Here is a 114632-nt window from a genome sequence, read left to right as displayed (position 1 = left end):
CGCACGCAGCGCGGTGGCGTCCCGGAGCCCGCCCCTGGCCTCCTTGAGGTCGGGTTCGAGCAGGTATTGGAGTTCGCCCTGCCGCTCGGCGCGCTCCTGGCACAGGTCGTGGAGTTCCGGGAGCCGCTTGGGGGCGCTTTCGCGCCAGTCGGTGTACGCGGCGGTGCGCAGCGCGCCGGTCAGTTCCGGGTCGCCGGCCAGGTGGCGGGCGTCGAGCAGGCCCAGCTGCACCTTCAGGTCCCCGTGGGCCGCTTTACGGGCCTCGGCGGGGGTGCGTACGGAGTGGTCGAGGGCCATACCGAGGTCCCAGACGGGGTACCAGAGGTGGTCGGCGAGCGCGGCGAGGTCGCCGGCGTCGGCGCGGCCGTCGTGCAGCAGAAGCAGGTCGAGATCGCTGCGCGGGGAGAGTTCACCGCGGCCGTAGCCGCCGACGGCGACCAGGGCGGTCCCGGACAGTCCGGCGGCGGTGGTGTGCCGGTTCAGCAGGTCCGCCAGCCAGTCGTCGGTCAGCCGGGCGAGGGCGGCACGCCGGTCGGGTCCGATGGCCGCCTCGTCCTGGAGGAGCCGCAGCCGGGCCGCTGGGTAGCCGCCTTCCGGGGCGGGCACGGGATCGTGCGCCGGGCCCGGTGCTCCGGCCGGTCCTGCCGTTTCCTCGACGCTCTCCGTCACCGCGCGCGCTCCTCGGTCGTGTGGTCCCCCGCCGTCTCCGTCTTCCCCGTGCGTCGTGCCGGCACCTTCAGTCTGGGCCGCTGCGGGGCGGGCGGCCATCCGCCGCTCGGCCGTCCGCTCCGGCCCCGGCGGCGGATGCCGCTCCAGGGCCGGAGCCGCGCCACGGCGGCGGTGCCGTCACAGTGCGTCCGGTCCCCGCTCCCCGGTCCGCACCCGTACCGCGTCGTCGACCGGGAGGCTCCAGACCTTCCCGTCGCCGATCTTGCCGGTGCGCGCCGCCTTGACGACGACGTCCATCAGCTCTTCCGCGTCGGCGTCCTCGACCAGCACCTCGATGCGGATCTTCGGCACCAGGTCGACGGTGTACTCGGCGCCGCGGTACACCTCCGTGTGCCCGCGCTGCCTGCCGTAGCCGCTGGCCTCGGTGAGCGTCAGACCCTGCACCCCGAATGCCTGCAGGGCGTCCTTCACCTCGTCCAGCCGGTGCGGCTTGATTACTGCCGTGATGAGCTTCACGCGTCCACCTTCTTTGTCAGGGCCTCGCCGAGTGCCGGTCCCTTGCGGCCGACCGTGCCGCCGCCCGCGCCGGCGAAGTCGTACGCGGTCTCCGCATGCGCGGCCTGGTCGATGCCGGCGACCTCCTCGTCCTCGCCGACCCGGAAGCCCATCACCAGGTCGATGACCTTGGCAAGGAGGTACGAGACGACCAGGGAGTACAGCAGCACACAGACCACACCGACGGCCTGCCTGCCGAGCTGGTCGAAGCCGCCGCCGTAGAACAGGCCCTTGGCCTTGCTCTGCACCCCGCCGGTGGCGAACAGGCCGATCAGCAGCGACCCGACGACACCACCGACGAGGTGGACGCCGATGACATCGAGGGAGTCGTCGTAGCCGAACTTGTACTTGAGATTGACGGCCATGGCGCACAGCACACCGGCGATCACACCGACCGCGATGGCGCCCAGCGGGCTGACCGCGCCGCAGGCCGGGGTGATCGCGACGAGTCCGGCGACCGCGCCGGAGGCCGCGCCGAGCGTGGTGAACGAGCCGTGCCGGAGCTTTTCGTACGCCAGCCAGCCGAGCATCGCGGCGGCGGTGGCGACCTGGGTGTTGACGAAGGCGACCGCGCCGATGCCGTCGTCGTTGCCGAGCCAGGAGCCGGCGTTGAAGCCGAACCAGCCGAACCACAGCAGTCCGGCGCCGAGCATCACCAGGGGCAGGCTGTGCGGCCGCATCGGGTCCTTCTTGAAGCCGATGCGCTTGCCGACGACGAGGATCACGCCAAGTGCCGCGGCACCGGCGTTGATGTGCACGGCGGTGCCGCCGGCGAAGTCGATGACATGCAGCTCGAAGAGCCAGCCGCCCTCGCCCCAGACCCAGTGGGCGACCGGGAAGTACACGATGGTGACCCACAGGGCGATGAACAGCGCCCAGGCGGTGAACTTCACCCGATCGGCGAGCGCACCGCTGATCAGGGCGGGCGTGATGATCGCGAACATCAGCTGGAAGGCAGCGAACACATAGACCGGGATGCTGCTGGTTCCCCACAGCTCGGTCAGTCCGATGCCGCTGAGTCCGGCGAAGTGACCGTCCCAGCCGATGAAGCCGCCCTTGTCGGTGCCAAAGGTGAGTCCGAAGCCGTACACGACCCACAGGATCGTGACGATGCCCAGGCTGATGAAGCTCATCATCAGCATGTTGAGCACGCTCTTGACCCGGACCATGCCGCCGTAGAAGAAGGCGAGCCCGGGGGTCATGATCATCACCAGTGCGGAGCAGATCAGCATGAACCCGGTGTTCGCCGGGCTGAGCGTCACCTTGTCTGCTGCAAGCGTCAGGATGCCTGGGGGCATCGGCGTCTCCTCGTCGTCGATGCGGCCCGTGCGGGCGTGTTTCTGGTGGGCCGACTTCGCGATGAGGTTGTCGCAGCGTGGTTTCGGCCAAACCTTGCGGGTGTTTCACCGCAGTGACGAAGACGGCCCCCGTGTTACGCCTCGATGAACTGCGAGGTCACTCCCACTTCACCCGTTCAACCCACCGAAACCCTCAATTGAGGAACCCCGCCACGAGCAACCGCCTCCGCGAAAGCGGCGCCGGCTCAGGCGCAAAAGAGAGCCCGGCCGCGGCTGCCGCCCGCGTGACCTGGCATGGGGGAGCCGAGTCGGGCTGTACGGGGCGGCGGCCGCGGCCGGAGTCGAGGGGCGGGCCGTCAGACGGCCGCCGCTGATTCGGGGAGCTGGCGGGTGAGCTCGTCACTGAGCCGGATCACTTCGGCAACACCGCCGAATTCCCGCGCCGCGGTGTCCACCGTCTTGCGCAGCCGGGTGTTGACCCGCTCCGAGCGGACCTGCCGGGCGAACGGGATGGCCTGCTGCGCCATCGCCGCGCAGGCCTCCGGCTCCTTCTGCAGCAGATGCACGGTGGCCATCCCGATCAGGTTGAGCGCATACGACCGCTGGTGCTCGGGGTCCTGGCCGAACAGCTCCACGGCGCGCTCCATGACGGGCTCGGCGAGCGAGGCGTAGGTGGGGCTGCGGCCGGCGACATAGGCGAGATCGCGGTAGGAGTGGGCGTTCTCGGCGTTCAGCTCGGCCTCGGAGAAGAAGCGGATCCAGTCCGGTTCGGGCTCACCGGGCAGGACGTCGGAGAAGGTGTCGTCGGCCATCCGGACGGCCCGCTTGACCTTGCTGGGCTGGCCCATTCCGGCGTAGGCGCGGGCCTCCATCGCATACAACATGGCCTGGGTGCGCGGGGTGGCCGTCTCGCGGCTGCCGTACTGGGCCAGATGGATCAGCTCCAGTGCGTCGTCGGGCCGGCCGAGGTGGATCATCTGCCGGCTCATGCTGGAGAGGATGTACGAGCCCAGGGGCCGGTCGCCGGCCTCCTTGGAGGCATGCAGCGCCAGCACGAAGTACTTCTGCGCGGTGGGCTGCAGCCCGATGTCGTAACTCATCCAGCCGGCGAGTTCGGCGAGTTCGGCGGCGACCTTGAACAGCCGCTTGGCCACCGCCGCCGGCTGCGGCTCCTGGAGGAGGTCGGTGACCTCGTGAAGCTGGCCGACCACGGCCTTGCGCCGCAGCCCGCCGCCGCACTGCGCGTCCCACTGACGGAACATCGCGGTCGTCGACTCCAGCAGATCCAGCTCCGGCTTGGACAGCCGCGCGGGGCGCCGGACGCGGTCGGGCTGCTCCTCCGCACCGCCCTGGCCCGCGGGCACCGGGACCAGCCAGCGCTGCATCGGCTCGATGAGGCCGGGTCCGGCGGCGAGGGCGAGGGAGGTGCCGAGGAAGCCGCGGCGCGCCAGCATCAGGTCGCTGCGCGAGAACTCGCTGATGAGGCTGACCGTTTGGGCCCCGGCCCAGGGCAGGTCCACGCCGGAGACGGACGGGGACTGGTGGGCGGAGCGCAGCCCCAGCTCCTCGATGCCGACCACACAGCCGAAGCGCTCGGAGAACAGCTCGGACAGGATCCGCGGAATGGGCTCGCGCGGCTGCTCGCCGTCGAGCCAGCGGCGCACCCGGGAGGTGTCCGTGCTGATGTGATGCGCGCCCATCTGGCGTGCCCGGCGGTTGACCTGGCGCGCCAGCTCCCCCTTGGACCAGCCGCTGCGCATGAACCACGAACCCAGCTGTGCGTTGGGTTGTTTGGCGGCGTCGGTGCCGCCACTGCCGCCGTTGCCACCCACTGGAAGCCCCCATCCCGATCGCTGCCTTGACGCCTGTTGCCCGGTGCGTGCTGCGAACCATCCACAGCCTGCCGCCTGTTGCGACGCCTGTCCGGGGTACATCTACCCGACCACGGATTCCGGCCACACCTTTTGGCCTGTGCTCCACCGGTCGTTGCCACCGGCATACCCGTGCGAATGATGCCTCTTCGGGGTTCGTGCACCGAAAGTAATCCTACGATCACGCCTCACGCGAGGCCGATTGCGGAAACGCCACCATTCGCCACCCCTTCGTATGAACTCCCCGACAGGCTCTCGCGATTGACTTGACACAGGTCGAGCACGGCCGGGCGGAGCGAAGCGCGCAAGGGCTCGTACGACGCAGCGCACCACCCGGCACACCACGTCACACCACCGGCACCGCGGGCCGGCGACGGAGCGTGAAGGACACCATGTCGTCAACCCGCCGACTCGTAACCACTGGCACGCACCACCCGTTGGAGGGGGCATGGGCTTCACGATCGGCATCCGCGAGATGCGTTCCAGCTCCCGGCGTCGCGCCCGCTCGACCGAAATCACGGCGGTGGCGGAGTACACCGGGCTCTGGGGCTGGGATGTCGTCCCCGGCGCCCGTGCGGTGCGCGTGGGCGGCGGCCGTACGGACTGCTCGTGCGGCGCCGCCGACTGCCCCTTCCCCGGCGCCCATCCGCTGGCCTTCGCCGCGGAGCTGGCGGCCGGGGCCACCTGGGAGACGGCCGCCGCGGCCTGGGCCGAGACGCCGGGCGCCGCGCTCCTCCTCCCGGTGGGCCGGTCGTTCGACATCCTCGACGTGCCGGAGGCCGCGGGCCGCAACGCCCTGGCGCGCCTGGAGCGGATGGGCCTGCCGCTCGGCCCGGCCGCGGTGACCCCGACCGGCCGTGCGCTGTTCTTCGTCGCCCCCGGGGCGGCCAAGGAACTTCCCGATCTGCTCTACCGGATGGGCTGGGACGACGCCACGCTCGACCTGCGTTCCCTGGGCCCCGGCGACCACATCACCGCGCCCCCCTCCGACCTCGGCGGCCACGGGCCGATGCGCTGGCTGCGCCCGCCGACGCTGGACACCGCGGACCGTCCGCCGCAGGCGCGGCTGGTGGTGGGCACCCTCGCGTATGTCTGCAACCGCTCGGCGGGGTGAGTCCGGGCGGTTCGTGGCCCGCCCCCGGCCGTGCGGCGCGCGGGCCGCGACGCCGCGCAGGCGCTCAGGAGGGCCAGGCACCCGGGACACGACGTCGGCCCCCGCTACCCGCCATATGCGGGTCCGGGGGCCGATGACGGTCCGGGCGTGGCGCCCTGGCGGCGGCCTCAGTCGACCAGGGCGTCGACGAAGGCCTCCGGCTCGAACGGCGCCAGGTCGTCCGCGCCCTCGCCCAGGCCGACGAGCTTGACGGGGACGCCGAGCTCCCGCTGGACGGCGACGATGATGCCGCCCTTGGCGGTGCCGTCGAGCTTGGTGAGCACCACACCGGTGATGTCCACGACCTCGGCGAACACCCGGGCCTGGACCAAGCCGTTCTGGCCGGTGGTGGCGTCCAGGACGAGCAGTACCTCGCCGACCGGGCCGTGCTTCTCGACGACCCGCTTGACCTTGCCGAGCTCGTCCATCAGTCCGGTCTTGGTGTGCAGTCGGCCCGCGGTGTCGATCAGTACGACATCGGCGGCCTCGGCGATGCCTTCCTTCACCGCGTCGAAGGCGATCGAGGCGGGGTCGCCGCCCTCGGGTCCGCGGACCGTACGGGCACCGACCCGCTCGCCCCACGTCTGCAGCTGATCGGCGGCCGCGGCGCGGAAGGTGTCGGCGGCGCCGAGGACCACGGACTTGCCGTCGGCGACCAGGACTCGGGCCAGCTTGCCGGTGGTGGTGGTCTTGCCGGTGCCGTTGACGCCGACGACCAGGACGACGCCGGGGATCTCGTCGCCGCCGTTGCCGATGCCGTTGGCGGTGTGCACGGTGCGGTCGGCGTCCGTGCCGATGAGGGCGAGGAGCTCCTCGCGCAGCAGGGCGCGCAGGCCCTCGGGGGTACGGGTGCCGAGGACCTTGACCCGCTCACGCAGCCGCTCGACGAGCTCCTGGGTGGGGGCGACGCCGACGTCGGCGGTCAGCAGGGTGTCCTCGATCTCCTCCCAGGTCTCTTCGTCGAGGTGTTCGCGGGACAGCAGGGTCAGCAGGCCCTTGCCCAGGGTGTTCTGGGAGCGGGAGAGCCGGGCGCGCAGCCGGACCAGCCGTCCCGCGGTGGGCTCGGGGACCTCGATCTCGGGCGCGGCGGGCGCCTCGGGCTCGGCGGCCGGTGCCTCGGCCACGGGGGCCTCGGCGGTGGGCAGCGTGACTTCTTCGATGGTGCGACGTTCTTCGTCGCGGGGGGTCTCGGCCTCCTCGCCGACCTGCGGTTCGGCGGGGGGCGCGGTAACGGAGGGCTTCGGGGCAGCCGGCGGGGACGGCGGCAGCTGCTTCTTCTTGCGGCCGCTGACGACGAGCCCGCTGATCGCGCCGAGCACGACCACGGCGATGACTACGGCAAGGATCACGGTTTCCATAACCCCTCCAGTATCAGCCACGCCCCGCCCGTGGGGACTGCACGCGCCGAACCTGGATGAGTGGTGTCCTGAATCAGTGCGCCGCCGGGCGCCGGGTCACCACCACCGCCCGAAGCGGCGCGAGCGGGCCATCGGCGGGACATGCGTCTCTCCGCCGGCCGATGACCCGCAGGAGCTGCCGCGGCGGGCCGGCCACCGGGTCGGCCGGCGACCGCCCGTACCGCCTCCGGCCTGGTCGGAGACGCTCGACTGGACCCTTCGACGAAGGTGGGTGACACTCGTTCTCGTCGTGGGGTCCAACGGAACGTACCGGCAGAAGTTGGATCAAAGTACGATGGTCGACGGCCGCGCAACGCGCGTAGAGTCCTGGCAGCCAAATCGCCGGCCAGGCACCACAGACGCTGCCTGCACCTCCTCTCCCCGGGGGTGCCTCCTGATCCCCGCACGGAGATACCTGCACCATGGGCACCACGACCGCTTCCACGCCCGCAACCGAAGGCGCCGTCGAGACCCGCGGCATCGAGCCCGTTCCCGACCACGAACGCCAGGGCCGCGTCCGCGAGCTCTTCCCGACCTGGGTCGCCGCCAATATCAGCGTGTTGTTGCTCACCATGGGCGCCTCGCTCGTGGTCAACAACGGGCTGAACTTCTGGCAGGTCCTGCTGGTGGCCGCGATCGCCGCGGCCGTCGCCTTCGGCATGGTGGGCGTGCTGTCGGTCTCGGGCAAGTGGGGCGGCGCGCCCGGCGCGCTGCTCTCCCGGGCCGCCTTCGGCGTCCGCGGCAACTACTTCCCCGGCGCGATCCTGTGGGTCGCCCGCTTCGGCTGGGAAACGATCAACGCGGTCACCGGCGCCTATGCCGTACTGACCGTGCTGCATCTGCTGCTGGGCATCGAGAGCAACAACGTCCTCGTCGTCGTCACCCTGCTCGCCTTCGTGGCCGTCACCTACCTGGTGAGCGGCCTGGGCCGCAAGGCGCTCAACGTCTGCAACAAGTACTCGACGTATCTGTTCGGCCTGTTCAGCATCATGGTGCTGGTCTACCTGGTCGCCACGATGAACTGGGACGCCATCTTCGCCAAGAAGGCCGGCACCACCGCCATGGTGATCGCGGGCATCGGCACCATCGCGGCCGGCGGTATCAGCTGGGTGCCCACCGGCCCCGACTTCGCGCGCTACCTCCCGCACTCCGCGTCCGGGAAGAAGATCGTGGGCACCACCGTCTCCGGCGCGGCCCTGGTGCTGCTGCCGATGGTGTTGATGGGCGGCGTGATGGCCGTCTCCGACCCGAAGCTGGCCGGCCAGAACACCGACCCGATGTCGTTCCTCGGCACCATCCTGCCGGGCTGGCTCGCGGTGCCGTACCTGGTCACCGCGCTGGTCGGCATGGTGCTGATCAACAGCCTGTCGATGTACTCCGCCGGCTTCACCGCCCAGACCATGGGCGTCAAGCTGCCGCGTGCGCTCGCGGTCAGCATCAATGCCGTCATCAGCCTGGTCGGCGGCCTGTTCATGATGCTGGTGGCCAAGGACTTCATCGGCCAGTTCATCGCCTTCCTGACGCTGCTGGCGGTCTCCTTCTCCGCCTGGATCGGCGTCTACGGCATCGACATGGCCCGGCGGCGCAAGCTGGCGGTGCGCTATGACGCCGACAGCCTGATGAACACCGGCCGCACCAGCCGTTACTGGTACACCGGCGGCTTCTGCTGGCAGGCCATGACGGCCTGGGCGGTCGCACTCGGCGCGGGCCTGTGCTTCACCAAGGTCCAGTGGTTCGCCGGCCCGCTGGCCACCACCTGGATCGGCGAGAACGGCCTGGGCTGGGCGGCCACGATCGCAATCGCCGCGGTGGTCTTCGCCGTACTGCCGGCGCCCCGGGAGTCCGTGCCTGCGGCCGGGGCCGACCGGGCGGCCGACGCCCGGCAGCCGGTCGAGGCGGGCTGACCCGGCTCCGCCCCGCGGACCGGATCCCCCCACTAGTGATCTGACGCTGCGTCAGCTAACGTCCCCTTCGCCCACCACCTTGGCGAAGGGGACGTTTGCCATGTCTGCCCTGCCCGCCCTGCCCGTCACGGTCCTGCGCATCAACCTCGTCGACCCCGCGCCCACCCCCGCCACACTGTCCGCGCGCTACCGGGCGGCCGTCGAGATGGCCACGTTCGCCGACGACCGCGGCTTCACCATGGTCCAGACCGAGGAGCACCACGCCACCACCAACGGCTGGATGCCCTCCCCGCTCACCTTCGCGGGCGCCGTCTTCGGCGCCACCCGCCGCATCGGCGTCACCGTCTCGGCGCTGATCACCCCGCTGCACGACCCGCTCCGGCTGGCCGAGGACCTCGCCTCGCTTGACCTCCTCAGCGGCGGCCGGCTGGTCACCGTCGCCGGCCTCGGCTACCGGCCCGAGGAGTACGCGGCGCACGGGAAGGACTGGCGGGGCCGTGGCGCGCTCCAGGACGAGGTGCTGGAGACCGTGCTGTCCGCCTGGACCGGCGAACCGTTCCTCTACCAGGGCGGCACGGTCCAGGTCACCCCCCGCCCGTACACCCGGCCGCACCCGCTGCTGCTGATCGGCGGCAGCTCACGGGCCGCGGCGCGGCGCGCGGCCCGCCTGGGGCTCCCCCTCTTCCCCAGCGCCCACCTCCCGGAGCTGGAGGCCTACTACCACGAGCAGCGCGCCGCCTTCGGCACCGACGGCTGGGTGCTGCAGCCGCCCGAGCGGACCTCGCTCCTGCACGTCTCCGAGGACCCCGACCGCACGTGGGCAGCGTACGGCGGCCATCTGCTGCACGAGGCCCGGATGTACGCCTCCTGGCAGTCCGCCGGCATCCGCTCCGCGGTGCGCTCGTCCGCCCAGGACGTCGCGGCGCTGCGCGAGGAGGGCGTCTACCGCGTCGTCACCCCGGACGAGTGCCTGCGGCTCGCCCGGCAGGCGGGCGGGCAGGGCTCGCTGATCCTGCATCCGCTGTGCGGCGGGATGCCCGTCGACGAGGGCTGGCGCTCGCTGCATCTCTTCGCCGAGCAGGTGCTGCCCGGTCTCAAGGACTGACGGCCGGGGCGGGTTCAGCCTTCCGGGTAGAAGACGAACAGGGTGCAGCCCGTCGCCGACTGCGGTACGTGCCAGGAGCCGGCCGGCGCATGGAGGAAGGTCCCGGCCGGGTGGTCCCGGTCCCCGTCATGGAAGGTCCCCGAGACCACGAAGACCTCCTCGGGCCCCGGTGCATGCACATCGATGCCTTCCCAGCAGCTGCCCGGGTCCATCTCCAGCACCTGGGCCTTCGCCCCGTTGCCGCCGGTCCACAGCGGCCTGCTCCGGATGCCGGGGAACAGCTCCTTGACCGGGGCGTCGTCCACCGCGCGCCACACGTAGCCCGCGGTCCCGCCCACGCCTCCGGCGGCCCGTCCGTGCCTCGCGCGCCGCCCGTCCCCGGGCGGGTGCGCGGCCGCCTCTGTGACCGTACCGGTCGTGTCGGTCGTTCGGTTCGTCTCCGTATCGCTCATGTCTCCACCCTCACCGAACGGGACGGCGCTCCCCCAGTGTCAGAAATGACGTCCTGAGGTACTTTCCTGCCATGACCGGACCGCCGCGGCACGACCCGCAACCGGACTCCGTGCACCGCGTGGTGGCGCTGGTCCGCCCACCCCAGCCGACCTTCGAACTCGGCTGCGCCGCCGAGGTCTTCGGCACCCGGCGCCCCGGACTGCCGGCCTCGTACGACTTCCGGGTGTGTACGCCGCGGCCCGGCCCCGTACGGACGACGGCGGGCTACGACATGCTGGTGACCTCCGGCCTGTCGGCGCTGGAGACCGCGGACACCGTCGTCATCCCCGGCTGGACACCACCCGGGGAACCGCTCGCACCCGCGGCCCGCACGGCACTGCGGCGCGCGCATGCGCGGGGCGCCCGGCTGGTCAGCATCTGCTCCGGTGCTTTCGCCCTGGCACAGACCGGGCTGCTGGACGGCCGCCGGGCGACCACCCACTGGAATCTGGCGGCCGACCTCACGGAGCGTTTCCCCCGCGTCGAGGTGGACCCGTCGGTGCTGTACATCGATCACGGGGACCTCGCGACCAGCGCCGGAGCGGCCGCCGGTGTGGACCTCTGTCTGCACCTCGTACGCAGCGACCACGGCGCGGCCCATGCCGCACGGATCGCCCGCCACATGGTCCTGCCGCCGCACCGCGAAGGGGGCCAGACCCAGTACGCGGTGCCGCCCCCGGTGGACCGTGCGGACCCCGCGCTCGGCATGGAGCACTCACTGGCCCCGCTGCTGGAGTGGGTGGCCGGCCGGCTGTCCGAGGCCGTCTCCGTCGAGGACATGGCCGGGCAGCTGCGGATCTCCTCGCGCACCCTGGCCCGCCGGTTCGCTGACCAGCTCGGCACCAGCCCCGGCCAATGGCTGCTGGCCCGTCGCATCACCGCCGCCCGCACCCTGTTGGAGGAGAGCGAGCTGCCCGTCGAGGCGGTCGCACTGCGCGTCGGCCTGTCCTCGGCGACCAACTTCCGCCGACGCTTCCAGCAAGCGCTGCACACCACGCCGGCCGCGTACCGGAGGGCGTTCCGTGCGGCGGACGGCGCACCCCGGGAAGGCGACGACACCTGAAGCGCCACGACGCCCCGGGCACAAAAAACGGGTACTGCCCGGGGTCCCTGATGACCCGGGGCAGTACCCAGTACTGAGGAGAGGACTGGCGGGGGGTTAGCCCATCTCCTCCAACGCCTTGCCCTTCGTCTCCTTCACGAACTTGAGCACGAAGGGGATCGAGAGCAGGGCGAAGACCGCGTAGATGACGTACGTACCCGAGAGGTTCCAGTCGGACAGGCTCGGGAAGCTGGCCGTGATGGCCCAGTTGGCGATCCACTGCGCAGAGGCGGCGACGCCCAGCGCGGCGGCGCGGATCTTGTTCGGGAACATCTCGCCGAGGAAGACCCAGACCACGACGCCCCAGGAGAGGGCGAAGAAGAGCACGAAGACGTGGGCGGCGATCAGGGCCACGGTGCCTTCGGTGGTCGGCAGGGTGCCGGCCGCGGTCTTGGCGGAGAAGGCCCACGCCTCCAGGGCCAGCGCGATGGCCATACCGACCGAGCCGATCAGCGCCAGCGGGCGGCGGCCGATCTTGTCGACGAAGATCATCGCGATCACGGTGCCGATGATGTTGATGATCGACGTCGTGAAGCTGTAGAAGAACGAGGCGCTCGGGTTGATCCCGACGGACTGCCACAGCGCCGAGGAGTAGTAGAACGCGACGTTGATGCCGACCAGTTGCTGGAAGACCGACAGTCCGATACCGACCCAGACGATCGGCAGGAAGCCGAACTTGCTGCCGAGCAGGTCCTTGAACGACGCCTTGTGCTCACGGCGCATCGCGTCCTGGATCTCCGTGACCCGCTTGTCGAGGTTCACGGTGTGGCCCTCGACCTCGCCGAGCACCTCCTTGGCATGGGAGATCTTGCCGACGGAGATCAGGTAACGCGGCGACTCGGGGATCGCGAAGGAGAGCAGACCGTAGAGGACGGCCGGGACGACCATCACGCCGAGCATCCACTGCCAGGCCTCCAGGCCGGCGATGAGGCCGCGCTGCTTGCCGCCGGCGACGTTGAGGATGCCCCAGTTGACGAGCTGGGAGACGGCGATGCCGACGACGATCGCGGCCTGCTGGAACGAGCCGAGACGGCCGCGGTAGGCGGACGGCGAGACCTCGGCGATATAGGCCGGGCCGATGACCGAGGCCATACCGATCGCGAAGCCGCCGATGATCCGCCAGAAGGCCAGGTCCCAGAGGGCGAACGGCAGAGCGGAGCCGACGGCGCTGATGGTGAACAGTGCCGCGGCGATCTGCATCACGCGGATGCGGCCTATGCGGTCCGCGATCCGGCCTGCGGTGGCGGCGCCGATCGCGCAGCCGATCAGCGCGACGGCAATCACCTGGGCGAGTACTGCGGATCCGACGTCATAGCGGTCGCGGATCGCCTCGACGGCACCGTTGATGACGGAGCTGTCATAGCCGAAGAGGAAGCCGCCCATCGCGGCAGCCGCGGTGATGAAGATGACATGGCCGAGATGCTCGGGATGGGCCTTACGGCCTTCCGAACCCGTCGGCTGCGCGGTGCTGGTCAACGTGAACTCCAGTGGCCCGGCTGCGCTGCCGGGTTAGGGGGCTGGCCCTACAAGTGGTGCATAGGTTGGGGGTACCCACCACTTGAAGGTAAAAGCAACGTTGCAGAGACTATGCCTTCAAGTTTCGAAGTCAATAGGACGGAATGAATTTGTTTCTCGGTCGCTTCAGGGGCTGTTCGTTCAAGTTGTGAACTGATGGTGCGTCGGACACTCCGGGCGATCGCGGAGGGCGCCGAGCGGGCGGCCAAAAGCACTGATTCCGGTCAATACCGGCCCGCGGCCGTGCCGCGTACGCGCTGCGCGCCCGCCGTCAGTGCAGCCGCTGACTGATGACCTTCGATACGCCGTCGCCTTGCATCGATACCCCGTAGAGCGCGTCCGCGACCTCCATCGTCCGCTTCTGATGCGTGATCACGATCAGCTGGGAACTCTCCTGCAGCTCCTCCATGATCCGGATCAGCCGCTGCAGATTGGTGTCGTCCAGCGCGGCCTCCACCTCGTCCATCACATAGAACGGGCTGGGCCTCGCCTTGAAGATCGACACCAGCAGCGCCACCGCGGTCAGCGACCGCTCACCGCCCGACAGCAGCGACAGCCGCTTGACCTTCTTCCCCGGAGGACGTGCCTCCACATCCACCCCGGTCGCCAGCATGTTGTCCGGATCGGTCAGCACCAGCCGTCCCTCGCCCCCCGGGAAGAGCCGCGCGAAGACGCCCTCGAACTCGCGCGCGGTGTCGTGGTAGGCCTGGGTGAAGACCTGCTCCACCCGCTCGTCGACCTCCTTGATCACCTGCATCAGATCGGCGCGGGTCTTCTTCAAGTCTTCAAGCTGCTCGCTCAGGAACTTGTGCCGCTCCTCCAGCGCGGCGAACTCCTCCAGCGCCAGCGGATTCACCTTCCCGAGCTGCTGATACGCCCGCTCGGCGGCTCTGAGCCGCTTCTCCTGCTCGGTCCGTACGTAGGGCACCGGCTGATTACGCGGATGCTCCGGATCGTCCGGGAGTACCTCGCCGTCGGCGGCCGGCGACGGCGGGACGAGCTGTTCGGGGCCGTACTCGGACATCAGCCCGGCCGGCTCCACCCCCAGCTCCTCCAGCGCCTTGGTCTCCAGCTGCTCGATCCGCAGCCGCTTCTCCGCGCCCAGCACCTCACCGCGGTGCATCGAGTCCGTCAGCTTGTCCAGCTCGGACTTCAGCTCCCGGCCCCGGTTGCGCTCGGCCACCAGCGCCTGCTCCCGCTCGGCCTTGGCCCGCTCCGCAGCGCCCCGCTCCTCCTCGGCGCGTACGGCCGACACCTCAACATGCGCCAGCAGCTGCCGGGCACCGGCGGCGACCGCCCCGGCCACCTCCGCCTCGTGCCGCAGCCGCGCGCGCCGCCGCTCGGCCCGCACCCGCGCCTCGCGTTCGGCGCGCGCCCCCCGGTCCAGCGCATCCGCCCGCCCGGCGAGCGCCTTCACCCGCTCCTCGTGCGTCCGCGCCTGGAGCCTGGCCTCCATCTCGGTCTGCCGCGCATTGGCGCCGTCGGCGGCCAGCCGGTCCCGTACGGACGTATCGGGCTCCTCGTCGCCGACGCCCGGCTCCTCCTCGGCCACCGCAAGACGCTCGGCCAGTTCCTCGGCCTCCTCGGTGGCCCGCAGCAGCGCCTCCTCGGCCTTGGCTGCTGCCGCGTCGGACCGCTCGGCCTCCCCCGCGGCCGCCCGCGCCTGCCCGCCGAGCCGGCCCAGGTCCCCGGCGACCTTCGACTTCTCCCGGTCCGCCGCCCGCCGCCGCTCGGCCAGCTCCTCGACCAGCGCGGCACACTCCGTACGGCGTTTCGCCGCGGCCCGCTGCACCTCCGCCAGCTCCGCGCAGCGCGCCGCCAGCTCCTCCAGCTCGGCGGCCGCCTCGTCGACGGACGCCTGTACCTCCAGCAGGCTCGGCGCACCGGCGGAGCCGCCGTGCGCGAAATGCGCCCCGAGCAGATCGCCCTCACCGGTCACGGCCATCAGCTCCGGCCGCGCGGCCACCAGCTCCTCGGCGTCCTCCAGCGTCCCGACCACCACGACGTCCCGCAGCAGCCGGGCCACGGCGGCCGTCAACTCCGCGGGCCCCCGTACCAGTTCATCCGCCGGCACGGGCTCGGAACGGGGCCCGGGGAACCGGTACTCGGGGGCACCCGGCGCCCCGGCCGCGCCCTCATGGGCGTCCAGCACGCCGCCATCGGCCCCAACCGCCGCCCGACTATCCCCATTGAATCCATTTGCGCCATTAGCCCTGCCGGCACCAAGAGCCGCATCAGCCCTGTGGGCCCCGTGGGCTCCCTCGGCCGCACTCCACGCCGACACCCGAATAGCCTCAGCCGCCTCCATGGCATCCGAGGCTCCACCGGCCTCCGCAGGCCCCACCGCGTCCACGGGCTCCACAGCCCGCGCGGGCGCAGGCACCAGCCCCGCACCATTCCGGCTCGCACTTCCCCCCAGCACCATGGCCGCCCGCCCCGCGTCCTGTTTGCGCAGCAGCCGGATGGCCTCGGCGGCGGTGCCCGGGCCGGTGACGGCGAGGGCGTCCGCTGCCACGCCCAGGGCGGCCGCCACCGGGATCTCGAAACCGGGGGTGACGGTCAGCAGTTCCGCCGCCGGACCGAGCAGGCCGGTGAGCTGGTCCGCGGCGGCCAGCAGCGCGCCGGTACCGTCCTTGCGGCGCAGCCCGAGCGCCAGCGCGTCATGCCGTGCGGCGGTCGCGGCTCGCTCGCGCTCGGCCTCGGTCAGCGCCTCACGCGCGACGGACAGCGCGGACTCCGCCTCCGCCAGCCCCCGGCGAGCCGCCTCGTGCCGCTCGGCGACCTCCTCGTCGTCCGCATCCAGCCCGTCGACCTCGGCCTTGAGCTGCTCGTACTCCTCCTGGGCGCCGGCCGCCCGGCGCCGCGCGTCGTCCCTGGCCTCGGCCAGCCGGCCGATCTCCGCCTGCGCCGAGGCGGCCCGGCCGCGGGCGGCGGTGACCTGCCCGCTCAGCCGTGCCAGGCCCTCGCGGCGGTCGGCGATGGCCCGGGCCATGTCCCGCAGCCGCCGCTCCTCGTCCGCCAACTGCCGCTCCAGCCCGGCACGGTGTTCGACGGTGTCCTCCAGCGCCCGGCTCGCCGCCTCCAGCGCGGCCGTCAGTTCCGCCTCCTGCTCGCGGATCCGGGCCGCCTCGCGCTCCATGTCCTCGGGGTCGCGCCCGTGCCGCTCCTCCGGCGGGGCCGCCGAGGCGCTCTTGACCCGAGCCTCGGCCAGTGAGATCGTGCCGCGCACCCGCTCCGCGAGCTGGGTGAGCTCATGCCAGGTCTGCTGTGCGCGCTGTACCCGTGGCGTCAGGGTGCGCACTTCCTCCTCCAGGGCCGCCTCGTGCCGCTGGGCGTCGCGCAGCCGGTCCTCGGCGGCCTGTTTGCGTTCCTTCAGCGCCGCCTCGTCCGCGATCTCGGCGCGCAGCGCCCGGCGCAGGGTGACGAGGTCGTCGGCGAGCAGCCGCAGCCGGGCGTCGCGCAGATCCGCCTGGATGACGGCGGCGCGCCGGGCGACCGCGGCCTGCCGCCCCAGCGGCTTGAGCTGGCGTCGTAGCTCATCGTTCAGATCCTGGACGCGGGCGAGGTTGGCCTTCATCGCCTCCAGCTTCCGCAGCGCCTTTTCCTTGCGCTTGCGGTGCTTGAGGACACCGGCGGCTTCCTCGATGAAGGCCCGGCGCCCCATCGGGTCGGCATGCAGGACGGAGTCGAGCTGCCCCTGCCCGACAATGACATGCATCTCCCGGCCGATACCGGAATCGGAGAGCAATTCCTGGATATCCAGCAGCCGGCAGGTGTCGCCGTTGATCTGGTACTCGCTGCCGCCATTGCGGAACATGATCCGGGTGATGGTGACTTCGGCGTACTCGATCGGCAGTGCACCGTCGGAGTTGTCGATCGTGAGCGAGACCTCGGCACGGCCCAGCGGCGGCCGCCCGGTCGTCCCGGCGAAGATGACGTCCTCCATCTTCCCGCCGCGCAGCGACTTGGCTCCCTGCTCGCCCATGACCCAGGACAGCGCGTCCACGACATTGGACTTGCCCGAGCCGTTCGGGCCCACGACGCAGGTGATGCCGGGCTCGAACCGGAGCGTCGTGGCGGAGGCGAAGGACTTGAAACCTCGCAGGGTCAGACTCTTGAGATGCACGCCGTTGGACTCTACCGGCCGCCCCTCGGGGGGCGACCCCAACATTCCGGCACCGGTCACCCGCCCGTACGGCCCCCCGGTATACCGCACCGTTCATTTTCGGTTTCATTGACGAAAGCGCAGGGCACATCATGCGGTAAGGGAGGGGCGGCACGGCTGAAGTGGCCGTATGGTCCGCGAAAAGGAACCGGAGAACGCAGAGCCGGGAAACGACGAAGGGACGCCGAAGCGTCCCTTGCAGATCTTGAAGAGAGCGGTCCTCAAGCGGCTGGCGAGCAGCCCTACCGGCCCTTGGGTTGAGGTCAGGTGAGCGCGGGCTCCGCCTGGGGTACGTCGAGGTCGAGCATCGAGCCGTCGTGACGTGCGGCAGCGGACAGCATGTCGTTTTCGGCCTGCATCCGAATAAGTTCGGATTCAAGGTCCTGAACGCGCTGCTGAAGCCGTCGCATCTCGGAGAGGACTCGGGGGTCGGAGCCGCCGACGTAACCGAGAAGCGCCTTTGCCATGATGGATGGTCCTCCACAATGAGTGACCGACCGAAGCGGTGTGGGTCGTGAGGGATTCGCACCCGCGGTGCTTGTCATTCTCTGTTGTACTCAATGCCAAACAGCTAAGGTGCGCGGGGATTCCAGAGTCTCACCAAACGGTTTGACGGTCAACACGATCACACCCCGTATCCTCGGGCACCTGAGAGTGCGCGGCCGCGAGGGCGCTGCGCCGACTCCCCAGAAAGGTCCCGCGGGGGCGTGGAGATCATCCGTACAGCGGCAGCCTTGCACGGGTCGGCCGAGTTGGCAACCACCAGGCCTTATCTCCTGTAAGCAGCTGACAAAGACGCATCCGCAAGGTCGTCCGTGACGGCCGTACGGACGGTTTCGGCGGGGTCGCTCAGCGGATCTCGAAGCCGTCGTAACCGCCGCGGGGCGTGTCCCATATCTCAGTGACTCCGTCGACCCGTCCGGGCGTGTCTCCGGTACGGAGCCAGTCCAGCAGCGCATCGCAGTGATCCTTCGGCCCTTCGGCCACCACCTGGACGCGGCCGTCACCGAGATTGACCGCAAATCCGGCGAGTTCGCCGATGCGAAGGGCGTTGGCCCGGGTGAACCAACGGAACCCGACGCCTTGGACCTGACCACGCACCCACGCGGTCACACGGACATCTTCGTTCATGTGTGCACGTTAACCGGCCAATTGCTCAGTGGTCACATCTGCCACTTCCGCCGTGGCGTACAGTCCCCCGACAAGCGAGACTCACTCTTTTGAGTGAGTCGTCTTGACGCTGAGGACGGAAGGAAGACAGCGGATGGGCCGCCATCGACGCTCTGCTCCCCCAGCCCCCGAGGCCCCCGGTGCGGGGCCTGTTGACGCTCCGACAGCGGTACGGACCGGCGCGTCGGCCGCGGCCCGGCGCCGCGGACATCGCGCGGCCCCGCGCCGCGGCATGGCGCCCGTACGCACCGGACTGCTCGGCGCGTCCGCGGCGATGGCGATGGGAGCCGTGGCGGTCGCCTCCGGACTGATCCCCGGCCACGGCCAGTTCGACGGGGGGACGAGCGGCGACCGCGGAGACCGCGTTCGGGCCGGCGCGCTGCCGGAGGCCACCGAGCCGCTGGGCGGCGTGTCGGCGACCCCGACCGACCGCGCCACGGAGCAGGCGAGCCGCGGCGGCGCCCGCCCCACGGTCCCCGGCACCGGCCGCCCCTCCTCCCCCACCACCCCCTCGAAGTCCCCCTCGCCGCACCGATCGGCCACCTCCCCCACCGGGAAGGCCGAGGCACACCGGTCCGCCGAGCCCACCGACCGGCCGTCCTCGGCAGCGCCCGCACGCAGCGCGACTCCGTCGAAGGCCCCCGACACCCAGTCGTCCGCCGAGACGCAGGTCCTGTCCCTGGTCAATCAGGAGCGCGCCCAGGCCGGCTGCTCCCCCGTCACGGCGGACAAGGAATTGGCCGGTCTCGCACAGCGGTTCAGTGACGACATGGCCCGGCGTGGCTTCTTCGACCACACCGACCCGGACGGCGATACGCCCTGGGACCGTGCCAAGGCGGCGGGCATCAGCGACCTGGGCGGCGAGAACATAGCCCGCGGCCAGGCCAGCGCCCAGGCCGTCATGGACTCCTGGATGAACAGCCCCGGCCACCGCGCGAACATCCTCAACTGCGAGTACAAGACCCTCGGCGTCGGCGCCCACTTCGGGTCGGGCGGCCCGTGGTGGACGCAGGACTTCGGCTTCTGAGACAGCTTCCCCGGCCGGGGTGAACCGGCCTCGGACGCGCGAGACGCCCGTGCCGCCCCGTGATCCGTCACGGGGCGGCACGGGCGTCTCGCGTGTGAGGCCCGGGGGGGCTTGCACCCCTGGTGGTCAGGCCGCGAGGGTGGCGCGGCCCGCGGCGAAGATGCGGGCCTGCTCGGCGATGCGGCGTCCGAGGTGCTCAGCGGTGGCGATATCGGCCTTGTGGACTCCGTCGGCGCCCTGGTCGTTGTCGGACTGGGCGCCGGCCCCCAGGAAGAAGCCGAGCCGGTTGAGGTCGTTCTCCGAGGCGGTGGACGCGTTCCAACCGGGGAGCAGGTTGAGGCTGACCCAGCTCATGCCGTGCTGGGCGGCGAGCACCGTGAAGAACTGCAGGGTGTGCAGCTTGTCCCCGCTCTTGGAGGCGGAGTTGGTGAAGCCGGCCGCGAGCTTGTCCTGCCAGGCGCGGGTCGCCCAGCGCTTGGCGGTCGCCTCGGCGAAGGTGTGGAACGCGCCGGAGGCCGTCCCCATATAGGTCGGCGAACCGAAGACGATCGCGTCGGAGGCATCGAGCTGCTCCCACTGGGCCTCGGTGATGTCGTCGACCTTGATCAGGTGGACGGTGGCACCCGCCTCGGCGGCAGCGGCGCGGACGGCCTCGGCCAGTACGGCGGTGTGGCCGAAGCCGGAGTGGTACGCGATGGAGACGACGGGGGCGGGCAGGGCGGGGCTGGTCACGGCGGGTTCTCCTCAAGGTCACGGCTTCCCGGGACGGTCGGTGCCGGGGAATGCCGGGCGGCGATGAGAGAAGAGAAGCACTAACTTTTTGAAAGCGCAACCCACTGGTTAGCGCTGCGCACAGGTATGGTGTCCGTATGGCGACCGAGACCCCTGCCGAACCGGCCGAGGAGCCCGCCTCCGGCTGTACGGACGACCTGGCCTTCGACGTTTTCGCGCGCGACTGCCCGTCCCGCGACGCGCTCAAGCACGTCACCGACCGATGGGGCAGCCTGACGCTGGGCGCGCTCCTCGACGGCACCTTCCGCTTCAACGAACTGCGGCGCCGGGTGGCAGGGGTGAGCGAAAAAATGCTGGCCCAGACCCTGCACGCACTGGAGCGGGACGGACTCGTCCACCGCGAGGCCCAGCAGACCAACCCGCCTCGGGTGGATTACGCGCTGACGCCACTGGGCCACCAGGTCGCCCGCCAGTTGCAGCTGCTGATCACCCTGGTCGAGGACCGGATGCCACAGGTGCTCCAGGCCCGGGAACGCTATGACGCCCGGCACGCCGCGGAATGAGCCGGTGCCCGCGCCGGTGTTCCGCGCTCAGCCGCGCGGCGGCCGCTGGCAGCGGGGGCAGAAGTAACTGGACCGGTTCATCCAGGGACGACGGCGGATCGGGGTGCCGCAGCGGCGGCAGGGTTCGTCCTCGCGGCCGTAGGCGTCCAGGGAACGGTCGAAGTAGCCGGACTCACCGTTGACGTTGACATAGAGGCTGTCGAAGCTGGTGCCGCCGACGGCGAGCGCGGCGTTCATCACGTCCCGTACGTGGCCGAGCAGTTCGGTGGTGCGCGGGCGGGTGAGGGTGGCGGTCGGCCGCTCGTAGTGGAGCTTGCTGCGCCACAGCGCCTCGTCCGCGTAGATGTTGCCGACGCCGCTGATCAGCGTCTGGTCGAGCAGGGCCCGCTTGACCGTGGTCCGGCGGCGGCGCAGCGCGTCGTGGAAGGCGGCGTCGTCGAAGGCCGGATCGAGCGGGTCGCGGGCGATATGGGCGATGACGTCGGGAAGGTGGTCGGCGTCGCCCGGGACGGTGTCGTGCAGCGAGAGGCCGCCGAAGGTGCGCTGGTCGACGAAGCGGAGCTCGGTGCCGAGGGCGTCGGCGAAGCGGAGCCGGATCCGCAGATGCTTCTCGTCCGGGACGTCGTGCGGCTGGACCAGCAGCTGGCCGCTCATCCCGAGATGGGCGAGGATCGCCAGGCCGTGGGTGACGGATGGCGTGACCATCGGGGTGATGCCTTCGGCGGCGGTCTGTGCGGCCGGGCCACCGCCGGTCACCGGGAGCCAGAGGTACTTGCCGCGCCGGCACGCCGCGCCGAGTTGCAGCCCCTTGAGCCGCGCCGCGAAGTCGGCCGCACCGGCCGTGTGCCGGCGGATCGCGCGCGGATGCCGCACCTCGACGTCGTCGATCGTGCGGCCGCTGACCCAGCGCTCCAGTCCGCGGCGTACGACCTCGACCTCGGGCAGCTCGGGCACGGGACTCCTTGGGACAGCTGAGGAACGACAGCCGCAGCGTACCTCTCCGCTCCGGGACTCCATGGGCCCGCCCGGTGGCCTCGCACGGCGTTCGCCACCCCAACCGCCGGTTGCGGCCGCCTGGTTGGGGTGCCGCCGCGCGGAACACCGCCGCGTCACCGGTGCCGCGGGCAGGTACGGCTCCGGACAAGAAGGACCCCCGCCACGCCGAAGCGCAACGGGGGTGCGGGGCCCGCGCCACAAGGGCGTGAGCGATGCGCCTAGCCGGCGGTGTCTTCTCCGGCGGGCTCGGCGGGCTGTGCCGCCTTCTCCGCCTCGGCCACCTTGGCCGCCTCGTCCGCCGCGGCGCGAATCTCGCGCCATGCGGACTCGGCCGCCTGCTGCTCGGCTTCCTTCTTGCTGCGGCCGGTGCCGGTGCCGTACGAGACACCACCGACGCGGGCGGCAGCAGTAAAGGTTTTCTCGTGGTCCGGTCCGGTCTCCGTGACCAGGTACTCCGGAACGCCGAGACCCTCGGTCGCGGTAAGTTCCTGGAGACTGGTCTTCCAGTCCAGGCCCGCGCCCAGGCTGGAGGACTTCTCGATGAGCGGGTCGAAGAGCCGGTGCACCAGCTCGCCGGCCGCGTCGAGGCCCTGGTCGAGATAGACGGCGCCGATCACCGCTTCAAGGGTGTCGGCGAGGATGGATGCCTTGTCCCGGCCGCCCGTGCCCTCTTCGCCCCGTCCGAGGTGGATGAAGGCGCCGAGGTCGAGGCCGCGGCCCACCTCGGCAAGTGCACGCGAGTTGACCACCGCGGCCCGGAGCTTGGCCAGCTGGCCCTCGGGCAGATCGGGGTGGATGCGGTACAGCGTGTCGGTGACCACCAGACCGAGCACCGAATCCCCGAGGAATTCGAGCCGCTCGTTGGTGGGCAGACCGCCGTTCTCGTATGCGTACGAGCGGTGCGTCAGCGCACGCACCAGAAGGGCGGACTCGAGCTTGTACCCGAGCCGCCCTTCCAGAAGCGTGTGAGACGAGGCCGTGTCCGCCGGAGTCGGTTCATCCCCGCGCTTGCGGGAAGTCGAATTGGCGTCTGACATGAAGCCTGTCACCAGCCGCTCAGACCTCGAGGACCTGGCGCTTGTTGTAGGTGCCGCAGCTCGGGCACGCGATGTGCTGCTGCTTCGGCTCATGGCAGCGCTCGCACGCCACCAGGGTGGGGACCGCAGCCTTCCACTGCGACCGGCGGTGGCGCGTGTTGCTGCGCGACATCTTCCGCTTCGGAACAGCCACGGCTACTTCTCCTGCTTCTCGTCGACGCCCGCTTCGGCGCCGCCCATGTTGTCCTTCTCGCCGTCCTTGACGGTCCCGGCGAGTCCCTGCAGTGCCGCCCAACGGATGTCGACGGCGTCGTGGTGGTGGTCCGGGTCGTCCGCCAGCCGCACTCCGCATTCGGAGCACAGACCCGGGCAGTCGTCCTGGCACACCGGCTGCATCGGCAGTGCAAGCACCACCGCGTCACGCAGCACGGCTTCGAGGTCGAACAGGTCGTCCTCGAGGAAGAGGGTGTCCTCCTCGTCCTCGGCGTCGTCGCCGGCGTCCTCACGGACCCTGGCGTCGGCGTCGGGGTAGGCGAACATCTCCTGGAAGTCCGCATCGAGCTCTCGCTCCAGCGGCTCCAGACACCTTACGCACTCCCCCTTGACGGTTGCACGGGCGGTGCCTGTGACAAGCACCCCGTCCATGACCGATTCGAGGCGGAGGTCGAGCTCGGCCGGTGCGCCCTCGGGCACACCGATGACCTCATTGCCGAGGCCCTGGGGGGCCACGACGGAGCGGGAGACCCTCTTGAGCGCACCGGGACGCCGGCCCAGCTCGCGCGTATCGAACACGAGAGGGGAACGGTGGTCGAGGCGGGCGTTGATGGCTTCCTGCTTTCTACGGGGTTTCCGTGCCGTCCGTATTCCTGCTGGACAGGATTCGGGCAGCAGAGATCGCGGAATTACGCGCGACCGAAGAGCCAGGATACTGGACGGGCCCCGATAGGCCCAATCCGCTCCCGGTCCCCTCCCCGGCCCGCGGGCGGGGCCGCCTACTGGCGCCCGTCCTCGTAGGCCCGGAGCTGGTCCAGGTCGATCATGCCGGTGTCGAAGAGGCTGGTCTCGTCCAGTGCCCCGGGCTGCGCGGGATGGGCGTGCGGAGCGTGCTGGGGCTGCTGGGGCACCTGCTGCTGGAGGTAGGCGTTGGGGTCGTAGCCCTGCTGCTGGGCCTGCTGCTGCCAGTCGTAGCCGTACGGGTCCTGGTGCTGGGCGTACGGGACCTCCTGCGGCTGCTGATAGCCGTAGACGTCCTGCTGCTGGTAGACCGCCGGGTCGGTGTAGTAGCCCTGCTGCTGAAGCTGAGGCTGGAGGGGCTGCTGAGGCTGGAAGGGCTGCTGGTGCTCCTGGGGCTGGGGTTGCATCTGGGGCATGGGGGCCGCCTCGGGCATAGGAGCCGGCTCGGGCATCGGGGGCGCCTGGGGCGGCTGCGGCTCCTGGCCGGCGCCGATGTCCGCCAGGCCGGCGAGATACTCGGCGTCGGCCTGCGGGTGCCCGGACTGCGGGTCGCCCTGCCCTGCCATATGGACGCCCAGCTCATCGATCGCCCGGGCGCCCTGGAGCTTGTCGCGGCCCCGGCCGACCGCCTCCAGTGTCTTGGTCAGTACGGCCTGGAACGCCCCGAACTTGGCGTCGACATACACATCGGCACGCTGCCTGAGGGTCTCCGGGTCGGCGCTGCGCTCCGGGGCCTCGGTGTCCTCGTACCCCTGCTCATCGAGCCCGGGACCGCGGCCGAGCAGCTTCTCGCGGCCGCGGTCGACGGATCCGATGGTCTTGGTGAGCACGACCTCGAAGTTGGCCAGCTTGCTGTCGACGTAGTCGTCGGCCTCGGCGCGGATCTCCTCGGCCTCCCGGCGGGCCTCCGCGAGGATCCGTTCCGCCTCGTCCTGGGACTGCCGGGCGACCTCGGTGTCGGAGATCAGCGACCCGCGCTGGGCGTGTGCGGTGTCGATGATCCGCTCGGCCTCGGCCCGCGCCTCCTCCACCATCTGCTGCCGCCCGCCGAGCAGCTCCTGCGCCTGTGCGAGGGAGCCCGGGAGCGCCGCACGCACCTCCTCCAGCATGGCGAGCAGCTCGGCGCGGTTGATCACGCACGATGCCGACATGGGCATGGACCGGGCACCGCCGACGGTCGCGACGATGTCGTCGAGCTTCTTCTGCACGTCCACTTTGGACTCGCCACTCTCTGAAGGGTTGGAACGACGGAACGGGACGACTGTACGTCCACGGCCCCTTTGCCCGACACCAACTGACGGCCCATCAGTCTGGCACCGGGCCGGTGCGTCCAGCGGTGTCAGTCCTTCTTCCGCAGGCGCTCGGTGAGGGCCTCCAGGACGAACGCCGGCACCAGATGGGAGACATCGCCGCCCCAGGCGGCGACCTCCTTGACGAGGCTGGAGGAGAGGAAGCTGTAGGTGGGGTTGGTGGGGACGAAGAGGGTCTCCACTCCGGACAGGCCGTTGTTCATCTGGGCCATCTGCAGCTCGTAGTCGAAGTCGCTGACAGCCCGCAGCCCCTTGACGATCGCGGGGATGTCGCGCTGCTTGCAGAAGTCGACGAGCAGGCCGTGGAAGGACTCGACCTCCACATTGCCGTACTCGGCGGTGGCCCGGCGGATCAGCTCGATCCGCTCGTCGACCGTGAACAGCCCCTGCTTGGACTGGTTGATCATCACGGCGACATGGACGACGTCGTACAGCTTGGAGGCACGGGCGATGATGTCCAGGTGCCCATTGGTGATGGGGTCGAATGACCCCGGACAGACGGCGCGGCGCAACTCGGGTTCCTCGCTCTCCGATCCGGTCATGACACGCTTACTGACGTCGATTCGGCGGACGTCGAAGCGGCGCGACCGTACCAAAGCGTCCCCTCGCCGTAGCGACGGGCCTTGATCGCTTCAAAACCGTCCGGCCATGGGAACGTGCCGCCTCGGGTGCTGCGCTCCACGGTGACGAGTGCCTGCTCCGCAAGCCACCCCTGACCACGGAGTGTGAGCAGGATCTCGCGGAGATCCTCTTCGGTCACCGCGTAGGGCGGGTCCAGGAACACGATGTCGTACGGCTCGCCCGGGGCCGGTGCGGCGGCGGTCTGCTCGGCCTTGCCGGCCCGGACCTCGACGCCCGGGAGGCCGACCGTGCGGACGTTGTCCCGGATGGTGCGCACCGCGCGGGGATCGGCCTCGACCAGCAGGACGTGTGCGGCGCCGCGGGACAGCGCCTCCAGGCCGACCGCGCCGGAACCGCCGTACAGATCGAGCACCCGGGCACCGGCCAGCGGTCCGTCGAGCGACTCCCAGGTGGAGAACATGCCCTCACGCGCACGGTCGGAGGTCGGGCGGGTGCCGTTTCCCGGTGGTACGGCCAAGCGGCGGCCGCCGGCCGTGCCGGCGATCACGCGGGTCATGGGCCCGTCCTTACGTTGCGCGTGGTCGGTATGGAGGAGCCGGGCGGGCTCCGCTCCTCCACGATATTCCGTCGGCCGGGGCCCGGCGTCCGGCCGGGGCTCCTTGGAAGCGCACCGAACGGTGATCGATCTCACGTGGCGGCGGGGGGCCTTGAGCCGGGGCCGGGCGGCCGGGCCCCCGCCGGCCGCGCCCCGGAGAGGGCCGCGGCACCCGCTCACCCCTTGTCCAGATACTGCTCCCGTTCCTCGTCCAGCAGGGCGGAAAGGGCGATCCGCAGCTCGGGGTATCCGGTCAGCTCGGGATCGGCGGTGACCAGCGCGGTGGCCTCCTCGCGGGCGGCCGCGATCACCTCCTCGTCGTCGATGACCGCGAGCATCCGCAGCGACGAGCGGACGCCGGACTGCGCCTGGCCCAGGACATCGCCCTCGCGCCGCTGTTCCAGGTCGATACGGGAGAGTTCGAAGCCGTCGAGGGTGGCGGCCACGGCGGCGAGCCGGGCGCGGGCCGGGCTCGCCTCGGGCATCTCGCTGACCAGCAGACACAGGCCGGGAGCCGAGCCACGGCCGACCCGGCCGCGCAGCTGGTGCAGCTGGGAGACGCCGAAGCGGTCCGCGTCCATGATCACCATGGCGGTGGCGTTCGGGACGTTCACCCCGACCTCGATGACGGTCGTCGCCACCAGCACATCCAGCTCGCCGGCGGCGAACCGGCGCATCACCTCGTCCTTGTCATCCGGCGCCATCCGGCCGTGCAGCACCGCCACCCGCAGCCCGGCGAGCGGCCCTTCCGTGAGCTGCCCGGCGATATCGAGCACCGCGAGCGGCGGGCGCTTCTCCTCCGCGTCCTCCGGCGAACCCGCCTTGTCCGCGGCCCCCTTGGAGCCGGCCGGCTTCTTCGCGCCCTTGGGCGCTTCCTCCTCGTCGCCGATCCGGGGGCACACCACATAGCCCTGGTGCCCGGCCTCCACCTCTTCGCGGACCCGCTCCCAGGCACGCGCGAGGAAGTGCGGTTTGTCCTTGGCGGGCACCACATGGGTGGCGATCGGCGAGCGCCCGGCGGGGAGTTGGTCCAGGACGGAGGTCTCCAGGTCACCGAAGACGGTCATGGCGACCGTGCGGGGAATCGGGGTCGCCGTCATGACCAGGAGATGTGGCGGCTGCTTGCCCTTGCCGCGCAGCGCGTCCCGCTGCTCGACGCCGAAGCGGTGCTGTTCGTCGACGACGACCAGGCCCAGGTCGTGGAACTGCACCTTGTCCTCGATCAGGGCGTGGGTGCCGACGACGATCCCGGCCTCGCCGGTGACCAGATCGAGCAGCGCCTGCCGGCGGGCGGCGGCGCCCATGGAGCCGGTCAGCAGCACCACCTTGGTGCCCTTCTCCGCGCCGCCGAGCATCCCGCCCTCGGCCAGCTCCCCCATCATCTCCGTGATCGAGCGGTGGTGCTGCTGGGCGAGCACCTCGGTCGGCGCCAGCATCGCGGCCTGGCCGCCGCTGTCGACCACACCGAGCATGGCGCGCAGCGCGACCATGGTGTTGTGGGTGACAGTGAAGTGGTCGGTCACATAGGCGTGGCCGGGGTGCCGGACGCTGATGCACTGGACGGGCTTGCGGCCGACGTACTCGATGGCCCGGATGGTGCGCCGGAAGTCCTCGGCGCCGGCTGGCCGCGCGGCACCGTCGGTCGCCGCCTCGCGGAACAGGCCGTAGGCAGCGGGCAGCGCCACGGACACGTCGTATCCGCCGTCCCCCACGGGCCGCTGCCGGGCATGGCCGCCCAGGGAGCGCACCAGCCAGGCAAGATCGCCGGCCAGCGGGGCGGGCGCCGCACGGAACGCCGCACCGGCCGCCCCGCGCTCGCCCCCCGCGTCCATCAGCCCCTGCAGCACGGCCAGGCGCTCCTTGAGCGGTGCGTTGCGGTAGGCGTGGGGCACCCGGCGCCCGCGCAGCGCACCGGCCGTCGCCCCGTCGAGGTCCGCTTCCGCACCGGGGAGCCGTTCGCCCCCGCCCAGCGCCCGCCCCACCCGATACGGATCGAGCGGGCGGTTCCCGCCGTCGTCGAGATCCACCGGGGTGGCCGCCGCGATGGACCACCGGGGGCGGCCGTCGGGGCCGTGGAGATCGCCGCGCAGTTCACGTGTGGTCAGCACCCGCTCCCGGGCATCGTCGGTTCCGACGATCCACAGATGCTCGTCATCGCACTCGACGGTGCTCCCGTCGGACAGCACCAGCCGCCACACCTCCCGCTCCCCCTGCGGGAAGACGCCGTCCACCACGGCCCGCTCCCCGCTCGGCACCACCACTTCCGTGCCGACGGTCATCTCCCCCATGGGCCGGAAGCCGCGCGGCGTCAGCACCAGCGCATCCAGCGGCTGGGCCTTGCCGGAGCCCACCTCGCCCTGGAGGAGGCGGTGCATGGGGTGCTCGGTCGCCAGCTCGTCGAAGATCTCCCGGCTGACCTTCTGCTGGCCGTCGGTGAGCGTGAAGGGCAGCTTGGCGTCGAAGGCGTCGAGGATGCCGCCCGTGGCCAAGGTCCGCGCCACGGCGGGGAGTTGGGTCTCGGCGAGGCGACGCCGGGCGAGCGCGACCTGCAGGACGAACGCCTCGTCCCACTTCAGCCGGTCCCGCGCGTCGGCGATATCGGCCTTGCTCGCCGGACGGTGGACCTTGAGCAGCGCCTCGGTGAGCGGGACCAGCTCCCGGCCCTCCCGGAGCGCTTCGGGCAGCGGATCGACGGCGTCCTGCGCGCTGGGCAGCACCGCGTCGACCGCCTTGGCGATCTTCCAGGACGCCATCTGCTGGCAGGCCGGGTAGATCGGCAGGAGCTGACCGGCGAAGGCGCTGACCGCCTCGGACCCGTCCTCGGCGTCGCCGTCCAGGAGCTCGTATTCGGGGTGCGCGAGCTGCAGTTTGCGGTTGAAGACCGACACCTTGCCGGCGAACATCGCCCGGCGCCCGGGGAGCAGGTCCTTATGGGGCTTGTGGATGCCCTTGCCGAAGAAGACCAGCCGGAGCCGGCCGCTGCCGTCGGTGAGCGTCACTTCGAGGCGCTGTCCCCGGCCGCCGTTGAATTTCAGCACCCGGGAATCCGCGACCTGTGCGACGACCGTGACATGTTCGTCCAGCGGGAGGTCCGCGAGCCGGGTCAGTTCGCCGCGCTCGGCATAGCGGCGCGGATAGTGGTGCAACAGGTCGCCGACCGTATGCAGGTCGAGATGCTCGGCCAGCACCTTCGCGGTGGTGCCACCGAGGATTTTCTTCAGAGGTTCGTCGAGCGCTGCCACGCATCTATTGCACACCACGCCTGTGACAATCGCGGCCGTCTCGCCGGCCCGGCGCGCTCACACCGGTGCCGCGCGCTCACTCCACGCCGATGAGCAGCGGCGCAGCGTACTGGCCGCCGTCGTAGACGACGGTGTCCACGGCGAGATGACGCTCGCGGACATGGCCCGCCAGCCGCTCGGCGAGCCCGTCGGGCGCCTCCGCGCCGAGAACCAGGGTCACCATCTCCCCGCCCGCGGACAGCATCCGGTCGAGCACGGTCATCGCGGTGCCGGTGAGGTCGGAGCCGATCACCGCGACATCGCCGTCGATCAGGCCGAGGACGTCCCCGGCCTGGCAGACGCCGGCCATCGTCCACGACTGCCGCTCGGCGAGGGCCAGCTCGGCGTAGCGGGTGGCGCCCGCGGCCGCGGTCATCGCGACCACGTCCTCGTCGAAGCTGCGGCCCGGTTCGTGCACGGCCAGCGCCGCGAGGCCCTGGACGGCGGAGCGGGTGGGGATGAGCGCGACCCGTACGCCTTCGGTGCGGGCCTGTTCGGCGGCGGCCGCCGCGGTGTGCCGCAGGTCGTGGTCGTTCGGCAGCAGCATCACCTCACGGGCGTGCGCCTGCCGGATCGCCTGCACCAGTTCGCCGCTGGCGGGTGGCTCCCCGGGACGTACCGGGACGGGGGTCGCACCGGCCTGTGCACACAGCCCGGCGAGTCCGGCGCCCGGCACCACCGTGACCACGCCCCGCGCCGTCATCGCCGGCTCCTTGGTGCGGGCACCGCCGAAGTGCGTGATGCGGATCCGGTACGGGCGGCCCGCCTCGATGCCGGCCTCCACGGCGGCGCCCGCGTCGTCGACATGGACGTGGACGTTCCACAGGCCGTCCCCGCCGACCACCACCAGGGAGTCACCGAGTCCGTCGAGCCGGGCCCGCAGCCGCGCCACAGCGGTGTCGTCGGCCTCCAGCAGGTAGATCACCTCGAAGGCGGGTCCGTGGTCCCCGCAGCCGTTCGCCGTCACCCGGCCCGCGACCTCGCAGCCGGCCGCCTCGGGGAGCGGGGCGTCGGCGCGTACGGCGACCGGTGCCGCCGAGACCTCCCCGGACAGCACATCGGCGAGCGCGCCCAGCAGCGCGACGAGTCCGCAGCCGCCGGCGTCCACGACACCGGCCCGGCCCAGGACCGCGAGCTGCCCGGGGGTCGCCTGCAGGGCGGTGCGGGCGCCCTCGTGGGCGGCGCGGGCGACCTCGGCGGCCCCGGCGTCCTCGCCCGCGGCCCGTTCCGCGGCATCGGCGGCGGCGGTCGCCACCGTCAGGACGGTGCCCTCCACGGGGTGGGCCACCGCCTCGTAGGTCGATGCGGCGGCCCGGCGCAGCGCCCGCCGCAGGGCGTCGGCGGAGCCGTCGGTGGCGGCCAGCACCTCGGTCATCCCGCGCAGCAGTTGCGCCACGATCGTGCCGGAGTTGCCGCGCGCCCCGATGAGGGCGCCGTGTGCCATGGCGCCGATGGCGTCCGCGAGGCGGGGTGCGGTGCCGGCCGAGGCGTGCCCGTCGAAGGCGGCCTCGACCGCGCGGGCGGCCGATTCGAGGGTCAGATAGAGGTTGGTGCCGGTATCGCCGTCGGCCACCGGGTAGACGTTGATCGCGTCGATCCGCTCGCGTTCCCGTCCGAGCGCCTCCAGCGCCAGCCCGCACCAGGAGCGGACCGCGGCGGCGTCGAGCGGGTACGGCACGTCGTCCTCCTGGGTCGCGGGATGCACCGCACAGTAGCCGCGCTCCGGGGGCGGGGCCGGGGCGGGGGGCCGGGGGTGCGTGGTAGTTTCGTTCTACGGGAGCGGTCGTTGTATGCTGCTCCGGTTGCCCGATGAGAATCGGGCCATTCCTCTCCTGACGGTGCCGTTCGGGCAATGCACTCGGCTCGTCGGGATTTCACCGTAAGTGCATCTGAAGTCTTTGGAGTGACCCGTGGCTGCCAACTGCGACGTCTGCGGCAAGGGGCCGGGCTTCGGCAAGAGTGTCTCGCACTCGCATCGCCGTACCAACCGTCGTTGGAACCCCAACATCCAGACGGTGCGTGCAGTGATCGGGCGCACGCCGAAGCGGCTCAACGCCTGCACCTCGTGCATCAAGGCCGGCAAGGTCTCGCGCTGACGTCTTAGCCGTAGCGCAGCCCAGCCGGTTGCTTGAGAAGCCGGTCCCCCTTCGTGGTGGACCGGCTTCTGCCGTTCCCGGGGCCGGGCGCAGCGGCTGCTTCGCCCGGCCGTCCGGCCGCGGTGCGCGCGGTCAGTGCGCGTCGCGCCAACGCCAGCCGTGGTCCACGGGGCCGATGCCCGCGCCCAGCCGGAAGCCGGCCGCGAGGGCGCCGGTGACATAGTCCTTCGCCGCCGCGGCGGCCTGCGGGACGGTGTCCCCCTTGGCGAGCTGCGCGGCGAGCGCGCTGGCGAGGGTGCAGCCGGTGCCGTGGGTGTGCCGGTTGTCGTGGCGGGGGGCGCGCAGCCAGTGCTCCTCGGTGCCGTCGGTGAGCAGATCGACGGCGCTGTTCTCGGCGCCGTCGTGCCCGGCCGCCAGATGGCCGCCCTTGATCAGCGCCCAGCGCGGACCGAAGTCCAGGATCGCGGCGGCCGCCCGCCGCATACCAGCCTCCTCCTCGACGCGGATACCGGTCAGCTGCGCGACCTCGTCCAGGTTGGGGGTGGCGACGGTGGCCGTCGGCAGCAGCGTGGTGCGGACCGCGTCCAGGGCGGTGGCGGCGAGGAGCGCATCGCCGTGCTTGGAGACGCCCACGGGGTCGATGACGACCGGTACCCGCAGTCCGGCGAGCAGCTCGGCGACGGTCTCGACGAGTTCGGCCGAGGAGAGCATCCCGGTTTTCACCGCCTGCACCCCGATGTCGTCGACGACGCTGCGGAACTGGGCCCGTACGGCCTCGGCCGGCAGCTCCCACGCGCCCTGTACGCCCAGGGAGTTCTGGGCGGTGACGGCGGTGACCACGCTCATGCCGTGGGTGCCGAGCGCCAGCATCGTCTTCAGGTCGGCCTGGATGCCCGCGCCGCCGCCGGAATCGGACCCGGCGACGGTCAGGACGCGTGGAGGTATGTGCATACCGCCGAATCTACTCGGCGGCACCCCGCGGTCCTGCGGGTGCCCGTACCGGCGTCGCCGGTGGCCCGTACCGGACCTATCCGGCGTCCCCGTTGTCGCCGAAGTGGTCCCAGCCGGCCTTCGCCCAGGGGGCGCCGTCCACCGTCACCTGGGGCAGCGCGGAGGGGTTGAGCACCTCGCCGATGACCTTCCACCGGGCGGGCAGCTTCACATCGGGCGGGAAGGTCGCGACGATCGCGTGGTCTTCGCCGCCGTTGAGCACCCACTGCATGGGGTCCACGCCCACGGCCGTGCCGATGTCGCACATCTGCGAGGGAATGTCGATACCGGCGGACCGCAGATCGATCCGGACCTTGCTGGCCTCGGCGATGTGCCCGAGATCGGCGACCAGTCCGTCGCTGACGTCCGTCATGGCGGTGGCGCCGAGCCCGGCGGCCGCCGGACCCGCGTGGTACGGCGGCTCGGGGCGGCGGTGGGCCTCCACGAAGGCGCGCGGCGAGCGGAATCCGCGGGAGAGGACGGCATGCCCGGCGGCGGACCAGCCGAGCCAGCCGGTCACCGCGACCACGTCGCCGGGCTGGGCACCGGCCCGGGTGACCGGTTCCTGGTTGCGCAGATCGCCGAGCGCGGTGATGGCGACGGTGATGGTGTCGCCGCGCACGACGTCCCCGCCGACGACCGCGGCGCCGGCCACCTGGCACTCGTCGCGCAGCCCGTCCATCAGCTCGGTCGGCCAGGTCGCGGGGAGCTCAGCGGGCACGACCAGGCCGAGCAGGATCGCCGTGGGCACCGCGCCCATCGCCGCGATGTCGGCGAGGTTCTGCGCGGCGGCCTTGCGGCCGACGTCGTAGGCGGTGGACCAGTCGCGCCTGAAGTGCCGGCCCTCCAGGAGGATGTCGGTGCTGGCGACCACCCTCCGGTCCGGCGCGGTGACCACCGCGGCGTCGTCACCCGGCCCGATCCGTACGGCCGGAGTGGTGGTGAGCCGGGAGGTGAGCTCCCTGATCAGCCCGAACTCCCCCAGCTCGCCCACGGTGCCCTTCATGCTGTTGCCCTTCCCATGTGTACGGACGGTCCGTACGTGGCTGACGACTGTGCCGCACTCGCCGTGTTCACCGCGCGGGTCTCCCCGCTCCGCTCGGTGACGCGGTACCGTGGCGTCCCTTCTTCCCACATGATCCTCGTAGCCGCCCTGGAGGTTCCGTGGTACAGGCCTACATCCTGATCCAGACCGAGGTCGGCAAGGCCTCGGCGGTAGCTGAGGTGATCTCCACGATCCATGGCGTGCTGCAGGCCGAGGACGTGACCGGTCCCTATGACGTCATCGTGCGCGCTCAGGCCGACACGGTCGACGAGCTCGGCCGCATGGTGGTCGCGAAGGTCCAGCAAGTGGATGGCATCACGCGCACCCTTACCTGCCCGGTCGTGCATATTTAGCTCCCCCGTATCCTCGGCCGGGTGATCCCTACGCGCCGCCGGTACCTGGCCCTCCCGGTACTCACCGTGCTGTTCGCCGCGGTGAGCTGTTCCTCTTCCGAAGACGTGGCCGTACCCTCCCCCGAGGGTGCAGCGGCGCGGTACTGCAAGGCGCTCCACAAGGAGTTGCCGCAGACCGTGGACGGGCTGAAGCGGGGTACTCCCGAGCCCGTCTCCGACTTCACTGCCATATGGGGCGATCCTGCCGTGAAACTGCGCTGCGGGGTGCCGAAGCCCGATGTCCTGACGTACGGGAGTGAACATTACAACCCCAACGCCGACGCGGCGGAAGTCAATGGGGTCGAATGGCTCTTTGAGAAACAGGACGACGGCTATCGCTTCACAACGGCGCTGCGGAAGGCCTTTGTCGAGGTGACCGTTCCCGGGAAGTACGCCCCCGAGGTCGATGTGCTCACCGACCTCGGGGGCGCCGTGAAGAAGACCGTTCCCGCCGGGGTCTAGGAACCGTCCCCCTGGGGACGGACCGGCCGCCGGGGCGGGCGGTGGCTCAGCGCAGTCCCGTGGAGCGCTGCAGCGCGGCCTGCAGGAGCCGGTCGATCAGCTCCGGGTAGCTCACACCGCTCTCCTGCCACATCCGCGGGTACATCGAGATGGGCGTGAATCCGGGCAGCGTGTTGATCTCGTTGATCACGAACTCGCCGTTGTCCTGCAGGAAGAAGTCCGCGCGCACCAGGCCCTCGCAGGACGCCGCATCGAAGGCCGCGACGGCCAGCTCCTGGACCTTCGCGGTCTGTTCGGCGCTCAGCGGCGCCGGCACGATCCCGTCGGCCGAGTCGATGTACTTGGCCTCGAAGTCGTAGAAGTCGTGCGCGGTGACGGGCGGGATCTCGGCCGGCACGCTGGCCCGCGGGCCCTCCTCGAACTCCAGCACCCCGCACTCGATCTCGCGGCCGCGCAGCAGCGACTCCACGAGGATCTTGGGGTCGTGCAGCCGGGCCTCCTGGATCGCCTCGTCCAGGCCGCCGAGGTCGTCGACCTTGGTGATGCCCATGGACGAGCCGGCCCGGGCGGGCTTCACGAAGAGCGGCCAGCCGTGCTCGCCGGCGAAGTCCACGATCTTCCGGCGGGCGGCTGCGGGATCCTTTTCCCACTCACGGGGGCGGATGACCTCGTACGGGCCGACCGGCAGCCCGAAGGAGGTGAACACCCGCTTCATGTAGTCCTTGTCCTGGCCGACGGCGGAGGCGAGCACGCCCGAGCCGACGTAGGGCACACCGGAGAGCTCCAGCAGGCCCTGCAGGGTGCCGTCCTCGCCGTAGGGGCCGTGCAGCACGGGGAAGACGACATCGACCTCGCCCAGCGCCTTGGGGACCGAGCCCGGTTCGGTGTAGACGACCTCGCGGTTGGTGGGGTCGACGGGAAGTACCACGCCGCCCTCGGTGGACTCGGCGAGCGCGGCCACCGAGGGCAGCTGCCGGTCCGCGATGGCCATCCGCTCGGGGTCGTCGGTGGTCAGCGCCCAGCGGCCGTCGGTGGTGATGCCGATGGGCAGCACGTCGTACTTGTCACGGTCGATGGCGCGCAGCACGGCGCCGGCCGTGAGTACGGAGATGGCGTGCTCGGAGCTGCGGCCGCCGAACACGACGGCGACGCGGGGCTTGTGTGGGGAGGTCTCGCTGCTCATATCGGGTTGAGGGTACCTGCTGACCGGCGCGGAGTCAGTGCTGCGGCGGCCGTTGGTGGTGCCGCGCCGACGCCCTCCGGGGTGCCGGGGGCCACGCCTCCCGACGCAAAGGTGCCGGTCGGACGCTTCGGCCCCGGTTTCAGTGCCGTTCGGACTTGGCGGTGCGCGACATCAGCTCCTTGAGGGCGACCATCGGCGGCTTGCCCTCGTGGACGATCTCCACGACCGTCTCCGTGAGCGGCATGTCGACGCCGTGCCTGCGGGCCAGATCCAGTACGGATTCGCAGGACTTGACGCCCTCGGCGGTCTGCTTGGTGACCGCGATGGTCTCCTGGAGCGTCATTCCGCGGCCGAGGTTGGTGCCGAAGGTGTTGTTGCGCGACAGCGGCGAGGAGCAGGTGGCGACGAGGTCGCCCATGCCGGCCAGCCCGGCGAAGGTGTGCGCGTCGGCGCCCATGACGAGGCCGAGCCGGGTGGTCTCGGCCAGACCGCGGGTGATCAGGGATGCCTTGGCGTTGTCGCCCAGGCCCATGCCGGTGGCGATGCCGACGGCGAGCGCGATGACGTTCTTGACCGCGCCGCCCAGTTCACAGCCCACCACGTCGGTGTTGGTGTACGGGCGGAAGTACGCGGTGTGGCAGGCGGTCTGGAACCGCTGGGCGACCGCCTCATCGGCGCACGCGACGACCGCGGCGGCCGGCTGCCGGGCGGCGATCTCCTTGGCGAGGTTGGGGCCGGTCAGCACCGCGACGCGCTCCGCGGGGACCTTGGCGACCTCCTCGATGACCTCGCTCATGCGCTTGGCCGTGCCCAGTTCGACGCCCTTCATCAGGGAGACCAGGACCGTCCCGTCGGGCAGCAGGGGCGCCCATTCGGCGAGATTGCCGCGCAGCGTCTGGGCGGGAACGGCCAGTACGGCGAACTCCGCGCCGCGCGCCGCTTCCGCCGGGTCGGTGGTGGCCCGTACGGACGCGGGGAGCTCGACCCCCGGCAGATAGTCAGGGTTCGTACGGCCGTTGTTGATGGCGTCGACCAGGGCCGTACGGCGTCCCCACAGGGTCACCTCGCATCCCGCGTCGGCGAGCACCATCGCGAAGGCGGTACCCCAGGACCCCGTGCCGTAGACGGCGCAGCGCGTCACTTGCTTTCATCCTCCTGTGCCTGCTGGGTGCTTCGGGCCTGCTGCGGGCCGACGGCCGGTTCGGTGGCGGCGGCCGGCTCCGCGGGGGCCTTGGCCGCCGTGGCGCCCTGGCCGGCCTTGGCGGCCTCCCGGGCGGCGCGGCGTTCCCGGGCGATCGCCTTGCGCCAGTCGTACGGTTCGGACGGCGCGGGCTCGCCGCGCAGGTCGGCCAGCTGCTCGGTGATCGCGGTCATGATGACGTCGGTGACGGCGCGCAGCACCTCGGCGGTCGGTTCCTGGCCGTAGTACGCGCTCAGGTCGACCGGCGGCCCTGCCTTCACCCGCAGCGTCTTGCGCGGAAGGAGGCTGAGCTTCTTCTCCTTGGCATACGGCGGCATCGCGTCATTGGCGCCCCACTGCGCGACGGGAATGACCGGCGCCTTGGTCAGCAACGCCACCCGGGCGGCACCGGTCTTGCCCTGCATGGGCCACAGCTCGGGGTCGCGGGTGAGGGTGCCCTCGGGGTAGAAGGCGACGCATTCGCCCTTCTCGATGGCGCTGACGGCGGCGCGGAACGCGGTCGCGGCGTCGGTGGTTTCCCGGTACACGGGGATCTGTCCGGTGCCGCGCATCATCAGGCCGACAAAGCCGCTCTTGAAGAGTCCGGCCTTGGCGAGGAATCGGGGGACCCGCCCGGTGTTGTACTGATAGTGCGCATAGGAGAGCGGATCGAGATACGAGTTGTGGTTGACCGCGGTGATAAAACCGCCGTCGGCCGGAATGTGCTCCATTCCCAGCCAGTCCCGCTTGAACAGAACCAAGAGCGGCGGTTTGCAGATGACCGCGGCCAAGCGGTACCAGAAGCCGATTCTGCGGCGGGACACTGGGACACCCTCCTTGTGGGACCTGCAAAGCTGCTGCGGGCCGGCAGCCGCACAAGTGTCGCCCCAGGTACCCGCTATGTCGAGGACACCGTAACCCCGACGCTCCCGGAGAGCGGCGGCAGCAGGTGAGAATGGCGCCGATGCGTAGAGACGGAGCGGATGTGGGCTGGAGCCTGGTGGTGCCGCTGAAACCGCTGGTGCGGGCCAAGAGCAGGCTCTCCCCGGCCGCCGGTGAGGAATTCCGGCCCCGGCTGGCCCTCGCCTTCGCCCTGGATACCGTGGCAGCGGCGCTGGCCTGCAAGGACGTCCGGGATGTGGCGGTTGTCACGGACGATCAGCGCGCCGGTGAGCGCCTGGCGGCGCTGGGAGCGCGCATCGTGCCCGACACACCGGCCCGCGGACTCAACGCGGCCCTGGTCCATGGAGCGGCCGCGATCCGGGCGCGTCGGCCGGGCGCGGCCCTCGCCGCACTGAACGCCGACCTTCCGGCGCTGCGCCCCGCCGAGCTGGAACTGGTGCTCCATTCCGCTTCGCTATTTCCCCGCGCATTTCTCGCGGATGCGGCGGATATCGGGACAACACTTCTGACCGCGACTTCCGGAGTGGAATTGGAACCGGCATTCGGAGGAGCGTCCCGGGCCCGTCACCTGGCGTCCGGGGCGCGGGAGATCACCGCGCCCGGGGTGCCGTCGGTACGCCGGGATGTGGACACCGGCGAGGATCTGCTGGCCGCGCTGGCGCTGGGCGTGGGCCCGCACACGGCGCTCCAGGCGCCGTATCTGGCGGGTGGAGCGGCTGCGGGGAGCGATACCCCGGACGGAGCCCGGCGGCCGCTGCCGCCGCAGGTCAGAGCGTCTGGAGCGTGACCAGGGCGATATGCCGGTCGTCCCCTTCGCCGGTGACGTCGATACGGACCCGCTGACCGGGCCGCAGCAGCAACAGACCGCCGGCGTCGAAGGCCGCCGCGTCGAAGGGCAGCGGGGTGCCGTCGTCCAGCAGCACACTGCCGGAGCGGGTCTCGGAGTCGTACGTATACGCGGTGGCCTGCATGGGAGAGAGCCTAGACGAGGAGGTCCCGGGCCCCTTCGCCCGCCCGTGGGCCACAAGGGACCCGGGAGCTGCCCGTCCGGGGAGCCCCGGACGCACCGCGGGCCGGGCTCCCCGAAGGGAGACCGGCCCGACGCGTGGCGTCGCCGCTGCTGAATTACCGCTTGCGTGCGGTGGTCTTCTTGGCGGTGGTCTTGCGCGCGGTGGCCTTCTTCGCGGGGGCCTTCTTCGCGGTCGCCTTCTTGGCGGGGGCGGTCTTCTTCGCCGTGGCCTTCTTCGTGGCGGTCTTCTTGGCCGGGGCCGCCTTCTTGGCGGTGGCCTTCGTGGCGGTCTTCTTCGCCGTCGTCTTCTTCGCGGTGGCCTTCTTCGCCGCGGTGGTCTTCTTCGCCGTCGCCTTCTTCGCCGTCGCCTTCTTCGCGGTGGCCTTCTTGGCGGTGGCCTTCTTGGCGGCGGCCTTCTTGATGGCGGTGCCACCGGAGAGGCTGCCCTTGGGGGCCTTCTTGACGGAGACTTCTCCGCCCCTGGGGAGCTTCTTCGAGCCGCTCACCAGGTCCTTGAAGCCCTGACCGGCGCGGAAACGCGGCACGGAGGTCTTCTTGACCCGTACGCGCTCACCCGTCTGCGGGTTGCGGGCGTAGCGGGCCGGGCGGTCGACCTTCTCGAACGAACCGAATCCGGTGACCGAAACACGGTCGCCGGTGACCACGGAACGGACGATTGCGTCCAGTACCGCGTCCACCGCGTCCGCGGCGTTCTGGCGGCCGCCGAGCTTGTCGGCAATGGCTTCTACGAGCTGCGCCTTGTTCACGTCTTCCCCTTCGGAGACATTGCTGGAAGGAAAGTTTCCAAGCTTTTTCGCACGTTAGGCAGATATATACCGCAAATCAAACACGAAACGGGCTAATCACCCTTGTGCCGCAACGAAGTCGACCTTCACGGACTTCCGTCGGCACGCACATCTTGGGGATAACGACCTTCGTCGAGGTCTTCGATGAACCACTCCAGACGCCTTGCCGCGTCCGCAAGATCGTGTTTAGCCGCGGCCGTGATGACGAGCAGCTTCCGGGTCAGCGCCATCCGTACGCCCTCCGGGACTTGCAGTGTGCGCACTCTTGTATGTGCGTCCTTGAGCCGGTCGGCGACGAGACCGTAGAGCTCGAGTTGGTCGTCGCGTTCCATGCGCTAATTGTGCCATCTGCGCCGAGTTGTCGCTTCACGGGGCCTCAACAGCTGCCTACACAAGCAGATGCGCCCCCCGCCAACTGCACAGGGGGCGCATCGTACGCAATATAGCTTTGAGCCATAAAACCCGAGGTCAGGCCTCGATGGTACGCGGCTTGAACGACGGCCTGTTCGCCTCGTACTCCACGATGGACGACTCCTCCCGAAGGGTGAGGCTGATGTCGTCCAGCCCCTCCAGCAGCCGCCAACGGGCGTTCTCGTCCAGCTCGAAGTCGGCGGTCACGCCCTCGGCGCGAACCTGCCTGCCGACCAGGTCAACGGTCACCTCGGCGGCCGGGTCGGCCTCCACCAGCTGCTGCAGCCGGTCCACGGTCTCCTGCGGCAGGACCACCGTCAGCAGACCGTTCTTGAGGGAGTTACCGCGGAAGATGTCCGCGAACCGCGAGGAGATGACGGCCTTGAAGCCGTAGTTCTGCAGCGCCCATACGGCATGTTCACGCGAGGAGCCGGTACCGAAGTCGGGGCCGGCGACCAGCACCGTGGCGCCGTTGTACTGCTCCTGGTTGAGGACGAACTGCGGGTCCTTGCGCCAGGCCTCGAACAGCCCGTCCTCGAAGCCGTCGCGGGTGACCTTCTTCAGCCAGTGAGCAGGGATGATCTGGTCGGTGTCGACATTGCTGCGGCGCAGCGGGACGGCCCGGCCGGTGTGGGTGGTGAAAGCTTCCATGGTTCAGACTCCCGCGGGCGTGGCGACGGCGACATCGGACAGGTCGGCCGGTGAGGCCAGATGGCCGAGAACCGCTGTTGCGGCGGCAACCTGCGGCGAGACCAGGTGGGTACGGCCGCCCTTGCCCTGCCGGCCCTCGAAGTTGCGGTTCGAGGTGGACGCGGAGCGCTCACCGGGCGCCAGCTGGTCCGGGTTCATGCCCAGGCACATCGAGCAGCCCGCGTGCCGCCATTCGGCGCCCGCCGCGGTGAAGACCTTGTCCAGACCCTCCGCGACGGCCTCCAGGGAGACCCGGACCGAGCCGGGAACGATCAGCATCCGTACGCCGTCGGCGACCTTGCGGCCCTCCAGGATCGAGGCCGCGGAGCGCAGGTCCTCGATACGGCCGTTGGTGCACGAACCTACGAAGACGGTGTCCACGTTGATCTCGCGCAGCGGCTGACCCGCCGTCAACCCCATGTACTCCAGGGCCTTTTCGGCGGCGTAGCGCTCCGAGGCGTCCTCGTACGAAGCCGGGTCGGGGACCTGCGCCGAAAGCGGCGCGCCCTGGCCGGGGTTGGTGCCCCAGGTGACGAACGGCGCCAGCGCGGAGGCGTCGATGTGCACCTCGGCGTCGAAGACGGCCTCGTCGTCGGTGCGCAGTGTCTTCCAATAGGCGACCGCGGCGTCCCAGTCCTCGCCCTGGGGGGCGTGGTCGCGGCCCTGCAGGTAGTCGAAGGTGGTCTTGTCGGGGGCGATCATGCCGGCCCGCGCGCCTGCCTCGATCGACATGTTGCAGATGGTCATCCGGGCTTCCATCGACAGTTTCTCGATGGCCGGGCCGCGGTACTCCAGGACGTAGCCCTGGCCGCCGCCGGTGCCGATCCTGGCGATGATCGCCAGGATGAGGTCCTTGGCCGTCACGTCCTCGGGCAGCTCGCCGTCGACCGTGATCGCCATGGTCTTGAAGGGCGCCAGGGGCAGCGTCTGGGTGGCCAGGACGTGCTCGACCTGGCTGGTGCCGATGCCGAACGCCAGCGCGCCGAAGGCTCCGTGGGTGGAGGTGTGGCTGTCACCGCAGACCACGGTGGTGCCGGGCTGGGTCAGTCCCAACTGTGGTCCCACGACGTGGACAACGCCCTGCTCGACGTCGCCCAGCGGGTGCAGCCGGACGCCGAACTCCGCACAGTTCTTGCGCAGCGTCTCCAGCTGGGTGCGCGAGACCGGGTCGGCGATCGGCTTGTCGATGTCGAGGGTGGGGGTGTTGTGGTCCTCGGTGGCGATGGTCAGGTCCGTACGGCGCACCTGACGGCCGGCCTTGCGGAGGCCGTCGAACGCCTGCGGGCTGGTGACCTCGTGCAGCAGGTGGAGATCGATGAAGAGGAGGTCGGGCTCGCCTTCCGCGCGCCGGACGACATGGTCGTCCCAGACCTTCTCCGCGAGTGTCCGTCCCATCGCTTTCCCTCCGGCCGGCCGCAGGGCCGGCCTTTCTCGTCTGTGCGCGATGCCCGCAGAAATCCCCGTGCCGGGCCTTACGCCGGGCCCTGGTAGAGGGCCACACCTACAGATTGACGACTTCCCTGGAAAATTGAACTTGCGTTTCACAGTGTGAGACGCGAGTATCGTTGCATGGACAACTCTAGCGGCGTCGGCGTTCTCGACAAGGCAGCTCTGGTATTGAGTGCCCTGGAGTCCGGTCCGGCCACCCTCGCCGGGCTGGTCGCGGCGACAGGGCTTGCACGACCCACGGCCCACCGGCTGGCCGTGGCACTGGAACACCACCGGATGGTGGCGAGGGACATGCAGGGCCGGTTCATCCTCGGCCCACGCCTGTCCGAGCTGGCCGCGGCGGCCGGCGAGGACCGCCTGCTGGCCACGGCGGGCCCGGTGCTCACGCATCTGCGCGATGTGACGGGCGAGAGCGCCCAGCTCTATCGCCGGCAGGGCGATATGCGGATCTGTGTAGCGGCGGCGGAACGGCTGTCCGGACTGCGGGACACCGTCCCGGTCGGCTCCACGCTCCCCATGAAGGCGGGCTCGGCCGCCCAGATCCTCATGGCCTGGGAGGAGCCCGAGCGGCTGCACCGCGGTCTGCAGGGCGCGCGCTTCACGGCCACCGCCCTGTCCGGCGTACGGCGCCGCGGCTGGGCCCAGTCGATCGGCGAGCGGGAGCCGGGCGTGGCCTCGGTCTCCGCCCCCGTACGGGGCCCCTCCAACCGCGTGGTGGCCTCCGTATCGGTCTCCGGCCCGATCGAGCGGCTGACCCGCCACCCCGGCCGGATGCACGCCCAAGCGGTCATCGACGCGGCGGCCCGCCTCTCCGAGGGCCTGCGCCGCACCGGCTGACACGGCGCGCGGCCCCGCCCTGCGTCCACAGGACCGGCAGGACGGGGCCGCGCCCCGGCACTCAGGCCGCCATCCGGTCGGGCGGCCCGCTCCCCGCGCCGCCCGACCGGCACCGCCCCCAGGGCCTCCCCCAGCCCGAACGACGGCATATTGACGTAGACGCTCTCGTACGAGCCCGCCGGGACGACATAGGTCTCGTGCCAGAAGCCGACCTTGTTCCGCCCCTCCCGGGCCCGCCGGTTGAACGCCGCCCAGGCCGGCCGGTGCTCGCCGCTCTGATCCGCGGCGTAGGCGAACAGCTTCTCCTTCGAGTCCCAGTACTGCAGCACGGCGAAGTTCCTCGGCAGTCCGGGAAGCAGCCGGTAGCCGATCATCCCGCTGCCCGGATCCCGGGCCAGCTCCTTGATCATGCGCGGCATGGCCAGGAACACCGGAAGCCAACTGCGCACCGCACGCCAGCTGTTGAAGCGCATCCCGACGAGGAAGACCACCACCTCCCGGTCGCCGTCCGTCGTCATCCGTCCCTGCACCGGCTTTCCGCTCATCGCGGCCCCCTTCGACATTGGATAGCGTCGCTATCCATGGTTGGATAGTGACACTCTCCAACGGAAGGTGCAAGAGGTATGCGACTGGCGGAACTGAGTGAACGCAGCGGGGTGTCCACCGCCACGATCAAGTACTACCTGCGCGAGCAGCTGCTGCCGCCGGGCCGCCGGATCTCCGCCACCCAGTCCGAGTACGACGAGGAGCACCTGCGGCGGCTGCGGCTCGTCCGGGCGCTGATCCAGGTCGGCCGGATACCGGTGAGCACCGCGCGGAAGGTGGTGGCCGCGGTCGAGGACGACTCCCTGGACCAGCACTCCCGTCTGGGCATTGCCGTGGAGGCTCTCCCCCACGGCCCGGAGCCCGACGAGAGCTCCCCCTCGACGGCCGTCGCCCGGCGCACCGCCGCCGAGCTGCTGCGGCGCCTGGACTGGCACTTCAACCTGGAGATCGCGGACAGCTCCCCCGCCTTCGGGATGCTCGTCACGGCCATCGCCGCGCTGCACCGTCTGAATTACGCCTGCGACACCGCACATCTGCTGCCCTACGGACAGCAGGCAACGCAACTCGCCGTCGCCGACCTGGATCTGGTCGAGGAGTACGCGACCCCGGCGGAACAGGTGGAGGCGGCGGTGGCCCTGACCGTGCTCTATGAGCCGGTGCTGCTGAGCCTGCGCCGGCTGGCGGCGGCGGAGGAGTCCAACCGGCGCTTCGGCAGCGGCAGTTGACGCGAAGAAGCCCCCCGCATGATGCGGGGGGCTTCTCCTTCTTGTACCCCCGACCGGATTCGAACCGGCGCTACCGCCTTGAGAGGGCGGCGTGCTAGGCCGCTACACAACGGGGGCAAGTTTTCCTGCAGTTGTCGTGTCCCGAGGACACACCGCGCTGGGCTACCAGGACTCGAACCTAGACTAAATGAACCAGAATCACTCGTGCTGCCAATTACACCATAGCCCATGGTGGTTTAGACCAGTACCCCCGACCGGATTCGAACCGGCGCTACCGCCTTGAGAGGGCGGCGTGCTAGGCCGCTACACAACGGGGGCCCTAGCGATCCTCCACACGACCGGAGTCGTGTGGGCTCTGCATCGTCGCATCCGGGAGCGACCCGAAGGAGACGGAGAGAAAGGATCTGTACCCCCGACCGGATTCGAACCGGCGCTACCGCCTTGAGAGGGCGGCGTGCTAGGCCGCTACACAACGGGGGCCTGGTACTGCGATCAAGAAACCTTCAGCACGATCACAGTGGACCGAAAGATCTCTTGCTGGGCTACCAGGACTCGAACCTAGACTAACGGAACCAGAAACCGTCGTGCTGCCAATTACACCATAGCCCACCAAAACTCAACCCCCCGTGGGGGGTTTGTTTGGTTTGCGCTTTCCGGCCAGGCCTTTCGGCCCTCTCGGGCGGCGCAGGAAGAACATTACCTGATCGTGGACGGCGCACCAAAACCGATAACTCCGCGCAACAGCTCGGGGAGCTCCGCCAGGCCCGCGATCCGCCACACCCCCGACGGCACCCCGTCCCGGGCCTCCTCCCCAGTGCCCGTACGGTCCAGCCATACGGGGGTCAGCCCGGCATCGCGGGCGCCGAGTGCGTCGATATCGAGCTTGTCGCCCACGTAGACCACCTCGTCGGGCGTTAGGCCAAGCGCCTTACAGGCGCCGTGAAATGCCTCCGCGGCCGGCTTGGCGCACCCCAGTTCATCGGCGCAGAGCACCGCCTCGAAGGACCCGCGGATCCCGAGAACGGCCAGCTTGCGCTCCTGGTTGGCGGTGGCGGCGTTGGACAGCACCGCCTGCCGTACCAGCGGCCCCAGCGCCTCCAGTACGGGTGCGGAGTCCGGGAAGAGGACCCAGGACGCCTCGTAATGGGCGATGTACCGGCCGAACCAGGCGTCGGCCTCGGCGTCGGAGAGGAGCGGGGCCCCCAGGAACGTCCGGGCCCGGGCCCTGCGGTGATCGAGAAAGCCCACCTCGCCGGCGAGGAAACGGGCGAACTCGGTCTCCATGACCGTCCGCCAGCGCTCCAGTGCCGCCTCCTCGCCGCCGTGTACGGCAAGGAGCCCCTCGGCCCGGAGGTGCCGCAGCGCACCGGCCCGGTCCGAGCCGGAGTAGTCGAAGAGGGTGTCGTCGAGGTCCCACAGGACGGCGCGAACAGGCATACGGGCAATGTAGCCGAGCGCTCCGGACAGGCCACGGGCCCGGAAGCCGTGCGGCTTCCGGGCCCGTGGGAAGTGCTGCGAGGTCAGCCGGCCAGCTTGGCCAGGGCCGCGTCGATGCGCTGGAGGGTGCGCTCCTTGCCGAGGATCTCCAAGGACTCGAAGAGCGGCAGGCCGACCGTGCGGCCGGTGACCGCCACCCGGACGGGGGCCTGTGCCTTGCCGAGCTTGAGGCCGTGCTCCTCACCGGCGGCCAGGACGGCCTCCTTGAGGGGCTCGGGGCCGGACGCCCAGTCGGCGGCCTCGAGCTTGGCGCGGGCGGTGGTGAGCAGCGCGACCGGGTCGCCCTTCATCGCCTTCGTCCAGGACGCCTCGTCCTCGACCGGCTCCTTGCGGAAGAGGAAGTCGACATTGGCGGTGATGTCGGAGAGGACGGTGACGCGGGTCTGGGCGTGCGGGGCGATGGCCTGCCAGGCGGCTTCGTCGAAGTCCTCGGGCTCCCAGTTGGCGTGCGGGGCCTTCAGCCAGGGCTCGCAGGCCGTGATGAAGTCCTTCACGTCCAGCCGCCTGATGTGGTCGGCGTTGATCGCCTCGGCCTTCTTCAGGTCGAAGCGGGCCGGGTTGGCGTTGACGTCCGCGATGTCGAACTTCTCGATCAGCTCGGGGATGGAGAAGATGTCCTGGTCCGCCGAGAACGACCAGCCGAGCAGCGCAAGGTAGTTGAGCAGGCCCTCGGGGAGGAAGCCGCGCTCGCGGTAGAGGTTGAGGTTGGCCTGCGGGTCGCGCTTGGAGAGCTTCTTGTTGCCCTCGCCCATGACGTAGGGCAGATGACCGAACGCCGGGACGGCCTGCGCGATGCCCAGCTCGATCAGCGCCTTGTACAGGGCGAGCTGGCGGGGGGTGGAGGAGAGCAGATCCTCGCCGCGCAGGACGTGGGTGATCCCCATCAGGGCGTCGTCGACGGGGTTGACGAGCGTGTAGAGGGGCGCGCCGTTGGCGCGGACGATGCCGTAGTCCGGAACGTTCTCCGGGGTGAAGGTCAGCTCGCCGCGCACCAGGTCGGTGAAGGTGATCGGCTCGTCGGGCATCCGGAAGCGGACGATGGAGGTACGGCCCTCGGCCTCGTACGCGGCCTTCTGCTCCTCGGTCAGCGTGCGGCATGTGCCGTCGTAACCGGAGGGCTTGCCGGCGGCGCGGGCGGCCTCGCGGCGGCCGTCCAGCTCCTCGGTGGTGCAGTAGCAGTGGTACGCGTGGCCGCCGGCGAGGAGCTTGTCGGCGACGTCCTTGTAGATGTCCATGCGCTGCGACTGGCGGTACGGCGCGTGCGGGCCGCCGACCTCGGGGCCCTCGTCCCAGTCGAAGCCGAGCCAGTGGAAGGAGTCCAGCAGCTGCTGGTAGGACTCTTCGGAGTCGCGGGCCGCGTCGGTGTCCTCGATCCGGAAGACCAGGCTGCCCTTGTTGTGCCGTGCGTAGGCCCAGTTGAACAGGGCGGTACGAATCAGGCCGACATGGGGGTTACCGGTCGGGGAGGGACAGAAACGGACGCGGACGGGGGTCGCGTTAGCCACGCTTGATCACCTTGTTGGTGAGAGTGCCGATGCCTTCGATGGTGACGGCGACCTCGTCGCCGACGTTGAGCGGGCCGACCCCGGCCGGGGTGCCCGTGAGGATGACGTCGCCGGGGAGCAGGGTCATCGCCTCGGTGATGTGGACGATCAGGTCCTCGACCGGGCGGACCATGTCGCTGGTACGGCCCAGCTGACGTTGTTCGCCGTTGACCGTGCACTGGACGGTGAGGCCGGCGGCGATGTCCGCGGGGGTGAGTCCGGTCTCGACCCAGGGGCCGAGCGGGCAGGAGCTGTCGAAGCCCTTGGCCCTGGCCCACTGCTTCTCGCGCTGCTGCACATCGCGCGCGGTGACGTCATTGGCGCAGGTGTAGCCGAGGATGACGTCCTTGGCGCGCTCGCGGGGCACCTCTCGGCACATGCGGCCGATGACGACGGCGAGCTCCGCCTCGTGGTGCACCTCCTGGGAGAAGGAGGGGTACGCGATGGGGTCGCCGGGGCCGATCACCGAGGTGGACGGCTTGAAGAAGGTGACCGGTACGTCCGGGACGGCGTTGCCCAGCTCGGCGGCGTGATCGGCGTAGTTACGGCCGATCGCCACGACCTTGTTGGGCAGGACCGGCGGCAGCAGCCGGACCTTGTCGAGGGGGACCTTCTGGCCCGAGCGCTCGAATTCTGCGAAGGGATGCCCCTTGATGACGTCGAGTTCGTCGCCTTCGAGGACGCCGAAGCCGACGTTGCCGTCGATGGAGAATCTGGCGATGCGCACGAGTTGCCGCTGCCCCTCAATTGATCATTGGCCGGAGTTGACACTCCAGGCTATCGCGGGGCCGCTGCCGATCCGTTGAACGCTTTACGCCGGGACGTCCTCCTTGGGGGCGTCCATCAGGACGGTGCGGCGGGGATTGGCGGTCTGGGCCGGCAGGTCGACGGTGTGGTCCGGTGTCTCGAGTGCCTCGGTGCCGAGCTCGTCGGCGTCGTTGAGGTGGGCCAGAGTGGTGCGCCGCGGGTTGGCTATGTTGCGGAACATCATCGTCGTCTTCACTGCTGCATGCCTCGCGTCATCAAAGGTCGGGAAAGGGCTCACGGAAGTTGCCTTGTCACATTGGGCAACCGTGTAAAGCGTCAGGCTATGCACGCTATTCCCTGCGCGGTGCACGGGAACTCGACGATCTTCTTGTGAGTTTGCTCACGAACTGTGCGACAAATGCCGCAATTCCCATGATCAACATCCCCGGGCGAAACGGACAATGGCGGATTGAACTGCACGTTCCGCTCCCGATCACCGCACCTGGGACAGCCGCTACGGGCGAACGACTCGCGGGTAAAAGTCCGTTATCGACGGGGGTACGTTCTACAAGTCGTGACGCGCTCCGTACATTGCGTCACCCAAGTCACAGTGACCGGCTCCGCTCTTGTTGGAGACCCTGCACTGTGCTGGAATTCCACGGACCGCCGCACGTTTCAGCCGGCGCGCAGGGCGCAACGTAGCGCCGCGCGGTGGTGCCGTTCTCTCGGCCAGAGAGGGCAGCCCGCCGGTCCATCACGACCGCCATGGGGGACTTAGCGGTCCCCCATACGACTCGACTCCGTCCCACCGAGGTGGGACGCCTGGTCCAGAGGTTGCGACGCTAGTGCAGGGACGTTTCAAGAGGGATGGCAGCGCTGCGGCGGACCCGGAGCTGCGCGGCGGGACAGACCGCGCCTCCTCACCCCAGCGCGCCCAGAGCAACGGTTCCGGCGGGGGCACTCTGCCCGTCGACGGAGGCAGTCAGGCGCCGGGCAATGACGCCGCGGACAGTAAGCCCAAGGCGAAGGGCCCCAGTGGCCCCGGTTCGCGAATAGCGCTGCGCAACTGGCGCATCAGCACCCGCCTGGTCTCCCTGCTCGCGCTTCCGGTGGTCGCCGCGACCACGCTGGGCGGCATGCGCATCGGCACGTCGATGGAGAACATCGACCAGCTCGACAAGATGCAGCTGCTCACCGAGATGACCCGGCAGGCGACCGAGCTCGCCGACGCGTTGCAGGTGGAGCGGGACAAGTCTGCCGGTCCACTGGCGGGCAGCGGCAACTCCAAGGACGACGCGAACGTCATCGCGCCCCGTGAAGAGACCGACCGCGCCAAGCTGAAGTTCAACCAGGCCACCGGTGACATCCAGGGCCAGGACGCCACGATGGCCGGTGTCCGCGCGACCGTCCTGGAGATCGGCCGCCAGCTCAACACCCTCAACGAGATCCGCGCCAACTCCTACAAGGACGGCGGCAACGCCGCGCGGACCGTCACCAGCTACAACCAGCTGATCAACTCGCTGCTGTCGCTGTCCCAGGACATGGCGCAGGCGACCAGCAACCCGGAGATGATCCGCAGTACCCGTGCGCTGGCGGCGTTCTCGTCGGCCAAGGAGTACGCGTCGATCCAGCGCGCCCTGGTCAGCGCCGGCCTCGCCCACAAGGGCGGCCCCCAGCTCTCCTCCAACGACCGGCTGGCCGGCCGTAACGCCGAGGACAGCGAGAAGGCGGCCCGCGACCGCTTCTCGCAGATCTACACCAACAACGCCGGCGCGCTCACCCGCGGTCTGGACGGCAACAACGACGAGATCAAGGCCGCGGTCGCCTTCGCGCACCGGGCCTTCGCCAGCGGTTCCGGCATCCGCAGCCAGGACTACCGGTACCTCGACTGGTACGACTCCGACACCGTCAAGATCGACGAGATGTCGCGGATCGAGACCACGCTGCTCTCGGAGATGGAGCAGAAGTCCCGCGAGCTGCGCAACCAGGCCACCCAGTCGGCGATCATCAGCGGTGCGCTGATCCTGCTCGTCCTCGGTGTGTCGCTGGTCGGCGCGTTCGTCGTGGCCCGGTCCATGGTCCGCTCGCTGCGCCGGCTGCAGGACACCGCGCAGAAGGTCGCCCAGGACCGGCTGCCCGAGCTGGTCAAGCAGCTGTCCGAGTCCGACCCGCAGGACGTGGACACCTCCGTCCAGTCGGTCGGTGTGCACAGCCGGGACGAGATCGGCCGGGTGGCCGCGGCCTTCGACGACGTGCACCGCGAGGCGGTCCGCCTCGCCTCCGAGCAGGCGCTGCTGCGGGGCAACGTCAACGCGATGTTCACCAACCTGTCGCGCCGCTCGCAGGGCCTCATCCAGCGTCAGCTCTCGCTGATCTCCGAACTGGAGTCCCGCGAGGCCGACCCGGACCAGCTGTCCTCCCTCTTCAAGCTCGACCACCTCGCCACCCGCATGCGCCGTAACGGTGAGAACCTCCTGGTCCTCGCGGGTGAGGAGCCGGGGCGCCGGTGGACGCGGCCGGTGCCGCTGGTCGACGTGCTCCGTGCCGCCGCCTCCGAGGTGGAGCAGTACGAGCGGATCGAACTCAACGCCGTCCCGCAGACCGAGGTCGCGGGCCGGGTCGTCAACGACCTGGTGCACCTGCTCGCCGAGCTGCTGGAGAACGCCACCTCGTTCTCCTCGCCGCAGACCAAGGTCAAGGTCACCGGTCACGCGCTGCCCGACGGCCGGGTGCTGGTCGAAATCCACGACACCGGTATCGGTCTGTCGCCCGAGGACCTGTCGGCGATCAACGAGCGGCTCGCCAGCCCGCCGACCGTGGACGTTTCGGTGTCCCGGCGCATGGGTCTGTTCGTGGTCGGCCGGCTGTCGCTGCGGCACGGCATCCGTATCCAGCTTCGGCCCTCCGACTCCGGCGGCACCACCGCGCTGGTCATGCTGCCGGTCGATGTCGCCCAGGGCGGCAAGAAGCCGGCGCCGAGCAACGCCAAGGCCGCCGGCGACGTCGGCGGCGCGCCTTCCAGCCGGCTCGCGGGGCTGCAGCCGCGCGGACAGGTCGGTTCGGGTCCCTCGGCCGGCGGGCGCCCCGCGCTGCCCGGCCGCGGCGGTCCCGGCGGCGGTGCACCGAACGCCTTCGGTGCCTCGGCGCCGTCCGGCCGTACGGCCCCTCCCGGCGCGGGTTCGCCCGGCGCCCCGCGCGGCGGCGACGCTCGCCCGGCCGCCGGCCGCCCCGGTGGCGGGCGTCCCTCGCTGCCCACCCGCAGCGCGGACCAGGGCCCGGCGTCCACCGTGGCACCGCCCACCGGCGCACCGCGCCGTGAGGAGCGCCCCCAGCTGCCGGCGCGGGGCCCCGCTGCCGAGCTGCCGGGGGGTTCGCCCGCCGGTGGCCAGGGTGGCCAGGGCACTCAGCAGCCGGGCGGTACGAGCTGGGGTGCGCGCCGTGAGCGCGGCGGCTCCGACGACTGGCCGCTGACGCCCCGCGAGGCGCAGGACCAGCCGCGTGGCCACGAGGAGTCGGAGACCACCGGGCTCTTCGAGCGGCCCGCGCCGAGCGGCGGCCCCGGTGACACCGCGGCGTTCCCCCGTCCCGACTTCAACGGTCCGCCGCCCGTCGCGGACGGCCCCCGGGGCGGGCGCGGCCCGCAGGGCGCGCGTCCGGCCGGCCGGGGTGCGGCCAACGGGCCCGGTGACACGGGGCAGTTCCCGATGCCGGACAGCGACACGGGTCAGTACGACGCCGGGCGGTACGACACCGGCCAGTTCCCGCAGCCCGACACCGACACCGGCCAGTACGAGCGACCGGCCGCCGACACCGGCCAGTACCGGCGGCCCGGCGGCGACACCGGCGAGTACCGGCGGCCCGACAGCGACACCGGCGAGTACCAGCGGCCGGACGCCGACCGTGGTGCGTACGCCGACGAGTCGCAGGGCACCGGGCAGTTCCCGGTGCAGCAGCCGCAGGACAGCGGTGCGCCGTCCGCCGATGTGCTCGGCGGCGCGGACGCCGGTCCCGGTGACGGCCGTACGCCGATCTTCGACACCATCGAGTCCAACTGGTTCAACACCCCCGCGGCCGCCGCGGCCGGTGTGCCGCCCCAGGGTCCCGCCGAGCCGGAGGCCTCACGGCTGCCGCGCCGCGGGTCCGCCCAGGGCGGCGAGGCACGCGGCGGTCCCCGCAACGAGGCACCGGTCAACGGTGCGCGCAACGCGGCGCCCGCCGAGTCCGCACAGTGGCGCAGCTCGCCGAACGACGAGACCTGGCGGCAGGCGGAGCAGATCCGCCAGCCCGCCGCCGGCGGGATCACCACCTCCGGGCTGCCCCGCCGGGTCCCGCGCGCGAACCTCGTCGCTGGCACCGCGCAACAGCAGTCCACCCAGACCGGTCCGCAGGTCTCGCGTGCGCCCGGCGATGTCCGGGGGCGGCTGACCAATCTCCGTCGGGGTATCCAGCAAGGCCGGCAGGCCGGGACGTCGTCCACCGGCACCCATGGCGTTGTCGATCCCACTCACCAGCAGGAGCGTTAGTTGAGTCCGATGAGCCAGGCGGCGCAGAATCTGAACTGGTTGATCACCAACTTCGTGGACAACACCCCAGGGGTGTCGCACACGGTGGTGGTCTCCGCGGACGGGCTGCTCCTCGCGATGTCCGAGGGCTTCCCCCGCGACCGTGCCGATCAGTTGGCGGCGGTGGCCTCCGGCCTGACCTCGCTGACCTCCGGCGCGTCCCGCATCTTCGAGGGCGGGACGGTCAACCAGACCGTGGTGGAGATGGAGCGCGGCTTCCTCTTCATCATGTCCGTCTCGGACGGATCGTCCCTGGCCGTTCTGGCGCACCCCGAGTGCGACATCGGCCTGGTCGGCTACGAGATGGCGCTGCTGGTCGATCGCGCAGGCACGGTCCTGACGCCCGATCTGCGCGCAGAACTGCAGGGCAGCCTGCTGCACTGAGGCGGCGCCCGCAGCGCCGCACCGTTCAGCACCCAACCACCCGTGTGCCGCACCCCCCACCGGCCCAACCCGACGACAGTCAGTTGTCCCGCCCGGAGGACCCATGACCCCGCCACCTGCCACTTCCGGCCCGTACGGCGCCTACAGTCAAGCGCCGTACGGGAGCGAAGGTGACCAGCCGCTGGTGCGCCCGTACGCCATGACCGGAGGCCGGACCAGGCCGCGCTACCAGCTCGCCATAGAGGCGCTGGTCAGCACGACCGCCGACCCCTCTCAGCTGCCCGGGCTGCTGCCCGAGCACCAGCGGATCTGCCACCTGTGCCGTGAGGTGAAGTCGGTTGCCGAGGTCTCCGCGCTGTTGCACATCCCGCTGGGTGTGGCGCGGATTCTGGTCGCGGACCTGGCAGAGGCCGGGATGGTGGCAATCCACCAGCCCGGTGGCAGCGGTGAGGCCGGCGGCACGCCGGACGTGACCTTGCTCGAGAGGGTGCTCAGTGGACTTCGCAAGCTCTAGCGGTGCAGCCCGCTCCACCACCTCCGCGAAAATCGTGGTGGCGGGCGGCTTCGGCGTGGGCAAGACCACGTTCGTCGGGGCCGTCTCAGAGATCGACCCGCTGCGTACCGAAGCCGTGATGACTTCCGCCTCGGCGGGGATCGACGACCTCACGCACGCGCCGGACAAGACGACCACGACCGTGGCGATGGACTTCGGCCGGATCACGCTGGACCAGGACCTGATCCTGTACCTCTTCGGTACACCGGGTCAGGACCGCTTCTGGTTCATGTGGGACGACCTGGTCCGGGGCGCCATCGGCGCCGTGGTGCTGGTCGACACCCGCCGTCTCGCCGACTGCTTCCCCGCGGTCGACTACTTCGAGAACAGCGGCCTGCCGTTCGTGATCGCCCTCAACGGCTTCGAGGGCTATCAGCCGTACACGCCGGACGAGGTGCGTGAGGCGCTGCAGATCGGCCCGGGGGCGCCGATCATCATGACCGATGCCCGGCACCGCAGCGAGACCAAGAGCGCGCTCATCACGCTCGTGGAACACGCGCTGATGGCGCGGCTGCAGTAGCCCGCCGACGGCCCGCCCCGCCATCGGGCGCGGGCCGTGCGGCAGTTGTCACCGGCGGGGGTGCACCGCCCTGCTCCGGCCGGGTTCCCGGCAGCCGTGTGTGGATCTGTGTCCTTCGACACGCCCACAATTTTGCTTCATAACGTTTCGACAGTGAATCAGCGGGGTTTCGACACCCCGCGCACATGCATGGCTTCGCTGCGCTCACAGATCTCTAGCATTTTGGCGTTGCTCGCCCTTAACGCCCCTTTTATCTCCGGCCCTTTCGGCCCCGCTCCGGCTTTACCCAGTGTTTGGAACGCACCGCCCTGACGTGCTGAAATTCGCTGAACTCCGGAGTAGGAACGCCCAGAAGAACGGCACAGCAAATCAGTGCCGGCGCCGAGAGGTTGTTGGTCGAGTGAGGCGAAGCAAGGCGAGCCCCGAGCCGCTGGAACCGCGGCGGGGCAACTTCACACCGCCACCCAGAGGTGGCCTACCGGCTTCCGACGCGCCCGAAAGTCCGGTCGCGAAGCCTCCGGTGAGCGGCGGTAAGTACTCCCCGCGCAACTGGCGCGTGGCGACCCGCCTGAACGCCATTCTGCTGATCCCCGTGCTGGTCGCCCTGGTCTTCGGCGGTCTGCGGGTGAACAGCTCGTTCGGCACCTGGCAGGAGGCGCAGGACGCGGAGAACACCGCGAAGCTGGTGCGCGCCGCGCTCTCCTACGGCACTGCCGTGATCGACGAGCGTGACCGCACCGCGGCGCCGCTGCTCAAGGGCAAGAAGGACGACCCGATCGTGCAGCAGGCGCGGGACGCCACCGACGCCGCCGCCGACAAGTTCCACCAGGCCGCCAAGGCCATGCCGGACAAGCCGGGCCTCAAGCGCCGGCTCGCGGCGTTCGAGAAGGCCGAGCCCAAGCTGCAGAAGCTGCGCCAGGCCTCCTACACCTCCAAGCTGCGCGGGGTGCAGACCGAAGAGGGCTATGTCGAGGTCCAGCACCCGCTGATGGAGTTCGCCAACGAACTCGGCCTGGGCACCGGCAACATCACCTCCTACGGCCGTACGGTCTACGCCGTTGCGCTGGCCAAGGCCGCCGAGTCGCTCCAGCGCTCCATCGGCACCCACCTCCTGGTGGACCCGGCGACGCCGCAGGGCGGCAAGGAGCACAAGCTGCAGCTGACCGCCTTCGCGTCGTACCGCTACCTGGAGGGCATCGCCATCGGCGAGTACACCTCCGGCGGCACGCCCGAGGACGTCCAGCGGCTGAGCAAGGACGCCGCGGCGCTCAAGCAGGCCGCGCAGCAGAAGATCGCACAGGCAAAGGCACAGGCGCAGGCGGCCGGCCGGCCGTTCCGTGCCCCGCCGTCGATCGACCAGATGTCCACCCTGATCGCCACCGGGGCTGCGCCGGAGACGCTGAGTGTGCGCGGCATCACTTCGGACAGCTACTTCGCGACTGCGACCGGCAAGTTCAACATGTACCGGTCCATCGAGAAGGACCTGGCGGACAAGGCCGTGAACGAAGCGGCGCACATCTCCGAAGACGCCAAGCAGTCCACCTTCGTCGACTCCGCCATCGTGCTGGCCGCGCTGATCATCGCGTTCGTCGTGGCCGGTCTCATGGCCCGCCGGATGAGCCGCAACATGCGCCAGCTGCGTACCGCCGCCTTCGGCATCGCCGAGCAGCGGCTGCCGATGCTGGTCGACCAGCTCTCGCGGACCGACCCGGGCCGGGTCGACACCCGCGTCCAGCCCATCCCGATCTCCACCACCGACGAGATCGGCGAGGTCGCCCGCGCCTTCGACCAGGTACACCGCGAGGCCGTCCGGCTCGCCGCCGAGCAGGCGCTGCTGCGGGGCAACGTCAACGCGATCTTCACCAACCTTTCAAGCCGTAACCAGGGCCTGATCGAGCGCCAGCTGGAGCTGATCACCGACCTGGAGAACAACGAGGCGGACCCGGACCAGCTGGAGAGCCTCTTCCGGCTCGACCACCTCGCCACCCGTATGCGGCGTAACGGCGAGAACCTCCTCATCCTCGCGGGCGAGGAGCCCGGCCGCCGCTGGAACCAGCCGGTGCCGCTGATCGATGTCGTGCGGGCGGCGACCTCCGAGGTCGAGTCGTACGAGCGAATAGAACTCACCGGCGTCCCCGAGAGCGAGATCCACGGCACCGCCGTGACCGACCTCGTGCACCTGCTGTCCGAGCTGCTGGAGAACGCCACCACGTTCTCCTCCCCGCAGACCAAGGTGCGGGTGGCCGCGACGCGGCTGCCCGACGGCCGGGTGATGATCGAGATCCACGACAAGGGCATCGGGCTCACCCCCGAGGACTTCGCGGACATCAACCACAAGCTGGCCAACCCGCCGAGCGTGGATGCCGCGATCTCCCAGCGCATGGGCCTGTTCGTGGTCGGCCGGCTGGCCGACCGGCACGGGATCCGGGTGCAGCTGCGCCCGTCCGGCGAGCAGGCGGGCACCACCTCCCTGGTCATGCTGCCCGAGGCGATCACCCACGGTGGTGGCGGCGAGGAGCAGTACGACGACGACTTCACGGTCTCCCGGATCGTTCCGGAGCACCAGGAAGCGTCGTACGAGGACCACCAGCGCACCGCTGCCGAGCTCGGCTTCGACGACAGCCAGTACGGCCGCACGGACGCCGCGGATCTGGACATGGTCGGCCGCTCGCTGCAGCGCGAGGAGCGCCGCGCGGCTCTGGAGGCCCAGACCACCGGTGAGCAGGAAGCCGAGTACCAGGGGGGCGAGCGTCCGCTCTTCCGTGACGAGGTGCCGTCCGGCGGTGGCTACCAGGACTACCCCGCCCAGGCATATGCGGAAGCCGATCAACCGCTCTATGACGACCGGTCCCACGGCAACCAGGCATTCGGCGGGGCGGGCTTCGGGGAGACCACGGGCCAGCAGCCTTTCGTCTCCCATGAAGCGGCACAGCCGGACGAATGGGCCGAACGCCCCGCATTCGAGGGCTACTTCGGGACCGAAGCGGAATCCGACCGCAACACAACTGCCGCTCCCGCTGACGCGCCCGAGCGCGTACCATTCGAGCGTCCGGGCCCCACACCGAGCGATACCCCCTCGCTGACGGGCGCCGGCCTTCCGCGCCGCGGAGGCCGCGACCAGCAGCCACCGCAGGTGCAGCAGCAGCGGAGCACGCCGGAGCCCGGACAGGACGGCTCCGACTGGCGCAGCTCCAACGATGACCGGTGGGAGCGGGCGGAGCGGCTTCGCGAGCCGAAGGCGGGCGGAGTCACCTCCTCCGGCCTCCCCCGGCGGGTGCCCAAGGCCAACCTGGTCGAAGGCGCCGCGGAGCAGACGCTGCAGGGCGGCCCTCAGGTCTCCCGCGCCCCGGAGGACGTCCGCGGCAGGCTGAGTAACCTGCGCCGCGGTGTCCAGCAGGGACGCAACGTCGGCACGGACCCCTCCGGGGTCCCTCAGAATGACCAACAGGGCTACGGCCCCGGCAGCACCTACGATCAGGAGCGTTAGTGTGAGCCCGATGAGCCAGGCGGCGCAGAATCTGAACTGGTTGATCACCAACTTCGTGGACAACACCCCTGGGGTGTCCCACACGGTCGTGGTCTCCGCGGACGGGCTGCTCCTCGCCATGTCCGAGGGTTTCCCTCGTGACAGAGCCGATCAGTTGGCGGCGGTGGCCTCCGGCCTGACCTCGCTGACCTCAGGCGCGTCCCGCATCTTCGAGGGCGGAAGCGTCAACCAGACCGTGGTGGAGATGGAGCGCGGCTTCCTCTTCCTCATGTCCGTCTCGGACGGATCGTCCCTGGCCGTGCTCGCACACCCCGAGTGCGACATCGGCCTGGTCGGCTACGAGATGGCTCTGCTGGTCGACCGCGCGGGCACGGTACTGACGCCGGATCTGCGTGCCGAACTGCAGGGCAGCCTTCTCAACTAAAAGACAGGCAGTGCGTTTCCCGCCACCGCGCCATATGGTTCGGTGGCGCGACCGGCGTCAGACAGGCAAGTTGGAGGAGGAGACGTGGCAACGCCCCCGAGCGGATACCCGTATGGTTCCGGGCAGGAGTCCGGGCCTGTGGGCGAGACCCATAACAACCGCTTCAACTTCCCGTCTGCGCCGAGCCGCCGGCCGCAGCAGCCCCCGCAGCAGCAGCCCCGGCCGTACGACTCCCAGCCGTACGAGCCGTCGGTGTACGACCAGCCGCAGGCACCGCGCATCCAGCCGGTACAGCCGCAGCGGCGTGCGCCCGAGCCCGCCCCCTCGGGTGCGAACAACTCGCTCGTGCGCCCGTACGCCATGACCGGAGGCCGGACCAGGCCGCGCTACCAGCTCGCCATCGAGGCGCTGGTCAGCACGACCGCCGACCCCGCGAAGATGCAGGGCCAGCTGCCGGAGCACCAGCGCATCTGCCACCTCTGCCGCGAGATCAAGTCAGTTGCCGAGATCTCCGCGCTTCTCTCCATCCCCCTCGGCGTCGCCCGGATCCTCGTCGCCGACCTGGCGGAGGCCGGACTCGTCGCCATCCATCAGCCCGGCGGGGACGAGACCGCCGGCGGACAGCCAGATGTGACACTGCTCGAAAGGGTGCTCAGTGGACTTCGCAAGCTCTAGCGGTGCAGCCCGCTCCACCACCTCCGCGAAAATCGTGGTGGCGGGCGGCTTCGGCGTGGGCAAGACCACGTTCGTCGGGGCCGTCTCAGAGATCAATCCGCTGCGTACCGAAGCCGTGATGACTTCCGCCTCGGCGGGGATCGACGACCTCACGCACGCGCCGGACAAGACGACCACGACCGTGGCGATGGACTTCGGCCGGATCACGCTGGACCAGGACCTGATCCTGTACCTCTTCGGTACACCGGGTCAGGACCGCTTCTGGTTCATGTGGGACGACCTGGTCCGGGGCGCCATCGGCGCCGTGGTGCTGGTCGACACCCGCCGTCTCGCCGACTGCTTCCCCGCGGTCGACTACTTCGAGAACAGCGGCCTGCCGTTCGTGATCGCCCTCAACGGCTTCGACGGGCACCAGCCCTACACGCCGGACGAGGTGCGTGAGGCGCTCCAGATCGGCCCGGACGCGCCGATCATCGTGACCGACGCCCGGCACCGCAGCGAGGCCAAGAGCGCGCTCATCACGCTCGTGGAACACGCGCTGATGGCGCGGCTGCGCTAGGACAGGCGGCAGACGCGTCCGGGCTCCCCGTGCCCGCACGCCTCGCATGACGAAAGGCCCCCACACCGGTCAGGTGCGGGGGCCTTCGTCGTACCCGGCTGCCGCCGGCGCTCAGCGCAGGGTCGTGCCGACGGCCGTGAGGATCAGCGCGAGGGAGACCGCCCCGGCGTCGGGGTGGCCGTGACCCCGCGCTCCCATACGGGCGGCGCGGCCGCGGGCCGGGGTGAGCTGTGCGGTGTCGGCGGCGGCCCGGGTGGCGGCCTCGGCGGCCGCCTGCCAGGCCTTGGGCAGCTCCTCGCCCGCGCGGGCGCGCAGTTCGCGGCGGAACGGGTCCAGGGCGTCCAGCATCGTCTTCTCCCCCACCGCCGCGCCGCCGAGTTCGCCGACGGCCCGCTGGGCGGCATCCGCGGCGTCCGCGAACAGCGCGCCAGGGCGACCGCCGCTGCCCGCTCGGGCCCTGGACAGTACGGCGCCGGTTTCGGCCAGCAGAGCGCCGTACAGGGCCCCGGACGCGCCGCCCGAGGCATCGGCCAGGGCGAGGCCGGCGGTGAGCAGCGCGCGGCCGGCCGACTGCGGGTCGCCGGCCGGTCCCGGCTCGGCGGCGCGGGCGGCGGCGACGGCGGCCCGCAGCCCGCGGACGATGCCGATGCCGTGGTCGCCGTCGCCGGCCACCGCGTCCAGCCGGCCGAGTTCGGCCTCCTGCGCTGCCACCAGGTCCAGGGCCGCTTGCAGCGCCTTCGTCGCGGGCAGATCCCCACCGGGGGTGCGGGCGTCCCGTACGGGAACGGACGCCTCGTCCCGTACGGGAACGGACGCCTCGTCCCGTACGGGCGCGGGCTCCTCGGCCCGGACGTCGTCCTCGACGGAGTGCCTGCCCGGCAGGCTGCGGAAGGCCGGGGTGTCGCAGGGGGCGTCGTAGAGCGCGCCCAGTTCCTCGTCCAGGGGCATGAGGGACAGGGAGACGCCGGCCATGTCGAAGGAGGTGACGAACTCCCCTACTTCGGGCCGGTACGGGCGCAGGCCCGCCGCCCGCAGCCGCCGGTTCACCCGCCGGTAGACCACGAACATCTCCTCGTACTTGGTGCGGCCCAGCCCGTTGAGGAGCACCGCCACCCGGCCGTCGCCGCCCTCGGGCAGCTCCGGCAGCAGGTTGTCGACGAGTTCGTCGGCCAGTTCGGCGGCGGTGAGGTGGTGCGTGGTGCGCAGGCCCGGCTCGCCGTGGATGCCCATGCCCAGCTCGGTGGTTCCGGCGCCGACCGAGAACAGCGGCTCGCTCGCCCCGGGCAGCGTGCAGCCGGCGAAGGCGGCCCCGAAGGTGCGGGTCAGGGCATTGGCGCGGGCCGCGAGGCGGGTGACGGCATCGAGGTCGTCGCCGCGTTCGGCGGCGGCGCCGGCCACCTTGAAGACGAAGAAGTCACCGGCCACGCCGCGGCGGTCACGGGACGGGTCGGTCTCCTGCCCCGCCACGGGCGGCGGGCCGCTGGCGACGTCGTCGGTGACCAGCACCGTACGGGTCTCGATGCCCTCGGCGGCGAGCCGGCGGGCGGCGAGGCCGAAGTGCAGTACATCGCCTGCGTAGTTGCCGTAGCTGAGCAGGACGCCGGCGCCACCGTCCGCGGCCTTCGCGGTGCGGTAGACCTGTTCGGCGCTGGGGCTGGCGAAGACATCGCCGATCGCGGCGGCATCGGCGAGGCCGGGGCCGACCAGTCCGGCGAAGGCGGGGTAGTGGCCGGAGCCGCCGCCGATGACGACCGCGACCTTGCCGGGGCGCGGTACGTGGCGGCCGACCACGCCGTAGGCGCCCGGGACGCGGCGGACCGTGCGTGCATAGGCGTCGGCCAGTCCTTCGAGCCAGTCCTCACGGAAGGTCTCGGGGTGGTGTCCGAGGCCGGCGGGGGTGGTGGTCATCAGGGCACACTCCTTTGTTCTCTCCCTGTTGGATTTAACACCTACATCACAGATACGTCACCCCTGGCGGCGGAAATCCCGGGCAACTCTGTGAGGATGCTGGCCAAGAAAGTCCTTCATCACATCTTGCATGTGAAGTTCTCAGGATTCATGCTGCTCGCATCACACCCTCCCGCCCCACCCGTCCTTCCCCTTCCTTTCCTGCCCCGCCCCTTCCTTCCTTGCCTCTCAGACATCCGCTCCCACGGAGGCGCGACATGGCACCATCCACCCTCCCCGACCGGCTCGGCATCCCCAAGGCCCTGGTCCTCGGCTATCTCGGCGTGCTGCTGTTCATGGTCGGCGACGGCGTGGAGTCCGGCTTCATCGCGCCGTACATGGCCGACCACGGCGCCGGCACCGAGATCCACGCCTCGTACGTGATCACCGCGTACGGCGTCACCGTGATGCTGGCCTCCTGGCTGTCCGGCGCACTCTCCGACCTGTGGGGCCCGCGCCGGGTGATGCAACTGGGCCTGGCCGTCTGGATCGTCTTCGACCTGCTCTTCCTGACGCTGGCGCTGGCGCCGCACAACTACACGCTGATGCTGGTCTTCTACGGCCTGCGGGGCTTCGGCTATCCGCTCTTCGCGTTCGGCTTCCTCGTCTGGATCACCGCGACCGCGCCCATGGCCCGGATGGGCACCGCCGTCGGCTGGTTCTACGTCGCCTTCACCGGCGGACTGCCCACCCTCGGCTCGCTGGTCGCCGGCCTCACCAACCCCTGGTTCGGCCCCTTCGGCACGCTGTGGGTCGCGCTCGGCATCATCGCGCTCGGCGGGGCGTGCTGTCTGCTCGGCGTCCGCGAGCGCACCGGGTTCGCGCGCCTCGCCCCGCCCGGGGTCCGGCCCGTGCAGTCGCTGCTCTCCAGCCTCTCCATCGCCTGGACCCACCCCAAGGTCGCCGTCGGCTGCGTCGTCCGCATCATCAACACCGCACCGGAGTTCGGCTTCCTGGTCTTTCTGCCGACCTTCTTCTCCAAGGAGCTGGGATTCGGCGAGGGCCGCTGGCTGACCCTGCTCGCCGTCATCTACGGCACCAACGTCCTGTGCAATCTGCTGTTCGGGGCCATCGGCGACAAGATCGGCTGGCGCCGTACGATCGCCACCTTCGGCGGCCTGGGCTGCGCGGTGACGACCCTGAGCCTGTACTTCATCCCCCGGGCCGTCGGCAGCCATTACTGGGTCGCGATCGTGGTCGGCATGCTCTACGGCATCACGCTGGCCGGATTTGTATCGATCTCCGCCCTGGTGCCCGCGCTCGCCCCCGACAACAAGGGCGGCGCGATGGCACTCCTCAACCTCGGCGCGGGCGGCGCCGCCTTCGTCGGCCCGGCCATCGTCAGTGTCTTCCTCGGACCGCTGGGGCCGGGCGGTGTGGTCCTGATCTTCGCCGGACTGTACGTCGTCGCCGCGCTGTTGACCCTCTGCCTGAAACTGCCGGACGAGCAGGCCGCGGCCGCTCCCCCGCCGGCGCCGGCCGAGCCCACCGCGGTACGCGCCTGACCGGGGGTCCGTACGCGCCTGACCGGAGGCCCGTACGCACCGGCGTACGGGCCCCCGCTCATCGTCCGGACCTCACTTGCGGGCGGGGCACTCCTTCCACGCGAAGTGGTACAGGGTGTTGATGCTGCCGTCGGTGGAGTCCATGGCCATGTAGCTGGTGGCCTTGGGGTCCGCCGACTTGGCGTCCACCCTCATTTCGGTGTTGATGTTGAAGTAGCGCTCCTCGCCGCAGGGTGCGTACACCAGGGCGTCGACGTCGGTCTCGTCCGAGGTCTGCCAGTTGGAGTCGTAGGGGCCGGTGAAGGTGTGGCTCTTACGGGCCGTCTGCTGCTGGCCCTGGAAGTAGTAGCCCGCCTGCTCCAGCCCTTTGGCACCCGGGGCCAGGGACGCATAGCCCCGGTAGTCGGCCCGGGCGACCGCGTAGGTGAAGCCCTGCGGGACGTGCACGTTCAGCGCGATCTGGCAGTTCTTGCGGGAGTCGGTCGGCTTGCTGCCGGCGCCCGCCTGGGCGAGGTATTCGCTGTAGGTGACGGTGAAGGCGGTGTTGTCGGGGGCGATGGCCACGGCGGCGCTGCCGGGTCTGCAGCCCGATCCGTTGACCGTGGCGACGGTAATGGTGATCTTGCCGGTCGGCGGGTCGTCGCCGAACCGGGTGGCGGTGGTGGGGGATGCCGATCCGGCGAGGAGCAACGATGCCACTGCGGCACCAGCACTCAGCGTGCTGAGCATGGGCTTTCCTTCCGGTCGTCCTAGGGCCCGCGGGGCGGGAACACCAGGAGTGGGATGACGAGCGCATGCCAGCACGGGGAGAGCGGCTTGAACAGCTCTGCTCCCCAGGGTTGGGGCGAACCTACGCCTTGATCCGGACGCCACCTGCCAAACCGGAACACCGCGTCCGAAAAGTGACGAGGTCTCATATCCCATTGATTGAGCGGCCGTTGGACGGTATATCCCAAAACACCACGACGGCACGAAAAACGGCGAGGGCCCGCGGTGCGGGGCCCTCGCCGTTCGGTACGACGTTCAGCGCTGCCAGCTGGTGGCTCCGTGGAAACCGCTCTGGCGCTCCAGACGGCGCCAGCGGGCGGCCGTGGCGTGCGGGCCGGCCGGGGCGGCGGCCGGCTGGTGGGCGGCGCGGGCCAGCAGGACGGCGGTCAGGGCGGCCAGCTCTTCCTCGCTGGCCTGGCCCTTCTCCACGCGGATCGGGTCGGTGCGGTGGGCAGGATTCACGGTGTCTTCTCCGTCGTCGCGGTGGGCGTAGTGCCGGGTGCGGGTGCGGGTGTGGCTACTGGGGCGGGTTGCCGTGCTTGCGGGCGGGCAGGTCCGCATGCTTGGTGCGCAGCATCTCCAGGGCGCGGATGAGCGTGTGGCGGGTTTCGGCCGGGTCGATGACGTCGTCGACCAGGCCGCGCTCGGCCGCGTAATAGGGGTGCATCAGCTCGGACTTGTACTCCTTGACCATGCGCACCCGCATGGCCTCGGAGTCGTCCGCCTCGGCGATCTGCTTGCGGAAGATGACGTTGGCGGCGCCCTCGGCGCCCATCACCGCGATCTCGTTGGTGGGCCAGGCGTAGGTCAGGTCGGCGCCGATGGACTGCGAGTCCATGACGATGTAGGCGCCGCCGTAGGCCTTGCGCAGGACGAGGGAGATCCGCGGGACGGTGGCGTTGCAGTAGGCGTAGAGCAGCTTGGCGCCGTGCCGGATGATGCCGCCGTGCTCCTGGTCGACGCCGGGCAGGAATCCGGGGACGTCGAGCAGGGTGACGATCGGGATGTTGAACGCATCGCACATCTGGACAAAGCGGGCGGACTTCTCGGATGCCTCGATGTCCAGCACGCCGGCCAGCGACTGCGGCTGGTTGGCGATGATGCCCACCACCCGGCCGTCGAGCCGGGACAGCGCGCAGAGGATGTTGGTCGCCCAGCGCTCGTGGACCTCCAGGAACTCGCCGTCGTCGACGATCTCCTCGATGACCTTGCGCATGTCGTACGGGCGATTGCCGTCGGCCGGGACCAGGTCCAGCAGCGCGTCACCGGAGCGGTCCGCGGGGTCCTCGCAGGGCACCGACGGCGGGTTCTCCCGGTTGTTCGCCGGCAGCAGCGAGAGGAGGTAGCGGACCTCCTCCAGGCAGGTGGCCTCGTCGTCGTACGCGAAGTGGGCCACGCCCGACGTCTCGGCGTGCACATCGGCGCCGCCCAGGCCGTTCTGGGTGATCTCCTCGCCGGTCACCGCACGCACCACGTCGGGGCCGGTGATGAACATCTGCGAGGTCTCGCGGACCATGAAGACGAAGTCCGTCAGGGCCGGGGAGTAGGCGGCGCCGCCGGCGCAGGGGCCGAGCATGACGGAGATCTGCGGGATGACACCCGATGCCTTGGTGTTGCGCTGGAAGATGCCGCCGTAGCCGGCGAGCGCGGAGACACCCTCCTGGATACGGGCGCCGGCGCCGTCGTTCAGCGAGACCAGCGGCGCACCGGCCTGGATGGCCATGTCCATGATCTTGTGGATCTTGGTGGCGTGGGCCTCGCCCAGCGCACCGCCGAAGATCCGGAAGTCGTGCGCGTAGGTGAACACGGTCCGGCCGTGCACGGTGCCCCAGCCGGTGATCACACCGTCGGTGTAGGGCTTCTTCGCCTCCAGGCCGAAGCCCGTCGCCCGGTGCCGCCGCAGCGGCTCGACCTCGTTGAACGAACCCTCGTCCAGCAGCAGCTCGATCCGCTCGCGGGCCGTCAGCTTGCCCTTGGCACGCTGCGCTTCGGTGGCACGCTCGCTGGGGCCTCGCCGGACCTGCTCACGGATGGAGTGCAGTTCGGCGACGCGCCCGCGGGCGTCGTTGGCGCCGGCGGGCACATCTTCGACAGTGGTCATGTATCGACGGTACGTGGGCGGGGCGCCGCACACCGATGTCGGTTTCGTACAACGTCGCATGCGATTTGGTGGGCAGGCAGTACAGAACCGCGCTGTACGTGCCCCGCGGCGTGGCGTCCGTTCGGGTGGCGGCAGCGCCCCGCGTCTGTATGGGGCCCACAAACATAGGCGGAGCGATGTTGTCGTGACCGGTTGATCGGCGGAGCCCGGCGGGGTCAGTCCAGCCGCACCGTGCAGGTGTGGGTGGCGCAGTCCGTGCCGGGGGTCAGGCGCAGCCGCAGGGCGCGCCCGGTGGCCAGCACCTCGATCGCCGGGTCGTGGGCGAGCACCGCGCGCACCGGCCGTGACCAGGTGATTTCCAGCGTATCGCCGGTGCGCTCCGGGGCAGCCAGGCACAGCCGCGCCGTCCGGCCGCGTCCCGGCCGCCGCCACCCGTGCCGCTCGCGAACCAGCACGCTCGCCGGGCCACTACTGGTGAGCGGCCCCGCACTGCCGGCCCGCCAGAAGTTGGCAGCCGTTACGCCGAGCGGGTCGACGGCGACCGCCTGCCGGCCGGCGTCGTTGGCGAGCACGGTCAGCCAGCGCCGGTCGGCGGCGCGGGCGGCGAGGGTGCGGGCGGTGGCGCCCGGCATGAGGAGGTAGGCGTAGCCGGCGTCGGCCGGGTCGGTGCCGTGGTCGTGCCAGAGCGTGAGAAAGCGGCGGGTGAACGGCTCGGTGGAGGAGGTCGTGTTGATGTCGTGCCAGGAGCCGGTGCGGGCCTCGCGCAGCGCCTTGAGGGGGGCGCCGCCGGGGAAGACATAGCCGCCGTGCCCGGCGAGGTGGGCCCAGTGGGCGCGGCGGAAGGAGGTGGTCGCGCCGAGCGTGCCGGGCTGTCGTACGCCGTCGACGGTGAGCGCGGCGGTGCCGGACTCGCCCAGGCAGCGGTTGTCGACGACGGTCTCGGCCGGCACCCCGTCGCGCGCGGTGATGCCGGCGCCGAGGCAGACGATGCAGTCCGCGAGCGCGAACCAGGATTTTCTGGCGGTGAGGGTCGAGGCAAGCCCGCGCAGGTCCTGGCCGATCGCGGCGAATGCGCCGTCGGTGGTGCCGCCGACCCAGCGCGCTGTGGGCTTGGGCTCGCCCCAGCCGCCTCCTTCGTTGTCGGCCAGCCGCTTGGTGGACACGGTCGTGCCGGGGAGCCGGTAGGGGTCGACGGTGGGCCAGAAGGCGTCCGTGTACTGGTCGCCCCCGTAGTCCGCGCCCCACCAATAGAGCATGCCGGCGCCGGTGTGCCAGCCACGCGGGTTCTCGCCGTTGCCGTTCTCGTAGTACGTGATGCGGTCGGAGGCCATGGCCAGGCCGGCGGCCCAGCCGGGGCGGCGGTGCACCGCGCGGTCCATCGCCGGGAACAGCCGGTGGCCGACGGGTTCGGGGGCGGCGGCCGCGGAGCTGTCGGCGATCGTCCGGAGCCGGGCGAGGTTGGCGACCGGGTACTGCCGGTCGGTGAGGACCGGCAGCGTGCGGTCGCGGGCGATCCAGCCCTTGACCATGGCGTGCCAGCGGTCCCGCTCGGCGCTGCTCGCGCCCTGGGCGAGCAGCGCGATGGCGGCGATCAGCGCATGGCCGTGGTAGTGGTCGCTGCGCAGGACGTGCCGCTCGTCGCTGCGGAGATAGCCGCGGCTGACGGCGCGCCCGTTGACGCTGTCCATCATCAGGCCGTTGTGCAGCAGCGGGGCGTAGGCGTGCTCGACGCTGTCGAGGATGATCTGCCGCGCCGGGTCGGTGACCTGCCAGGACGAGCCGCCGAGCAGGGTAAACAGCCGGCCCAGGCCGTCCAGCAGGACATAGCCGTAGGTGCCGGAGTAGGCGACCCAGGTGTGCTGGACGAAGGAGCCGTCGGCGTAGAGGCCGTCGCCCGTCGTGACGTAGGGGAAGACCGGCGAGAGGGCGTCGCGGGCCAGCGCGATCTTGTCGGGGGCGCGGCCGAGGACGCCGCGCAGCGCGACCACCCGGCACAGGTCGACGCGGTTGGCGCCGGTGCTGGTCCCGGTGTAGTCGCCGAGCATGGCATCGGGGACGAAGTGGTCGACGGCGGCCAGACAGCGGCCGCGCAGCCCGTCGTGGAGGCCGCCGCCGGGCAGGTACTCATCGAGGATCGCGACGGTGTCGAGGAGGAGTCTGGGGCTGCCGATCTGCCACTCCCACCAGTTGCCGTAGCGGGTGGTGGCGGTGTTGTAGACGGTGGCTTCGAGGTGGTCGAGGCCCATGGCGAGGGCGTCGGCGAGACCGGGGTCGCCGGTGCGGCCGGTGCCGGGCTGGGCGTAGGCCTGGGCCATGGTCGCGAGCCGGCTGTAGCTCTGGGTGAGGCCGGACGGCGGGTCGTAGCGGCAGTCCGGCCAGAGGGACGTGGCGGCCGGCCGCATGCTCGCGGTGAAGGCGCTCGCGAGGTCGCCGGTCTCCTTCAGGGCGGCGGCGTACGGCGGGGCGGCGGGGTCGAAGCCGCTGCCGAGGGTGAGCTCGCACCAGCGGCCGCGGAGGGCGGTGAACTCCTCCCCGGCAGCGGTGGCCGGCCCGGGGGCGGCACCGGCGGGGCGGGCGGCGAGGCCGAGTGCACTTGCGGTGGCGGTGGCGAGAAATCCTCGGCGTGACCAGACGGACGTGGCGGAGACAGGCGGCACGGTCGGTCCTCTCCATGGCGTCAACTGGAGTGTGGCGCTGCGCACTTGGGAGTTCCCGATGGTCTAGCACGAGCCGTCGCCGAGCGGCAATGACCGCGCCGGAACGCCGCCCGCCACCCGTCCGGCGGAGCCCGGCCAAAGAGAGGTTGAATGTTGAACCAGATGGCGCTACGGTGAATCTCGTTGAAGCTTAAACAAATCTGCGCACCCACCTCGTGCGCCGTCTTCGAGGAGGAGCCATGGCTCTGTTCCACCGCAAGCGCACCGCCGACACCGGCGACAACACCGCCCCCGCCACCGCCAGTGCTGCCGTCCTCGACGCGGACCCCGCGCTCGCGGCGCTGACCGGCGACTACACCATCGACCCGGCACACAGCAGCATCGGCTTCACCGTCCGCCACGCCATGGTCACCAACGTCCGCGGCGCGTTCGCCGAGTACGAGGGCACGCTCCACCTCGACGGCGCCGACCCGTCCAGCTCCACCGCGTCCCTCGATGTCAAGATCGCCGGCATCGACACCGGGATCGCGGACCGCGACGGCCATCTGCGCAGCGCCGACTTCTTCGACGCCGAGTCCTTCCCGCTGATGACCTTCCGCAGCACCGCCGCCGAGCGCGTGTCCGGTGACCGCTACCGCATCACCGGCGATCTGACCCTCCGCGACGTCACCAAGCCGCTCACCATCGACCTGGAGTTCCACGGCTCGGCCACCGATGTCTACGGCGCCGAGCGGGTCGGCTTCGAGGGCAGCGCCGAGATCCTGCGCTCCGACTGGGGCCTGACCTGGAACGCCGCGCTGGAGACCGGCGGGGTGATGGTCAGCGACAAGATCAAGCTCCTCTTCGACATCTCCGCCGTCAAGGCGGCCCCGCAGGCCTGACCCCGCACGGCCCGCACGACGACCGCGGCCCCGCACGCCCTCCCCCGAGGGCCGTGCGGGGCCGCGGTCATGCCGCTGCCGCGGCGGTCACTCCTGCGGCTCGACCCCGGCCCGCAGCAGCCCGTACGCATACGCGTCGTCCAGCGCCTGCCAGGACGCCGCGATGACGTTCTCCGCGACGCCGACCGTGGACCACTCGCCGCGGCCGTCGCTGGTGGAGACCAGCACCCGGGTGATGGAGCCGGTGCCCAGGGCGCCCTCCAGGATGCGGACCTTGTAGTCCACCAGCTCCATGTGGGCCAGCTGCGGATAGATCCGCTCCAGGCCGACCCGCAGCGCCCGGTCCAGCGCATTGACCGGGCCGTTGCCCTCGGCGGTGGCGACGATCCGCTCACCCTTGGCCCACAGCTTCACGGTCGCCTCGTTCGCGTGCGTACCATCCGGGCGGTCCTCGACGATCGCCCGCCAGGACTCGACCTTGAAATAGCTGCGCGGCCGGCTCCCCTCCGCACGCTGCAGCTCCTCGCGCAGCAGCAGCTCGAAGGAGGCGTCGGCGGCCTCGTAGGTGTAGCCCGCCAGCTCGCGTTCCTTGACCCGCTCGACGACCCGGCCGACCAGCTCGCGGTCGTCGCCGAGGTCGATGCCGAGCTCCTTGCCCTTGAGCTCGATGGACGCCCGCCCGGCCATGTCGGATACCAGCATCCGCATGGTGTTGCCGACCAGCGCCGGATCGATGTGCTGGTAGAGGTCCGGGTCGACCTTGATCGCGGAGGCGTGCAGTCCGGCCTTGTGGGCGAAGGCGGAGACACCGACATAGGGCTGGTGGGTGGACGGGGTGAGGTTGACGACCTCGGCGATGGCGTGCGAGATCCGGGTGGTCTCGGCGAGCTTGCCCTCGGGCAGCACCGGGCGCCCGTACTTGAGCTCCAGGGCGGCAACGACCGGGAAGAGGTTGGAGTTGCCGACCCGCTCGCCGTAACCGTTGGCGGTGCACTGGACGTGGGTGGCGCCCGCGTCCACCGCGGCCAGGGTGTTGGCGACCGCGCAGCCGGTGTCGTCCTGGGCGTGGATGCCCAGGCGCGCGCCGGTGTCCGCGAGGACGGTCCGTACGACGGCGGTGACCTGCGCCGGAAGCATGCCGCCGTTGGTGTCGCAGAGCACCACGACATCGGCGCCGGCCTCGCTCGCGGTGCGGACGACCTCCTTGGCGTAGACCGGGTCCAGCGCATAGCCGTCGAAGAAGTGCTCACAGTCGAGGAAGACCCGGCGGCCCTGGGCGCGCAGATGGGCGACGGTGTCCCGCACCATCGCGAGGTTCTCCTCCGGCGTGGTCCGCAGCGCCAGCTCCACATGCCCGGCATGGGACTTGGCGACCAGCGTGATGACCGGGGCCTGCGACGCCAGGAGCGCGGCGACCTGCGGATCGTCCTCGACCCGGACGCCTGCCCTGCGGGTGGCGCCGAACGCGACCAGCTGCGCGTGCCGGAAGTCGATCTCCTCACGGGCCCGCTGGAAGAACTCGGTGTCCCGCGGGTTGGCGCCCGGCCAGCCGCCCTCGATGAAGCCCACACCGAAGTCGTCGAGGTGTCGGGCGATGGTCAGCTTGTCGGCGACGGTGAGGTTGATGCCCTCGCGCTGCGCACCATCGCGGAGCGTGGTGTCGAAGACATGGAAGTCGTCGCCCACCGCGTCGGCGGGACGGGGGGCGGACGAGGGGGAGGCTTCGTGTGCGTCCGTCATGCTGGTCTGGCTCCTGTCGGGATCTCGGTCTACCGGAATAACCGGTTCCACCGTCCCTCCATGTTCCCTCGCGCTCCGCCTCCGGTGAGATGTGGGCCGGAAACGAAAAAACCTCTCGCGGGTGCGAGAGGTCTGCGCGCGGGTCTGGGACGACGGTGGCCACGCCGTACTCGGTTCGTACGGGGCGGTCACTGCGGACCGGCGCGCCTGCTGCCAATAATCATGGCGAACGAGAGCACGGGGGCAGTCTGGCACATGACCACCCCCCGTGCTCGAACCGTCTCAGGATGCGAGCACGCGTGCCTCGCTGCCTTCGCCCGCGTCCGCCCTGCCGACCCGGTGCAGATCGATGGTCCGGGTCTCGCGCATCGTGATGTAGACGATCAGCGAGACGGCGGCGCAGCCGGCGACGTACCAGTAGTAGCCGGATTCGATGCCGCCGTCCTTGAACCACAGGGCGACATACTCCGCGGTGCCGCCGAACAGCGCGTTGGCGATGGCGTACGGCAGGGCGACACCCAGCGCCCGGATGCCGGTCGGGAACAGCTCCGCCTTCACACAGGCGTTGATCGAGGTGTAGCCGGTGACGATGACCAGGGCGAGCAGCGAGAGCCCGAGGGCCGGCCAGAAGCTGCCGGCGTGCCTGAGCAACGTCATGATCGGCACGGTCAGGAAGGTCGAGCCGACCGCGAAGGTGATCAGCAGCGGACGGCGGCCGATCCGGTCGGAGAGCTTGCCCGCCAGCGGCTGCAGACACATGAAGAGGAACAGCGCACAGAAGCTCACCAGCGAGGCGGTCGGCTTGGCCAGCCCCGCACTGCCCGAGAGGTACTTGGTGAGGTAGGTCGTGTACGTGTAGTACGCGACCGTGCCGCCCATGGTGAGCGCCATGACGAGGAACGCCTCACGCTTGTGGGCCAGCAGCGCCTTGATGGTGCCGCGCGCCGGGTCGGCGTTGGCGCTGTCGTCCTCGGCGTACACCTCGGTCTCCAGCATGTTGCGGCGCAGATAGAAGACGACCGCGGCGCCCAGCGCACCCACGATGAACGGGATCCGCCAGGCCCAGCTGTGCAGGGCGTCCTCGGACAGGGTGCGCTGCAGCACGATCTGCAGACCGAGACCGACCAACTGCCCCGCGGTCATGGACACGTACTGGAAGCTGGAGGCGAAACCGCGCTGCCCGGGCGCGGAGGCCTCGGTGAGGTAGGTGGCGCTGGCCGCGTACTCCCCGCCGACCGAGAGCCCCTGCAGCATCCGGGCGACGAGCAGCACAGCCACACCGCCGTACCCCGCGACCCCGTAGGTGGGCGCGATGGCGATCAGGATCGCCGAGGCGGACATCAGCGTGACGGTCAGCGTCAGTGCGGCCTTCCGGCCCTTGCGGTCGCCGACCCGGCCGAGCACCCAGCCACCCACCGGGCGCATGAAGAAGCCGACGGCGAAGATCCCCATGGTGTTCATGAGGTTCGCGGTGTCATTCCCCTTCGGGAAGAACGAATCCGCAAAATAGACCGCAAAACTCGCATAAACGAACCAGTCGAACCACTCGACCATGTTGCCGGCCGAGCCGACCCAGATCTTCTTCCATTGCTCTCGTCCCATAGCCGCTCACGGTCGCGGACCGGCAAGCCTTCGGCAAGAGCGCGGTCGGCAACGATCGTGGGTACTTGCGTGCGTTGTGGTCACGGGGGGGGCCGGCCGGCGGCCGGCTCGCGTCAGGTCCGTGGGACGACGGACAGCGACTCGTCCAGGAACTCCCGTATATGGCCGCGTACTTCTTCCCGGTCCGTGCCGGGGAGGCCGACGACGAGCTGGGAGCCGAAGCCGTCGAGGAGGGCGCGGGTGCGGGTGGCGAAGCGTTCGGGGTCGACGGGGCGGAACTCGCCCTTCGAGATGCCCTCGACGAGGAGGGCCACCAGGTCGCGGTGCCAGGCGAGTTCGAGGTCGAGCTGGCGTTCGCGGGTCTCGTCGTCGGCGTTCTGGGAGCGGTTCCACACCTCCAGCCACAGCGTCCAGCGCGGGTCGCGGTGGCCTTCGGGGAGGTAGAGGTCGACCAGGGCGTCCAGCCGTTCGCGGGCGGGGACGCGGCGGGAGAGGGCGGCCCGGCGCTCGGCGCCGAGCTGCTCCTCGCTCCACTGGAGGGTCTGCAGCAGCAGCTCGTCCTTCGTACCGAAGTAGTAGAGGATGTGGCCGCTGCTCATGCCGACCTCGCGGCCCAGACCGGCCATGGTCAGCCGGTCCAGGCCCTCCGCGGCGATGGTCGTCATCGCCGCGGCGAGGACCTGCTCGCGGGGCTGGTTGAGCCGGCGCCGGGGGCGGCGCACGGGACCGGGCACGGGGACCTCCGGGTCGGCTGGACGGGGCCTGTGGGTCAGACCTCGGGCTGCTGCTGGGTGATGCAGTGGATACCGCCACCCGCTGCGAAGATCGTACGGGCGTCCACGAGGGTCACCGTCCGCCCGGGGAAGAGCCGGCGGAAGATCGCGGCCGCCTCCTCGTCACGGGGGTCGTCGAAGCCGCACAGCACCACGCCATCGTTGCAGAGGTAGTGGTTGATGTAGGAGTAGTCGACCGGCTCGCCGTCCTCCTCGATGACGGTCGGCGCGGGCACCTCCACGACCTCCAGCCGGCGGCCCTTGGCGTCGGTGGCGGCGCGCAGCAGCTTGGCGATCTCGTTGCAGATGGCGTGGTCGGGGTGGTCGGGGTCGGGCTGGGTGTGGACGAGCACGGTGCCGGGGCGGGCGAAGGCGGCGACGATGTCGACATGGCCGCGGGTGCCGAACCGGCCGTAGTCGGCGGCCAGGCCGCGCGGCAGCCAGATCGCCTTGGTGGTGCCGAGGTGGGCGTGGATCTCGGCCTCGACGTCCTCCTGCGTACGGCCGGGGTTACGGCCCGGGTCGAGCTGCACGGTCTCGGTGAGCAGGACGGTGCCCTCGCCGTCGACGTGGATGCCGCCGCCCTCGTTGACGAGGGGGGTGGCGTAGCGGCGGGCGCCGGCCAGTCCGCAGACCTGCTCGGCGATCTTCTCGTCGAGGTCCCAGCAGGCCCACTCCTGGGCGCCCCAGCCGTTGAACACCCAGTCGGCGGCGGCGAGCCGGCCGTTGCCGTCGGTGAGGAAGGTGGGACCGATGTCGCGCATCCAGGCGTCGTTCAGGGGCCGTTCGACGAGGTCGATGCCGTCGCCGAGGAGGGCGCGGGCGCCCTCGGACTGCCCCGGTCCGGCGACGACGGTGACCGGCTCGAAGCGGCGGACCGCGCGGGCGACGGCGGCCCAGGCACGGCGGGCCTCGGCCAGCGTCTCGCCGCCCTCCGCGCCGAAGGTGAAGTTGGGGCCGGGCCAGGCCATCCAGGTGCGCTCGTGGCGGGCCCACTCCGGGGGCATGCGGAAGCCGTCGGCGACAGGGGTGTTCATGCGGGGGTCCTCACGGGTTCGCGGTGACGGTGGTGGGCCCGTCACGGGGTGTCGGTGGCGGGGCGCGGTGCGGGCTACAGGAAGTAGAGCCGGGACAGCGAGACGGTGTCGGCCGGTTCCGAGCGCATCGGGTCGCCGTCGAGGGTGACCAGGCCGCTGTGCCCGTCGACCTGTACCTGTCCGACCCGGGAGTTGTGGACGAGGTTGCCGGGGCCGATGCCGCGGGTGCCGCGGACGGCGACCCGGCGGCGGCGGGTGGGCATCCCGTCACCGCCCTGTTCGGCGGCGGCGCGCGCGACAAAGGCGACGGAGATCTCGGCCGGGGTCGCCCCGTACGCGCCGAACTGCGGGCCGAGCACCAGGGGTTCACAGGTGTCGGTGGCGGCGTTCGGGTCGCCGGTGACGCCGTAGGCGGGGAAGCCGGACTTCAGCACCAGCTGCGGCTTGGCGCCGAAGTACTGCGGCTTCCACAGCACGATGTCGGCCATCTTGCCGACCTCGATCGACCCGATCTCGTGCGAGAGCCCGTGGGCGATGGCGGGGTTGAGGGTGAGCTTGGCGACGTAGCGCAGTACCCGCGCGTTGTCGTCGTGCGGTCCGTCGCCCTCAAGGGGCCCGAGTTCGGCCTTCATCTTGCCCGCCATCGCGAAGGTACGGCGTACGGTCTCGCCCGCGCGGCCCATGCCCTGGGCGTCGGACGAGGTGATGCCGATCGCCCCGAGGTCGTGCAGCACGTCCTCGGCGCCCATCGTGCCGGCCCGGATGCGGTCGCGGGCCATGGCGGCGTCGCCCGGCAGATCGGTCTTCAGGTCGTGGACCGAGACGATCATGCCGTAGTGCTCGGCGACCGCGTCCCGCCCGAAGGGGAGGGTGGGGTTGGTGGAGGAGCCGATGACGTTGGGGACGCCGGCCATCTTGAGGACGTTGGGGACATGGCCGCCGCCGCAGCCCTCGATGTGGAAGGCGTGGATGGTGCGGCCGTCCAGGACGCGCAGGGTGTCGTCGACGGTGAGGCATTCGTTGAGGCCGTCGCTGTGCAGGGCGACCTGGACGTCGTGGTCCTCGGCGACGCGCAGTGCGGTGTCCAGGGCACGGGCGTGCGCGCCCATGTCCTCGTGCACCTTGAATCCGCAGGCGCCGCCCTCGGCGAGCGCCTCGACCAACGGGGCGTCGCCCGACGAGGAACCACGGCCGAGGAAGCCGATGTTGACCGGCCAGGCGTCGAACGCGCTGAAGGCATGCCCCAGCGCCCAGGGGGAGTTGACGCCGACGCCCCAGACCGGCCCGAATTCCTGGCCGATGATCGTGGTCACGCCGGAGGCCAGCGAGGCTTCCATGACGCGCGGCGAGAGCAGATGGACATGGGTGTCGACGGCGCCCGCGGTGGCGATCATGCCCTCGCCGGAGACGATCGAGGTGCCGGTGCCGACGACGACATCGACGCCGTCGAGGGTGTCGGGGTTGCCCGCCCGCCCGATGGCGTGGATACGGCCCTGACGGATGCCGATGGACACCTTGCGGATGCCCTGGACGGCGTCGATGACCAGCACGTTGCTGATCACCACATCGCAGGTCTCGCGGACCGCGGCGGCCTTGAGGTGCAGCCCGTCCCTGGCGGTCTTGCCGAAGCCGGCCAGGAACTCGTCGCCGTGCTTCTGGGCGTCGGACTCGACCCGGACGACCAGGCCCGAGTCGCCGAGGACGACCCGGTCGCCGGCCCGCGGGCCGTGCACCGACGCGTACTCGTGGGGGTCGATGCTCCCGGTCATACCTGCTCCTCCGCTCCCAGATAGCCGCAGGCGGCGGCCCGCCGCAGCGCTTCCCGCTTCGCGCCCGGTGCGTCCAGCGGGCCGTCCACCAGACCGGCGAAGCCGATCGCGATCCGGTCGCCGCCGATCGGGACCAGACCCACTTCCGAGGCGCCACCGGGCTCGAACCGCACCGACGAGCCGGCCGGGACGCACAGCCGCATGCCGTACCCGGCAGCCCGGTCGAAGTCCAGCCGGGGGTTGGCCTCGAAGAAGTGGAAGTGCGAGGTGACGCTGATGGGCACCGTCGCGGCGTTGCGCACGGTCAGGCGGACCGTGGGCACGGGCTCCGGGTCGGCCGGGCCGGGGAGCACCGCGCCGGGCGCGGGCGTCGCGTCGCTCCCGGCGGCCGGGGGTCGGGCGCCGATCGGCTCGGTGACCACCGCGAGCCGGGAGCCGTCGTCGAAGACGGCCTCCACATGCACCTCGGTGACGACCTCGGCCACGCCCGGCAGCACATCGTCCGGGCCGAGCACGCCGCGTGCCGCCTCGATGGCCTGAGCGAGGCGGCGCCCGTCCCGCGCCGCCTCGCAGACTGTGTCCGCGATCAACGCGGTCGCCTCGGGCACATTCAGCTTCAGTCCGCGGGCCCGGCGCGTCCGCGCCAGCTCGGCCGCGCCGAACAGCAGCAGCCGGTCGCGTTCCGTCGGGGTCAACCGCATCCCGCCACTCCTCCAGGTCGATTAGAGCGTCACTCTAACCACGAAAATGGTCAGAGGGAAAGCATTGACCGATGGCATGAGGATGAGCGACATTGAGCGCTGCTCTAAATATGCGGCAAATAGAGTGCCGCTCTAAATGATCTCGACAGCGTGAGCGCCGTGCGGCGCGCACCGCCCACAGCGCGGAGCACTGCACCCGGAGCGCTGCTCACACACTGTTGTCCGGCCTCTCAGGGGAGCCCTCATGCCGATCGAACAACGCGGAGTCGACACCATCCCGGACGAGGAACGCACCAGCGGCCCTCGCGACCTGATCTCGATCCTGCTCGGGTCGAACCTCGCCCTCGGCGTGGTGATCTTCGGCTGGCTCCCGGTCTCCTTCGGGCTCGGCTTCTGGCCCTCGGTGACCTCCCTGGTGGCGGGCACCGCCGTCGGCACCCTGCTGACCGCCCCGCTCGCGCTGGTCTCGCTGCGCAGCGCCACCAACCTGTCCACGAGCAGCGGCGCCCACTTCGGCGTGCGCGGCCGGCTCATCGGCTCGGTCATCGGCCTGCTGCTGTCGCTGGGCTACACCGCGCTGACGCTGTGGGTCGGCGGCGACGCGGTCGTCGGCTGTCTGCACCGCCTGACCGGGCTGCCGTCGAGCGGTCCAACGTACGCGCTGGTCTACGCCCTGCTGGCGGGCGCCACCGCGGTCGGCGCGGTCTACGGCTACCGGGCGCTGCTGCGGCTGAGCAAAGTGCTCGCCCTCGGCCTGACCGCCCTGCTGGCCGTCGGTATCGTCGCGTACGCGGGCACCTTCACCACCGCCGCGCCGCACGGCAGCAGCTATCTGCTCGGAGGCTTCTGGCAGACCTGGCTGCTGGCCGCCGTCTCCGCGGGCCTCAGCGGCCCCATCGCGTTCATCACCCTGCTCGGCGACTACAGCCGCTACATCTCCCCGCACCGGCACAGCTCCCGGAAGGTCTTCGGCGCCACCTGTCTGGGACTGGTGGTCGGACTCCTGGTGCCGCAGCTCTTCGGCACGTTCACCGCGCTCGCCGTCGGCGCGGGCGCGGACTACGCGGGCCCGCTGGTGGCCGGCGCCCCGTTCTGGTACCTGGCGCTGCTGTTGCTCAACGCCTCGGCCGGTTCGGTCGGCAACTCCGGTCTGATGCTCTACAGCATGGGCCTCGACCTGGACGCGATCCTGCCGCGGGCCACCCGCACCCAGGCCACCTACGTCGTCGCCGCGCTCTCGACCGCGCTGGTCTACGCCGGTCACTTCCTGTGGGCCGCGCAGGACGCGATGACCTCCTTCGTCCTGCTGATGACGGCCGTCGGCACACCTTGGGCGGTGATCACCGTGATCGGCTTCATCCGCTGCCGCGGCGCGTACGACCCGGAGTCTCTGCAGGTCTACAACCGGGGCACGCGTGGCGGCGTGTACTGGTACCGGGCGGGCTGGAACGTCCGGGCCGCCGTCGCCTGGGCACTGGGCTCGGTGGTCGGCCTGATGGGCGTGGACACGCCGTTCTACCAGGGGCCGCTGCTGCCCCTGACCGGCGGCATCGACGTCAGCTTCCTGCTCGCGGCGGCCGTGGGCGGGCTCGCCTACCTGGCCCTCATCGCCCGGGACCCGCGCCCGGTCTCGGCACTGCGCGCCGTACCGCCCGCTCCCCCGGCCGCCGCCGCAAAGGCCCCGGCGGAGGCCGGCTGAGCCGGTCCGGACACGACTGAGGCCGCCCCCGTCGCAATGCGGGGGCGGCCTCAGTCCTGTGCCGGGAAGCCCGGATCAGCCCAGCGGGTGCATCCAGCCGTGCTGGTCCTCGGCGATACCGCGCTGGACGTCGAGGAGCGCGTCGCGCAGCTTCAGCGTGACCTTGCCGGGCTCACCGCCGGACTGGATCCACTCGCCGCCCGCGCTCTTGACCGTGCCGACCGGGGTGATCACGGCGGCCGTGCCGCAGGCGAAGACCTCGGTGAGCGTGCCGTTCTCCGTGTCGGTCTTCCACTGGTGGATGGAGACCCGGGCCTCCTCCGACTCGTAGCCCAGGTCGCGGGCCACCGACAGCAGGGAGTCACGGGTGACACCGGCGAGAAGGGAGCCGGTCAGCGTGGGAGTGACGATCTTGTCGCCGTACACGAAGTACAGGTTCATGCCGCCGAGCTCCTCGACCCACTTGTGCTCCACGGCGTCCAGGTAGGCGACCTGGTCACAGCCGTGCGCCGCGGCCTCGGCCTGCGCGAGCAGCGACGCGGCGTAGTTGCCGCCGGTCTTGGCGTCGCCCATACCGCCGGGGACGGCGCGCACCCGGTCCTCGGACAGCCAGATGGAGACGGGCTTGACGCCACCGGCGAAGTACGCGCCGGCCGGCGAGGCGATGACCACGAAGAGGTACTCGTTGGCGGGCTTCACGCCCAGGCCGACCTCGGTCGCGATCATGAAGGGCCGCAGGTAGAGCGACTCCTCGCCGCCATGGGCCGGCACCCAGTCCTTGTCCTGCCCGACGAGCAGGTCGCACGCCTCGATGAAGGTCTCGACGGGCAGCTCCGGCATGGCCAGACGGCGCGCGGAGGCCTGGAAGCGCCGGGCGTTGGCGTCCGGGCGGAACGTGGCGACGGAGCCGTCGGGCTGCCGGTAGGCCTTGAGGCCCTCGAAGATCTCCTGCGCGTAGTGCAGGACGTTGGTCGCCGGGTCGAGGGAGAGCGGCCCGTACGGCACGAGCTGGCCGTCGTGCCAGCCACGGCCCTCCGTCCACTTGATCGTCACCATGTGGTCGGTGAAGTGGCGGCCGAAGCCGGGGGCGGCCAGGATCTGCTCCCGCTCCGCGTCGGAGAGCGGATGCGAGGAGGGCTTGAGCTCGATCGTGGGCGTCGTCATGAATGCATGTCCTTCACTGCGTGTTCCGAGACCTGGGGCACCTCCCAGCGCTGGGAGGAACGTCACCGGCCCAGCCCTCCGGCCGGGGGTAGGGGGGTCGGCCCCCACCATGCGGCACCGGTGCGGTTTGTGGCGACCGCGCACGATTTCCTGGACGTACCGGTCGTTACGGGGACGTCCGAGTTTCCTCGCGGGCGGCGATGCCACGTCCGATTATCGCCCGTGGGTCTTCGCCGCCGGAACCGAGTACGCGGTCCGCGTCCGATGGTCGCACCCACCGGCCGGTAATCCCAGAGCGGACCAACGCGGACAGCGCCGGGCCTGGAGTGGCCCGGCGCTGTCCGTGGTGCTGTGTGCCGGCCTCAGCCCGCTACTCGTGCGACGAGCGCGTCGCCGATCTCGTCCGTGCTGCGCGCCGTGCCGTCCCGGGCCTCCAGGTCGGCCGCGACGGCCTCCTCGATGCGGGCGGCCTGCTGCTCGAAGCCGAGGTGGCGCAGGAGCAGGGCCACGGAGAGGATCGTCGCCGTCGGGTCGGCCTTGCCGGTGCCCGCGATGTCGGGAGCGGAGCCGTGCACCGGCTCGAACATCGAGGGGAACTCGCCGGTCGGGTTGATGTTCCCGGAGGCGGCCAGGCCGATACCGCCGGTGACGGCCGCGGCGAGGTCGGTGAGGATGTCACCGAAGAGGTTGTCGGTGACGATCACGTCGAACCGCTCGGGCTGGGTGACGAAGAAGATCGTCGCGGCATCGACATGCAGGTAGTCGGTGGTGACCTCGGGGTACTCCTGGCCGACCTTGTCGAAGATGTTCTTCCACATGTGGCCCGCGTACACCAGGACATTGTTCTTGTGCACCAGCGTCAGCTTCTTGCGCGGGCGGGCGTTGGCCCGCGCGTACGCGTCGCGGACCACGCGCTCGACACCGTAGGCGGTGTTGAGGCTGACCTCGGTGGCGACCTCGGCGGGGGTGCCGGTGCGCAGGCTGCCGCCGTTGCCGGTGTACGGGCCCTCGGTGCCCTCGCGGACGACGAGGAAGTCGATGTCGGGGCGGCCGGCGAGCGGCGTGGCGGTGTTCGGGAAGAGCTTCGACGGGCGCAGGTTCACGAAGTGGTCGAAGGCGAAGCGCAGCTTGAGCAGCAGCCCGCGCTCCAGCACACCGGAGGGTACGGAGGGGTCGCCGATCGCGCCGAGCAGGAGCGCGTCGTGCTGCTTGAGCGACTCCAGCTCCTCGTCCGGCAGGGTCTCACCGGTCGCATGCCATCGCCGGGCACCGAGGTCGTACTCCTTGGTTTCCAGCTTGACGTCCTGCGGGAGGACCGCGGTCAGGACCTTCAGGCCCTGGGCCACGACTTCCTGGCCGATACCGTCACCGGGGATCACTGCGAGGCGAATGCTGCGAGACATGGTTGGACCCTACTCTCCGTCCCATTGATTGACACGTAACGTCCGTCATACGGACACGTGGGGAGCCGGTCAGCTGCCGTTCACCCCATGTCCCCGCCGCGGTCGGGTCGTGCTGCGAAATTCGGCGGCATGACTGGAAACACCCGAGGGACCACCCCCCAGCCCTCGCACACCCCGCGCGTCGGCATACCGGAGCAGCTGGCGGCCCGGATGAGCATGCCCGAGCAGCACGACTACCTCCGTACGAAGCTGAGCCGCCGCGGTCTGCTGCGCACCTCGGCCGCGACCGCGGGGGTGGTCGCGGGCTCCGGTCTGCTGGCCGGTTCGGCCCAGGGCGTCTCCCCCACCCTGCTGACCGCGCCCGCCGCGGCCCGTGTCGACGGTGCGCTGGTCGCCCCGTTCGGCCGCCACCTGGCCTTCGGCGCGGACCCCAAGAGCCAGATGCGGGTGAGCTGGCAGGTGCCGTTCACGGTCCGCCGGCCGTATCTGCGGGTGGGCCTCAAGCCGTGGGACCTGGGGCGCAAGATCGAGGCCGAGGTACGCGATCTGCACACCCCGTCGCTGTCCGCGAAGCTGCCGGCCGTGCAGCAGTACTACCTGCACGCCGCGCTGGACGGCCTGCGCCCGGGAACGACGTACTACTACGGCGTCGGCCACGACGGCTTCGACCCGGCCGACCCACGCCACTTCTCCACCGTCGGCACCTTCCGCACCGCCCCGGCCCGGCCCGGGAAGTTCGTCTTCACCGCCTTCGGTGACCAGGGCGTCAGCTACCACGCCCTCGCCAACGACCAGTTGATCCTGGGGCAGGACCCGTCCTTCCACCTGCACGCGGGCGACATCTGCTACGCGGACCCGGACGGCGAGGGCTCCGAGCACGACACCTACGACGCCCGGGTCTGGGACCAATTCCTCGCGCAGACCGAGTCGGTGGCCAAGTCCGTGCCGTGGATGGTGACCACCGGCAACCACGACATGGAGGCCTGGTACTCCCCCAACGGCTACGGCGGCCAGAACGCCCGCTGGACGCTGCCCGGGAACGGCCCGGACGCCAAGAACGCCCCCGGCGTCTACTCGTTCACCTACGGCAACACCGCGGTCGTCGCCCTGGACGCCAACGACATCTCGTACGAGATCCCCGCCAACCAGGGCTACACCGGCGGCAGGCAGACCCGTTGGCTGGACCGCAGGCTGGCGGAGCTGCGTGCCACCGAGGGCATCGACTTCCTCGTGGTCTTCTTCCACCACTGCGCCTTCTCCACCACCAACTCGCACGCTTCCGACGGCGCGGTGCGCGACACGTGGCTGCCGCTGTTCGAGAAGCACCAGGTGGACCTCGTCATCAACGGCCACAACCACGTCTACGAGCGGACCGATGCCCTCAGGGGCGGCCGGGTCAGCAAGAAGATGCCGATCGGCGAGAGCGTCGACACCACCCGCGAGGGCATCGTGTACGTGACCGCCGGCGGCGCCGGCCGGGCCCTCTACGACTTCCCCGCGCCCGACAGCTACGAGGGGCACGTCAAGGACGTCGACCACGTCGACACGTACCACTGGACCAAGGGCCAGGTGAAGAACAAGGACACCGTGGAGTGGTCCCGGGTCCGCTACACCGGCTACTCCTTCATCGCCGTCGAGGTCTCGCCGGGCCGCCACCCGCGGATGAAGGTCACCGCCCTCGCCGAATCCGGCGAGCGCATCGACCACTTCGAGGTGACCCGCTCGCCCGTGCAGTGAGACAGGGGAGAGCGTCCGCAGGGGCGCCCGGGATCCGGGCGCCCCACACGCTCAGGAGAGAAAGAGCCAACGGGCCACGGACAGCCGGATCCGCCAGCAGCAGCGGCAGGACATCGACGACAGCACCGACCCGGATCGCGCGCGCATCATCTCAGTGCCCGGTGGAGCCGCCGTTGTCACGGCGGTCGAGGGCACGCTGGAGAGCGGCCGCGGCGTTCCTGCGGTCGGCGTCGCTGGTCGTACGGGCGGAGTGACGGGTCCTGCGGACGGCAGTCTCAGCCATGATTCACGTCTCCTATGCCAGAGCCCCGAGAACAAATGGGATGCGTCGATCCAGAAGCGGCCGGAAGGGGCGGGAGCCACGGCGCGACAGGGGTCACCTGCGCGTGCACCGGGCCACATCCGCATTCGCTCGATGGAGCGATACGTTCGGCTCCTACAAAGCTAGGACAGCTCGGCCGTGATGTCTGCACAATTACTTGGGCTTCCTACTATCTGAGACGGCGAGCGTGCTCTCGAACGTGTGATCCCCGGATATGCGCCGGTCACGGGCATCCCGGCGCTCCCTGGCGTGGCGGTGTCGCTCGGCCCGCCAGGCCGATTCCGCCCACACCTCGGAGAAGGGGCTACACCATGACCGAGGTCGGCCTGGATGTCCCCTGATACAACGCCGACGGCCCGGCCCCCGGGGAGAGGGGCCGGGCCGTCGGTGTACGCGCGGGCGTCAGCCCATGTGCGGGTAGCGGTAGTCCGTCGGCGGGACCAGGGTCTCCTTGATGGAGCGGGTGGAGGTCCAGCGCATCAGGTTCTGCTTGGCGCCGGCCTTGTCGTTGGTGCCGGACGCGCGGCCGCCGCCGAAGGGCTGCTGGCCGACGACGGCGCCGGTCGGCTTGTCGTTGATGTAGAAGTTGCCGGCCGCGAAGCGCAGCAGCTCGCAGGTGCGGGCCGCCTCGGCACGGTCCTGGGCGATGACACAACCGGTCAGGCCGTACGCCGAGGCGGACTCCATCTGGGTGAGCATCGCGTCGTAGTCGGCGTCGTCGTAGACGTGGACGCCGAGGATCGGGCCGAAGTACTCGTCCTTGAAGATCTCGTTATCCGGGTCGGTGGAGACCAGGACCGTCGGGCGGACGAAGTAGCCCTCGCTGTCGTCGTACGTACCGCCGGCCACGACCTCGACGGTCGGGTCGGCCTTGGCGCGGTCGATCGCCGCCTTGTTCTTGGCGAACGAGCGCTCGTCGATGACGGCGGACATGAAGTTCGACAGGTCCGAGACGTCACCCACGGACAGGGCGTCGACCTCGGCCGCGAACTCCTCCTTGAGGCCGCTGTTCCACAGCGAGGCCGGGACGTACGCGCGGGAGGCCGCGGAGCACTTCTGGCCCTGGAACTCGAAGGCGCCGCGGGTCATGGCGGTCTTCAGCACGGCACGGTCGGCCGAGGGGTGGGCGACGATGAAGTCCTTGCCACCGGTCTCGCCGACGAGCCGGGGGTAGGTCTTGTAGTTCTCGATGTTCATGCCGACCGTCTTCCACAGGTACTGGAAGGTCTTGGTCGAACCGGTGAAGTGGATGCCCGCCAGGTCGGGGTGGGTCAGCGCCACCTCGGAGACGTCCTTGCCGTCGCCGGTGACGAGGTTGATGACGCCCTTGGGCAGCCCGGCCTCCTCCAGCAGCTGCATCAGCAGCACGGCGGCGTAGGTCTGCGTCGGGGACGGCTTCCAGACCACGACGTTGCCCATGAGGGCGGGCGCGGTCGGGAGGTTGCCGGCGATCGCGGTGAAGTTGAACGGCGTGATCGCGTAGACGAAGCCTTCGAGGGGGCGGTGGTCCGAGCGGTTCCACACGCCCGGGGAGTTCGCCGGGGGCTGCTCCGCGAGGATCTGGCGCGCGAAGTGCACATTGAAGCGCCAGAAGTCGATGAGCTCACAGGGGGTGTCGATCTCGGCCTGCTGGGCGGTCTTGGACTGGCCGAGCATGGTGGCGGCGGCCATCGTCTCGCGCCAGGGACCGGAGAGCAGGTCGGCGGCCTTGAGGATGATCGCGGCGCGGTCGTCGAAGGACAGCGCACGCCAGGCCGGGGCGGCGGCCAGCGCGGCGTCGACCGCGTCCTGGGCGTCCTTGACCGTGGCGTTGGCGTACGTACCGAGCCGGGAGGCGTGGTGGTGCGGCTGCACGACGTCGAAACGCTCGCCGCCGCCCATCCGGTGCGCGCCGCCGATGGTCATCGGCAGCTCGATCGGGTTGTCGGCCAGCTCCTTGAGCTTGGCCTCCAGACGGGAACGCTCCGGGCTGCCGGGGGCGTAGGTGTGGACCGGCTCGTTCACCGGCACGGGGACCTGGGTCACAGCGTCCATAGCGGCCGTGTCTCCTTCGATTTCGCTCGTCGGTTTTCGTACGTCGGTGGTGCGGCCGCGGCCGCTTGGGGTGGGCGGCTGCGGGCGGCACCGTCCGGGAGGCACCCCGGGCTTCGCTTCCAGCATCCACCCGCGCCCGCCTCCGCGGGGCAAGATCAGCCGCGGGTCGCCAGCGACCTCAGGAAGAACCCGAGGTTCGCGGGGCGCTCGGCGAGCCGGCGCATGAAGTACCCGTACCAGTCGGTGCCGTAGGGGATGTACACCCGCATACGGTGCCCGTCGGCGACCAGCCGCTGCTGCTCGGCCTCGCGGATGCCGTACAGCATCTGGAATTCGTAGTCGGCCGGCTTGCGCCCATTGCGGTGTGCCAGCTCCTGGCCGATGGCCACCATCCGCGGGTCGTGCGACCCGATCATGGGGTAGCCCTCACCGGCCATCAGGATCTTCAGGCAGCGCACATACGCCTTGTCGACCTCCCGCTTGTCCTGGAAGGCGACGGACGCGGGCTCCTTGTATGCGCCCTTGACCAGCCGTACCCGGGAGCCTTCCCCGGCGAGTGCGTGGCAGTCGTCCTCGGTGCGGAAGAGGTAGGACTGCAGCACCGCGCCCGTCTGGGGAAAGCGTTCCCGCAGGTCGGCGAGGATCGCGAGGGTGGAGTCGACCGTGGTGTGGTCCTCCATGTCGAGGGTCACGGTCGTACCGGCCTCGGCGGCGGCTTCGACCACCGGAGTGACGTTCTTCAGCGCCAGCTCGTGGCCGCCGGCCAGTGCCTGCCCGAAAGCGGACAGCTTGACCGACATCTCGGCCTTGACGCCGAGTCCCTGCTCCTTGAAGGCCGCGGCCAGCTGCAGGTAGGCATCGCGGTTGCGCAGTGCCTCGGCCGGGTCGGTGATGTCCTCGCCCAGGTGGTCGAGGGTGACCTCCAGGCCTCGCGCGGCCAGGGACCGCACGGCCGCCATGGACTCGCCCAGGCGCTCGCCGGCGACGAACCGGTCGACCACGGGGCGGGTAACCGGGGCAGCCGCAACGATGCGGCGGATGCTGTCGCTGCGCGCTGCGGCGAGGAGCACGGGACCCAGCATGGGCACCTCCACGATTCATGGGTGACAAGTACCGGCGGACGCCGGACGGGGGGAGAACGCGTCGGCAAGATTGAGCCACCTGAAACTTAAGGATCGCGCCACTTCCCGGCCATCGACAGCTGTCACGCCTTCGTGGTCGGGATCTCAGACAGATGTATGAGAATGGAGGAGCAGCGACCGGGTCAGTGGTGACAGCGGTACGAGAGGTGTCCGAGATGCCGGCGGTGCCGGTGGTGTGACGACAGGAGAGGAGCCGGGCGGCGGATGCGGGGCGATTACCAGCAGCTCGTGGACGAGATCTCGGCGGCGCTCGGCGCCCCGGCGACGCTGGAGGACCGGGATTTCGGACTGATTGCGTTCGGCGCGCACGAGGGCGACGACGACGAGGTCATGGACCCCGTGCGGACCCGGTCGATCCTGCAGCGCCGCTCCTCGGCGGCGGTACGGGCCTGGTTCGAAGCGTTCGGGATCGCCCGCGCCAGGACGGCGCTGCGCATTCCGCCGGACCCGGCGGCCGGGGTCTTCAAGGGCCGGATCTGCCTGCCCGTACGCCATCGCGGCATCGTCCACGGCTATGTGTGGCTGCTGGACGACGGGCATCTCACCGATCTCGAACTGGGCAGCCGTGGCACACCGCCCGACCCGCGGATCGCCCAGGCGATGGACACCGCCGCCCGGATCGGGGCACTGCTGGCCGACGAGGCCCACGCCGGGTCCGAACTCGGCGATCTGCTGCGGGAGTTGCTGGCCGCGCCGCCCGCCGGACGGCCTCCCGCGGCGGCCGCGCTGAGCGATGCGCTGCGGGACACTCTCCGCTTCACCCCGGGCATCCCGCTCACCCTGGTCGCGGTGCTGCCCTGGGACACCTCCGACACCGATGTGGCGCCGCTGCCCAGCCTGCCGGGCCTGCTGGCGGCGTGTGCGCTGCCGGCGGGCGGTCCGGCCGCCCCGGCGGAGGGGGCGGACGAGACGGATGCCGCCACGCAGCACCGTCCCGGGGCCGGCGGCCGGCCGCAGCCCGCGGCCGCCGCGCCCGCCCTGGCCGCGCTGGTCCGTCTGCGCTCGGCCGGCGCGCTCACCCCCGCCCATGCGGTGGCCGAGCATCTGCTGCGCTCCCCGCGCGCGGGCGCCGCGCCGCCCGAGGGGCAGGCGGCGCGCGGCGGGGCGCGCAGCGGCGGTCCCGCCGGACACCCCCCGCCCCGGCCGGGCGCCGCCGGAATCGGCGCCGGCACCAGGGAGTTGACCGACCTTCCGGCCACCTGGCGCGAGGCCCTGGACGCGGCCCGCGCGGCCCGCGCCGAGCCCCGGCTGGGCCCGGTCACCCAGTGGGACGCCCTCGGCCCGTACCGCATGCTGACCGCGCTGCCGGACACCGCACCTGACCCGGCCATCGGCCCGCTGCTGGCCCCCGCACACGCCGAACTCGCGCGCACCGCCGAGGTGTTCCTCGACTGCGCGGGCCAGGCGAGCCGCACCGCACAGGCCCTGGGCATCCACCGTCAGACGCTCTACTACCGCCTGGGCCGGGTGGAGAAGCTGACCGGCCTCGACCTGGACGACGGCGAGCACCGGCTGCTGCTGCACATGGCCCTCAAGGCGGCCCGGCTGTAGGGGCGTTGCCCGGACCGCCGGACCGCGAGCACGCCCGGTGGTTCTCGTCGGGGCAGACGGCCGTCGCCCCGGTGCCGGGTGGGCTACTTCGCCCCCAGTACCTCGCCTTCGGTGACCCGGCGCAGCGCGGTGGCCAGGTCCCGGCCGGAGGGCATGGCGTCCGGTGTGAGCAGCGACTGGACCATCAGGCCGGTGAGCAGGGCCTGGTAGAAGGAGCCGACGATACGTGCCGCCTCCGGGTCGACGTCGGTGTCCGGCACCCCCTCGAAGACCGCGACCAGCCCCTCGCCGCCTTCCGGGAGCACCTCGCCGATCGCCTCGCGCAGTGCCGCGTCGCGCGGCAGCAGTCCCAGCACCTCGACCTGTGCGGCGATGAAATCCCGTTCCGTGGCGATGCGTTGCAGGACGGAGTCCCAGACCGCGGCGAACCGCTCCAGCGGATCCGCGCCCTCCGCCTCCGTCCCGCCGCCGGCGGCCGGTACCTGGGTCACACTCGCGCCCCACTCCTCGCTGGACGCGATGACCGCCTGGCGCATCAGGGCGTCCTTGGAGCCGTAGTGGTATCCGATGGAGGCGAGGTTGGCGCCGGATGCGGCCACGATGTCGCGAGCCGTGGTGCGCGCATACCCCTTCTCCAGGAGGCAGCGCTTGGCGCCCTCCAGAAGGTCTTCACGGTGTCCCATAAGGGCAGCCTATCGCCGCACATACGCTCGTACCAGACGTCCGTATTATACGGGCGTACATCTTCCTCTTGTCCGGGCACCCATCCGGGTCCCGCGGGTCCTGGCGTCCGCCGGTGCCGGACATCCCGCCGATGCCGGACGTGCCGCCGGGGTCCGGCTAATTACCCGGGCCGGGGTTCGACGTACCGCCTGGGCCGGACATCCCGCCGGGGTCCGGCGTATCGCCGGGCCGGGAGTCACCCGGCCGGGCCATCCCGTAGTGGCGGTAGAGCTCGGTCTCTTCGGAGGGGTCGAGATGACCGTCGGCGTCGATCCGTGGTGCCGCCTTGATGGTTTCCTTGGCATGCGGAACATGCAGCTCATCGTCCGCCCGACGGGCCCCGGCGAGCGGAATGAAGGTCTCCTTCAGCCCGAAGAGCCCGGTGCGCACCGTGATCCACTCGGGGTCGTTGGTGGCATCGTCCCGGTAGACCTGCTGGACCGTGCCCACCTTCGCGCCGTCCGCGTCGACCACATGCAGGCCGGTCAGGCTCCGGGGGGCATCACCCAGGGGTGCATTCATGACGCTCTCCTTCCGCACGCACCGGCGGGGCACGCACAGTTCCCATTGCGCGACGCCCACATCTCCGCAGCGACCCGGGAGGACCGGCGGCCACCGGCTCCGGCGGCCCCACGACGGCGTCGTTGGGCCCGTGCCCTCACCATCATTACGCCATTCGGGTGAATGGTTGACGGGTCAGCCATCAGCGGGAGCCGAGTCGCGGACCCCGGCGGCATCCGTATGTCCGGGCACGCAAACGGGCCCGGACTCCGCCGAAGCGGGATCCGGGCCCGTTGACCTGCGAAAAACCGGCGAATCAGTCGCCGAGGTTCACCGCGCGCACGGAGGTCGCACCGATCTCCTCGGCGATCTCGGCGAGCACGTTCGGCGGAATCGTGTCGTCGACGGTCAGTGCGACCAGCGCCTCGCCACCGACATCGGCCCGGGAGACCTGCATCCCGCCGATGTTGATGCCCGCCTCGCCCAGGATCCGGCCGACGGTGCCGACGACACCGGGGCGGTCGCTGTAGCGCATGAAGGCCATGTGGTCCGCGAGCGACAGGTCGATGGAGTGCTCACCGACCGCGACGATCTTCTGGGTGTTCTTGTGGCCCGACAGCGTGCCGGAGATCGACACCTCGTCACCGCCCGCGAGGGTGCCGCGCACGGTCACCACATTGCGGTGCTCGGGCGACTCGCTGCTGGTCGTCAGCCGCACCTCCACGCCGCGCTCCTGCGCGAACAGCGGGGCGTTGACATAGGACACCGTCTCGTCCACGACGTCCTCGAACACACCCTTGAGCGCGGAGAGTTCGAGTACCTTGACGTCGTGCTGGGTGATCTCGCCGTACACCTCGACGTCGAGGCGCATGGCGACCTCGCCGGCCAGCGCGGTGAAGATCCGGCCGAGGCGCTCGGCCAGCGGCAGACCCGGCTTGACGTCCTCGGCGATCACACCGCCCTGGACGTTGACCGCGTCCGGCACCAGCTCGCCGGCCAGCGCGAGCCGCACCGACCTGGCGACCGAGATACCGGCCTTCTCCTGCGCCTCGCCCGTCGACGCACCGAGGTGCGGGGTGGCGACGACCTGGTCGAACTCGAAGAGCGGCGAGTCGGTGCAGGGCTCGGTCGCGTAGACGTCGAGGCCCGCGCCGGCCACCCGGCCCTCCTTCAGCGCGCTGGCCAGCGCCGCCTCGTCGACGATCCCGCCACGCGCGGCGTTGACGATCCGGACCGACGGCTTGACCTTGTGCAGCGCCTCGTTGCCGATGAGACCGACGGTCTCGGGCGTCTTGGGGAGGTGCACGGTGATGAAGTCCGAGACCTCCAGCAGCTCGTCGAGGGTCAGCAGCTTGACGCCCATCTGCGCGGCACGGGCCGGCTGGACGTAGGGGTCGTAGGCGACGACCTTCATGCCGAACGCCGACATCCGCTGAGCGACCAGGACGCCGATCCGGCCGAGACCGACCACACCGAGGGTCTTCTCGCTGAGCTCGACGCCCGTGTACTTGCTGCGCTTCCACTCGCCGTTCTTCAGGGCGGTGTTGGCCTGCGGGATGTTGCGGGCCGTGGCGACCAGCAGACCGCAGGCGAGCTCGGCGGCGGTGACGATGTTGGAGGTCGGGGCGTTGACGACCATCACGCCGGCCTTGGTGGCGGCGGAGACATCGACATTGTCCAGGCCCACGCCCGCGCGGGCGACGACCCTCAGCTTCTTGGCGGCGGCGATGGCTTCGGCGTCGATCTTCGTCGCGCTGCGCACGAGGACGGCGTCGACTTCGGCGATCGCGGGAAGCAGCTCGGCGCGGTCGGCGCCGTTGCAGTGCCGGATCTCGAAGTCCGGACCGAGGGCGTCGACGGTGGCGGGCGACAGTTCTTCGGCGATCAGTACGACAGGTTTCGAGCTCACGTGGTCTTCAGTCCTCACTAGTCCTTCGCGGACGGCCGTCCCGACGGCCGAAGGCGGTGAAGGGGGAAAGCCGCGTGGAAGACGCACGACGCTGTGAGCCTGACGCGCTTGTGATTAGCAGTGTAGTGGCGCTGGGGGGCGCGTCCTGTGCCGTTGCGGAAGGATCACCCGTGCGTGGTTCTACGCGGTGGACAAGGCGCCGTGGCGGCCTTGGCGGGACGCAGGACGAGGGGCCGCGAGCTGCTTCGCGGCCCCCTGTCCGTTCGGCTTACGCCTCGTCGTCCACCCAGCTCATCAGCTTGCGCAGCTGCTTGCCGGTGGTCTCCAGGAGGTGGTCCTCGTCGGCCTTCTTGTACTCGTTGTACTTCGGCAGGCCGGCGTTGTACTCCGCCATCCAGTTGTTGGCGAAGGTGCCGTCCTGGATCTCGGCGAGCACCTTCTTCATCTCGGCCTTGGTGTTCTCGTTCACGATCCGCGGGCCGGTGATGTAGTCGCCCCACTCGGCGGTCTCGGAGACCGACCAGCGCATCTTCTCCAGGCCGCCCTCGTACATCAGGTCCACGATCAGCTTGAGCTCGTGGAGGCACTCGAAGTACGCGATCTCGGGCTGGTAGCCCGCCTCGACCAGGGTCTCGAAGCCGGCCTTGACCAGCGCCGAGGCGCCACCGCACAGGACGGCCTGCTCACCGAACAGGTCGGTCTCGGTCTCCTCGGTGAAGGTGGTCTTGATGACGCCGGCGCGGGTGCCGCCGATGCCCTTGGCGTACGAGAGCGCCAGCGCGAAGCCGTTGCCGGTCGCGTCCTGCTCGACGGCCGCGATGCAGGGCACGCCGCGGCCTTCCTCGTACTGGCGGCGCACGAGGTGGCCGGGGCCCTTGGGGGCGACCATGCACACGTCCACGCCGGCCGGAGCCTTGATGAAGCCGAAGCGGATGTTCAGGCCGTGGCCGAAGAACAGCGCGTCGCCGTCCTTCAGGTGGTCCTTGATGGACTCCTCGTAGACCTTGGCCTGGATCGGGTCCGGCACCAGGATCATGATGACGTCGGCCTCGGCCGCCGCCTCCGCGGGGGTCACCACGCGCAGGCCCTGCTCCTCGGCCTTGGCCTTGGACTTGGAGCCCTCGTGCAGGCCGACGCGCACATCGGCACCCGAGTCGCGCAGGGACAGCGCGTGGGCGTGGCCCTGGCTCCCGTAGCCGATGACCGCGACCTTGCGGTTCTGAATGATGGACAGGTCGGCATCGTCGTCGTAGAACAGCTCGGCCACTTCGGGTATCTCCTTGGATCTAGCGGGGTGCCCACACAGTACGTCGGGCGGGGTGGGGAAGGGTGGTGGGTCTCGCCATACGGTCCGGTTGGACGGCGGGGGTCAGGCCGAACGGTCCAGGGCTCGCAGCGAGCGGTCCGTGATGGACCGGGCGCCACGGCCTATGGCGATGGTGCCGGACTGCACCAGTTCCTTGATGCCGAACGGCTCCAGCATCTTGAGCATCGCCTCCAGCTTGTCACTGGATCCGGTGGCCTCGATCGTGACGGCCTCGGGGGAGACATCCACGGTCTTGGCGCGGAAGAGCTGGACGATCTCGACGATCTGCGAGCGTGTCTCGTTGTCGGCGCGGACCTTGGCCAGGACCAGTTCGCGCTGGATCGCGGCGCCGGGCTCCAGCTCGACGATCTTCAGGACGTTGACGAGCTTGTTGAGCTGCTTGGTGACCTGCTCCAGCGGCAGCGACTCGACGCTGACCACGATGGTGATGCGGGAGATGTCGGGGTGCTCGGTGACCCCGACCGCGAGCGAGTCGATGTTGAAGCCGCGGCGGGAGAACAGCGCGGCGATCCGGGCGAGGATGCCGGGGGTGTTCTCCACCAGGACGGAGAGCGTGTGCTTGGACATGGTCTTCTCTCTTCTTCCGTGCGTCCGTGACGTCCTGGGCTCAGTCGTCTTCGTTGTCGCCGAAGTCGGGACGCACGCCCCGGGCGGCCATGACCTCGTCGTTGGAGGTGCCGGCGGCGACCATCGGCCACACCTGGGCGTCCTCGTGGACGATGAAGTCGATCACGACCGGGCGGTCGTTGATGGCATTGGCCTTGGCGATGACCGTGTCGAGCTCGGCCGGGTCCTCGCAGCGCATCGCGACACAGCCCATGGCCTCGGACAGCTTCACGAAGTCCGGGACGCGGGTGCCGCCGCTGGCCTTGCCCGCCGTCACGAGCCCGTCGGACTCGGGGCCGGAGTGCAGCACGGTGTTGGAGTAGCGCTGGTTGTAGAACAGCGTCTGCCACTGGCGGACCATGCCCAGCGCGCCGTTGTTGATGATCGCGACCTTGATCGGGATGTTGTTCAGCGCGCAGGTGACCAGCTCCTGGTTGGTCATCTGGAAGCAGCCGTCGCCGTCGATCGCCCAGACCGTACGGTCCGGCTGACCGGCCTTGGCGCCCATCGCGGCGGGGACGGCGTAGCCCATCGTCCCGGCGCCGCCGGAGTTCAGCCACGTCGAGGGCTGTTCGTACCCGATGAAGTGGGCGGCCCACATCTGGTGCTGGCCGACGCCCGCGGCGTAGATGGTGTCGGCGGGGGCGAGCTCGCCGATCCGCTCGATGACCTGCTGCGGGGACAGGCTGCCGTCCTCCGGCAGGTCGTAGCCCAGCGGGTAGGTGTCGCGCCAGCGGTTGAGGTCCTTCCACCAGGCGCTGTAGTCGCCCTTGTGGCCGGCTTCGTGCTCGGCCTGGACGGCGACGATCAGGTCGGCGATGACCTCGCGGGCGTCACCGACGATCGGGACGTCCGCGGCACGGTTCTTGCCGATCTCCGCCGGATCGATGTCCGCGTGCACGATCTTGGCGTACGGCGCGAAGGAGTCCAGCTTGCCGGTGACGCGGTCGTCGAAACGGGCGCCGAGGGTGATCAGCAGGTCCGACTTCTGCAGCGCGGTGACGGCGGTGACCGCACCGTGCATCCCGGGCATGCCCACGTGCTGCGGGTGGCTGTCGGGGAAGGATCCCAGCGCCATCAGGGTGGTGGTGACGGGGGCGCCGGTCAGCTCGGCGAGCACCTTCAGCTCGGCGGTGGCGCCGGCCTTCATCACACCGCCGCCGACGTAGAGCACCGGGCGCTTGGACTCGGCGATCAGCCGGGCGGCCTCACGGATCTGCTTGGCGTGCGGCTTGGTCACCGGGCGGTAGCCGGGGAGCTCGGTGTGCGGCGGCCAGGAGAACGTGGTCTGCGCCTGCAGGGCGTCCTTGGCGATGTCGACCAGGACCGGGCCGGGGCGGCCGGTGGCCGCGATGTGGAACGCCTCGGCGATCGTCCGCGGGATCTCGGCGGGGTCGGTGACCAGGAAGTTGTGCTTGGTGATCGGCATCGTGATGCCGCAGATGTCCGCCTCCTGGAAGGCGTCCGTGCCGATCGCCTTGGACGCGACCTGGCCGGTGATCGCCACCAGCGGCACGGAGTCCATGTGGGCGTCGGCGATCGGGGTGACGAGGTTGGTGGCACCCGGGCCCGAGGTCGCCATGCACACCCCGACCTTGCCGGTGGCCTGGGCGTAGCCGGTGGCCGCATGACCGGCGCCCTGCTCGTGGCGCACCAGGACGTGCCGCACCTTCGAGGAGTCCATCATCGGGTCGTACGCAGGCAGGATCGCACCGCCGGGAATGCCGAACACCGTGTCGGCCCCGACCTCCTCGAGCGAACGGATCAGGGACTGCGCACCCGTGACGTGCTCGACGGCGGCGGGCTGCTGCGGTCCGCCGGAGTGACGGGCCCGCGGCTGCGGATGGTGGGCCCCGGAGGCCTGCTCGGTCATCTGCGTCTCTTCTCGAAGCTGAGGGTTTTGACGGGATTTGTGAGGTTGCTGTGCAACAAAAAACCCCCCGTGCCAGGTGGCAAGCGAGGGGAGCGCGTCGGTGCGATGAGCCGGGTTCGTCAGGACCCGGCTTCAGCCGACGCGCTTTCCAAGTACGAGAATTCGGGTGCGCATGGCACAGACCCTCTCGCCGCCGTGCACCGAGTGTCAAGTGGGTGGGACGGAGGTCTCACTATTTGAGCGCAATGGCGGATGCACGAGCGAATCCGGACCCGCCGGTCCGCCGTGCCGGACGGGCAGTCCGCTGCCGCTGAGCACCACTGACCGGCTCTGTCCCGGCAGGTCCGGCACCGGATAGTGGGCGTGTGTCAGGGACCGCCGCAGCCGGTGTTCGTCGAGCGGCCCGGAGAAGGCCATGCCCATGCCGTGCGTGCAGCCCATGGAGCGCAGCGCGAGGACCTGCTCGGGCAGATCGACGCCGTCCGCGACGCACTGCATGCCCAGGTCTCCGGCGATCCGCAGCAGCCCCGCGGTGATCTTGTGCAGCCGGGCGGACTCCACCACTCCGTCGACCAGCCCGCGGTCCAGCCGAAGGACGTCGACCGGAAGCCGGCGCAGCGCGCTGATGGCGGCATATCCGCTGCCGAAGCCGTCGAGGGCGATCCGTACGCCGAGGCGGCGCAGCGCGACCAGCCGACGCTCCAGGTCGTCGAGCGGGATCCGGGCATCGCTTTCGGACAGTTCCAGGACGAGTGCGCTCGACGGCAGGCCGTGCCGGGTGAGCAGCGACTCGACGCCCTTGGGGGACAGCGCATGGTCCAGCAGCCGGCGGGCGGAGAGCCGGACCGCGACCGGGACCGTGTAGCCGGCGCGGTGGCGCGCCGCGGCCTGCTCGACGGCCTCCCCCAGCTGCCAGCGCTCCAGCTCCGCCGCGCGGTCGCCGTCGTCGGTGAACCGGCCGCGGTCGCCGACCCGCAGGAATTCGGCCGGGGTGAAGAGGATGCCCTGGGCGGAGCGCCAGCGGGCGTGGGCCGCGACCGCGGTGACCCGGCCGCCGGCCAGTTCCACCACCGGTTGGTGCAGCAGCGCGAACGCCCCCTCGTGCAGGGCCGTACGGAGCTTGGTCGCAAGGTCGGCACGGTGTGCCACCTCGCTCTGCATCTGGGGTGCGTACAGCTCCACCCGGCCCTTGCCGGCCTGCTTGGCGCGGTACATCGCAAGGTCGGCGTTGCGCAGCAGGCCCGCGGGACTCACCCCGGGGTCGGCGAAGGCGACGCCGATGCTGGCCGCGACCCGTACGTCCCGGCCGTCGATGCGGTACGGCTCGGAGAGTTTGATGCGCAGCCGGTCGGCGATCTCGTGGATACGGAACTCGCGGGCGGCGCGGTCGCGGGTGCCGTCTCCGGTGATCAGCGCGGCGAACTCGTCACCGCCCAGGCGCGCCGCTATGTCCCCGGAGCGCACCGACTCACCGAGCCTGCGGGCCGCCTGCACCAGCAGTTCGTCGCCCGCCTGATGGCCGATGGTGTCGTTGACCTGCTTGAAGCCGTCGAGGTCGATGTAGAGCACCGCGGTGTCGTGGTCGCTGGCCCGGCGGCCGGTGACGGCCTGGGTGACGCGTTCGGTGAACAGCGCGCGGTTGGGCAGGTCGGTGAGCGCGTCGTGTGAGGCGTTGTGCTGGAGCTGGGCCTGCAGCCGGACGCGTTCGGTGACATCGCGGGAGTTGAAGATCAGGCCGCCGTGATGGCGGTTGACCGTGGATTCGACGTTCAGCCAGCCGTCGCCGCCGGAGCGCTGTTCGCCGGCCCGGAAGCGGCATTCGATACGGGTGGTCGGTTCGTCCTCGGGGGCGGCGGCGAGGAATCTGCGGACCTCGTGCACCACCCGGCCCAGGTCTTCGGGGTGGATCAGCGAGGCCAGCTCGGAGCCGACCAGCTCCTCGGCGTCGCGGCCGTAGACACCGGCGGCGGCCGGGCTCACATAGCGGAGCACACCGGTCGGGGCGGCGATCATGATGACATCGCTGGAGCCCTGCACCAGGGAGCGGAAGTGGTTCTCCTTCTGCGCCAGTTCCTGGGTGAGGGTGATGTTGTCGAGCAGCATGATGCCCTGGCGGACGACCAGCGCCAGGACGACCGTGCAGCCGGTGAAGAGCACCACGCGGTCGATGCGGCGCCCGTCGAGGACGTTGGTGAGGATGCCCAGCGTGCAGACGGCGGCGGCGAGATACGGGGTCAGCGCGGCGAGCGAGCCCGCGATGGGGCGGCTGCCGTGCGGCTGGTCCCGGCGGGCGGCCGGCTTGACCTCCTCCTCGGGGCACACCTCGCCCGCGCGGCGGGCGACCCAGGGCGCGTACGCGAGCAGCATCGAGCCGGCGAACCATCCGGCGTCCAGGATCTGGCCGGAGCGGTAGTGCTCGCGCAGCAGCGGTGAGCTGAACAGGGCGTCGCACAGCACCGTCAGCGCCAGCGCCGCGACGGCGGTGTTGATGGCCGAGCGGTGCACCGAGGAGCGCCGGAAGTGCAGCGCGAGCACCATGCTCACCAGCACGATGTCCAGCAGCGGGTAGGCGAGCGACAGTGCGCTCTGCGCCACGCTGCGGCCCTGGAAGTGGGCGGTGTGCGCGAGCGCGAGGCTCCATGAGAGGGTGACCAGCGATCCCGCGATCAGCCAGGAGTCGAGGCCCAGGCAGACCCAACCGGCCCTGGTCACCGGCCTCTTGGCGAGCACCAGCAGGCCGACGATGGCCGGTGGCGCGAACAGCAGGAAGCAGAAGTCGGCCAGGCAGGGACTGGGGACCGTGGTGCCCTGGATGACCTCGTACCAGCCCCATACGCCGTTGCCGAGTCCGGCCATCCCGGACGAGGCGGCGAACAGCATCCATGCCGGGCGGAACCGGCTGCGGCGCTTGCGGGCGTAGAGACCGCAGGAGAAGGCGGCCAGGAACGCCGCAAAGCTGAGGCCGAAGTCCCCCATGAACGCGGCGACTTCCGAGGATCCCCAGCCGAAGGCGGCGCCGACGGCATAGCCGCCGCAGACCACGGCGAGGACGATCTGCGGTACCGTGCCCGGCGGATTGCCGGCCGGCGTCGGCGGCCGGGAGAGCATCGCCCCGGGGGCGCTCACCGGACTCTCCCCCTCACCCGCACCGGGCGTCGTCGCGAGCGGTACGCCCGGGGTCCTCGCAGTATTCCCGTGGGCGCTCGTGGATCGCGCTTCTCGCGAATCATCCATCGGCTGTACATCGCCCGTCGCCCCCCTCGAGTTCCGGATCGTTCGCATCGCGCCACGTCCTTCCCGGCGCCGTCCCCGCTCGGGACGATACCAGTTCCGTCACTCAGGGACATAGTGTCTCTACGGAGCGTGACAAGCAGGGAGTTGCGAACACTCTTTGCAGTCGTACGGCCTCGTAGCGCTACGCGCAAGCGCTCAGTCGGCGGTGGCGACGACGTTCCGCAGGGGCTCGCCGGCCGCGAAAAGCGCCAACTGGTCGCGCAGTAGCCGCTTCGCACGAGGCAGGAAGGCAGAGCTGGGGCCACCGACGTGTGGAGTGATGAGTACGCCGGGAGCGTGCCACAGTGGATGCCCAGGAGGCAGCGGTTCCGGATCGGTGACATCGAGTGCGGCACGCAGCCGTCCGGATTCCAGTTCGGCAAGCAGTGCCTTGGTGTCGACGATCCCGCCGCGCGCGATGTTCACGAGCAGTGCGCCGTCCTTCATCCGAGCCAGGAAATCGGTCCCGACCAGGCCACGCGTGGTGTCGGTGAGCGGAGTTGCCAGCACGACCACGTCCGCGTCGGGCAGGAGGGCGGACAGGTCGGAGAATGGATGCACAGGACCGCGCACAGTGTCACGCGCGGTGCGCGCGACGCGCGCCACCCGCGCACATTCAAAAGGTGTGAGCCGGTCCTCGATGGCACTGCCGATCGAACCATAGCCCACAATGAGGACCGACTTGTCGGCGAGCGCAGGCTGGAAACCCTGCCGCCACTCCCCCGCGTCCTGGCCCCGTACGAAGCCCGGGACACCGCGCAGCGCGGCCAGGATCAGGGTGAGCGCCAGCTCCGCGGTGCTGGCGTCGTGCAGCCCCCGGGCGTTGCACAGTTGGGCGCCGGACGGCATCCGCTGCAGCCCCGGGAGCATGTGCTCGATGCCGGCGGTGAGGGTCTGCACCACCCGAACACGGCTCATCAGAGACAGCGGGCGCAGGCTCACCTCCGCGGCCTTCATGTAGGGGACGGCGTAGAAGGCGCAGCGGGCGGGGTCGGCCGGGTAGTCGAGGCCGGCGTCCCAGTGGACGTAGTGGAGGCCGCCGGGGAGGCCGTCGATCTCGTCGGGCGGGATCGGGAGCCATACGTCGTTCGCTTCGGTGCGCTGGTCTGCGGTTGCCATGGCCGCAGGCTATGCGAAGAGACGTTCTGTTCAGACGTTAGTTTGGTCTGGCCCTTGACCGGGGGCGAGGGGACGGAGGCACAACCAGGTGGAGCGCAGGACAATCGGTGCGGCGGCTCTCGAAGTGGGCGCCATCGGACTCGGCTGTATGCCGATGAGCTGGGGGTACACCGAGTCGCAGCGCAGCTTGGACAGCTCGCTGCGGGCCGTGCACACCGCGCTGGACCGGGGGTGCAGCCTGCTGGACACCGCCGACATGTACGGCCCGTTCACCAACGAGCTGCTGGTGGGGCGGGTGCTCAAGGAGCGGCGGGCGGACGCGTTCGTGTCGACCAAGTGCGGGCTGCTGGTGGGCGAGCAGCACATCGTCGCCAACGGGCGGCCCGGCTACGTCAAGCGCGCCTGCGACGCCTCGCTGCGCCGGCTGCAGACCGACCGTATCGATCTCTTCCAGCTGCACCGGGCCGATCCCGAGGTGCCCGTCGAGGAGACCTGGGGGGCGATGGCGGAGCTGGTGGCGGCGGGGAAGGTACGGTCGCTGGGGCTGTGTGCGGTGGGTGCGCGTGCGGTACGGCCGGCCCGCGCGGCCCGTGCGGAGCGGCGTCCGGCGGGCGGCGGGGCGCGCCCCCGCTCCCGGATGCACGACGGCACGCTGGCCCAACTGGAACGTATCCAGCAGGTGTTCCCCGTCAGCAGCGTGCAGGCGGAGCTGTCGGTGTGGTCGCCGGAGTCGCTGGAGACGCTGCTGCCGTGGTGCGAGTCACGGGGTGTCGGTTTCCTCGCGGCGATGCCGCTGGGGAACGGCTATCTGACCGGCACCCTGACCCCGGGTCAGGGCTTCGAACCGGAGGACCTACGGGCCCGCCACCCCCGCTTCACCGCCGAGATGATGGCCGCGAACCAGCCGGTGGTGGCCGGGCTGCGGCGGGTCGGCGCCCGGTACGGAGCCACGCCCGGACAGGTGGCGCTGGCGTGGGTGCTGGCGCAGGGCCGGCATGTGGTGCCGGTGCCGGGCACGAAGAAGGAACGCTGGGCCGCTCAGAACGCCAAGGCCGCGGAGCTGACACTCACCCGCGAGGACCTGGCGGAGATCGCCGCGCTGCCGCCGGCGCGTGGGTCCTGGTACTGAGGGGACCCCGACGGAAGCCCCCCGTACTTGCGGAGGCCATCCGGCGCAGGAGGGAATCCTCGGAGGTGGGCCGGCCGTGCGTGTCCCGCTCGCGGCAGGGCCGCCCCGGCCGGATCATGGCAGGTGGGAGTGGTTCCGGAACGGATAAGGCGCGGCGCAGCGGGGCCGCGATGTGGTGTTCTTGTCCACGCCCTGCCGACGAGAGGACCCCTGCCGTGCAACGCCGTTCCCAGACCGCCGTGTTGGCCGCCGCTTCGCTGCTCCTGGCAGCGGGCTGTTCGTCCGGCGGCACGCAGCCCCAGGGCGGGGAGAACTCCGCCCGGGCGAAGAACCCCGCGGCCTCGCCGAACGCCACACCGTCGTCGACCGCACCGCCCGCCAAGGGCTCGGTGAAGGTCACCGGCACCCTGGCCACCGGGCTGAAGTCGCCGTGGGGCGTGGCGGTGCTGCCGGGCGGAGATCTGCTGGTCGCGTCCCGTGACACCGGGAAGATCGTCCGGGTCGCGGCGCACGGCGGGAAGATCACCGAGCTGGGATCGGTGCCGGGTGTGGACCCGGGGGGCGAGGGCGGGCTGCTGGGGATCGCGGTGTCCTCGACGTTCGGTGCGGATCACGAGGTGTATGCGTACTTCACCACCGCGTCCGACAACCGCATCGCCCGCATGATCTACGACGAGAAGCGCCCGCAGGGCAATCAGCTGGGCGCGCCCGACACGATCTTCAAGGGCATTCCCAAGGGCCAGATCCACAACGGCGGCCGGATCGCGTTCGGCCCGGACAAGATGCTCTACGCCGGCACCGGTGAGACCGGCGACACGGGGCTGGCGCAGGACAAGCAGTCCCTCGGCGGCAAGATCCTCCGGATGACCCCGGACGGCGAACCGGCGCACGGCAACCCCGCGGCGGATTCGGTGGTGTACGACTACGGCCACCGCAATGTGCAGGGGCTGGCCTGGGACAATGACAAGCGCCTGTGGGCCTCGGAGTTCGGTCAGAACACCTGGGACGAGCTCAACCTCATCGAGCCGGGCAAGAACTACGGCTGGCCCGAGGTCGAGGGCAAGGCCAAGGACGCGGCCGCGGGCTCCGGGTTCGTGGACCCCATCGAGCAGTGGAAGACCGCGGACGCCTCGCCCAGCGGCATCGCCTACGCCAAGGGCTCGATCTGGATGGCCTCCCTGCGCGGCGAACGGCTGTGGCGGATCGCGCTGAACGGGACGAAGCCGGTGGCGGCTCCGCAGGCCTTTTTGCAGGGCACCTACGGGCGGCTGCGGACCGTCGTGGCGGCCGACGACGGTGCGTTGTGGCTGGTCACCAGCAACACGGACGGACGGGGCACACCGCACAAGGGCGATGACCGGATTCTCCGCCTCCAGGTGAGCTGATCCGGCTGATCCCCTTTTAGGGTGCCCTGCCTACACTCGGGGGTCAGGGGGACGGGTGCGCGTCAACCGAAGAGGGGGCAGGGCACCATGTTCAACATCGCGGAAGAACTGTTCGCACCGGGGCGCAAGCACACCGATGAGGAGCGGCAGAAGATGTCGCTCGTCGTCGATGACGTGGGCGACGGCGATCCGGGGAAGGGCCCGATCGATCTCTCCTCGGGGACCGTCGTCGTCAGGGCACCCCGGCAGCAGCAGGGCGAGGACGGCGGCCGGGAACAGGCCTAGGCCCCGGCTGGTGGGTGAGGGTGACGCCCCCTGGCCTGGCTGCCTACCGGTCAGGGGGACGAACGGACCGCTAGCTGAGTGTCGGCTCCCCGAACAGGCGCAGGCGGTGCGCCACCGCGCCTGCCTCGCCGCGGCCGGAGACGCCCAGCTTGGCGAGGATGTTGGAGACATGGACGCTGGCGGTCTTCGGGGAGATGAACAGGGCGTCGGCTATCTGGCGGTTGCTGCGCCCGTCGGCGACCAGCCGCAGCACGTCGCGTTCGCGCGGGGTCAGGCCGAGGGATTCGGCGGGCACGGCGACGGCGGGTGAGGGTTCTCCGGCGACTCCACGGGCGGCGGCTGCCGCAGGCTCCGTCGCGGCCGCCGGCTTCAGACCGGGCAGGGGGATGCGGGCCCGCTGGGCGAGGAGTTCGAGTTCCTCGGCGAGCGGGCGGGCGCCCATCGTCGCGGCGGCGGTGTGCGCCTGGGTGAGCAGGAGTACGGCGGCCTCGCGCGGGGTGCGGCCGTGCAGTGCGAGGGTGGCCCGTTCACTGCCGTGGAGGAGGGATTCCGCCCAGCGGTAGCAGGCTCGGGCGAGCTCGTGCGGGCGTTCCAGGGGCTCGAAGGCGGCGACCGCCTCGGCCCAGGAATCGGGGGTCTCGCGGCCTTCGGCGCGGCGGAGTTCGGCATCGAGCGCGAGGCCGTGGGCCGCCCAGACCGGGCAGAGCCGGGGCAGCTTCTTGGCGGCGTCCCGGATGCGGGCGAGGACCGCGGCGCGGCCCGGCTCGGCGGCGGGCAGTCCGCGGGCGTCCGATTCGGCGGCGGCGGCGGACCAGAGCAACGGCCAGGCGTAGCGCTGGGTGCCGGGCGGGAAGCCGGCGTCCAGGACCTGCTGGAGGACGCTGCGGGCGTCGAGGAGGCGACCCTGGTGGGTGGCGATCCGCAGGGCGTGCCGCGCCATGACGATGGCGTGCTGCGGCTGCGGGTCGTGGGTGCCGTAGTACTCCTGGGCGACGGCCAGTTCGCGTTCGGCGGCGGCGAAGTCGCCCTCGTTCAAAGCGAGATCGGTACTTCGGCTGGCGGCCAGCGCGATGGCACGGGGGTTCTGGGCGAGGCGGCGGGCGTCGGCGGCGGCCCGGCCCGCCTCCTCCCAGCGGCCCAGCGACTGCAGGGATTCGGCGCGGTTGCCCAGCACCCAGCTGGTGCTGTCCTTGAGGCCGTAGCGGGTGGTCAGTTCGACGCCGCGCTCGGTGACCTGGACGGCTTCGCGGGAGCGGCCGACGCCTTCCAGGGCGGACGGGAGGTTGACATGCCCGCGGGCGATGACGGCGAAGTAGCCGCGGTCGACGGCGAGGTCGAGGTTGGTACGGAAGTCGGCGAGGCCCTCGTCGACCTCCCCGGCGTCGACGCGCAGTCCCGCCAGGGTCAGCCGGGAGTTGAGCTCGGCCTCGTCGTCGCCCACCAACTGGGCCAGTTCCACGGCGCGTTCGGCCGTCGCGAAGGTGCCCGGTCCCGGATCGTGCAGCACCGCCCAGCTCGCGACGGCGGCCAGCACCTCGGCATGCACCGAGGACGGCGGCAGGCCGCGCATCAGCTCCTGTGCGGTGCCCAGGTCCTCCCAGCCGTTGCCGCGGCCGGTGCCCTGGCAGAGCCGGGAGCGCTGCACCAGGAACCATGCCGTGCGCAGCGGGTCGCTCTCGCCGCGCAGCGACCGCAGGGCCCGCTTGGTGATCGTGAAGGCCCGTTCGTTGTCGCCGGAGAGCCGGGCGGCCACCGCGATCTCGGCGAGCAGGTCGAGGAAGCCCAGGGCGTCGCCGTCATGACAGCCGCAGGCCGGATACGCCTCGGCGTAGTCGACCGGACGCACCCCCTGGCGGACCTCCGTCGGTGCGTCGTCCCACAGCTCCAGGGCGCGGTCCAGCAGCCTCAGCTGCTCGGCGTAGGCATGGCGGCGGCGGGCCTGGACGGAGGCGGCGAGGACGGCGGGCAGCGCCTTGGCGGCGTCATGGGCCTTGTACCAGTAGCTGGCCAGCCGGGCGGCGCAGACATCGGCGCGGACCAGCGAGGGGTTGGCTTCCAGTGCCTGGGCGTAGCGGCGGTTGAGGCGGGTGCGCTCGCCGGGCAGCAGATCGTCGACGACGGCCTCGCGGACGAGGGCGTGCCGGAAGCGGTAGCCCGTGCCGTCCTGGGTGGGCACGAGGGTGTTGCTGCCGACGGCGGACCGCAGCGCCTCGATGAGGTCGTCCTCGGGCATCTGGCAGACGGCGGAGAGGAGTTCGTGTTCGACCGTGGAGCCGCCCTCGGCGGCCGTGCGCACCACCCGCTGGGCGTCCTCGGGGAGCGCCTCGACGCGCACCAGCAGCAGATCGCGCAGGGGGTCGCTGAGGCCGTGCAGACAGCCGTCGGCGAGGCCGCGGGCCAGCTCCTCCACGAAGAAGGCGTTGCCCTCGGAGCGCTTGAAGACCCGGTCGACGGTGTCCTCCTCGGGATCGCTGCCGTTGATCCCGGCGATCTGGGAGCGGACCTCGTCGCGGGTGAAGCGGGCCAGCTCGACGCGGCGGACCGTGCGCATCCGGTCGATCTCGGCGAGGAAGGGGCGCAGCGGGTGGCGGCGGTGGATGTCGTCCGAGCGGTAGGTCGCCACCAGGAGGACGTTGGCGTCGTGCAGGGCCCGCAGGAGGTAGGCGAGCAGCTCACGGGTGGAGCGGTCGGCCCAGTGGAGGTCCTCGACGACGAGGACGAGGGTGCGGTGCGCGGCGAGCCGCTCCAGGAGGCGGGCGGTCAGCTCGAAGAGGCGGGCGCGGCCGATCTCCTCGTCATGCGCCTCGCCGGGGGTCTCCCCCAATTCGGGCAGGATGCGGGAGAGTTCGCCCTCCTGGCCGGCGACCGCGGCGGCCAGCTCGTCGCGCAGATGCCAGTTGAGGGTGTGCAGGATCGCGGAGAACGGTGCGTAGGGCAGGCCTTCGGAGCCGATCTCGATGCAGCCGCCGAGCGCGACGAGCGCGCCCCGGGCGCGGGCGGACTCGCTGAACTCCTCGATGAGGCGGGTCTTGCCCACCCCGGCCTCACCGCCGATCAGCAGGGCCTGGGGCTCGCCGGACGCCGCGATGCGGGCGAGCGCGTCCTCCAGCGCGGCGAGTTCGGCCGCGCGGCCGACGAACACGGGACTGACGGACCTGGTCTCCACGCTGGTGAGCATCGCACAGGGGTCTGACAATCCGGCAGTGGGTTTCGGCATGCGAAGCGCCCGGCCCGGTGCGGAAGGCACCTGGGGCCGGGCGGACGACTGTGCGGCGGACGGCGCCGCCTGGGACGTCATGTGAGCCGCGCGGTCAGACGGTGGCGCGGCGTATCCGCAGCCACCTGCCCCGCGTACTCACCCGCCCTTCGGGTTCGTTGGCCCCGGAGCGGGCGGCGCCGCGAAGCCCGGCGGGCCGGGCTTCGGTCGCCTCGCGCACCAGGCGCTGCCGGTCGGCCTGGCGGCGCAGCTCTTCATAACGGACCCGGATCTCCAGCTCGGAGCGGTACATGGTGTCTCCCCTGACGGCGGTGAGGTGGTGTCTCGACGGCTTGTCGATGTGCTCCAGCCTCGTCGCCAAGGGGGGTCCGTCACATCGGGAGAGTTCCCGATCTTTGGCCCCGGGCGGTGCTCAGAAACCCGCGATGCTGTCCAGGGGTTCCTTAGGCACCGCCCGTGGCACCCGTACGGTGCTTAGAAAGCGGCCCGGGTGCCTTACGGAGCCGAGGGTCCGGCTCCCGCGGGGGCCTTAGGGACGGTGGGCATGCTCCCGAACAGGTCGAGGTACATGCCCGCGGAGATCAGGATGCCCAGCACACCGAGCGCCAGCCCGCCCCAGGCGACAGCCCGCACCCAGGTGGCGCGACGGCGGGTCAGCACCACCGCGGCGGCGATCACGGCGAGCAGTGCGAAGAAGCCGTTGACCAGGGCATTGGTGTGCCAGGAGGCGCCGTAGACGGCGGAGATCTGGTCGGCGGCCTGGGCCTTGCCCGACTGGACCTTGATCTGGCCCATCAGGTTCGACCGCTCGGCCAGCGTCGTGCCGAGCCAGGTGCCGGTGACGGACGCGAGGCCGAGCCCCGCGGCGACGACGGCACCGGCGCCGGCGGCGATCCCGGCGGCGGAGTGGTCGGGGGTGTGTGCGTCGTGGTCGAGATCGTCGGCGCCGTCGTCCGCTTCGAGGTCACTGGCCTCGTCCTGCGCGGCGAGGGCGGCGTTGTCATCGGCCTGCTCGTCGACCTTGGCACCGGCCTTGCCGGCCGCCTCGGCCTCGGTCGTCTCCGGGATCGCAGCAGTCTCCTTGGCCCCCTGCGCCGGCACGGTCTTCTCGTCGTCGGTTCGGTTCTCGGTCGTCCTGGTCGTTCCCATGGTCGCGACCGTAGGGGCCCCGGATGAGAGTCGGATGAGAATCCCGGCAGCGGGCCTGCCTCAGTCGGCGACACGCCGACTTCGGGCACCCCGCGGGGGCCCTTCCGGCACCGGGTCCTACACCCCCACCAGCGGTTTCTCCCCGCCCTGCGGACCGGGCAGCGCCACCGCCGCGCCCGGCTCCGGCGGCGGCTCGATGCTGATCCGGGGCAGCCACCGGTCGAGCCAGGACGGCAGCCACCAGTTGGCGCCGCCCAGCAGATGCATCAGCGCGGGGACCAGGAGCGTACGGAGCACAAAGGCGTCCAGGGCGACGGCACAGGCCAGGCCGATGCCGAACATCGCGATGGTCCGGTCCCCGCTGAGGATGAAGGCCGCGAACACCGCGATCATGATGACCGCCGCCGAGTTGATCACCCGGCTGGTCTCGGCGAGGCCGACCCGTACCGCCCGGCAGTTGTTGTGCGTCAGCTGCCACTCCTCGTACATCCGGGAGACCAGGAACACCTGGTAGTCCATGGACAGGCCGAAGAGCACCGACACCATGATGACCGGCAGGAACGGTTCGACCGGGCCGGCGCTGCCCAGCCCCAGCAGCTCGCTGCCCCAGCCCCACTGGAAGACCGCGACGACGATCCCGAAGGACGAGGCGACGGCCGCGAGATTCATCAGCGCGGCCTTGAGCGGGATGCCGACGCTGCGGAAGGCGAGCAGCAGCAGGACCGAGCCGAGCGCGATGACGACGCCGATGAAGAGCGGCAGCTTGCCGACGATGACGGACGCGAAGTCGTCGTAGCCGGCGGTGATGCCGCCGACCCGCACCCGCAGCGTGCTCGCGCCCCCGGCCGCGGGCAGCACGTCCGTACGCAGGTGTTCCACCAGGTCGGAGGTCTGCCGGGACTGCGGTGGGGTGGTGGGTACGACGGTGATCACGCCGATCCTGTGGCTGCCGTCGAACTCGGGGGCGCTGACCTGGGCGATGCCGGGCGTGTCCCGCAGCCGCTGCGGCAGCTTGTCGAAGGCGAGCCGGTCCTTGGCGCCGTCCAGGGTGCCGACGAGCGTCAGCGGGCCGTTGAATCCGGGCCCGAATCCGCCTCCGCTTCCGTCGCCGGGCCCGCCGCCCGCCAGCAGGTCGTAGGCCTTGCGGGTGGTCGAGGTGGCCGGGTTGTTGCCCTGGTCGGAGGTGCCCAGATGGAGTCCGGAGGTCGGCAGTGCCAGGACGACCATGACGGCCGCCGCGGCCACCCCCAGCAGCTTGGGGTGCCGCTCGACGAACCCGGACCAGCGGGCGGCGACGCCGGTGGGCCGCTCGGGCCGGGGTCCGTGCTCGGCCAGCCGCCGGCGCTCGCGACGGCTCAGCGCCCGCATCCCGATCAGCCCGAGCAGCGCGGGCAGCAGGGTGACGGCGGCGGCCACGGTCAGGACGACGGTGAGCGAGGCGGCGAGGGCGACGCCGTTCAGGAAGCTCAGCCGCAGGACCAGCATGCCCAGCAGCGCGATACAGACGGTGGCCCCGGCGAAGACGACCGCGCGCCCGGACACCGAGACGGCACGGACGGCGGCCTCGTCGACCGGCAGCCCCGCGCGCAGCCCCTTGCGGTGCCGGGTGACGATGAACAGCGCATAGTCGATGCCGACGCCGAGGCCGATCAGCATGCCGAGCATCGGGGCGAAGTCGGCGACGGTCACGGCGTGGCTGAGCAGGGTGATGCCGGCCGAGGCGGTGCCGACGGCGGCCAGCGCGGTGACGATCGGCAGGAAGGTCGCGGCGAGCGACCCGAAGGCGAGGAAGAGCACCACGGCCGCGGCGCCGAGCCCGATGATTTCCGGGAGCTGGGCGCGCGGCGCCTCGGTCAGCGCGATCCCCGCCCCGCCGAGCTCGACCTGGAGGCCGCCGCCGGACGCGCGCTGCGCGGTGTCGACGACCTTGCGGACCTGGGCGGGGTCCAGCTCGTCGGTGGCGCGGTCGAAGAGCACGGAGGCGTAGGCGGTGTGCCCGTCCTTGCTGATCTGCCGCCCGCCCTGTCCACCGGACGGCCGCGCGCCGTGGCCGCCGTAGGGGCTTTGCACCTCGGAGACGCCGGGCAGCTCGGCGATCTTCTCCAGGGTGTGCGTCATCGTCTTGCGGACCGCGGCGGAACGCGCCGTTCCGGAGTCCGTGTGCCACACGATGCTGTCGCTGTCCCCGGACTGTTTGGGAAAGGCCTGGGCGAGCAGGGCCGAGGCGCGCCCGGATTCGGTCCCGGGCACCTCGTAGTTGTTCGAGTACGCGGACCCCGTCACCCCCGCGGCGGCCGCGACCCCCGCGAACGCGGCGAGCCAGAGAACGATCACCACGATGCGGCGCCTGAGACACCACCGAGCCAGAGCGGTCACGGACCTCGTCTGCTTCCCGGGTTGTGCGTCGATATCTCCCGGGGGCGGGTGGTGCCGAGCGCGGATGTACGGGGGACGGACAGGCCCGCCGCATGCCCGTCAGGGAACGGCGGGCCCCCTTGTTGGGTGCAGGGTGTCAGCCCGGAGAGATCCTTTGAGGTGTTTGTGGACTTCCCCACAAAGAGTCGGGAATAGGGAACTCGTCCCTGGTCCCGGCCCCGCCCCGTATGCCGGGTCTCAGCCGGTGACCGACTCCTTGCCGTTCTCCACATGTCCCATCAGCCGGCGGTGGAACGACGGGTCCTCGGCGACCGAGAGACCGAGGTCGTACCAGCCGTGCGCGTCCCCGGCCGGATGGCCGACGGTGCGGATGCCGCCGGCCTTCACCTTCAGCGTGCGCGGCGCGCCGTCCGCGTACGCCAGCGGCTCAAGGGTGAAGGTCAGCCCGGTGCGGCTGTGGTTGGTGACGGTCAGGTGGAGCTCCTGCCGCCCGGCGTCGATCCGTGTGCTGATCCGGACGGCCGCGGCGGCGCCCCGCCCCGTCCCGGCGAACTCCCGCCGGAAGCCGTTCGGCCCGGTCACCGTGAAGCGGTACGCACCGCCCTTGACCGGTACCTCCCACTCCTCCTTGCCCCGCACATCCCGGTGCTGCGGGACATCAAACTCCTTCGCGTACGGGTAGAGCGCCAGGTGCGCGGAGGCCTTCCCGCCATTGCGTACGGCCATCCGGAAGACGGCGGCGCCCGGGTCGAAGCCGCCGTCGGCGTCCGGCTGGTAGGGCAGCGCCCTGGCCGGCCGGCTGCCGCGCTCCGGCTGCGGCGGCGCCTGCTCGGCCGGTGGCAGCGGCGACCAGCGCCCGCTGAACGGCGGGATCGCGCCGGGCTGCCGCACCGACGGCTGCTTGCGCCCGCGGGAGAAGTCGAAGGCGGCGGTCAGATCGCCGCACACGGTGCGCCGCCAGGCGCTGATGTTGGGCTCCTCGATCCCCGTCCAGCGCTCCAGGAACCGGGTGATCGAGGTGTGGTCGAAGATCTGCGAGCAGGCGTAGCCGCCGACCGTCCACGGCGAGATGACCAGCATCGGCACCCGCATGCCCAGACCGGTCGGCCGCCCCTCCCAGTATTCGCCGTCCGTCCCGGGCGGCGGGACCGGCGGCGGCACATGGTCGAAGAACCCGTCGTTCTCGTCGTACGTCAGGAAGAGCGCGGTGTGCCGCCAGACGTCCGGGTGCTTGCCGAGCGCGTCCAGCACCTTGTAGACGATGGTGGCGCTCTCGGCCGGCGAGGACGAGCCGGGGTGCTCGGAGTCCGCCGCGGACGGCACGAGGTACGACACCTCGGGCAGCCTGCCGCTCGCCACGTCGGCGGCGAAGGCGGTCGCCGTGCTGTCCGGTTCACCGCGGCGCAGCGCCCGCTCGAACAGGCTGCGCTCGGCGCGGCTCAGGCCCCTGACGCCCTCCTCCAGCAGCCCCTGCAGCCGCCGGCGCCCGGCCTCGTCGGCGCCCGCCAGCTTCCCGTAGTAGCCGGTCATGTTCCGCACCCCGTCCACCTTGGCCAGGGCCTTCCTCGCCACCGCCTTGAAGCTCGCGTAGAACTCCAGGTTGTTGTCGGTGAAGTTGTCCCACTCCTGGTAGACCCGCCAGCTGCGGCCGGCCTTCTCCAGCCGCTCGGCGTAGGTGGTCCAGGTGTAGCCGGTGTGGGTGTCCTCCTCGTACGCGTCGTTGCCGACGGCACGCTTGCCGTTGGGCTCATAGCCCGTCCAACCGCTCACCAGGTGGTTGCGGTTGGGGCTGGTGGAGGAGTGGATCGAGGAGTGGTAGGCGTCGCAGACGGTGAAGGTGTCCGCGAGTTCGTAGTGCAGCGGGACGTCCTGCCGGTCGTAGTGCGCCATCGTGGCGGCGGTCTTGGCGGTGACCCAGTTGTTCATCCAGCCGCCGTTCCACGCCACGGCCCCGCCGAACCAGCTGTGGTCCAGCGCGCCGATGTACTGCAGGTCCTTCTTCTGCGTGGCGGCCGCCTCGCGTACCGGAAACGGCAGCACGGTCCCGAGGCCCAGCAGCCCCGGCTGCTCGTAGACGCTCCGGCCGCCGGGCAGCTCGATCGCGTTGCGGTCGGCGTAGCCGCGTACGCCGCGCAGCATCCCGAAGTAGTGGTCGAAGGAGCGGTTCTCCTGCATCAGCACGACCACATGCCTGATGTCCCCGAGCCCGCCCCCACCGTGCGCCGGCCGTGCCGCGTCGGCCGCCAGCGCCTGCTGCAACGACGGCGGCAGCAGCGATCCGGCCGCCGCAGCGCCCACCGCCGCCGCGCCAACTCCCAGTACATGTCTACGAGATACCTCAGGTGCCACGCCCGACCTCCCAGTCGACGGTCCATCAGCCAGTCAATGGTCTGCACCCAACCCATTGCGATGGGGCGACGGGGACGCTAACGGAGGGTCGTGACGGGCGATAGGTACCGAAGTGACAACTTGGGCAACGGCGAAGGTTGTTGTCCACGCCGTCGAGCCGCGACTCCGGCACCAGTCAGATCTTGCGGTTTCCGCTGCGTCAACTCCTACCGTCATCTGTGGGGCCGGAGACACCGGCCCGGCGATGGGAGGCACGGCAATGGCCTGGTCGATCGCGGAGGTGGCCCGGATGTCCGGCGTGACGTCCCGGACGCTGCGGCATTACGACGAGATCGGTCTGCTGCCGCCCGCACGGATCGGAAGCAACGGGCACCGCTACTTCGAGCCCTCCCCCGCTGAGGCGGAGGCGCGCGAGCGGTGGCCGCAGGCCTGGGAGCAGGCCCAGCGCGTCAGAGAGGCGATGACCGTCCCATCGGCCCAGTTCCCCGGTGATGAGGGACTGGCTCAGTCGCTGTCCTCTCCGGCGGCGAAACGGCGAGCCTCGCGCCGGCCCGCGTAGCGTTCCTTGCGGTTGCCGGCCTTGACCATCTGCTGCCATTCCTTGAAGCAGGCGCGCGCATTGCATCCCGCACAGCAGGTGCGGCCGAGCAGCATCACGCCGGGGTCTTCCCACCGGCAGCGGGTGCCCGTGTCCTCCCGCGTGGGGTTCGGCGGCAGATCGCAGGCGCCGTAGCGGTGATCGTGGACCGGCCGGGGGTGGTGCTCCGCGTAGCGCACCCACAACGGCTTCGTCCTGTCCGTACGGGACATCTCGTTCCTTCCGGAACCGCCGCCCGGCCCCGGACTTTCCGAGCGGGCGGCTGGGTTCGCCACTTCACGGCGACACGCTCCTTCCGTTGTCCGCGGCACCGGCCGGACGGGATCCGGCACCCATCTGTGGGGGTGACCCGGCGGATGCACCAGCGCAATCAAGTCGTCCAAGGCCCCTGCCGCGGACGGCAGTTCAGGCACGATCCACGGGAGTACGATCCACGGGAGTGGAAAGCCTTCCAGCTTATGGGCAGGGGCAGGGGCAGGCCGTACACAAGAAGGATCCCGGGCAGCTCCCGCTCGGTCTACGCCGCCCGGTGAGGCACTTGCTGAGCGTCCAGCGCGATGACCACCTACGGAACTCCCTGCACGCGCAAGTCCCCGTTGCGCCGGGCCTCTTGACCGCCCCATTGGTCTGAACCATTCTGTGGCCAGTAGCGGTGGCCACCGTCTTGCTGCAGTTCTCCCCGTGTTCCCCCCTTCGGCACTGGAGACAGCCATGCCTCGCACCGCACTCACCCGACCGGCGCGCCACAGACGCCTGCTCGCGGCGGCACTGACGGCCGTCGCCGCCGCGGCGGCCACCCTTTCCGGCTCCACACCGGCCGCCGCGGCCGATGTCAACGTCGCCAGGAACGCAGGCTACGAATCCGGCCTGAGCAACTGGACCTGTTCGGCGGGCAGCGGCAGCACCGTCGGCGCCCCCGTCCACAGCGGCACCGGCGCCCTCAAGGCCGCCCCCACCGCCTCCGACAACGCCACCTGCTCCCAGACCGTCGCCGTCAAGCCCGGCTCGACCTACCGGCTGAGCACATACGTCCAGGGCGCCTACGTCTATCTGGGCGCCTCCGGCACCGGCACCACGGACGTCTCCACCTGGACCCCGTCCGCCACCGGCTGGCAGCAGCTCACCACCACCTTCACCACCGGCCCCGCCACCACCTCCGTCACCGTCTACACCCACGGCTGGTACGGGCAACCGGCCTACTACGCCGATGACTTCAGCGTGCTCGGCCCGGACGGCGGGGGCGGCACCGACCCCGGACCCGAGATCCCGGCCACACCCGGCGGGCTCACCGCCGGTGCGGTGACCCCGTCCTCCGTCGCCCTCTCCTGGAACCCGGTCTCCAGCGCCACCGGCTACACCGTCTATCGCGACGGCACCAAGTACCGGACGGTGAACGGCACTTCGGCGACGGCTACCGGCCTGGCACCCGCCACCGCCTACCGCTTCCAGGTCACGGCCACCAACGCGGCCGGTGAATCGGCCCGTTCGGCAGAGGTCACTGCCACCACGGCGCCCTCCGGAGACGGCGGCAACCCCACCGTCCCCCAGCACGCGGTCACCGGCTACTGGCAGAACTTCAACAACGGCGCCACCGTCCAGAAGATCAGCGACGTACCGGGCCAGTACGACATCATCGCCGTCGCCTTCGCGGACGCCACCACCACACCCGGCGCCGTCACCTTCAACCTCGACTCGGCCGGTCTGGGCGGCTACACCGTCGACCGGTTCAAGGCCGACATCAAGGCCAAGCAGGCGGCCGGCAAGTCGGTCATCATCTCCGTCGGCGGCGAGAAGGGCACCGTCTCCGTCAACGACGCCGCCTCCGCGGACAACTTCGCCACCAGCCTCTACGCCCTCATGCAGCAGTACGGCTTCGACGGCGTCGACATCGACCTCGAAAACGGCCTCAACCCGACCTATATGAGCCAGGCACTGCGCTCGCTCTCCCAGAAGGCGGGCGGCAAGCTCGTCCTCACCATGGCGCCCCAGACCCTCGACATGCAGTCCACTTCGGGCGGCTACTTCCAGACCGCGCTGAAGGTCAAGGACATCCTCACCGTCGTCAACATGCAGTACTACAACAGCGGTTCGATGCTCGGCTGTGACGGCAAGGTCTACTCCCAGGGCACCGTCGACTTCCTCACCGCGCTCGCCTGCATCCAGCTCGAAGGCGGCCTCACCCCCGCCCAGGTGGGCCTGGGCCTGCCCGCCTCCACCCGGGGCGCGGGCAGCGGCTATGTCGCCCCGAGCGTCGTCAATGCCGCCCTCGACTGCCTGGCCAGGGGCACCAACTGCGGCTCCTTCAAGCCGGCCCGCACCTACCCCGGCATACGGGGCGCCATGACCTGGTCGACCAACTGGGACGCGACGAGCGGCAACGCCTGGTCGAACGCGGTCGGCCCGCACGTTCACGGCCTGCCGTAACCCTTGCCGTAGCCGCGGAACTCGCACCACACGATCTTCCCCAGCACCCGCTCGCCGACGCCCCACGCGTCGGCGAGCGCGGACACCAGCAGCAGCCCCCGCCCGGATTCGCCCTCGTCACCGTCACCGTCGTACGGCACCGGAGCCCGCGGCTCCCCGTCACCGCTGTCGTGCACCTCCACGCGCAGCAGTCCGTCCTCGGCCTGCGAGAGCCACAGCCGGTAGCCACGGCCGGGCGGGACGCCGTGCAGCAGGGCGTTGGTGGCCAGTTCGCTCACGCAGAGCAGGACGTCGTCCGTGAGGTGGCCCAGCCCCCAGTCGGTGAGGGCAGTACGGGCGAACTGCCGTGCCAGCGGGACCGATCGGCGCTCACGCCGGTAGAACGCCGTGCGGGTGCAGAGGGTCTGAATCTCCTTGTGCATAACTGCCACTGTCACAGTGCGTAACTATGCTGGACCACAGTGTCAGGTCGTACAGATCCGCTGTACGACTTCTGGCTGTGTCATGCCGTCGCGGGGAGGGGAAGGCAGAGCGCATGCACCCGGCGAACAAACCGAAGAGGATCACTTCCTGGCATGTGATCGGCGCCCAGCTGAGTCACTTCCGGAAGGCCGCCCGCATCACCCAGCCCGCGCTGGCCGAGCGGGTGGGGCTGCACGAGGACACGATCGGATCGATCGAGCAGGGCCGGAGACCACTGAAGATCG

The 114632-nt window shown here is 70.8% G+C and carries 96 protein-coding genes, 5 tRNA genes and 2 pseudogenes (2 of these 103 running past the window's edge); 32 read left to right on the top strand and 71 right to left on the bottom strand.

All coding sequences use genetic code 11. The features are described from left to right. The 4 genes from ACGFWI_RS19650 to ACGFWI_RS19635 form a co-directional block, all read right to left on the bottom strand. Positions 1–669, bottom strand: the 5' end (the start) of a protein-coding gene (locus tag ACGFWI_RS19650) for a [protein-PII] uridylyltransferase (RefSeq protein WP_393907225.1). The gene continues 1836 nt to the left of window position 1, outside the view; the window shows 669 of its 2505 coding nt (coding positions 1–669); its start codon is at positions 667–669; the stop codon falls past the left edge of the window. 177 nt (positions 670–846) lie between these two features. Beyond that, a complete protein-coding gene (locus tag ACGFWI_RS19645) occupies positions 847–1185 on the bottom strand; it encodes a P-II family nitrogen regulator (RefSeq protein WP_393907224.1) in 339 nt (112 codons plus the stop codon). Further along, positions 1182–2522, bottom strand: a complete 1341-nt coding sequence (locus ACGFWI_RS19640) for an ammonium transporter (RefSeq protein ID WP_393907223.1) — start codon at positions 2520–2522, stop codon at positions 1182–1184. The genes ACGFWI_RS19645 and ACGFWI_RS19640 overlap by 4 nt, the downstream gene beginning before the upstream one ends. 356 nt (positions 2523–2878) lie before the next feature. Next, positions 2879–4354, bottom strand: a complete 1476-nt coding sequence (locus tag ACGFWI_RS19635; RefSeq protein ID WP_393907222.1) for a hypothetical protein — start codon at positions 4352–4354, stop codon at positions 2879–2881. 487 nt (positions 4355–4841) lie between these two features. Here ACGFWI_RS19635 and ACGFWI_RS19630 point away from each other — a divergent pair, with 487 nt between their 5' ends. Next, positions 4842–5507: a bifunctional DNA primase/polymerase gene (locus ACGFWI_RS19630; RefSeq protein WP_393907221.1), complete on the top strand. Its 666-nt coding sequence runs from the start codon at positions 4842–4844 to the stop codon at positions 5505–5507. Between the two features lie 167 nt (positions 5508–5674). Here the strand turns inward: ACGFWI_RS19630 and ftsY are convergent, their stop codons facing one another. After that, a complete protein-coding gene (gene ftsY / locus ACGFWI_RS19625) occupies positions 5675–6904 on the bottom strand; it encodes a signal recognition particle-docking protein FtsY (protein WP_393907220.1) in 1230 nt (409 codons plus the stop codon). Between the two features lie 461 nt (positions 6905–7365). Here ftsY and ACGFWI_RS19620 point away from each other — a divergent pair, with 461 nt between their 5' ends. Beyond that, complete coding sequence (locus ACGFWI_RS19620) at positions 7366–8847, top strand: purine-cytosine permease family protein (protein ID WP_393907219.1); 1482 nt, start codon at positions 7366–7368, stop codon at positions 8845–8847. A 100-nt stretch (positions 8848–8947) separates the two neighbouring features. Beyond that, the gene (locus ACGFWI_RS19615; protein WP_393907218.1) at positions 8948–9952 is read left to right on the top strand and encodes an LLM class flavin-dependent oxidoreductase; all 1005 of its coding nucleotides are present in this window, start codon (positions 8948–8950) and stop codon (positions 9950–9952) included. Between the two features lie 14 nt (positions 9953–9966). On the opposite strand, the gene ACGFWI_RS19610 is transcribed toward ACGFWI_RS19615, so the two are convergent. Further along, positions 9967–10290 carry a cupin domain-containing protein gene (locus ACGFWI_RS19610; RefSeq protein WP_393907258.1) on the bottom strand — a complete coding sequence of 108 codons (324 nt, stop codon included), beginning with the start codon at positions 10288–10290 and terminating at the stop codon, positions 9967–9969. Between the two features lie 185 nt (positions 10291–10475). Here ACGFWI_RS19610 and ACGFWI_RS19605 point away from each other — a divergent pair, with 185 nt between their 5' ends. Continuing rightward, positions 10476–11507 (top strand): GlxA family transcriptional regulator, encoded by a 1032-nt coding sequence (locus tag ACGFWI_RS19605; protein ID WP_393907217.1) that lies wholly within the window; start codon positions 10476–10478, stop codon positions 11505–11507. A 96-nt stretch (positions 11508–11603) separates the two neighbouring features. On the opposite strand, the gene ACGFWI_RS19600 is transcribed toward ACGFWI_RS19605, so the two are convergent. The 4 genes from ACGFWI_RS19600 to ACGFWI_RS19585 form a co-directional block, all read right to left on the bottom strand. Then, positions 11604–13022 (bottom strand): sugar porter family MFS transporter, encoded by a 1419-nt coding sequence (locus ACGFWI_RS19600; protein WP_393907216.1) that lies wholly within the window; start codon positions 13020–13022, stop codon positions 11604–11606. 310 nt (positions 13023–13332) lie between these two features. Further along, positions 13333–17187 (bottom strand): AAA family ATPase, encoded by a 3855-nt coding sequence (locus tag ACGFWI_RS19595; RefSeq protein ID WP_393907215.1) that lies wholly within the window; start codon positions 17185–17187, stop codon positions 13333–13335. A gap of 302 nt (positions 17188–17489) precedes the next feature. Beyond that, a complete protein-coding gene (locus ACGFWI_RS19590) occupies positions 17490–17693 on the bottom strand; it encodes a hypothetical protein (protein WP_393907214.1) in 204 nt (67 codons plus the stop codon). Positions 17694–18075: 382 nt separating this feature from the next. Further along, on the bottom strand, positions 18076–18357 hold the full coding sequence (locus ACGFWI_RS19585; RefSeq protein ID WP_328384315.1) for an acylphosphatase: 282 nt from the start codon (positions 18355–18357) through the stop codon (positions 18076–18078). A 133-nt stretch (positions 18358–18490) separates the two neighbouring features. On the opposite strand from ACGFWI_RS19585, the gene ACGFWI_RS19580 reads away from it, so the two are divergent. Beyond that, positions 18491–19423: a CAP domain-containing protein gene (locus ACGFWI_RS19580; protein WP_393907213.1), complete on the top strand. Its 933-nt coding sequence runs from the start codon at positions 18491–18493 to the stop codon at positions 19421–19423. A gap of 126 nt (positions 19424–19549) precedes the next feature. Here ACGFWI_RS19580 and ACGFWI_RS19575 read toward each other — a convergent pair whose 3' ends face one another. Next, on the bottom strand, positions 19550–20140 hold the full coding sequence (locus ACGFWI_RS19575; protein WP_393907257.1) for a flavodoxin family protein: 591 nt from the start codon (positions 20138–20140) through the stop codon (positions 19550–19552). A gap of 152 nt (positions 20141–20292) precedes the next feature. Between ACGFWI_RS19575 and ACGFWI_RS19570 the strand changes: the two genes are divergently transcribed. Continuing rightward, a complete protein-coding gene (locus ACGFWI_RS19570; protein WP_393907212.1) occupies positions 20293–20718 on the top strand; it encodes a winged helix-turn-helix transcriptional regulator in 426 nt (141 codons plus the stop codon). A 27-nt stretch (positions 20719–20745) separates the two neighbouring features. Here ACGFWI_RS19570 and mutM read toward each other — a convergent pair whose 3' ends face one another. The 9 genes from mutM to ACGFWI_RS19525 form a co-directional block, all read right to left on the bottom strand. Continuing rightward, positions 20746–21672: a bifunctional DNA-formamidopyrimidine glycosylase/DNA-(apurinic or apyrimidinic site) lyase gene (mutM, locus tag ACGFWI_RS19565; RefSeq protein WP_393907211.1), complete on the bottom strand. Its 927-nt coding sequence runs from the start codon at positions 21670–21672 to the stop codon at positions 20746–20748. A gap of 260 nt (positions 21673–21932) precedes the next feature. Further along, complete coding sequence (gene rnc, locus ACGFWI_RS19560) at positions 21933–22751, bottom strand: ribonuclease III (protein WP_393907210.1); 819 nt, start codon at positions 22749–22751, stop codon at positions 21933–21935. 19 nt (positions 22752–22770) lie between these two features. Next, positions 22771–22944 (bottom strand): 50S ribosomal protein L32, encoded by a 174-nt coding sequence (rpmF, locus tag ACGFWI_RS19555; RefSeq protein ID WP_003951102.1) that lies wholly within the window; start codon positions 22942–22944, stop codon positions 22771–22773. Positions 22945–22946: 2 nt separating this feature from the next. Further along, positions 22947–23543 (bottom strand): YceD family protein, encoded by a 597-nt coding sequence (locus tag ACGFWI_RS19550; protein WP_393907209.1) that lies wholly within the window; start codon positions 23541–23543, stop codon positions 22947–22949. A 200-nt stretch (positions 23544–23743) separates the two neighbouring features. Continuing rightward, positions 23744–24919: an ATP synthase F0 subunit B gene (locus tag ACGFWI_RS19545; RefSeq protein WP_393907208.1), complete on the bottom strand. Its 1176-nt coding sequence runs from the start codon at positions 24917–24919 to the stop codon at positions 23744–23746. A gap of 125 nt (positions 24920–25044) precedes the next feature. After that, the gene (gene coaD / locus ACGFWI_RS19540; protein ID WP_393907256.1) at positions 25045–25527 is read right to left on the bottom strand and encodes a pantetheine-phosphate adenylyltransferase; all 483 of its coding nucleotides are present in this window, start codon (positions 25525–25527) and stop codon (positions 25045–25047) included. Positions 25528–25553: 26 nt separating this feature from the next. Further along, entirely contained in the window at positions 25554–26153 is a 600-nt protein-coding gene (gene rsmD, locus ACGFWI_RS19535; protein WP_393907207.1) for a 16S rRNA (guanine(966)-N(2))-methyltransferase RsmD, read from the bottom strand. A gap of 215 nt (positions 26154–26368) precedes the next feature. Beyond that, positions 26369–29434 (bottom strand): helicase-related protein, encoded by a 3066-nt coding sequence (locus ACGFWI_RS19530; protein WP_393907206.1) that lies wholly within the window; start codon positions 29432–29434, stop codon positions 26369–26371. 76 nt (positions 29435–29510) lie between these two features. Then, entirely contained in the window at positions 29511–31151 is a 1641-nt protein-coding gene (locus ACGFWI_RS19525; RefSeq protein WP_393907205.1) for a DAK2 domain-containing protein, read from the bottom strand. 232 nt (positions 31152–31383) lie between these two features. On the opposite strand from ACGFWI_RS19525, the gene rpmB reads away from it, so the two are divergent. After that, complete coding sequence (gene rpmB, locus ACGFWI_RS19520; protein ID WP_018087178.1) at positions 31384–31569, top strand: 50S ribosomal protein L28; 186 nt, start codon at positions 31384–31386, stop codon at positions 31567–31569. 132 nt (positions 31570–31701) lie between these two features. Here rpmB and thiD read toward each other — a convergent pair whose 3' ends face one another. Next, positions 31702–32520 carry a bifunctional hydroxymethylpyrimidine kinase/phosphomethylpyrimidine kinase gene (gene thiD / locus ACGFWI_RS19515; RefSeq protein ID WP_393907204.1) on the bottom strand — a complete coding sequence of 273 codons (819 nt, stop codon included), beginning with the start codon at positions 32518–32520 and terminating at the stop codon, positions 31702–31704. A 76-nt stretch (positions 32521–32596) separates the two neighbouring features. Then, positions 32597–33565, bottom strand: coding sequence for a thiamine-phosphate kinase (locus ACGFWI_RS19510; RefSeq protein ID WP_393907203.1), 969 nt, complete (start codon positions 33563–33565; stop codon positions 32597–32599). A gap of 158 nt (positions 33566–33723) precedes the next feature. Between ACGFWI_RS19510 and ACGFWI_RS19505 the strand changes: the two genes are divergently transcribed. Together ACGFWI_RS19505 and ACGFWI_RS19500 are read left to right on the top strand one after the other, a co-directional pair. After that, positions 33724–33957, top strand: coding sequence for an Lrp/AsnC ligand binding domain-containing protein (locus ACGFWI_RS19505; protein ID WP_393907202.1), 234 nt, complete (start codon positions 33724–33726; stop codon positions 33955–33957). A 21-nt stretch (positions 33958–33978) separates the two neighbouring features. Next, positions 33979–34458, top strand: a complete 480-nt coding sequence (locus ACGFWI_RS19500; protein WP_393907201.1) for a DUF3515 domain-containing protein — start codon at positions 33979–33981, stop codon at positions 34456–34458. 46 nt (positions 34459–34504) lie between these two features. Here ACGFWI_RS19500 and ACGFWI_RS19495 read toward each other — a convergent pair whose 3' ends face one another. The 3 genes from ACGFWI_RS19495 to ACGFWI_RS19485 all read right to left on the bottom strand — a co-directional run bounded on the left by ACGFWI_RS19495 (position 34505) and on the right by ACGFWI_RS19485 (position 37645). Beyond that, positions 34505–35641, bottom strand: coding sequence for a D-alanine--D-alanine ligase family protein (locus tag ACGFWI_RS19495; RefSeq protein WP_393907200.1), 1137 nt, complete (start codon positions 35639–35641; stop codon positions 34505–34507). Positions 35642–35780: 139 nt separating this feature from the next. Continuing rightward, positions 35781–36782, bottom strand: coding sequence for an NAD(P)H-dependent glycerol-3-phosphate dehydrogenase (locus tag ACGFWI_RS19490; RefSeq protein ID WP_393907199.1), 1002 nt, complete (start codon positions 36780–36782; stop codon positions 35781–35783). Next, complete coding sequence (locus ACGFWI_RS19485; protein WP_393907198.1) at positions 36779–37645, bottom strand: lysophospholipid acyltransferase family protein; 867 nt, start codon at positions 37643–37645, stop codon at positions 36779–36781. The genes ACGFWI_RS19490 and ACGFWI_RS19485 overlap by 4 nt, the downstream gene beginning before the upstream one ends. A 140-nt stretch (positions 37646–37785) precedes the next feature. Between ACGFWI_RS19485 and cofC the strand changes: the two genes are divergently transcribed. Beyond that, a complete protein-coding gene (gene cofC / locus ACGFWI_RS19480; RefSeq protein WP_393907197.1) occupies positions 37786–38511 on the top strand; it encodes a 2-phospho-L-lactate guanylyltransferase in 726 nt (241 codons plus the stop codon). On the opposite strand, the gene ACGFWI_RS19475 is transcribed toward cofC, so the two are convergent. The 5 genes from ACGFWI_RS19475 to leuC all read right to left on the bottom strand — a co-directional run bounded on the left by ACGFWI_RS19475 (position 38492) and on the right by leuC (position 42035). Beyond that, positions 38492–38695, bottom strand: coding sequence for a hypothetical protein (locus tag ACGFWI_RS19475; RefSeq protein WP_393907196.1), 204 nt, complete (start codon positions 38693–38695; stop codon positions 38492–38494). The genes cofC and ACGFWI_RS19475 overlap by 20 nt on opposite strands. Positions 38696–38849: 154 nt before the next feature. Continuing rightward, a complete protein-coding gene (locus ACGFWI_RS19470) occupies positions 38850–39500 on the bottom strand; it encodes an HU family DNA-binding protein (RefSeq protein WP_393907195.1) in 651 nt (216 codons plus the stop codon). Between the two features lie 125 nt (positions 39501–39625). Beyond that, positions 39626–39871: a hypothetical protein gene (locus ACGFWI_RS19465; protein WP_393907194.1), complete on the bottom strand. Its 246-nt coding sequence runs from the start codon at positions 39869–39871 to the stop codon at positions 39626–39628. Positions 39872–40007: 136 nt separating this feature from the next. Next, a complete protein-coding gene (gene leuD, locus ACGFWI_RS19460) occupies positions 40008–40601 on the bottom strand; it encodes a 3-isopropylmalate dehydratase small subunit (protein WP_393907193.1) in 594 nt (197 codons plus the stop codon). A gap of 3 nt (positions 40602–40604) precedes the next feature. Beyond that, entirely contained in the window at positions 40605–42035 is a 1431-nt protein-coding gene (gene leuC / locus ACGFWI_RS19455; protein WP_393907192.1) for a 3-isopropylmalate dehydratase large subunit, read from the bottom strand. Between the two features lie 174 nt (positions 42036–42209). On the opposite strand from leuC, the gene ndgR reads away from it, so the two are divergent. Beyond that, positions 42210–42926, top strand: coding sequence for an IclR family transcriptional regulator NdgR (gene ndgR / locus ACGFWI_RS19450; protein WP_030982239.1), 717 nt, complete (start codon positions 42210–42212; stop codon positions 42924–42926). Between the two features lie 80 nt (positions 42927–43006). Here ndgR and ACGFWI_RS19445 read toward each other — a convergent pair. Then, positions 43007–43399: pseudogene (locus ACGFWI_RS19445) on the bottom strand (DUF4188 domain-containing protein); the annotation flags it as partial. Here ACGFWI_RS19445 and ACGFWI_RS19440 point away from each other — a divergent pair. Both ACGFWI_RS19440 and ACGFWI_RS19435 read left to right on the top strand, forming a co-directional pair. Then, positions 43344–43496 carry a hypothetical protein gene (locus tag ACGFWI_RS19440; RefSeq protein ID WP_393907191.1) on the top strand — a complete coding sequence of 51 codons (153 nt, stop codon included), beginning with the start codon at positions 43344–43346 and terminating at the stop codon, positions 43494–43496. The pseudogene ACGFWI_RS19445 and the gene ACGFWI_RS19440 overlap by 56 nt on opposite strands. A gap of 53 nt (positions 43497–43549) precedes the next feature. Continuing rightward, entirely contained in the window at positions 43550–44197 is a 648-nt protein-coding gene (locus tag ACGFWI_RS19435) for a MerR family transcriptional regulator (RefSeq protein WP_393907190.1), read from the top strand. Positions 44198–44241: 44 nt separating this feature from the next. Here ACGFWI_RS19435 and ACGFWI_RS19430 read toward each other — a convergent pair. The 9 genes from ACGFWI_RS19430 to ACGFWI_RS19390 form a co-directional block, all read right to left on the bottom strand. Beyond that, positions 44242–44314 (bottom strand) — tRNA-Glu (locus ACGFWI_RS19430). Between the two features lie 40 nt (positions 44315–44354). After that, a tRNA-Gln gene (locus ACGFWI_RS19425) sits at positions 44355–44426 on the bottom strand. Between the two features lie 16 nt (positions 44427–44442). Beyond that, positions 44443–44515: transfer RNA gene (locus ACGFWI_RS19420), tRNA-Glu, on the bottom strand. An 89-nt stretch (positions 44516–44604) separates the two neighbouring features. Beyond that, positions 44605–44677 (bottom strand) — tRNA-Glu (locus tag ACGFWI_RS19415). Between the two features lie 57 nt (positions 44678–44734). Continuing rightward, positions 44735–44806, bottom strand: a tRNA-Gln gene (locus ACGFWI_RS19410). Between the two features lie 87 nt (positions 44807–44893). After that, a complete protein-coding gene (locus ACGFWI_RS19405) occupies positions 44894–45634 on the bottom strand; it encodes an HAD family hydrolase (protein WP_393907189.1) in 741 nt (246 codons plus the stop codon). Positions 45635–45717: 83 nt separating this feature from the next. Then, positions 45718–47199 (bottom strand): glutamate--tRNA ligase, encoded by a 1482-nt coding sequence (gltX, locus tag ACGFWI_RS19400; RefSeq protein ID WP_393907188.1) that lies wholly within the window; start codon positions 47197–47199, stop codon positions 45718–45720. After that, positions 47192–47965 (bottom strand): fumarylacetoacetate hydrolase family protein, encoded by a 774-nt coding sequence (locus ACGFWI_RS19395; RefSeq protein ID WP_393907187.1) that lies wholly within the window; start codon positions 47963–47965, stop codon positions 47192–47194. Before ACGFWI_RS19395 ends, gltX begins: the two co-directional genes overlap by 8 nt. 84 nt (positions 47966–48049) lie before the next feature. Next, entirely contained in the window at positions 48050–48229 is a 180-nt protein-coding gene (locus tag ACGFWI_RS19390) for a hypothetical protein (protein ID WP_393907262.1), read from the bottom strand. Between the two features lie 601 nt (positions 48230–48830). Between ACGFWI_RS19390 and ACGFWI_RS19385 the strand changes: the two genes are divergently transcribed. From ACGFWI_RS19385 to ACGFWI_RS19350, 8 genes are all read left to right on the top strand, one after another. Then, entirely contained in the window at positions 48831–52508 is a 3678-nt protein-coding gene (locus ACGFWI_RS19385; protein WP_393907186.1) for a nitrate- and nitrite sensing domain-containing protein, read from the top strand. A gap of 9 nt (positions 52509–52517) precedes the next feature. After that, entirely contained in the window at positions 52518–52931 is a 414-nt protein-coding gene (locus ACGFWI_RS19380) for a roadblock/LC7 domain-containing protein (protein WP_018087200.1), read from the top strand. Between the two features lie 103 nt (positions 52932–53034). Beyond that, complete coding sequence (locus ACGFWI_RS19375; RefSeq protein WP_030087818.1) at positions 53035–53445, top strand: DUF742 domain-containing protein; 411 nt, start codon at positions 53035–53037, stop codon at positions 53443–53445. Beyond that, complete coding sequence (locus tag ACGFWI_RS19370; RefSeq protein ID WP_393907185.1) at positions 53426–54004, top strand: ATP/GTP-binding protein; 579 nt, start codon at positions 53426–53428, stop codon at positions 54002–54004. Before ACGFWI_RS19375 ends, ACGFWI_RS19370 begins: the two co-directional genes overlap by 20 nt. 400 nt (positions 54005–54404) lie before the next feature. Further along, complete coding sequence (locus tag ACGFWI_RS19365) at positions 54405–57491, top strand: nitrate- and nitrite sensing domain-containing protein (RefSeq protein ID WP_393907184.1); 3087 nt, start codon at positions 54405–54407, stop codon at positions 57489–57491. 10 nt (positions 57492–57501) lie between these two features. Further along, a complete protein-coding gene (locus ACGFWI_RS19360; RefSeq protein ID WP_393907255.1) occupies positions 57502–57915 on the top strand; it encodes a roadblock/LC7 domain-containing protein in 414 nt (137 codons plus the stop codon). An 84-nt stretch (positions 57916–57999) separates the two neighbouring features. Further along, positions 58000–58590 (top strand): DUF742 domain-containing protein, encoded by a 591-nt coding sequence (locus tag ACGFWI_RS19355; RefSeq protein ID WP_393907183.1) that lies wholly within the window; start codon positions 58000–58002, stop codon positions 58588–58590. After that, a complete protein-coding gene (locus tag ACGFWI_RS19350) occupies positions 58571–59149 on the top strand; it encodes an ATP/GTP-binding protein (RefSeq protein WP_159469791.1) in 579 nt (192 codons plus the stop codon). The genes ACGFWI_RS19355 and ACGFWI_RS19350 overlap by 20 nt, the downstream gene beginning before the upstream one ends. 111 nt (positions 59150–59260) lie before the next feature. Here ACGFWI_RS19350 and ACGFWI_RS19345 read toward each other — a convergent pair whose 3' ends face one another. After that, positions 59261–61057 (bottom strand): dihydroxyacetone kinase family protein, encoded by a 1797-nt coding sequence (locus ACGFWI_RS19345; RefSeq protein WP_393907182.1) that lies wholly within the window; start codon positions 61055–61057, stop codon positions 59261–59263. Positions 61058–61314: 257 nt separating this feature from the next. On the opposite strand from ACGFWI_RS19345, the gene ACGFWI_RS19340 reads away from it, so the two are divergent. Continuing rightward, positions 61315–62601 carry an MFS transporter gene (locus tag ACGFWI_RS19340; RefSeq protein ID WP_393907181.1) on the top strand — a complete coding sequence of 429 codons (1287 nt, stop codon included), beginning with the start codon at positions 61315–61317 and terminating at the stop codon, positions 62599–62601. A gap of 72 nt (positions 62602–62673) precedes the next feature. Here ACGFWI_RS19340 and ACGFWI_RS19335 read toward each other — a convergent pair whose 3' ends face one another. The 4 genes from ACGFWI_RS19335 to ACGFWI_RS19320 all read right to left on the bottom strand — a co-directional run bounded on the left by ACGFWI_RS19335 (position 62674) and on the right by ACGFWI_RS19320 (position 68127). Further along, positions 62674–63330, bottom strand: coding sequence for a DUF4360 domain-containing protein (locus ACGFWI_RS19335; RefSeq protein WP_393907180.1), 657 nt, complete (start codon positions 63328–63330; stop codon positions 62674–62676). 294 nt (positions 63331–63624) lie between these two features. Beyond that, on the bottom strand, positions 63625–63831 hold the full coding sequence (locus tag ACGFWI_RS19330; RefSeq protein ID WP_393907179.1) for an acyl-CoA carboxylase epsilon subunit: 207 nt from the start codon (positions 63829–63831) through the stop codon (positions 63625–63627). A gap of 55 nt (positions 63832–63886) precedes the next feature. Beyond that, positions 63887–65470 carry an acyl-CoA carboxylase subunit beta gene (locus ACGFWI_RS19325; RefSeq protein WP_393907178.1) on the bottom strand — a complete coding sequence of 528 codons (1584 nt, stop codon included), beginning with the start codon at positions 65468–65470 and terminating at the stop codon, positions 63887–63889. A 215-nt stretch (positions 65471–65685) separates the two neighbouring features. Continuing rightward, a complete protein-coding gene (locus ACGFWI_RS19320; protein ID WP_393907177.1) occupies positions 65686–68127 on the bottom strand; it encodes a polysaccharide lyase 8 family protein in 2442 nt (813 codons plus the stop codon). 239 nt (positions 68128–68366) lie between these two features. Here ACGFWI_RS19320 and ACGFWI_RS19315 point away from each other — a divergent pair, with 239 nt between their 5' ends. Beyond that, a complete protein-coding gene (locus ACGFWI_RS19315; protein WP_393907176.1) occupies positions 68367–69008 on the top strand; it encodes a YceI family protein in 642 nt (213 codons plus the stop codon). A gap of 87 nt (positions 69009–69095) precedes the next feature. Here ACGFWI_RS19315 and cimA read toward each other — a convergent pair whose 3' ends face one another. The 6 genes from cimA to ureA form a co-directional block, all read right to left on the bottom strand. Further along, entirely contained in the window at positions 69096–70748 is a 1653-nt protein-coding gene (gene cimA / locus ACGFWI_RS19310; protein ID WP_393907175.1) for a citramalate synthase, read from the bottom strand. Positions 70749–71030: 282 nt separating this feature from the next. Then, positions 71031–72350, bottom strand: coding sequence for an MFS transporter (locus ACGFWI_RS19305; RefSeq protein WP_393907174.1), 1320 nt, complete (start codon positions 72348–72350; stop codon positions 71031–71033). A gap of 113 nt (positions 72351–72463) precedes the next feature. Beyond that, a complete protein-coding gene (locus tag ACGFWI_RS19300; RefSeq protein ID WP_393907173.1) occupies positions 72464–73084 on the bottom strand; it encodes a TetR/AcrR family transcriptional regulator in 621 nt (206 codons plus the stop codon). A gap of 35 nt (positions 73085–73119) precedes the next feature. Further along, the gene (locus ACGFWI_RS19295; RefSeq protein WP_393907172.1) at positions 73120–74160 is read right to left on the bottom strand and encodes an agmatine/peptidylarginine deiminase; all 1041 of its coding nucleotides are present in this window, start codon (positions 74158–74160) and stop codon (positions 73120–73122) included. Positions 74161–74234: 74 nt separating this feature from the next. Continuing rightward, the gene (locus ACGFWI_RS19290; RefSeq protein ID WP_393907171.1) at positions 74235–75929 is read right to left on the bottom strand and encodes an urease subunit alpha; all 1695 of its coding nucleotides are present in this window, start codon (positions 75927–75929) and stop codon (positions 74235–74237) included. Continuing rightward, positions 75926–76630 carry an urease subunit gamma gene (ureA, locus tag ACGFWI_RS19285; RefSeq protein WP_393907170.1) on the bottom strand — a complete coding sequence of 235 codons (705 nt, stop codon included), beginning with the start codon at positions 76628–76630 and terminating at the stop codon, positions 75926–75928. Before ureA ends, ACGFWI_RS19290 begins: the two co-directional genes overlap by 4 nt. 244 nt (positions 76631–76874) lie before the next feature. On the opposite strand from ureA, the gene ACGFWI_RS19280 reads away from it, so the two are divergent. After that, positions 76875–78329, top strand: a complete 1455-nt coding sequence (locus ACGFWI_RS19280; protein ID WP_393907169.1) for a cytosine permease — start codon at positions 76875–76877, stop codon at positions 78327–78329. Between the two features lie 75 nt (positions 78330–78404). Here ACGFWI_RS19280 and ACGFWI_RS19275 read toward each other — a convergent pair whose 3' ends face one another. Further along, a complete protein-coding gene (locus ACGFWI_RS19275; RefSeq protein ID WP_393907168.1) occupies positions 78405–79493 on the bottom strand; it encodes a branched-chain amino acid aminotransferase in 1089 nt (362 codons plus the stop codon). A gap of 362 nt (positions 79494–79855) precedes the next feature. Beyond that, positions 79856–80896: a 3-isopropylmalate dehydrogenase gene (locus ACGFWI_RS19270; RefSeq protein WP_393907167.1), complete on the bottom strand. Its 1041-nt coding sequence runs from the start codon at positions 80894–80896 to the stop codon at positions 79856–79858. A gap of 129 nt (positions 80897–81025) precedes the next feature. Here ACGFWI_RS19270 and ACGFWI_RS19265 point away from each other — a divergent pair, with 129 nt between their 5' ends. After that, positions 81026–82633 carry a fibronectin type III domain-containing protein gene (locus ACGFWI_RS19265; RefSeq protein WP_393907166.1) on the top strand — a complete coding sequence of 536 codons (1608 nt, stop codon included), beginning with the start codon at positions 81026–81028 and terminating at the stop codon, positions 82631–82633. Between the two features lie 151 nt (positions 82634–82784). On the opposite strand, the gene ACGFWI_RS19260 is transcribed toward ACGFWI_RS19265, so the two are convergent. From ACGFWI_RS19260 to ACGFWI_RS19250, 3 genes are all read right to left on the bottom strand, one after another. Beyond that, entirely contained in the window at positions 82785–82916 is a 132-nt protein-coding gene (locus tag ACGFWI_RS19260) for a hypothetical protein (protein WP_088800221.1), read from the bottom strand. A 441-nt stretch (positions 82917–83357) separates the two neighbouring features. Next, positions 83358–84989, bottom strand: a complete 1632-nt coding sequence (gene pruA / locus ACGFWI_RS19255; RefSeq protein WP_393907165.1) for an L-glutamate gamma-semialdehyde dehydrogenase — start codon at positions 84987–84989, stop codon at positions 83358–83360. 155 nt (positions 84990–85144) lie between these two features. Then, positions 85145–86071 (bottom strand): proline dehydrogenase family protein, encoded by a 927-nt coding sequence (locus tag ACGFWI_RS19250; RefSeq protein WP_393907164.1) that lies wholly within the window; start codon positions 86069–86071, stop codon positions 85145–85147. Between the two features lie 264 nt (positions 86072–86335). Between ACGFWI_RS19250 and ACGFWI_RS19245 the strand changes: the two genes are divergently transcribed. Beyond that, positions 86336–87682 carry a helix-turn-helix domain-containing protein gene (locus ACGFWI_RS19245; RefSeq protein ID WP_393907163.1) on the top strand — a complete coding sequence of 449 codons (1347 nt, stop codon included), beginning with the start codon at positions 86336–86338 and terminating at the stop codon, positions 87680–87682. An 83-nt stretch (positions 87683–87765) separates the two neighbouring features. On the opposite strand, the gene ACGFWI_RS19240 is transcribed toward ACGFWI_RS19245, so the two are convergent. From ACGFWI_RS19240 to ACGFWI_RS19205, 8 genes are all read right to left on the bottom strand, one after another. Continuing rightward, a complete protein-coding gene (locus ACGFWI_RS19240) occupies positions 87766–88365 on the bottom strand; it encodes a TetR/AcrR family transcriptional regulator (RefSeq protein ID WP_393907162.1) in 600 nt (199 codons plus the stop codon). A gap of 157 nt (positions 88366–88522) precedes the next feature. Then, positions 88523–88927, bottom strand: a complete 405-nt coding sequence (locus ACGFWI_RS19235; protein ID WP_393907161.1) for a PRC-barrel domain-containing protein — start codon at positions 88925–88927, stop codon at positions 88523–88525. Between the two features lie 295 nt (positions 88928–89222). Next, a complete protein-coding gene (gene serA, locus ACGFWI_RS19230; RefSeq protein ID WP_393907160.1) occupies positions 89223–90815 on the bottom strand; it encodes a phosphoglycerate dehydrogenase in 1593 nt (530 codons plus the stop codon). Between the two features lie 268 nt (positions 90816–91083). Further along, entirely contained in the window at positions 91084–92082 is a 999-nt protein-coding gene (ilvC, locus tag ACGFWI_RS19225) for a ketol-acid reductoisomerase (RefSeq protein WP_393907159.1), read from the bottom strand. A 102-nt stretch (positions 92083–92184) separates the two neighbouring features. Then, on the bottom strand, positions 92185–92709 hold the full coding sequence (gene ilvN / locus ACGFWI_RS19220; protein WP_242580259.1) for an acetolactate synthase small subunit: 525 nt from the start codon (positions 92707–92709) through the stop codon (positions 92185–92187). A gap of 40 nt (positions 92710–92749) precedes the next feature. Then, positions 92750–94621 carry an acetolactate synthase large subunit gene (locus ACGFWI_RS19215; RefSeq protein ID WP_393907158.1) on the bottom strand — a complete coding sequence of 624 codons (1872 nt, stop codon included), beginning with the start codon at positions 94619–94621 and terminating at the stop codon, positions 92750–92752. Between the two features lie 207 nt (positions 94622–94828). Then, positions 94829–97747, bottom strand: coding sequence for a putative bifunctional diguanylate cyclase/phosphodiesterase (locus ACGFWI_RS19210; protein ID WP_393907157.1), 2919 nt, complete (start codon positions 97745–97747; stop codon positions 94829–94831). Positions 97748–98050: 303 nt separating this feature from the next. Beyond that, positions 98051–99013 (bottom strand): 2-hydroxyacid dehydrogenase, encoded by a 963-nt coding sequence (locus ACGFWI_RS19205; RefSeq protein ID WP_393907156.1) that lies wholly within the window; start codon positions 99011–99013, stop codon positions 98051–98053. 88 nt (positions 99014–99101) lie between these two features. On the opposite strand from ACGFWI_RS19205, the gene ACGFWI_RS19200 reads away from it, so the two are divergent. The 3 genes from ACGFWI_RS19200 to ACGFWI_RS19190 all read left to right on the top strand — a co-directional run bounded on the left by ACGFWI_RS19200 (position 99102) and on the right by ACGFWI_RS19190 (position 101812). Continuing rightward, positions 99102–100142 (top strand): aldo/keto reductase, encoded by a 1041-nt coding sequence (locus ACGFWI_RS19200; RefSeq protein ID WP_393907155.1) that lies wholly within the window; start codon positions 99102–99104, stop codon positions 100140–100142. A 170-nt stretch (positions 100143–100312) separates the two neighbouring features. Next, on the top strand, positions 100313–101527 hold the full coding sequence (locus ACGFWI_RS19195; protein WP_393907154.1) for a PQQ-dependent sugar dehydrogenase: 1215 nt from the start codon (positions 100313–100315) through the stop codon (positions 101525–101527). 87 nt (positions 101528–101614) lie between these two features. After that, positions 101615–101812 carry a DUF6191 domain-containing protein gene (locus ACGFWI_RS19190; RefSeq protein ID WP_393907153.1) on the top strand — a complete coding sequence of 66 codons (198 nt, stop codon included), beginning with the start codon at positions 101615–101617 and terminating at the stop codon, positions 101810–101812. 70 nt (positions 101813–101882) lie between these two features. Here ACGFWI_RS19190 and ACGFWI_RS19185 read toward each other — a convergent pair whose 3' ends face one another. The 5 genes from ACGFWI_RS19185 to ACGFWI_RS19165 form a co-directional block, all read right to left on the bottom strand. Then, complete coding sequence (locus ACGFWI_RS19185; RefSeq protein ID WP_393907152.1) at positions 101883–104990, bottom strand: AAA family ATPase; 3108 nt, start codon at positions 104988–104990, stop codon at positions 101883–101885. 133 nt (positions 104991–105123) lie between these two features. After that, positions 105124–105390 (bottom strand): hypothetical protein, encoded by a 267-nt coding sequence (locus tag ACGFWI_RS19180; RefSeq protein WP_393907151.1) that lies wholly within the window; start codon positions 105388–105390, stop codon positions 105124–105126. 134 nt (positions 105391–105524) lie between these two features. Then, positions 105525–106178: a hypothetical protein gene (locus tag ACGFWI_RS19175; protein WP_393907150.1), complete on the bottom strand. Its 654-nt coding sequence runs from the start codon at positions 106176–106178 to the stop codon at positions 105525–105527. 117 nt (positions 106179–106295) lie between these two features. Further along, positions 106296–108554: an MMPL family transporter gene (locus ACGFWI_RS19170; RefSeq protein ID WP_393907149.1), complete on the bottom strand. Its 2259-nt coding sequence runs from the start codon at positions 108552–108554 to the stop codon at positions 106296–106298. Between the two features lie 237 nt (positions 108555–108791). Further along, positions 108792–110903 (bottom strand): phosphocholine-specific phospholipase C, encoded by a 2112-nt coding sequence (locus tag ACGFWI_RS19165; protein WP_393907148.1) that lies wholly within the window; start codon positions 110901–110903, stop codon positions 108792–108794. Between the two features lie 259 nt (positions 110904–111162). Here ACGFWI_RS19165 and ACGFWI_RS19160 point away from each other — a divergent pair. Continuing rightward, positions 111163–111288 (top strand): annotated as a pseudogene (locus ACGFWI_RS19160) (MerR family DNA-binding transcriptional regulator); the annotation flags it as partial. Between the two features lie 119 nt (positions 111289–111407). On the opposite strand, the gene ACGFWI_RS19155 reads toward ACGFWI_RS19160, so the two are convergent. Then, a complete protein-coding gene (locus ACGFWI_RS19155; protein WP_393907147.1) occupies positions 111408–111713 on the bottom strand; it encodes a hypothetical protein in 306 nt (101 codons plus the stop codon). 499 nt (positions 111714–112212) lie between these two features. On the opposite strand from ACGFWI_RS19155, the gene ACGFWI_RS19150 reads away from it, so the two are divergent. After that, the gene (locus tag ACGFWI_RS19150) at positions 112213–113925 is read left to right on the top strand and encodes a chitinase (RefSeq protein ID WP_393907146.1); all 1713 of its coding nucleotides are present in this window, start codon (positions 112213–112215) and stop codon (positions 113923–113925) included. On the opposite strand, the gene ACGFWI_RS19145 is transcribed toward ACGFWI_RS19150, so the two are convergent. Further along, positions 113910–114347, bottom strand: coding sequence for an ATP-binding protein (locus ACGFWI_RS19145; protein WP_393907145.1), 438 nt, complete (start codon positions 114345–114347; stop codon positions 113910–113912). The genes ACGFWI_RS19150 and ACGFWI_RS19145 overlap by 16 nt on opposite strands. A 113-nt stretch (positions 114348–114460) precedes the next feature. Between ACGFWI_RS19145 and ACGFWI_RS19140 the strand changes: the two genes are divergently transcribed. Continuing rightward, on the top strand, positions 114461–114632 hold the 5' portion of the coding sequence (locus ACGFWI_RS19140; RefSeq protein WP_393907144.1) for a helix-turn-helix domain-containing protein. The gene runs 650 nt beyond the window's last position; the window shows 172 of its 822 coding nt (coding positions 1–172); its start codon is at positions 114461–114463; the stop codon falls past the right edge of the window.

It is taken from the genome of Streptomyces sp. NPDC048434, from assembly GCF_043200375.1.
Lineage (GTDB): Bacteria > Actinomycetota > Actinomycetes > Streptomycetales > Streptomycetaceae > Streptomyces.
Note: the sequence above shows the minus strand (reverse complement) of the source record. Positions and strands in the feature narration are given on the sequence as shown.

What these genes read in the sequence shown, in the direction of transcription:
- ACGFWI_RS19640 (WP_393907223.1), bottom strand. Translation starts at nt 2,522, where the DNA reads ATGCCCCCAGGCATCCTGACGCTTGCAGCAGACAAGGTGACGCTCAGC.
- ACGFWI_RS19630 (WP_393907221.1), top strand. Translation starts at nt 4,842, where the DNA reads ATGGGCTTCACGATCGGCATCCGCGAGATGCGTTCCAGCTCCCGGCGT.
- ftsY (WP_393907220.1), bottom strand. Translation starts at nt 6,904, where the DNA reads ATGGAAACCGTGATCCTTGCCGTAGTCATCGCCGTGGTCGTGCTCGGC.
- ACGFWI_RS19620 (WP_393907219.1), top strand. Translation starts at nt 7,366, where the DNA reads ATGGGCACCACGACCGCTTCCACGCCCGCAACCGAAGGCGCCGTCGAG.
- ACGFWI_RS19615 (WP_393907218.1), top strand. Translation starts at nt 8,948, where the DNA reads ATGTCTGCCCTGCCCGCCCTGCCCGTCACGGTCCTGCGCATCAACCTC.
- ACGFWI_RS19605 (WP_393907217.1), top strand. Translation starts at nt 10,476, where the DNA reads ATGACCGGACCGCCGCGGCACGACCCGCAACCGGACTCCGTGCACCGC.
- ACGFWI_RS19590 (WP_393907214.1), bottom strand. Translation starts at nt 17,693, where the DNA reads ATGGCAAAGGCGCTTCTCGGTTACGTCGGCGGCTCCGACCCCCGAGTC.
- ACGFWI_RS19585 (WP_328384315.1), bottom strand. Translation starts at nt 18,357, where the DNA reads ATGAACGAAGATGTCCGTGTGACCGCGTGGGTGCGTGGTCAGGTCCAA.
- ACGFWI_RS19580 (WP_393907213.1), top strand. Translation starts at nt 18,491, where the DNA reads ATGGGCCGCCATCGACGCTCTGCTCCCCCAGCCCCCGAGGCCCCCGGT.
- ACGFWI_RS19570 (WP_393907212.1), top strand. Translation starts at nt 20,293, where the DNA reads ATGGCGACCGAGACCCCTGCCGAACCGGCCGAGGAGCCCGCCTCCGGC.
- rnc (WP_393907210.1), bottom strand. Translation starts at nt 22,751, where the DNA reads ATGTCAGACGCCAATTCGACTTCCCGCAAGCGCGGGGATGAACCGACT.
- rsmD (WP_393907207.1), bottom strand. Translation starts at nt 26,153, where the DNA reads ATGACCCGCGTGATCGCCGGCACGGCCGGCGGCCGCCGCTTGGCCGTA.
- thiD (WP_393907204.1), bottom strand. Translation starts at nt 32,520, where the DNA reads ATGCACATACCTCCACGCGTCCTGACCGTCGCCGGGTCCGATTCCGGC.
- ACGFWI_RS19510 (WP_393907203.1), bottom strand. Translation starts at nt 33,565, where the DNA reads ATGAAGGGCACCGTGGGCGAGCTGGGGGAGTTCGGGCTGATCAGGGAG.
- ACGFWI_RS19495 (WP_393907200.1), bottom strand. Translation starts at nt 35,641, where the DNA reads ATGAGCAGCGAGACCTCCCCACACAAGCCCCGCGTCGCCGTCGTGTTC.
- cofC (WP_393907197.1), top strand. Translation starts at nt 37,786, where the DNA reads ATGCGTAGAGACGGAGCGGATGTGGGCTGGAGCCTGGTGGTGCCGCTG.
- ACGFWI_RS19475 (WP_393907196.1), bottom strand. Translation starts at nt 38,695, where the DNA reads ATGCAGGCCACCGCGTATACGTACGACTCCGAGACCCGCTCCGGCAGT.
- ACGFWI_RS19465 (WP_393907194.1), bottom strand. Translation starts at nt 39,871, where the DNA reads ATGGAACGCGACGACCAACTCGAGCTCTACGGTCTCGTCGCCGACCGG.
- leuD (WP_393907193.1), bottom strand. Translation starts at nt 40,601, where the DNA reads ATGGAAGCTTTCACCACCCACACCGGCCGGGCCGTCCCGCTGCGCCGC.
- leuC (WP_393907192.1), bottom strand. Translation starts at nt 42,035, where the DNA reads ATGGGACGGACACTCGCGGAGAAGGTCTGGGACGACCATGTCGTCCGG.
- ndgR (WP_030982239.1), top strand. Translation starts at nt 42,210, where the DNA reads ATGGACAACTCTAGCGGCGTCGGCGTTCTCGACAAGGCAGCTCTGGTA.
- ACGFWI_RS19440 (WP_393907191.1), top strand. Translation starts at nt 43,344, where the DNA reads ATGGCCAGGAACACCGGAAGCCAACTGCGCACCGCACGCCAGCTGTTG.
- ACGFWI_RS19435 (WP_393907190.1), top strand. Translation starts at nt 43,550, where the DNA reads ATGCGACTGGCGGAACTGAGTGAACGCAGCGGGGTGTCCACCGCCACG.
- ACGFWI_RS19405 (WP_393907189.1), bottom strand. Translation starts at nt 45,634, where the DNA reads ATGCCTGTTCGCGCCGTCCTGTGGGACCTCGACGACACCCTCTTCGAC.
- ACGFWI_RS19390 (WP_393907262.1), bottom strand. Translation starts at nt 48,229, where the DNA reads ATGATGTTCCGCAACATAGCCAACCCGCGGCGCACCACTCTGGCCCAC.
- ACGFWI_RS19380 (WP_018087200.1), top strand. Translation starts at nt 52,518, where the DNA reads ATGAGCCAGGCGGCGCAGAATCTGAACTGGTTGATCACCAACTTCGTG.
- ACGFWI_RS19375 (WP_030087818.1), top strand. Translation starts at nt 53,035, where the DNA reads ATGACCCCGCCACCTGCCACTTCCGGCCCGTACGGCGCCTACAGTCAA.
- ACGFWI_RS19360 (WP_393907255.1), top strand. Translation starts at nt 57,502, where the DNA reads ATGAGCCAGGCGGCGCAGAATCTGAACTGGTTGATCACCAACTTCGTG.
- ACGFWI_RS19345 (WP_393907182.1), bottom strand. Translation starts at nt 61,057, where the DNA reads ATGACCACCACCCCCGCCGGCCTCGGACACCACCCCGAGACCTTCCGT.
- ACGFWI_RS19340 (WP_393907181.1), top strand. Translation starts at nt 61,315, where the DNA reads ATGGCACCATCCACCCTCCCCGACCGGCTCGGCATCCCCAAGGCCCTG.
- ACGFWI_RS19335 (WP_393907180.1), bottom strand. Translation starts at nt 63,330, where the DNA reads ATGCTCAGCACGCTGAGTGCTGGTGCCGCAGTGGCATCGTTGCTCCTC.
- ACGFWI_RS19325 (WP_393907178.1), bottom strand. Translation starts at nt 65,470, where the DNA reads ATGACCACTGTCGAAGATGTGCCCGCCGGCGCCAACGACGCCCGCGGG.
- ACGFWI_RS19315 (WP_393907176.1), top strand. Translation starts at nt 68,367, where the DNA reads ATGGCTCTGTTCCACCGCAAGCGCACCGCCGACACCGGCGACAACACC.
- cimA (WP_393907175.1), bottom strand. Translation starts at nt 70,748, where the DNA reads ATGACGGACGCACACGAAGCCTCCCCCTCGTCCGCCCCCCGTCCCGCC.
- ACGFWI_RS19305 (WP_393907174.1), bottom strand. Translation starts at nt 72,350, where the DNA reads ATGGGACGAGAGCAATGGAAGAAGATCTGGGTCGGCTCGGCCGGCAAC.
- ACGFWI_RS19295 (WP_393907172.1), bottom strand. Translation starts at nt 74,160, where the DNA reads ATGAACACCCCTGTCGCCGACGGCTTCCGCATGCCCCCGGAGTGGGCC.
- ACGFWI_RS19290 (WP_393907171.1), bottom strand. Translation starts at nt 75,929, where the DNA reads ATGACCGGGAGCATCGACCCCCACGAGTACGCGTCGGTGCACGGCCCG.
- ureA (WP_393907170.1), bottom strand. Translation starts at nt 76,630, where the DNA reads ATGCGGTTGACCCCGACGGAACGCGACCGGCTGCTGCTGTTCGGCGCG.
- ACGFWI_RS19280 (WP_393907169.1), top strand. Translation starts at nt 76,875, where the DNA reads ATGCCGATCGAACAACGCGGAGTCGACACCATCCCGGACGAGGAACGC.
- ACGFWI_RS19275 (WP_393907168.1), bottom strand. Translation starts at nt 79,493, where the DNA reads ATGACGACGCCCACGATCGAGCTCAAGCCCTCCTCGCATCCGCTCTCC.
- ACGFWI_RS19270 (WP_393907167.1), bottom strand. Translation starts at nt 80,896, where the DNA reads ATGTCTCGCAGCATTCGCCTCGCAGTGATCCCCGGTGACGGTATCGGC.
- ACGFWI_RS19265 (WP_393907166.1), top strand. Translation starts at nt 81,026, where the DNA reads ATGACTGGAAACACCCGAGGGACCACCCCCCAGCCCTCGCACACCCCG.
- ACGFWI_RS19260 (WP_088800221.1), bottom strand. Translation starts at nt 82,916, where the DNA reads ATGGCTGAGACTGCCGTCCGCAGGACCCGTCACTCCGCCCGTACGACC.
- pruA (WP_393907165.1), bottom strand. Translation starts at nt 84,989, where the DNA reads ATGGACGCTGTGACCCAGGTCCCCGTGCCGGTGAACGAGCCGGTCCAC.
- ACGFWI_RS19250 (WP_393907164.1), bottom strand. Translation starts at nt 86,071, where the DNA reads ATGCTGGGTCCCGTGCTCCTCGCCGCAGCGCGCAGCGACAGCATCCGC.
- ACGFWI_RS19245 (WP_393907163.1), top strand. Translation starts at nt 86,336, where the DNA reads ATGCGGGGCGATTACCAGCAGCTCGTGGACGAGATCTCGGCGGCGCTC.
- ACGFWI_RS19240 (WP_393907162.1), bottom strand. Translation starts at nt 88,365, where the DNA reads ATGGGACACCGTGAAGACCTTCTGGAGGGCGCCAAGCGCTGCCTCCTG.
- ACGFWI_RS19235 (WP_393907161.1), bottom strand. Translation starts at nt 88,927, where the DNA reads ATGAATGCACCCCTGGGTGATGCCCCCCGGAGCCTGACCGGCCTGCAT.
- ilvN (WP_242580259.1), bottom strand. Translation starts at nt 92,709, where the DNA reads ATGTCCAAGCACACGCTCTCCGTCCTGGTGGAGAACACCCCCGGCATC.
- ACGFWI_RS19215 (WP_393907158.1), bottom strand. Translation starts at nt 94,621, where the DNA reads ATGACCGAGCAGGCCTCCGGGGCCCACCATCCGCAGCCGCGGGCCCGT.
- ACGFWI_RS19205 (WP_393907156.1), bottom strand. Translation starts at nt 99,013, where the DNA reads ATGGCAACCGCAGACCAGCGCACCGAAGCGAACGACGTATGGCTCCCG.
- ACGFWI_RS19195 (WP_393907154.1), top strand. Translation starts at nt 100,313, where the DNA reads ATGTGGTGTTCTTGTCCACGCCCTGCCGACGAGAGGACCCCTGCCGTG.
- ACGFWI_RS19190 (WP_393907153.1), top strand. Translation starts at nt 101,615, where the DNA reads ATGTTCAACATCGCGGAAGAACTGTTCGCACCGGGGCGCAAGCACACC.
- ACGFWI_RS19185 (WP_393907152.1), bottom strand. Translation starts at nt 104,990, where the DNA reads ATGCTCACCAGCGTGGAGACCAGGTCCGTCAGTCCCGTGTTCGTCGGC.
- ACGFWI_RS19175 (WP_393907150.1), bottom strand. Translation starts at nt 106,178, where the DNA reads ATGGGAACGACCAGGACGACCGAGAACCGAACCGACGACGAGAAGACC.
- ACGFWI_RS19155 (WP_393907147.1), bottom strand. Translation starts at nt 111,713, where the DNA reads ATGTCCCGTACGGACAGGACGAAGCCGTTGTGGGTGCGCTACGCGGAG.
- ACGFWI_RS19150 (WP_393907146.1), top strand. Translation starts at nt 112,213, where the DNA reads ATGCCTCGCACCGCACTCACCCGACCGGCGCGCCACAGACGCCTGCTC.
- ACGFWI_RS19145 (WP_393907145.1), bottom strand. Translation starts at nt 114,347, where the DNA reads ATGCACAAGGAGATTCAGACCCTCTGCACCCGCACGGCGTTCTACCGG.